Genomic DNA, 114,392 nt, shown 5'->3' with positions numbered 1-114,392 from the left:
CGGCCGTGCTCGGGGGTGCCGAGAAGCGCCGCGAAGCAGGCGCCCGAATCGAAGCGGGGCCAGCACAGCCAGTCGACGGAGCCGTCTTTTGCGATCAGCGCGGCAGTGTGGCCGTCGCCGACGAGGGCGTAGTCTTCGATCAGGGCAGGCATGGGCAGGCGATCCTTGGGTATTCGAGTTCACAATGCGGACGACGGCGGCCAAGGCTTCACGCGCTGGCACCGCGCCCCGTATACTCGGCCGGGCGGCGGAGCGCATGAACGGCCGGCGTTTCGTCCTATCTCAACACTTGAAGCGACTCGATGCAAGGAGGATTCAATGCCCAACCGTTTACGCGAGCGTGATGCACGCGCTTCGACACGAGGGTTCCCGCTTAGGCTCGCTCACTGGATGAAAGGTTTCGCGCTCGTGCTTTCCCTTTCCGCGACCCACGCATTTGCGCAGCAATCGCCCGCCCCGGCCGACGGCGTCTACAACCTGCTCGTCGGCACCTATACGGGCGGCGGCAGCGACGGCATCTATGTTTACCGCTTCGATACGAAAACCGGCAGTGTTGCGCCCGTGTCGTCGGCGAAGACCGTGAATCCGTCGTATCTGTTGCCGAGCCGCGACGGTCGCACCGTCTACGCGGTCAACGAACTGCCCGGCGACGACGGGCCGGCCACGACACGCGGCGGCGTCAGCGCGTTCCGCTTCGACGCGAAGACGGGCGCGTTGAGCTTCATCGACCGCGTGTCGTCGGAAGGGAACGATCCTTGCTATCTCGCGCTGTCGCCCGACGGCAAGTACCTCGTGACCGCCAACTACTCGGTCGCGAAGGATCCGGGCGGCAGCTTCGCGGTGTTTCCGCTGCGCGACGACGGCGCGGTCGGGCAGGCCGCGCTGACCGTGCACCATGAAGGCACGGGGCCCGTGAAGGGCCGCCAGGACGGCGCGCACGTGCATTCGACGGTGTTTTCACCGGACGGCCGTTACCTGTTCGTGCAGGATCTCGGCGCGGACAAGATCTACGGCTACCGCTATACGGTGGACGGCAGCCGCGGGCTGATCAGCCCGACGGACACGCGCTACACGCCGGTGAAGGCGGGCTCGGGCCCGCGTCATATGGTGTTCGGCGCCGACGGCCGGTATGCGTACGTGACGAGCGAGCTCAACGCGTCGGTCGAGGTGTTCGGCTACCACGACGGCAAGCTGACGCCGGTCGAGACCGTGTCGATGACCGCGCCGGGCTTCAAGGGCAAGGTCGGCGGCGGTGCGATCCACCTGTCGCCGGACGGCCGCTTCCTGTACGTGAGCAACCGCGGCGACGCGAACGACCTGGTGATCTACGCGGTGAACCAGGCCGACGGCCGGTTGAAGCAGGTCGGCCGCCAGTCGAGCCTCGGCAAGACGCCGCGCGAGTTCCTGATCGATCCGACCGGCAAGTGGCTGATCGTCGGCAACCAGGACAGCGATACGTTCTACGTGTTCAGCCGCAATGTCGAAACGGGGCAGCTCGGCCCGAATCCGCAGAAGGTGGCGGTCGGCAAGCCGGTCGACTTCAAGCTGGTGCCGGTCGCGCAATAAATCGCGGCCGATTCCCGGTCGATGCAAGAAGGGCGCTGCCGATGCAGCGCCCTTCGTTTTTCGGGGCAGCCGGTTTCCCGGCGTGCCCGTATCGGTTGACGGCGACCGCCCGGCTGCGGCGCTCAGTCGGCCGCGGCCGGCACGAGCACCTCGCGGCTGCCGTTGATGCCCATCGGCGACACGAGCCCGGCCGCCTCCATTTGCTCGACGAGGCGCGCGGCGCGGTTGTAGCCGATGCGCAACTGTCGCTGCACCGACGAGATCGACGCGCGCCGCGTACGGACGACGAACGCGACGGCCTCGTCGTACAGCGGATCGGCTTCCGCGTCCGGCGCATCGCCGAACAGGTCCTGCGTCGCGCCGTCGGCGGCCGGGCCGTCGAGGATCCCTTCCTCGTACTGCGGCTCGCCGAACTGCTTCAGGTACTCGACGACCCGGTGCACTTCTTCGTCCGCGACGAACGCGCCGTGCACGCGCTGCGGATAACCGGTGCCCGGCGGCAGGAACAGCATGTCGCCCATCCCGAGCAGCGATTCGGCGCCCATCTGGTCGAGAATCGTGCGCGAGTCGATCTTCGACGACACCTGGAACGCGACGCGCGTCGGGATGTTCGCCTTGATCAGCCCCGTGATCACGTCGACGGACGGACGCTGCGTCGCGAGGATCAGGTGGATGCCGGCCGCACGCGCCTTCTGCGCGAGGCGGGCGATCAGTTCCTCGATCTTCTTGCCGGCGACCATCATCAGGTCGGCCAGCTCGTCGATCACGACGACGATCAGCGGCAGCGTCGACAGCGGCTCCGGATCCTCGGGCGTCAGCGAGAACGGGTTGCCGATCTTCTTTTCCTTCGCCTCGGCATCGCGAATCTTCTGGTTGAAGCCCGCGAGGTTGCGCACGCCGACGGCCGACATCAGCCGGTAGCGCTTTTCCATCTCGCCGACGCACCAGTTCAGTGCGTTCGCCGCGAGCTTCATGTCGGTGACGACCGGCGCGAGCAGGTGCGGGATCCCTTCGTAGACCGACAGCTCCAGCATCTTCGGATCGATCATGATCAGGCGCACGTCCTCGGGCGTCGCCTTGTACAGCAGCGACAGGATCATCGCGTTGATCGCGACCGACTTGCCCGAGCCCGTCGTGCCCGCGACGAGCATGTGCGGCGCCTTCGCGAGATCGGTGACGACCGGGTGGCCGGTGATGTCCTTGCCCATCGCGATCGTCAGCTGCGACGCCGAGTGCTGGTACGGGCGCGACTCGAGAATTTCCGACAGGCGGATCATTTGGCGCTTCGCGTTCGGCAGCTCGAGGCCCATGCAGGTCTTGCCGGGAATCGTCTCGACGACGCGGATCGACGTGAGGCCGAGGCCGCGCGACAGGTCCTTCATCAGCCCGACGATCTGGCTGCCGCGCACGCCGAGCGCGGGTTCGATCTCGAAACGCGTGATCACGGGGCCGGCCGACGCGCCGACCACCGTCACCGGCACCTTGAATTCCTGCAGCCGCTGTTCGATCACCTGTGCGGTTTGCGCGAGGTGTTCGTCGGTGATCGTTTCGATGTCGCCGGACGCGGACGCGGGCTCGAGCAGGTCGAGCGTCGGCAGTTCGACGCTGAACGACGCGGGTGCGTGGAATTCGAAGGCGTTCGGGCGCGGCTGGCGCGCGGGGGTGTCGGGGGCGGGAGAGGCGGCTGCGGCAGGTGCGGCCGGTTCGGTTGCCGGGGTGGTTGCTTCGGCCGGCGGGGCAGTGAAGTTCGCCGATGCGGACAGGCTCGCGCCGGGGATCGTTGCTGCGGGTTGCGGCGGTGCCACGGGCGAGGTGGCTGACGGTGCTGCGGAGACATTCGACACGGACCAGCTTGCCGGCGACGAGGTCGCGGCGGCCGGGGGGGCGAACGTCGTGGCTTCGACGGCTGCAGGTGCGGAAGCGAGCGACGGAGCCAGCGCCGCAGTGGTTGCGCCGAAGGACGTCAGCGAGCCGGCCGGAGCGACGGGCGAATTGGCGATCGGTTGCGCGGGAGTCGCCGCGTCGGTGATGATCGGTGCGACCGCGCCGGAGGACGTTGCCGTCGTGGCGACAGGGGCCGGCGCCACGGGCAGGCCTGCGACCGGCTGCGATGCGATTGCGCCGGTGGGGGCGAATGTGCCGAATGTCGCACCGGTCGACGAGGTCGACGGGGTGGCCGGATGCGTCGGGGCAGGCGCGGCGGATGGAGCCGCGACCGAGCCGGACACGACATTCACGGGCGTCGAGGGAGCGGCCGCCGGCGCGCTCGAACCGGATGCCGAGGCTGTCGGGCTGGCCGTCGACGGCGTCACGGCGGGCGATGCGGATGTTGATGCGCGGGGGAACGAACCGTAAGTCGTGTCCGCAACCGTTGATGCCGACGCGGCTGGCTGCGAAAGCGAGGGCGACGCAGTGCTGGTTACGTTGATCGGAGATGCAGACGTGACGCGGGCTGTGTCCGATGCAGAAGCGGCCGGCTGCGAAAGCGAAGCCGACGCAGCGCCAGTCATGCTGATCGGGGATGTCGGCGCGACGGGTGCCGTGTTCGATGCCGAGGCGGCCGGTTTCGGAAGCGAGGCCGACGTGGCGCCGGTCACGCTGATCGGGGATGCCGGCGCGACGGATGCAGCATTCGAAGTCGAAGCGGCAGGCTGCGAAAGCGAGTTCGACGCAGCGCCGGTTACGCCGATCGCAGATGCCGACGGAACGGCTGTAACGGTCGACGCAGCCGGTTGAGCCGAACCGGATGCCGTGTTGATCACACCATCCGACAAAGCGGTAACGGCGACAGGCGCGATGCCCGAGGCGGATGCAGGCGCTTGCGCGGTCGAACCGTGCGCGGTGCCGACGAGCGGCGACGCAGTGCTTGCCGAAGCCGTTTGCGTCGCGGCAAACGGATGAGCGGCAACCGGCGACTTCGGCACTTCCTCGGTGACAGACGTATTCGTCGTGGCCGGTTGCGCCGTCGAAGGCGTCCACGTCCATGCTGTCGCCGGTGCGGTGCCTTGAGCGATTGCCGCCGGCGGCGCCGCAGGTTCCACCGTGTTCGACTTGGCAGCTTCCAGTGCGGCACTCGATGCGGCCGGTGCCGCCGCCGCAAACGGCCTGGTTTCGGAACTTGCGCGCGGCGTCGTTTCGGCGATCGGCGAAGAGGGGAGGGCCGCGAACGGCGCGATGTTCCCGGCGGGCTTCACGTCGGCGCGCGTATCAGCGATGCCCTGCGGCACGCTGGTCGATGCGGTGCGATCGATTGCAGGAGCGGATTGCGCGGTGGACTTGTCGTCGGTATCGAACGATGCCGGCGGGTTGCTCGTGGCGAGGACTTGGGCCGCCTCGGGCGTTGCTTGCGCGAAGGCGGCATGGGCCGGTTCCGATCCCGTCACATCGGTCGATGACTCGGCGACCGGGTTCCAGGCGGATGCGTCGAACGCGGAAACCGGTTGGCTGGCGAGGTCCTCCCACGGCGCGAGGTCGATGGGCGCGTCGAACGTCGGCGCGGGCGAGATTCCCGATGCCGGTGCGGCAGCGGCATCGTCGGCGTGCCGGATCTCGTCATTGGCGTGATGCGGGCGTGCGGCATCGTCGCTACCCGTATTCGACAACGCGTGCGGTGCGGCGGCGTCGAACGTCACGGCGCCTGCATCGGCGACTGGTGCACGGACAGCGGGGGCTGCCGGATTGAATGCGTCGAGCACGATCGGTGCGTTGTCGTCGTACGCCGGCGCTGGATCGTGGGCGAGCGGAGTACTGGCGTCACGGGCTGCGAGGCCGTGGGCCGCAGAGGCGATCCCACCCGGCACGGCCGCGGCTGCCGGCGCTGCCATGCCGGCAGCCGCCGCGGCCACACCGGCCACGGTTGCCGCGGCCGTCGCCGCGTGCCCGGCATCGTCCTGCGCACCGCCCAGCGTCGCCCACTGCGCGGTGCTGGCCTCGATCGAGCGCAGCGTGTCGTGCACGCTCGGCGCCGGCGTGATCGGCGCGGCGGGTTTTTCCGTCCAGGCATAGAGCGGTGCACGCGCCGGCGTGGGCTGCGCCGGGCGACGTCGTGCCGCATCCGGCGTCAGGCCGGCCGAACCGGCTCCCGCGGCGGGGCGTACCGGCGGGCGTTGCGGCTGCGCGATGGCCGGCCGCGGCGTGACCGTGGTACGCGGCGGGGTCGGCTTCAACGCGGCGGTGGCCGGCCGCGCGGCGGTCGGCCGCGGGCGGACCGGTTCGAATCCGGCAGGAAGCGGGGCTGGATCGGGACGCGGGACTTGCGCGTTCGCGGCTGCGCGCGCGAGGCTGGCGGTGCTGCCGGTCGTCGGCGGCGGCATCGCGCTGGCCGGCGTGATCGCCGCGGGCGGTGTCGGCATGCTGCGCTGGGGCGCCGCGGGCTTCAACCAGCCCGACGGCGCAACAGGTTCCACGTGCGGACGCGCAGGCGTGCTGCTGCGCGGCTTCGGCCGCGCCTGCGGGTCGGGTTTCCACAGCGTCGGGCGCGAATACCGGCCGTTCTGGCGGGGCGCCATCGAATTGACGGTATGCGCGGTGGTCGGCTGGACGATGTCGTCGTCGCGATGCAAGGCGCTGCGCGGCAGGTCGGCGATGCCGCGCGCTTCGTCGTCACCGCCGTCGCGCGCCAGCTTGACGCCGAACGACGTATCGACCCACGCGGCGAACTGCCGCCAGCCGATGCCGGTCAGCCAGGGCAGTCCGGCGAAGAACAGCACGACCATCGCGACCGGCGTGCCGATCGGGCCGAGCACGTGGGCGAAGCCTGCCGAGAACGCATGGCCGAGCGCGTTCGTGTCGGGGCCCGACAGCGGGCTCGTCAGCGTGCAGCTCGCCACGAACACCGCGACGAAGCCGAGCCACAGACGGATCGAGCCGCGGCCGGCAAGCCCGACACCGCCAGGCAGCATCGCCTGCACGAGACGCCAGAAGAGAAGGAGGAACCAGACGGCGGAGATGCCGAACCAGCCGAAGACAACCGTGTGCATGCTTTGAAACAGGAGTGGGGCGGGGCGCGCGGGGCGCGACCCGCCGAGTTTAACCGGCCGGCGAACAAGACTCTAACGCGGCGTGCATCCGATCCACGCCGCGCGACGCGTGTGCGCGGCACACGCGCGTGGCGCGCCACGCGAAGGCGGTCGGTCGGCCTTCGCGCGCGCCTTGCATCAGGGGCTCCGGTGCGTGAAGGTGAGCGTTGCGCCGGACGTGGTCACGAGCTGCAATTGCTGCGGCTCGCGCATCTGCACGCCGGTCTTGTCGACATGGGCGAGCGCGTCGAGGTACGCGGTTTCGAGCTGGCCGCCGAGCGTATTCGGGCAGGCCATCCGCGTGCCGGCGAGCGGCCCGAAGCTCAGCAGGCCGTTCTTGATCGCGTAGGTGCCCATGTAGCGGTTGCAGCCCGAGAACCCGCTGGCGCGCCGGATGCCCGAGTCGGTCGACAGCGCGAGCTTGATCGGCTCGCCGTTGTCGCCGTGCGGGATCGCGCGCTGCGTGCCGTCGGCATTCAGCCAGCTGGTGAGTTCCCAGCTCGTGTCGTCGAGCAGCTGGACGGCGGCCGGGTTGTACGGGTCGGGGGCGGGGGCGGCGGAATCGGGGTGGGTCGGCATCGCGCAGGCGGCGAGAAGCGTGGCAAGCGTCAACGCGCAGAGCGGCGCGCGCAGCGGGCGAAGCCGGCCGGTGCGTGCGCGTGCGGCGGCGGACAGGTGGGACATGAGCCTCGTTCCTCATCGGATTCTGATCAAGGCGTAAGAGTAACGCACCCGTGCCGCGGCAGGCGAGCCGACACTTCCCGCATGAAAACGTTCGCAGCCTGCTCGCGAGCGGCCCGCGGCCGGTTGCCGGCGCGGCGAAACGCGCAAAACCGGCGCCGTGGCGCGTGTTAACATCGGAGCCGTTTTCGTCCTCCACCAGAAGCGGGTAATCACATGCAGATCGGTCAGCGGCTCGGTACGCCGCTCTCACCCTCGGCCACGCGCGTCATGCTGCTCGGCGCCGGCGAGCTCGGCAAGGAAGTCATCATCGCGTTGCAGCGGCTCGGCGTCGAAGTCGTCGCGGTCGACCGCTATCCGGACGCACCGGGCCACCAGGTCGCGCATCGCGCGCACGTGATCGACATGACGGACGCCGCCGCGCTGCGCGCGCTCGTCGAAGCCGAACGCCCGCACCTGATCGTGCCGGAGATCGAGGCGATCGCGACCGACGCGCTCGCGGCGATCGAGGCGGCCGGCCTCGCCGAAGTGATCCCGACCGCGCGCGCGACGCAGCTCACGATGAATCGCGAAGGGATCCGCCGGCTCGCGGCCGAGGAGCTCGGCCTGCCGACCTCGCCGTATGCGTTCGCGGATTCGTTCGAGGCGTTCAGCGCGGCGGTCGCGAAGATCGGCATGCCGTGCGTCGTGAAGCCGGTGATGTCGTCGTCGGGCAAGGGGCAGTCGGTCGTGAAGACCGAGGCCGACGTGAAGCCGGCGTGGGACTACGCGATGGCGGGCGGGCGTGTGAACCACGGCCGTGTGATCGTCGAGGGCTTCGTCGATTTCGACTACGAGATCACGCAGCTCACCGTGCGCGCGATCGATCCGGCGACGAACGCCACGCGCACCTACTTCTGCGAGCCGGTCGGCCACGTGCAGGTCGCGGGCGACTACGTCGAATCGTGGCAGCCGCAGCCGATGAGCGCGGTGGCGCTCGAGAAGTCGCGCGAGATCGCACACAAGGTCACCGAGGCACTCGGCGGGCGCGGGATGTTCGGCGTCGAGCTGTTCGTGCGCGGCGACGACGTGTGGTTCTCCGAGGTGAGCCCGCGGCCGCACGATACGGGCCTCGTCACGCTCGCGTCGCAGCGCCAGTCGGAATTCGAGCTGCACGCGCGTGCGATTCTCGGGCTGCCGGTCGATCCGGCGCTCGGTACGCCGGCCGCGTCGGCCGTGATCTACGGCGGGCTCGACGAGCGCGGGATCGCGTTCGAAGGCGTGCGCGACGCGCTTGCCGTGCCGGGCGCCGACCTGCGCCTGTTCGGCAAGCCGGAAAGTTTCGCGAAGCGGCGCATGGGCGTCGCGCTGGCGACCGGCGCAACCGTCGACGAAGCCCGCGAACGCGCGAAGCGTGCCGCCGCGGCCGTGCGGCCGGTGTCGGCCCGCTGACGTAATCGGGAGAGGACGATGATGCCGACGTGGCTGCGTATCGGAAAGCTGGCCGTCGCGCTGGCGCTTGCAGTGAACCTCGCGGGTTGCGGGCTCGCGGCCGCACCGTGCCGGGTGGCCTCGGCCGGGCTCAAGATCGTGCCGCTCGTCGGCCATGTCGCGGCCGCACCGACTGACGCGTGTGCCGACGTCATCGATCCCTGATCCCGCTACCCGACCCGCTCGCCAACAATAATCACGCGCCCCGCGAGGGCGCATTTCCACCCGTCTCGTGAGAGGACCCGCATGATTCGCCAAACCCTCGCCGCGCTCGCGCTCGCCGGCACGGCCGTTTCCGTCGCGCATGCCGCGCAGCTGACCGTCGAAGAGATCGACGCCGATTCGCGCCAGTTCACCGTCTACCAGTGCGCGAACCAGAAGCAGCCGGTGCGCGTGTCGTACTGGCTCGCGGGCAACGGGCAGAGCTTCGCGCTCGTGCCGGTCAACGGGAAGCAGATGCTGTTCGTCGACACCGTGTCGGCGTCGGGCGCGCGCTACCAGGCCGGCCGCTATACGTGGTGGACGAAGGGCAAGGAAGCGACGCTGCGCGACGAGATCGCCGACCAGAGCGCGCCGCCGCTGCTGGGCGACTGCGTGCAGGTCGAGAAGAAAAAGAAGAAGGGCTGAACGCCGGGCGGGAACGTGGATCGTGCTGCCGGTGCCGGTCGACGGCCGGCTCCTGTGCCTGACGACCGGGCACGCGGGCTGGCCGCAGCGATTGGGCCAGGCGATCCACGATCAGACCCCTGAAATCATCCGCCGGCCCATCGGGCTAGCCCGATCGGGTCATCCGTCTACCGCGCGGGCCTGCCCTGGCCCGCCGCGCGAACCGCCATTGTGGCCGTTCGCCGCGTTGTCACGGACAGATGGCCGCGCAGTGCTACAATACGGCCCTTTCCGCCGGCATTCGCGCCGAACGGAGTCCGCACGGCCTGGCGTCCAGCGTTCACATTGAACCGGTCCCAAGCGCCAGAGCGGCGCCGCGCGGCGCGCCGCGGCTCCGTCTATTTCCGAATTGTGATGAGCGCAGGCCCGGCTGGCCTGACGCACGATGTCCCCGCCGCGCCTTTTGAGCGAAACGCCACCATGTCCGATTCTGTCGCCAAGCCCGTCGACGCAACCTTCGATCAATTCGGCCTTGCCGCCGATATCCTGAAAGCCATTGCGGAGCAGGGCTATACGACGCCGACGCCGATCCAGGCGCAGGCCATTCCGGTCGTGCTCGCCGGCCGCGACGTCATGGGCGCCGCGCAAACGGGCACCGGCAAGACCGCGAGTTTCTCGCTGCCGATCATCCAGCGCCTGCTGCCGCAGGCCAACACCAGCGCGTCTCCGGCGCGCCACCCGGTGCGTGCGCTGATCCTCACGCCGACCCGCGAACTCGCCGACCAGGTCGCCGCGAACGTGCACGCGTATGCGAAGCACACGCCGTTGCGCAGCGCGGTCGTGTTCGGTGGCGTCGACATGAACCCGCAGTCGGCAGAGTTGCGCCGCGGTGTCGAGATCCTGATCGCGACGCCGGGCCGCCTGCTCGACCACGTGCAGCAGAAGACGGCGAATCTCGGCCAGGTGCAGATCCTCGTGCTCGACGAAGCCGACCGGATGCTCGACATGGGCTTCCTGCCGGATCTGCAGCGCATCCTGAACCTGCTGCCGAAGGAGCGCCAGACGCTGCTGTTCTCGGCCACCTTCTCGGGCGAAATCAAGAAGCTCGCGTCGACCTACCTGCGCAACCCGCAGACGATCGAGGTCGCGCGCAGCAACTCGACGAACGCGAACGTCACGCAGATCGTCTACGACGTCGCCGAAGGCGACAAGCAGGCGGCCGTCGTGCAGTTGCTGCGCGATCGCGGCCTCAAGCAGGTGATCGTGTTCTGCAACAGCAAGATCGGCGCAAGCCGGCTTGCGCGCAATCTCGAGCGCGACGGCGTGGTCGCGTCGGCGATCCACGGCGACAAGACGCAGCTCGAGCGGATGCAGGCGCTCGACGCGTTCAAACGTGGCGAGATCGAGGCGCTGGTCGCGACCGACGTGGCCGCGCGCGGCCTCGACATCGCCGAGCTGCCGGCCGTGATCAACTTCGACCTGCCGTTCAGCGCGGAAGACTACGTGCACCGGATCGGCCGTACCGGCCGGGCGGGTGCGACGGGCGACGCGCTGTCGCTGTGCAGCCCGAACGAGCGCAAGCAGCTCGCCGATATCGAGAAGCTGATCAAGCGTCCGCTCGAAGTGCAGACGCTCGCGCTCGACAAGCCGGCGCGCCATCGTCACGACGAGCGCGGCAACGACCGCGGCGGCGATCGCAACAGCGAGCGCGGTGGCGAACGGGGCGGCGAACGAGGCGGCCGTCGCGATCGCGACGAGCATCGCGGTGCATCGGGGCGCCGTCCGGGCGGTTCCGAGCGTGGTCATCACCGTCGCCACGAGGCGCCGGTCGACGATTTCTTCCTGAAGCCGTACGAGCCGTCGGCGCCGGCGAAGCAGCAGGACGACGCGCAGCCGGCGCAGCAGCCCGAGAAGAAGGGGCCGAAGCGTCAGGTCGCCGCACTGCTCGGCGGGTTCGGGATGCCGCGCAAGCCGTCGGCGTAAGCCGGGCGGACGTGACGGCGCAGCGCGCGAGCGCTGCTGGAGAAGCGGGTGCATGCGATGAGCATGTGCCCGTTTTTCATTGGGGCTGCGGTTTGATGGGGGAAGCGGGCGCGCGGCGTGGGCGGGGGTGAGGCAGTCGGCATCCGGCTGAGGCCCGGTCGCCGCGAAACCGGTGCGCCGTGTGCGTCAGCCGGCCTGCGGCCCGAAGCGCCTCGCCCATGCGGCCGTGGCGGCGGCATAGAACGTATCGAGGGTCGTGCCTGCGAGCGTGCCGTCGGGCGCGAGGCCCAGGTGTGCGGCCGCGGCCTGCAGCGCCGGCAGCGGATCGTTGCGTTCGAGCGCGGTCGCGCCCGTCTGCTTGCTGAGCTTTTCGCCGTTCGCATCGACGACGACGGGCACATGCAGGTATTGCGGCGTCGGCATGCCGAGGCAGTGCTGCAGGTAAATCTGGCGTGCGGTCGAGTCGAGCAGGTCGGCGCCGCGCACGACGTGCGTGATGTGCGCGTCGGCATCGTCGACGACGACCGCGAGCTGGTAGGCCCATTGGCCGTCCGCGCGCTTCAGCACGAAATCGCCGACTTCGGTCGCGAGGTCCTGCGATTGCGTGTGCTGCCAGCGATCGTCGAACCTGACGAGCGCGTCGCCGCCGTCCGGCACGCGCAGCCGCCACGCGCGCGCGGGCTTGCCGTGCAGCCCGGTGCGGCAGGTGCCCGGGTAGGCGAGCGTCGTGTGGCGCTCGTGCGCGGCGCGCAGCGAATCGGCGATTTCCTTGCGCGTGCAACCGCACGGATACACGAGCCCGGCCGCGACGAGCCGTTCGAGCGCGGCCGTATACGCGGCATCGCGCGTGCTTTGCCAGACGGGCGGCTCGTCGGGCGTCATGCCGAAATGCGCGAGCGTCGCGAGGATGTCGTCGGCGGCACCGGGCACCGTGCGCGGGCCGTCGAGATCCTCGATGCGCACGAGCCATGCGCCGCCGTGCGCGCGCGCGTCGAGCCAGCTCGCGAGCGCGCCGACCAGCGAGCCGAAATGCAGCGGGCCGGTGGGCGACGGCGCGAAGCGGCCGCGATAGCCGGTCATCGGGGCGCGGGGCAGTGCGCGCTTACGCGGCGCTGGCCGCCGGTGCGCAGGCCGGGCACGACTTGCCGGGCACGTAGCTCGGCGACTGTTGCGCTTCCGGCGTGACGACCGCGCGGCACGCGAAGCACGTGACGTTCTCGGTGGGCTGGAGCTGCGGATTCAGCGCGGTGCGGTAGTCGAACACGAAGCAGTCGCCGTGATAGTGCGCGCCGCCGACTTCCTCGAAGTACTTCAGGATCCCGCCTTCGAGCTGGTACACGTTCTCGATGCCGATTTCCTTCATGTGGATCGCGGCTTTCTCGCAGCGGATGCCGCCCGTGCAGAACGACACGACCGTCTTGCCTTCGAGGTCGGCGCGGTTCTGGTCGATCACTTCGGGGAATTCGCTGAACTTGTCGATCCGGTAGTCGAGCGCATCGTCGAACGTGCCGACGTCGACTTCGAAGGCATTGCGCGTGTCGAGCATCACGACCGGGCGGCCCGTGTCGTCGTGGCCGCGATCGAGCCACGTCTTCAGCGTGCGCGCGTCGACGAACGGCGCGCGGCCGAGCTCCGGCTTGATCGCCGGCTTCTTCATCGTGATGATTTCGCGCTTCAGGCGCACGAGCATCCGGCGGAACGGCTGCGAGTCGGACAGGCTCTCCTTGAACTGCAGCGTCGCGAACTTGCCTTCGAACAGCGGATCGTGGCGGATGTACGCGATGAACGCGTCGGCGGCTTCGCGCGTGCCGGCGATGAACAGGTTGATGCCTTCCGGCGCGAGCAGGATCGTGCCGCGCAGGCCGAGTTCGTTGCAGCGGGCGGTGACGAGCGGGCGCCATTGCTCGTTCGCGTCGAGCGACACGAAGTGGTAGGCGGCGAGGTTGACGATGGTCATGATGGTCCGACGGGAAAACGGCCGCACGGCGGCCCGCAAAAAAGGGTGCGAAGCCGGGGCGTGGATTCGAAAAACCGTATTATCCCGCAAACCGCGTCCGTGCCGGCACCCTGCCGTTTGGCCAGCCATGCGACGGGCGGTCGCGCGCATCGGCCGAACGGCTAGCGCGGGGATTTTTTGGGCAGCCTGCGCGGCGGGGCGGCTACAATAGCGCCCATGTCAGATCCTCGCTTCGTCCATCTTCGCGTTCACTCCGAGTTCTCGATCGCCGACGGCATCGTGCGCATTGACGACATCGTCAAGGCGGCGGCCGCGGACGGTCAGGGCGCGCTCGCGCTCACCGATCTCGGCAACGCATTCGGTCTCGTCCGTTTCTACCAGGAAGCCCGCGGCAAGGGCATCAAGCCGATCGCCGGCTGCGACGTCTGGATTGCCAATCCGGACGACCGCGACAAGCCGTCACGGTTGCTGCTGCTCGTCAAGGACAAGGTCGGCTACCTGAATCTGTGCGAGCTGCTGTCGAAGGCGTGGCTCACGAACCAGTACCGCGGCCGTGCGGAACTCGACGCGAGCTGGCTCGACGGCGAGCGCTCGCAAGGGCTGCTCGCGCTGTCGGGCGCGCAACAGGGCGATATCGGGCTCGCGCTTGCCGCGGGCAACGAAGAAGCCGCGCGCCGGCACGCCGAGCGCTGGGCGAAAGTGTTCCCGGGCGGCTTCTACATCGAGCTGCAGCGTTACGGCCAGCCGGGCGCGGAGGCGTACATCCAGCAGGCCGCGACGCTCGCCGCGGCGCTGAAGCTGCCGGTCGTCGCGACGCACCCGACGCAGTTCATGACCGACGACGATTTCACCGCGCACGAGGCGCGCGTGTGTATCTCGGAAGGCGACATCCTCGCGAACCCGCGGCGCCAGAAGCGTTTCACGACCGACCAGTATTTCCGCACGCAGGACGACATGGTCGCGCTGTTCGCCGACCTGCCGTCGGCGATCGCGAACACGGTCGAAATCGCGAAGCGCTGCAACCTGAAGCTCGAGCTCGGCAAGCCGAAACTGCCGCTGTTCCCGACGCCGGACGGCATGTCGCTCGACGACTACCTGGTCCAGCTGTCGAAGGAAGGGCTCGAGACCCGTCTCGCGCAGCTGTATCCGGTCGAGGCCGAGCGTGACGCGCAGCGCGACACGTACTACAAGCGCCTCGAATTCGAGTGCGGGACCATCACGAAGATGGGCTTCCCGGGCTACTTCCTGATCGTCGCGGACTTCATCAACTGGGCGAAGAACAACGGCGTGCCGGTCGGTCCGGGCCGCGGCTCGGGTGCCGGTTCGCTGGTCGCGTACGCGCTCGGCATTACCGACCTCGACCCGCTGCGCTACAACCTGCTGTTCGAGCGCTTCCTGAACCCGGAACGCGTGTCGATGCCCGACTTCGACATCGACTTCTGCCAGCACGGCCGCGACCGCGTGATCCAGTACGTGAAGGAGAAGTACGGCGCGGACGCCGTGTCGCAGATCGCCACGTTCGGCACGATGGCCGCGAAGGCGGCCGTGCGCGACATCGGCCGCGTGCTCGACCTCGGCTACATGTTCACCGACGGCATTGCGAAGCTGATCCCGTTCAAGCCGGGCAAGCACGTGACGATCGCCGACGCGATGAAGGAAGAGCCGCAGCTGCAGGAGCGCTACGACCACGAGGACGAAGTGCACCAGCTGCTCGATCTCGCGCAGCGCGTCGAGGGCCTCACGCGTAACGTCGGGATGCACGCGGGCGGTGTGCTGATCGCGCCCGGCAAGCTGACCGATTTCTGCCCGCTGTACACGCAGGGCGACGACGGCGGCGTGGTCAGCCAGTACGACAAGGACGACGTCGAAGCCGTCGGCCTCGTGAAGTTCGACTTTCTGGGCCTCACGACGCTGACGATCCTCGACTGGGCCGAGCGCTACATCCGCCGCCTCGATCCGTCGAAGGCCGACTGGTCGCTCGCGCAGGTGCCGCTCGACGATCCCGCGTCGTTCCAGATCCTCAAGAAGGCCAACACGGTCGCGGTGTTCCAGCTGGAAAGCCGCGGGATGCAGGGCATGCTGAAGGATGCGCAGCCCGACCGCTTCGAGGACATCATCGCGCTCGTGTCGTTGTATCGTCCGGGCCCGATGGACCTGATCCCGAGCTTCTGCGCACGGAAGCACGGCCGCGAGAAGGTCGAGTATCCGGATCCGCGCGTCGAACCCGTCCTGAAAGAGACCTACGGCATCATGGTCTATCAGGAGCAGGTGATGCAGATGGCGCAGATCATCGGCGGCTACTCGCTCGGCGGCGCGGACTTGCTGCGTCGCGCGATGGGCAAGAAGAAGCCCGAGGAGATGGCCAAGCACCGCGAGATCTTCGCCGAGGGTGCGGCGAAGAACGGCCTCACGCGCGAGAAGTCCGACGAGATCTTCGACTTGATGGAGAAGTTCGCGGGCTACGGCTTCAACAAGTCGCACGCGGCCGCCTATGCGCTGCTCGCGTACTACACCGCGTGGCTGAAGGCGCACCATCCGGCCGAATTCATGGCGGCCAACATGACGCTCGCGATGGACGACACCGACAAGGTGAAGATCCTGTTCGACGATTGCGTCGTGAACAACCTCGTCGTGCTGCCGCCGGACATCAACGCTTCGCATTACCGCTTCGAGCCGGTCGCCGAAGCCGACGGCAAGCGCTCGCGCACGATCCGCTACGGCCTCGGCGCGGTGAAGGGCAGTGGTCAGAACGCGATCGAGGAAATCCTGCGCGCTCGCGAGGAAAAGGCGTTCACCGACCTGTTCGACTTCTGCGAGCGGATCGACCGGCGCATCGTCAACCGCCGCACGGTCGAGGCGCTGATCCGTGCCGGCGCGTTCGATTCGCTGAACACGAACCGTGCGCAGCTGATCGCGTCGGTGCCGCTGGCGATGGAAGCGGCCGACCAGGCCGAGGCGAACGCGATGCAGGCCGGCCTGTTCGACATGGGCGCCGAGTCGCCGCACGCGCATGCGCTCGTCGACGAGCCCGCGTGGGACGACAAGCGCCGCTTGCAGGAAGAAAAGGGCGCGCTCGGCTTCTACCTGTCCGGCCACCTGTTCGACGCGTATCGCGATGAAGTGCGCCGCTTCGTGCGGCAGAAGGTCGGCGACCTGAAGGAAGGGCGCGACAAGCTCGTGGCCGGCATCATCGCGTCGCTGCGCACGCAGATGACCCAGCGCGGCAAGATGCTGATCGCGCTGCTCGACGATGGCTCGGGCCAGTGCGAGATCACGATCTTCAACGAGCAGTTCGAGGCGAACAAGGCGCTGTTCAAGGAAGACGAGCTGCTGATCGTGCAGGGGCAGGCGCGCAACGATGCGTTCACGGGCGGCATCCGCTTCACGGCCGATACCGTGATGGATCTCGAGCGTGCGCGCAGCCGCTATGCGCAGGCCGTCCGGCTGACGATGAACGGCAACGCCGATGCGGCCGCATTGCGCCGCGTGCTCGAGCCGCACGTGTCGAAGGACGATCCGGCGGCGAACGTGGTCGAAGCACCGGCGCCGCGCGGCGGCGGGCGCGATGGCGGTCGTCGCCCGCAGGCGCCGCTGCCGAACGGGCTTGCGGTCCAGGTCCACTACAGCAACGCGCGGGCACAGGGTGAAATGCGCCTCGGCGACGCATGGCGCGTGAAGCCGAGCGACGTGCTGCTCGCGGAGCTGCGCGCGACGTTCGACGGCAGCGTCGTCGAAATCACGTACTGATCGCGCCTTCACCGAACGGCTGTCGCGCCATGCGGCCCGTCGCATCGCCATCGTGCGGTGCGGCGGGCCGTTTTTGCAGGTTCACGCAAGCGGGTCTTGGGCTGGCCATCCGGACGCTATACAATCCGGCGCTAGCCGCACGAACGCGGCGCTGACCGCCGCTTGTCCGGCGGATTGCGCCGGTATCGCGCACAAAAGCGGGGGCGGATCCGTGCGGCGAGCCGCGATAGGCGCCCAGGCCGTCCGGGAACCGGATGCCGTGAAACGGCTCGTCGCGACGACAAAAACTGACAGTCCCCACATGACCATGGCCAAGGTGAACCCGACGCAGCGGATCCTCGTGATCCGGATCGATTTTCTGGGCGACATGCTGTGCACAACGGCGTTTCTCCGCGCGCTGAAGGAGCGCTGGCCCGGCGCGGAACTCCATGTGGTCGCGAACCGCTACAACGCGGCCGCGCTGAACGGAAACCCGGACGTCGACGCGATCCACACCTACGTCTATAGCCGTCAATGCGAGCGCAACGACCGTCCGGGGCGGATGCGCGCGTTCTTCGACCGGCTGCGGCTGGTGCGTCGCCTGCGTCGCTTGCGGTTCGACCTCGTGGTCGTGCCGAACGGCGGCATGCATCGCAGCAGCATGCAGTTCGCGCGCCAGATCGGCGCGAAGGATTGTCGCTGGCACGATGCCGAGACGGAATTCGACGATCGCAAGCCCGAGCATGTCGCCGAGCGGCCGATGTGCCACGAGGCGTTGTCGGGTTTCCGGCTCGTACCCGAACTCGGCCGCGTCGACGTCGACCGCCTCGCGTTGTCGGTTCATCCCGACCGCGCGCTGCAGGACGCGTGGTACCGGCTGCTCGGCGCACGCACGAAGCCGCGCGTCGGGTTGTTCGTCACGAACAAGGCGGTCGAGCGCCGCTGGCCGGCCGATCGTTGGCGCGACCTCGCCGCGCGTCTTGCGCCGCATGCCGACGTGATCGTGTTCCGCGACCCGACCGTCGGCCATGCCCCCGAGGACGACTCGTGGCGCGACGTGTGCGCGCGCCACGTTGCGCCGTCGTCGGTCGCCGAGCTGGTGGCCGCGGCGAGCCTGCTCGATGTGATCGTCTCGGCCGACAGCGCCCCCGTGCATCTCGCGTCGGCGCTTGGCGTGCCCGTCGCCGCGCTGTTCGAGGACCGTCCCGAGAAATACCTGCGCTGGCATCCGCTCGGTGTGCCGCACGTGATCCTGCGCGCCGGCGCGACCGTCGACGCGATCGGCGTCGACGCGGTCGAGCGGGCGGTGAATCACCTGCTGCCGCAGGCCACCCATCGCGACGAACCGTTGGCAGACGCCGTACCCGCGCAGCCGGTGGCTGCCGCTGCGACGCCGGTGGTCATGACCGTCGCTTCGTAGCGCCACGGGTATCGCAGGCACCGCGTACGCCACCGGCCCGCGGTGCGCCCGCCGCGCCGCACCGCGTGAGCGGGGCCGCACCAGGCTGACCGGACGGCCGATTCGCCATGTCGCGCCGGCTGCTGCAAAATCCTGTACATTGCCAGCCTTGTTCAGCCAGCCAGACACACCCGCCGTGGCCCTGTTTTCTTCTGCCCGCCCGCCCAGAACCATTCTCGTTGCCGCGCCGCGCCGTATCGGCGATGTGCTGCTGACGACGCCGCTCGTCCGTTCGCTGAAGGCCCGCTGGCCTGAAGCGCAGATCGACATGCTGGTGTTTCGCGGCACCGAAGGCGTGCTCGAGCACAATCCGGACGTGCGGCGCGTGATCGTCGTCGCGCAGCGCGCGGGCTTCCGCGAGCGGCTGCGCGACGCGCTGTCGATGTGGCGCCGCTACGATCTCGCGTGCGCGGCGCTGAGCTCCGACCGGCCGCGCTTCTACAGCTGGTTCGCGGGCCGCAAGCGGGTGGGCCTCGTCGATCCGAACCGCGTGACGTGGCTCACGCGGATGATGCTGAACGGGATCGCGATCAATCACCACGAATCCGCGCATACGGTCGTCAGCACGCTGGCGCTCGCCCCCGTGATCGGCATCGAGCCGGTGTCCGAGGTCGTCGCGCCCGGCATCGGCGACGATCCGGCGCGGCGCGCGCGCTTCGACGCGTGGCTGGCCGAATCGCCGGCGATCCGCGCCGGCAAGCCGCTGGTCGTGCTGCATCCGTATCCGATGTTCCGTTACAAGCAATGGCGGCTCGACGGCTGGGTCGAGATGATCGGATGGCTGCGCGAGCAAGGCTTCGCGGTTGCGCTGTCGGGCGGCCCGGCCGACAGCGAACGCGAGTATGCGGCGCAGGTCGCGGCTGACGCGGGCGGCGACGTGCTGAACCTGGTCGGCCGCCTGACGTTCGGCGAAAGCGCCGAACTCGTGCGGCGCGCACGGCTCTTCATCGGGCCCGACACCGGCGCGACGCACGTCGCGGCTGCGACCGGCACCGACACGATCGCGCTGTTCGGCCCGTCCGACCCCGTGCGCTGGGGGCCGTGGCCGCAGCACTGGCCGGCGACCGAGAATCCGTGGCCGCTGCATGGCTCGGGGCGGCACGGGAACGTGTGGCTGCTGCAGGGGGAGGGTGATTGCGTGCCGTGCCGGCACGAAGGCTGCGAGCGCAAGGTCGACAGCCACAGCGACTGCCTCGTCAATCTCGGTGCGCAGCGCGTGAAAGCCGCGGCGGCCGAGATGCTCGGGCTGAATCCGCCGGGCCCGGCCGAAACGGTCGTCGATACGTCGCGACTGCGCCGCACCGGATCCGACTGACGCGCGGGCGACGCGCGTTGTCAGGCGGTTGTCCGGTTGCCGGCGGCTTGTTTGGCGACGTGCCAGCCGCCCGGCCCGTTTCCGTCGACGATCGATCGTGAAGAACGCTGCGGCGGCCGAAGCCGGCCGCCAGCGCAGCGCAGGCCGCTGCGCGTTACGCGCTGCGCCGGATCGCCGACGTTTCGCGCGGCAGCGCCTCGGCGCGCTCGCCGCAGCCGAGCAGGATGCCGGCCAGCAGCACGATCAGGTGCCCTTCGGCGAAATCGAGCAGCAGCGAATTCGCGAGACTGCCGATCGCGAAGATCGCGAGCCAGCCGAGCAGCAGGTGCCGCGAGCGCGGATCGAGCGTGCGGCTGCCGCGCGCGATCTGCACGATCAGGTTGACGAACAGCACCAGTCCGAGCGTGCCGAGCTGCACGGCCATCAGCAGGTATTCGTTGTGCGGGTTCGACGTGAGCTGGCCTTCGGCCGCCGTCTTGCCGGCCGTGAGTCGCTCGAATTCGGATTCGAGGCCGCCCGCGCCGTAGCCGATCACCGGGCGCTGGCGATACAGTTCGAGCCCCTTCTTGTACCACTCGAGGCGCAGCCCGGTCGACGTGGCCGCGTCGCTCTGCCGGTATTGCTGCACTTCCGTCACGACCTTCGTCAGCCGGCCGTTGTGAACCGTGCACGCGGCGATCACGAGCGCGATGCCGGCCAGCACGAACACGCCGGCGGCGAGCCCCGCGCGCAGCGCCGATTGCCGGCGCAGCAACAACACGAAACGCACGGCGACGACGAGGATCAGCAGCAGCGCGATGACCTGCCCGGTGCGACCCTGCAACATCACGAACACGTTGACGAGCGACCACGCGGCGACGCCCGCATACGCGGCGCGCGACAGCGCCGTGCGGGCTGCCAGCGCGAGATCGGCCGCCTGGTAGAACAGCAGCGCGCCGAACATGCCGGCGGCGATGTGATTCTTGAACACCCAGGCGCGTGACAGCGGCAGCTCGGTCGCGTGCGCGGGCCCGATCGCGGTCAGGCCGAGATAGTTGGTGGTCGACAGCAGCAGGACCACGCACAGCGTGCCGAACCAGCAGCGCCGCACGATCGGCGCCCAGTTCGAGTGGCGAAAGGCGAGCACGGCGAACGGCAGCAGCAGCAGCTTGTCGTACTTGGCGACCCAGTTCCACGCCTTGTTGTGCGGCGCGACCGTATAGGTGACGCTGGCGGCTAGCGCGGCCAGGATCAGCAGCGCGGCGAGCGAGGCCGGGTCGGTGACGAACGAGCGCAGGTCGCGCCAGAATTCGGGGGAAATCACGAGCGCGGCGGCGAACAGCCCGCAGAACACGTTGGTCAGCGCGGTCGAGATGGGCACCATGCAGAGCGCGGCGACGGCGAATGCGCGGGCGGCGGTCAGGCGCCGCGAGGCGGGAGCGGAAAACGAAAGCATCGGAACCTGTCGAATGGACGAATGCGGCTTGCGTACGTCGTGCTGCGCGCCGCGCGCCCCGGTGGGAGATCCGGGACGAACGGCGCAGAGTATACGCGAAGCAGCGCGCGTTTCCGTGTCGTTTTCGGGGCGCGATCAGCTGAACGCGCGCTTGATCCGCGAGCGCAGCAGCGCGCGCTTCAGACTGCCTTCCACGGCCGGCGTATCGAGCGCGACGCGCGTGCCGGCCGGCTCGCCGCGATGCAGGTAGTGGCGATCGAACGTCGCCTGGGTCATGCCCCATTTGTTCAGAAACTGGCGCCGACCATCGTTCTTGACGATCTTGCCCGTGCTCTTCTGCTGGAAGTGGTAGACGAGGCTGTCGCCGACCCCGATGAAGATCCGGCAGCCGGCATCCCAGAATTTCATCGAGAAGTCGTTGTCGCTGCTCATGCCGGGCGACAGCTCGCTGCTGTAGCCGCCGATCCGGTTCCACCAGTCGCGGTGCACGAGCGTCGGCGGCCAGGTCGAGCCCAGCCAGTCCGCGCGCACGAGCTTCGGCGCTGCCGCGATGAGGCCCGCCGCGTCGAAATGTTCGGCGTCGCGGCCGAAGTTGCTGACCACGACGCACGGGTTGCGCGTGTCGACCGGCTCGACCATCGTGCCCGACAGCATGAAGAGGTCAGTCGGCATCTGTTCGATGCGGCGCACGAGCGCCGTGTCCCAGCCGGGGCAGCAGAACATGTCGTCGTTCATGTAGACGACGTAGTCGCGCGTGGCGCGCGCGGCGGCCCAGTTCACCGCGTGGCAGATGCCGATGTTGGTCGGCGATGCGGTGTGCTCGATCCCTTCGCTGCGCACCCAGTCGAGCGTGCCGTCCGAGCCGTCGTTCACGTGCACGATGATCTGGTGGTCGTACGCCGAGTGGCGGCGCAGGCTGTCGACGACGAGCTTGAGGTACGGCAGGTTGTTCCAGGTCGGAATGATGATGGAGAACATGGCGGTCGGATTCGGTAGTCGTCGTGGCGGGCGGCGTGTGCGCCGGTCGGGCGGGCACGCGCGGCGCGGGCAGCCCGGCATTGTAACGCCGGGCCGGCTCCCTGCCGGGCGGGCGCTCAGCGGGCCCGTTCGTGGCCGAGCTTCAGGAAGCGGTAGTACACGGTTTCCGCGTTGAACACGGCGATCATGAAGCCGGCGCGGCCGTCGAGGAAGCCGCGGCGCAGCACGTAGGTGCGCACGAACGCCCAGGCGCCGCGCGCGAGCGCCTTGCCGAAGCCGCCGCGCTGGCCGGCCGCGCGGCGCTGGCGCGCGCCGGCCGTCGAATAGGCGTCGAGCTTGCGCACGACGGTTTCGAAATCCTCGTACGAGTAGTGCATCAGCTTGCCGGACAGCCGCAGCGCGGCGCCGTCGAACACGAGGCGCTCGTGCACGAGATCGTCCGAGAAGCGCGCGGCGCCGCGCCGGAACAGCCGCGGGATCCAGTCCGGATACCAGCCGCTGTGATGGATCCACTGGCCGCAGAAGCTCGACAGGCGGTCGACCGCATAGACCTGCGCGGCCGGCGCGCGGATCGTGTCGCGGATCGACTGCGCGAGTTCCGGCGTGACGACTTCATCGGTATCGAGGGACAGGATCCAGTCGGTGCCGAGCGCGTCGAGCGCGCGGTTCTTCTGCGGGCCGAAGCCGGGCCAGTCGCGCTCGACGATCACGCGCGCGCCGTGCGCCTGCGCGATCGCGACGGTATCGTCGGTGCTGCCGCCGTCGATGACGACGACGTCGTCGGCGAACGACAGCGCGGCCAGGCACTGCGCAAGCCGCGCGGACGCGTTGAGGGCGATGAGGGCGACGCCGAGGGAGGGTTCAGCCATGAAATCGTCGGAAAGGGCGGAGAAAACGGTGAGCGGCAGTATACCCGCGGCCCGGCCGCCGCCCGCAGCGGCCATGACCGTGCCGGCCGGGGCGGTGCGGCTATAATGTTGAGCCCTTTTCGGCACCCGCCCGACAGGGCGACATCCCGGGCGGCCACGTCCGGGCGCCGCATCGCGGCTCAAGAAGGATTGCCTTGGAAACCCAGAACACTCTTCGCAAACCGATGGACGGCACGGGCACCTCGCCCGTGACGGTCCTCAAGCGCCTGTGGCCGTACATCCGGCCGCTGATCGGCATCGTGGTGCTCGCCGTGATGACGATGGGCGTCGTCGCGGCCACCGAGGCCGGGATCCCGGCGCTGCTCAAGCCGCTGCTCGACCACGGCTTCGGCTCGCACGGCAGCGACCGCGCGAAATGGTACGTGCCGATGGCCGTGATCGGGCTCGCGCTCGTGCGCGGCGTGTCGCAGTACACGTCGAATTACCTGCTCAACTACGTATCGAACCGCATCCTGCTGCAACTGCGGCTCGAGATGTTCCAGCGGATGCTGCACACGGGCGCGTCGTTCTTCCAGCGCGAGACGGCGAGCACGGTGATCAACGCGATCGTGTTCGAGGTCAACCAGATCCTGTCGGTGCTGACCGGCGTGATGGTCACGCTCGTGCGCGATTCGCTGACGGTGATCTTCCTGCTCGGTTACCTGTTCTACCTGAACTGGCGGCTCACGCTGATCGTCGCGGTGATCCTGCCGGGCATCGGCTGGCTCGTCAGCAAGATCAACCGCCGCCTGCGCCGCCTGAACCGCGAGCACCAGACGCTGACCAACGAGCTGTCGTACATCGTCGAGGAGACGGTCGGCGGCTACAAGGTCGTCAAGGTGCACAACGGCGAAGCGTACGAGATGGACCGCTTCACGCAGATGAGCAAGCGCCTGCGCGGCTACGCGATGCGCATGACGATCTCCGGCGGCCTCGCGCAGCCGCTCACGCAGTTCCTCGCGTCGATCGCGCTCGCGGTCGTGATCACGATCGCGGTCGTGCAGTCGTCGAACGACCAGACGACGGTCGGCGGCTTCGTCGCGTTCGTCACGTCGATGCTGCTGGTGATCTCGCCGCTCAAGCACCTGATCGACGTCAACCAGCCGCTGCAGCGCGGGATGACGGCCGCCGAACTGATCTTCGGGCTGATCGACGAGCCGGCCGAGCCGCAGGGCGGCGGCCGGCCGCTCACCCACGCGCGCGGCGACATCGAGTTCCGCAACGTGACGTTCGACTACGGCGCGGCCGAGCGGCCGACGCTCGACCGCATCTCGTTCAAGGTCGCGCCCGGTGAAATGATCGCGCTCGCGGGCCCGTCGGGCAGCGGCAAGACGACGCTCGTGAACCTGCTGCCGCGCTTCTTCGATCCGACCGACGGGGCGATCCTGGTCGACGGCGTGCCGGTGGCCGACTACGACCTCCACGCGTTGCGCGGCCAGATGGCGATGGTCAGCCAGGACGTCGTGCTGTTCAACGACACGATCGCCGCGAACGTCGCGTACGGGCAGACGCCCGACCGCGCGCGCGTGCAGGCCGCGCTCGAGGCCGCGAACCTCGCCGATGCGGTCGCCGCGATGCCCGATGGGCTCGACACGCTCGTCGGCGGCAACGGGATGCGGCTGTCCGGCGGCCAGCGTCAGCGGCTCGCGATCGCGCGCGCGATCTACAAGGATGCGCCGATCCTGATCCTCGACGAAGCGACGTCGGCGCTCGACTCGGAATCGGAACGCCACGTGCAGGCCGCGCTCGAGCGGCTGATGGAAGGCCGCACGACGCTCGTGATCGCGCACCGGCTGTCGACGATCGAGCGGGCGGACCGCATCCTCGTGCTCGAGGCCGGCAAGATCGTCGAAGAGGGCAGCCACGACGAATTGCTGCGTCACGGCGGCCTCTACGCGCACCTGCACCGGATCCAGTACCAGCAGCAGGCGGCGTAACGCGCGGTCATATGCGCGGTCACGTGGCCCCGCGATACCGTGTGCTAGTCTTCATCGGGCAGTTCGAGTCGTTTCGTTCGACGTGACAACACGGAGGGAAGGCACGATGAAGAAGATGCACGGGATGATGCTGGCCGCGCTGATCGCGGCGGGTTTCGCCGCGCCGGCCGCGATGGCGCAGGACCACGACCACCACGACGACCAGGGCGGCCATGGCATGCAGCGCGGCCACGGCCCGAAACACATGCCGCCCGGCCAGATGCGCCATGAGGACGACGTGCCGCCGCGCTGGGCCGACCAGCCGCGCCGCGAATGGCGCAAGGGCGACCGGCTTCCGCCCGAGTTCCGCGATCGCCAGTACGTGATCGACGACTGGCGCGGCTATCATCTGAGCCCGCCGCCGCGCGGCTATCAATGGGTCGGCGTCGGCGGGGATCACCTGCTGGTGCAGATCGGGTCCGGCATCGTGCTGCGGATCGGCGACTGACCTGGCCGATCACCCGGCACGGATCGCGATGCCGCGATGCCGCGATACGCGCCGGGCAGCCGGATCAACGCGTCACTTAGCCGCCGCGTGGCGGAACCAGCGGCGCTCGATTTTCGACATCACCCAGCACACGCCCAGCGCACACACGGTGCCGAGCGTCACCTCGCCGAGCCGCATCAGCGGAATGTCCCACAGCGGGCCGTTGCCCGGAAACAGCAGCACGATCGTCGCGGTCACGCCGCCGAGCCGTGCGGCGCTGCCGACGTTCAGGCACCAGCAACAGACGATCACGACCGCGACGGTCATCGCGTACGCGACGAGGCGGTCGCCGCCGAGCGCCGCGCCGGCGAAGCCGAGCACGCCGCCGACCATCGCGCCGACGAACTGGTCGCGCGACAGCGACATCGTGTCCGAATAGTTGTGCTGCGTCACGGCGATCGCGGTGATCGCCGCCCACACGGCCTGCTCGGTGTGCAGCGCGCGGCCGATCACGTACGCGAGGCATGCGCCGCACACGGCCTGGAGCGCCATCAGCCCGCCTTGCGCGAGCCGCTCGGTGAATGACAGCCCCTTGAACAGATCGAAGATCGACTGCTGGATCTGCTGGCGGGCTTCGTTGAGTGTCCTGATCGTATCCATCATGCGTTGGCCAAGAAGCGGGTAACGGCGGCGCGCCGGTGTCAGCGCGCCTGTTCGGGCGAGGCGGCGGCCGGTTCGTCGGCGGCCGCGTCACCGTTCGCGACGCGCGTTTCGGGCATCACGAGCCAGACCAGCAGCACCGCGAGCGCACCGGCGCCCGCGAGCCCGAAGAAGCTCACGGCGTTGCCGAAGTGATCGGCGACGTAGCCGGCCGCGGCCGTGCTGAGCGTCGCGCCGATCCCGGCCGCGAGCCCGAAGAGCCCGATGCACAGGTTGTAGCGGCCCTTGCCGCCCGCGACGTCGGCGGCGATCAGCGGCAGCATCACACCGAATACGGCCGCGCTGATGCCGTCGAGCATCTGCACCGGCACCAGCAGGTACGGGCTGCTCACGCCGGCGAACAGCAGCGCGCGCACCGGCAGCGCCGAGAAGCCGAGCAGCAGGATCGGCCGGCGCCCCCAGCGTTGCGCGGAGCGGCCGACCCACGGCGACAGCATCGCGACGATCGCCTGCGGCACGATGATGCACGCGGCGATCACGAGCTGCACGTTCTCGCCCATCCCGGCCGTGACTTCGCCGGCCGCGAGGTTCAGCATCGCCGCGTTCGACAGGTGGAACAGCACGACGCACGCAGCGAAGATCAGCATCCGGCGGTCGCGCAGCAACTCGAGCAGCGTTTCGCGTTCGCCGGCTTCGTCGCGATCGTCGGGCTTCGACGACTGCGGGATCACCTGGTGCGTCGGCTGGATCATCGCGAGCGCGAACAGCGCGGGCAGCGCGAGCACGGCGGTCAGCCAGAACACCGCGCGGGCGGAGAAATATTCGCCGGTGAGCCCCATCAGGCCCGCCGCGACCGCGCTGCCGATCGACGCCCAGCGCGCGTTGCGGCCGAGCCGGTCGCCGAGGTCGGCGCGGCCGACGAGCGAGAACGAGATCGCGGCCATGGCCGGCACGAGCATGCAGCTCGCGAAGCCGTGGAACACCTCGGCGGCGATCACCGGCACGATCGTCGGGCTCGACGCGAGCAGCACCGCGGACAGGATGATGGCCGCGATCGCCCACGCGGCCGCGCCTTTCTTGTTCTTCAGCGCATCGACGGCCGCGCCGCCCGGCACCTGGCTGACCATCGCGCTGATCGTGCCGATCGACAGCACCATGCCGATCTCGCCCTGCGTCCACTTGTGCGACGCGAGGTAGGACGCGATGAACGGACCGAACCCTGTTTGAACGTTTGCAACGAAGAAGTTGAGCCAGTCGAGGGACCGGAGACTGCGTGCGCTGACGGAATGCTTGATCGTCATCGGGTCGCGCTCGCAGACGAAGCCGGTGCCGGGGCAACGGGCGGGAAAACCGCGACGATCGGCTTGTCGGCCGCGTAGGGCGGCGACGCCTTGATCTGTGCGTCGTTCAGGTCGAGCTGCGGGCGCAGCGCCTTGTCGCGCATGACGAAGCGCAGCGCGCCCCAGCTCGCGGCGATCGAACGGCGGTCGGTATTGACGAGGCCGCCGAGGTCGAGCACGACCGCCTGCGGCTGCGATGCGCGGTCGATCAGCACGTCGACGATCCGGCCGATCTTCGTGCCGTTCGGACGCTCGACGTCGCTGTCGAGCATCGGCAGCCGCGTCGCGGGCGAGGCGGCTGCCGAACCGGACAGCGGCACGGCCTTGGGCCGCGCGGCCGGCGGCAGGTCGCCCGACGGCACGTCGAGCACGATCGGCTCTTGCTTGCCGCCCGGCGTGAAGCGGAACACGTTCCACGGGAAGATGACCTTGCGGTCGCCCACGCCCATGAAGCCCTGCAGGTTCACGATCATCTCGCGCGGCTTGCCGCTCGCGTCGGTCACCATGTCGACCGCGCGGCCGATCACCTTGCCGTTGCGGCGCGCGACTTCGCTGTCGAGCAGCGCATGGATCTGGGTGCGGTCGAGCGGGCGCGTCGCGACGATCGGCGGCGGAGGCGGCGGGGGCGGTGTCGGCGATTCGGGGCGTTGCACGGGCTTCGGCCGCGTGACTTCGCGGTGCGGCTTCTTCGGCGCTTCCGGTTCCTCCGGGTGCGTCGGCGCGGGCACGGGCGGCATCGTCAGCGGTTCGCCGGCGGTTTCCTCGACGGGCTCGACGAGCGCCTCGCTGATCGGCGCGGGCGGATTCTGCACCGGCAGCAGCCCGCAGCCGGACAGCAGCGCGGCGGCGAGGATCAGGAAAACCGTCGAGGACGGCAACGACTTGCTGCGGGATGCGGGAAACGGAAGTCCGCCGCTCATTGACACTCACTCCATGGGTCGGGGGCGGCCCGGAGGCACGCGGCTGGCGATGGATGGCGGGTGCGGGCGGCGCACCACGCGAGGTGAGATTTTAACGTGTCTTGCTTCCAGGTCCGATTTCGATGGCTGGCTGGAGGCGGACTGTCGGGAAAAGGAAGGGATCGCGGGGTGGGGAAGGGGGGATGCCGCTTCGGCCAAGGCCAAGGCCAAGGCCAAGGCCAAGGCTAAGGCTAAGGCTAAGGCTAAGGCTAAGGCTAAGGCTAAGGCTAAGGCTAAGGCTAAGGCTAAGGCGCCCGATCGTCCGCGACGATGCGCGCGCCGTGCCGGCCTGCCGCTTACTTGACCAGCGCGCCGAGCGTCGTCGTCACGGGGGCGAGCACGCCGCCGCCCGTTTTCGAGAGCCCACCGGTGCCGCTGCCGCCCGTCAGACCCGCGACGGGCGAGCCGCCGGCTGCGCCCGACACCGCTCCCGTCACGGTGCCGACCGCCGACGTGAGCGCCCCTGCGGGGTTGCTGCCACCCGTCGCGCCGCCGAGGGCGCCGGTCGACAAGAGGCCCGTGACCGGCGCGAGCGGGCTCGTCGCGGCGCCGCCACCGCCCAGCAGCGTCGTGCCGGCGGTGGCCACCGTGTTGCCGGTCGCGGTCACGACGTTGCCGACGCCGGTCGTCACCGGATTCCCGCCGGTTTTCGCGATCGTGGTGCCGGCGTTCGCGATGCCGTTGCCGATCGTCGTCACGAGGTTCGTGAGCGGTGCGCCGAGCGGCGTGCTCGACGCGACGGTCTGCGTGACCGACCCGACCTGTGTCGTGATCGGCGTGATCGCCGAGCTGGCGGCGCCCGTGACCTGCGCGACGGGGCCGGTCGACAACTGCGTGCCGAGCGTCGCACCGCCGCCCGCGATCGTGTTGCCGAGCATCGTGACCGCGCCGCCGACCGGCGACGTGACGGGCGCGAGCGGCGCCAGCGCCGAACCGCTGGCACCGAGGCTCGACACGACGCCGCCGGTCGCGGCGACCGCGTCGCCGAGGTTCGTGACCACGCCGCCGGTGCTCGCGACCGTCGTGCCGACCGGGTTCGACGATGCGCCGAGCTGGCCGAGCCCCGAGCCGAGGCCGGTGCCGAGCGTCGTGACGGCCGCGCCGGCATCCTGCACGACCGTGCCGAGACCTTGCGTGGTCGACGCATTGGCGCCGGGCACCGACTGGCCCGCGATCGTCGTGCCGACGCTCGATACCGCTCCGCCCGCGGCCGTCACGATGTTGCTGGACGAGTCGATCGTCTGGCCGAGAGCATTGGCGGATGCGCCGCTGCCCGCCGAGCCGGTGCCCGAGCCGCTGCCCGTGCTGCCGACGGTCGAGCCGCTGCCGGAACCGCTGCCCGAGCCGTTGCTCGTGCCGCCGGTCGTGGCGGTCGTGTCGCCCGAACCCGATCCTGCGCCGCCGGTGCCCTGGCTCAGCGAGCCGGAGCCGCCGCACGCGGACAGCGACACCAGCGCTGCGACGCCCGCCGCGATCATGATCATTCGGAGTCCTGCCTGATAGGTGGTCGGCGTATCCATGTCGTCCTCGTATTCGTTGGAGAGTGGGGTCAGGCGGCCTTCGCGTGCGTCAATGTGTCGCTGCGATGGGGAAGCGGCGGGCGCATCGTTGGTTGTCTCCCTGATTGACCTGTCGCCGTGTCGCGTTTTCGCCCGTACCGGAATCCGGAGCATCTGTCGGGCGAGCGATTTGCATTCTTTCGTCTTGCTTGCCGATCGCACCGCAAAACATCGGATTCCTGGCGATCAGAGTAGGTCTGCCGGCGCGAGCCGTCCTTTAAGCAACGTTAAATTGAAGTAAGCGTCCGATTCACTGCCGAAATCGGGGTAATCACCGTCGACGCGGCGGAAATCGTGTGCGTCGGTGCCGGTGGCGCGGATGTCGCGCGCTGGCGGGAGAGGATGGGAGGCGAGGCGGAGGGAGCGGGGCGGCGCCGGCCTCACCCGCCGTGGCGGCGGGCAGGCGCGGGCGCTGCGCGAGGGGCGTGAAGCCGGAAACTCAGGCTTCCGGGTACCACGCGTCGCTGAATTCGCTGACCTTGACGTCGGTCAGTTCCGGCCGTGCGGCCAGCCAGCCGCGCACGAGCTCGCGGTCGGCGTCGGTCGTCGTGCCGCGCGGCGCGCCGGAAATCACGTAAGCGCCGATGCCTTCGTCCGCCGACGCGACGGTCAGCAGCCCGTTCGCTTCGACGAAGTCGATGAACGCATCGATCAGTTCGCCGCGCTCGAGGTCGGTCATTTCGTTGCGGTAATGCGCGGTGGCGTTGAACGCGAGTTCCTGGAATTCGCCGATGTGGAGTTTCTTGCGCTGGCGGCGGTTGTGGCCTTGGCTCATGGTGTGTGGTGAATGCGAAAAGGGTAGGGTGAAAGGGCGGCGGCGGGTGCCGGCGCGACATGCGCGGGCGGCCCGGGCGCCGCATCGAAGCGCCGCGCGGCGATGCCGGCGGCGGATGGACGGAACGTTACATCAGCACGATATCGTACTGCTCCTGGCTCAGGTTCGATTCGACCTGCAGCGACACCGGCTTGCCGATGAAGTCGATCAGCATCGCGAGATGCTGCGACTCCTCGTCGAGGAACAGGTCGATCACCTGCTGCGCGGCGATCACGCGGAATTCGCGCGGGTTGAACTGCCGCGACTCGCGCAGGATCTCGCGCAGGATGTCGTAGCACACGGTGCGCGACGTCTTCACCTGGCCCTTGCCCTGGCAGGTCGGGCACGGCTCGCACAGCACGTGCGCGAGCGATTCGCGCGTGCGCTTGCGCGTCATCTCGACGAGCCCGAGCTGCGAGAACCCGTTGACGGTCACGCGCGTGCGGTCGCGCGACAGCGCCTTCTTCAACTCGGACAGCACCGCGTCGCGATGCTCGGCGTTCTCCATGTCGATGAAGTCGATGATGATGATCCCGCCGAGGTTGCGCAGCCGCAGCTGCCGCGCGATCGTATGCGCGGCCTCGAGGTTGGTCTTGAAGATCGTGTCGTCGAAGTTGCGCGCGCCGACGTAGCCGCCCGTGTTCACGTCGATCGTCGTCATCGCCTCGGTCTGGTCGATCATCAGGTAACCGCCCGACTTCAGGTCGACGCGGCGCGACAGCGCGCGCTGGATCTCCGTCTCGATGTTGTACAGGTCGAACAGCGGACGCTCGCCGGTGTAGTGGTGCAGCTTCGGGCTCACGGCCGGCGTGAATTCGCCCGCGAATTCCGACAGGCGCTGGTACGTCTCGCGCGAATCGACCTGGATGCGCGTCGTGTCGTCGTTCGCGAAATCGCGCAGCACGCGCTGCGCGAGATCGAGATCCTGGTACAGCAGGCTCGTCGCCGGCAGCCGCTGCGCCTGGGCGACGATCGTCGCCCACGTCTTGCGCAGGTACGTGACGTCGCCGGCGAGCTCGTCGGAGGTGGCATCCTCGGCGATCGTGCGCACGATGTAGCCGCCTTTCTCGTCCGGCGGGATCACGGCCGTCAGGCGCGCGCGCACGGCCTCGCGTTCGGCCTCGCTCTCGATCTTCTGCGAGATGCCGATATGCGGCTCCTGCGGCAGGTAGACGAGCGTGCGGCCCGCGATGCTGACCTGCGTCGACAACCGCGCGCCCTTCGTGCCGATCGGATCCTTGATCACCTGGACCATCAGCGTCTGGCCTTCGAACACGATCTTCTCGATCGGCTGGTGCGGCGTGCCCGATTGCGGCTCGCCCGCGAGGCGCGGATGCCAGATGTCGGCGACGTGCAGGAACGCCGCGCGTTCGAGGCCGATGTCGATGAACGCCGACTGCATGCCGGGCAGCACGCGCACGACCTTGCCGAGATAGATGTTGCCGACCCGCCCGCGCGACAGCGTGCGCTCGACGTGAAGCTCCTGCACCGCGCCTTGCTGGACGAGTGCGACCCGCGTTTCCTGCGGCGTGAGGTTGATCAGGATTTCTTCGTTCATGGTGGGTTCAGAAGGCGACGCGCGCGGCGCGCAGCAGCGCGGCAGTCTCAAAAAGGGGCAGACCCATGATACCTGAATGGGAACCGTCGATTCGCTCGATGAACTCGGCGGCGCGCCCCTGGATCGCATACGCGCCGGCCTTGCCGAACGGCTCGCCCGATGCGACGTAGCGCGCGTACGCGTCGCGCGACGCGGCCGCGAATCGCACCGACGAGCGTGACAGCGCGGGCGGCAGCAGTTCGCCGTCGGCATCGATCACGGCAACGGCGGTCAGCACCGCATGTTCGCGGCCGGCGAGGCGCGTCAGCATCGCGAGCGCGTCGTCGGCGTCGGTCGGCTTGCCGAGGATCGCGCCGTCGATCGTGACGGTCGTATCGGCGACCAGCACCGGCGAGGCCGGCTTGCCGCTCGCGACGAGGCGCGCACGCGCAGCCTCCGCTTTGGCGATGGTCACGCGCCGCACGTACGCATCGGCGGCTTCGCCGGGCAGTTCGGCCTCGAGCGCCTCGGCGTCCTCGTCGGGGCGCGGCAGCAGCAGCTCGAAGCGTACGCCGATCTGTTGCAGGAGCTCCTGGCGGCGCGGGCTTTGCGAAGCGAGGTAAAGGGTCGGGAAAAGCGCGGGGGGCGTGCTGGACGGCATGGTGTCGTTATCTCGGTGTGCGCGCGTGGCGCGCGTCTCGAGGACGACACGTCATGCGCGGTGGTAGGGGTGATTCTGCGTGATGCTCCACGCCCGGTAAAGCTGTTCGGCGAGCAGCACGCGCACCATCCCGTGCGGCAGCGTCATGCTCGAGATACGCAGCAGCGTGTCGGCACGCGCTTTCAGTTCGGGATCGAGCCCGTCGGCGCCGCCGATCACGAACGCGACGTCGCGGCCGTCCTGCTGCCAGCCGGGCAGCGCCTGCGCGAGCTGCATCGTGGTCCAGTCGCGGCCGCGCTCGTCGAGCGCGACGAGGCGCGCACCCTTCGGCAGCGCGGCCTCGATCTTCTGCCGCTCGGCCGCCATCACGCTCTCGGCGCTGCGGCCGCCCGAACGCAGTTCAGGCTTGATCTCGCGCAACTCGATGCGCAGCTCGGGCGGCATCCGCTTCGTGTATTCGTCGAAGCCGGATGCGATCCAGCCCGGCATCTTGTGGCCGACCGCAAGGATGAAAAGCTTCATCGGAAGACGCTTGACGACTCGGGGCTCAACGGCGGCGGGCGGCCGTCTTGCGCGCCGGGCGGGCGGGCGCGGCTTCCTCTTCTTCTTCGTCGTCGCCTTCGCTGGCCTGGGCGAAGCCGTTGCCCTTGCCGCCGCCGAGCTTCATCCGCACGGGCTTGTCGCCCCAGATTTCCTCGAGGTTGTAGTACTGGCGCAGCGCCGGTTGCAGGATGTGCACGATTGCGTCGCCGCAGTCGACGAGCACCCATTCGCCGGTGTCTTCGCCTTCGGAGCTGACGATGTCGCCGCCGGCTTCCTTGACCTTGTCACGCACGCTCGACGCGAGCGCCTTGGTCTGGCGGTTGGAGGTGCCCGAAGCGACGACCACGCGGTCGAACAGTTCGGTCAGGTGGCTGGTGTTGAACACCTTGATGTCTTGCGCCTTGACGTCTTCGAGGGCGTCGACGATCACGCGCTGCAGTTTGCGAATATCCATGGATTCAGGAATGGTAGAGGCGATGTTGAAGAATATAGGCCCATACGGCGGCCGGCACATGCTCGGCCGATGCGTCGGGCATTTGCGCATGGCGCGCGATGCATTCGCGCAGGTGGGCGCGGATGTCGGTCGCGGCAATGTCGAACGAAAGGGTCGTATCGATCAGCAGGTGGCCTGCCGGCGTGGCCTTGAGCACGTCGGCGCCGGCCTGCCGCGCGGCGATTTCCTGCGCGACGTCCGGCGGCGCCGCGCCGAGGTCGAAACCCGGGCGCGTCGCCACGCAGATGTGCGCGTAGTCGAACAGCGTGCGCCAGTCGCGCCACGTGTCGAGGCGCACGAGCTGGTCGGCGCCGATCAGCAGCGACAGCGATGCGCCCGGGCCGATCCGCTCGCGCCAGCGCGCGAGCGTCTCGACCGTGTAGGTCGGGCCGGCGTGCTCGATCTCGTCGGTGGCGACGGTCACGGTCACGCCCGGCACGGACAGCGATCCGGCGGCCGCGCGCGTCATCGCGAGCCGATGCTCGGCGGCCGACACGTCGCGCTTCTGGTACGGCTGCCCGGCGGGCAGCAGCACGAGTTCGGTCAGGCCGAGCAGCTCGGCGAACCGGCGCGCGAGCGCGAGATGGCCGTCGTGGATCGGGTCGAAAGTGCCGCCCAGCAAGCCGATACGACGCGGCAGCGGGGCGGGGCGGGCAGTGGTGTCCAGAAACGCGTCCTTTGCTTGAAGCAGGGTCAGACCCAGTCGCGCGGCACGATGAAGTCGCTGTACAGGCGCGCTTCCGGCGAACCCGGCTCGGGCTGCCAGTTGTAGCGCCAGTTCGCGACCGGCGGCATCGACATCAGGATCGACTCGGTCCGGCCGCCGCTTTGCAGGCCGAACAGCGTGCCGCGATCGAACACGAGGTTGAATTCGACGTAGCGGCCGCGGCGGTACGCCTGGAAGTCGCGCTCGCGCTCGCCGTACGGCAGCTCGGCGCGCCGCTCGACGATCGGCAGGTAGGCCTGCAGGAACGCGTCGCCGACGCTTTGCATCATGTCAAACGAGCGTTCGAAACCGGGCTCGGAGAAATCGTCGAAGAAGATCCCGCCGATGCCGCGCATCTCGTTGCGGTGCTTCAGGAAGAAATACTCGTCGCACCATTTCTTGAAGCGCGGGTAGAGCTCGACGCCGAACGGGTCGAGCGCATCCTTGCAGGTCTGGTGGAAATGCCGGGCGTCGTCCTCGAAACCGTAAACCGGTGTCAGATCCATGCCGCCGCCGAACCAGAACACGGGCTCCTCGCCCGGTTTCGTCGCGATCAGCATCCGCACGTTCATGTGTACGGTCGGGCAGTACGGATTGCGCGGGTGCAGCACCAGCGACACGCCGAGCGCCTCGAAGCCGCGGCCCGCGAGCTGCGGGCGCGCCGCGCTCGCCGACGGCGGCAGCGCATCGCCCGCGACGTCGGAAAAGCCGATCCCCGCGCGTTCGAACACGCGGCCGCCTTCGAGAATCCGCGTGCAGCCGCCGCCGCGCAGGCGTTCGGCCGGCCCGCGTTGCCATGCGTCGGTCGCGAGCGGCGTACCGTCGAGCGCGCCGAGCGCGTCGGCGATGCGTGTCTGCAGGCCCTGGAGGTACGTGCGCACGCGCGCTACGTCGTAGGTCGAATCGGTCATGTCTGGACTGGGTGCCCTCGTTCGAAGCGGGGGCCGTAAAAAAGGCTTCTGCCGGGCATTCTAACGAACCCCGGCAGAGGGGCCGCCGCCGCGCGCGGGCGGGGCGGCAATTGCAACGTCACGCGCTCTTGCGGTTGAGTGCGCGGAAGCCGATGTCGCGGCGGTATTGCATGCCTTCGAAATTGATCTGGTTGATCGTCTCGTACGCATGCTGTTGCGCTTCGCGCACCGAATCGGCGAGGCCGACCACGCACAGCACGCGGCCGCCGGACGTCGTCAGCTTGTCGCCGTCGAGCGTCGTGCCTGCATGGAACGTGACGGCCTGTTCGGTCTCGGCCGGGATACCGTTGATGCGGTCGCCCTTGCGCGGCGCGTCCGGATAACCGTGTGCGGCCAGCACGACGCCCAGCGCGGTGCGGCGGTCCCAGTCGAGCTCGACCGTGTCGAGCGTGCCCGCGATCGCCTGCTCGACGACCTTCGAGAAATCGCTCTTCAGGCGCGCCATGATCGGCTGCGTTTCCGGGTCGCCCATCCGGCAGTTGAACTCGAGCGTGCGCGGATTGCCTTCCTTGTCGATCATCAGGCCCGCATACAGGAAGCCCGTGAAGCGGATGCCGTCCTTCTCCATCCCGCGCACGGTCGGCATGATGATCTCGCGCATCACGCGTGCGTGCATCTGCGGCGTGACGATCGGCGCGGGCGAATACGCGCCCATGCCGCCGGTGTTCGGGCCGCGGTCTTCATCCAGCAGGCGCTTGTGGTCCTGGCTGGACGCCAGCGCCAGCGCGTGCTTGCCGTCGACCATCACGATGAAGCTCGCTTCCTCGCCGTCGAGGAATTCCTCGATCACGACACGCGCGCCGGCGTCGCCGAGCTTGTTGCCCGACAGCATCATGTCGACCGCTTCGTGCGCCTCTTCCAGCGTCATCGCGACGACGACGCCCTTGCCGGCCGCGAGGCCGTCGGCCTTCACGACGATCGGCGCACCCTTCGCGTCGATGTACGCGTGCGCGGCGGCGACGTCGGAGAACGTTTCGTACTCGGCGGTCGGGATGCCGTGGCGCTTCATGAACGCCTTCGCGAAATCCTTCGAGCTCTCGAGCTGCGCGGCTTCGCGGGTCGGGCCGAAGACCTTCAGGCCGCGTGCGCGGAACAGGTTGACGATGCCGGCCGCGAGCGGCGCTTCCGGCCCGACGAGCGTGAACGCGACGCCTTCGCGTTCCGCGAAATCGGCGAGTTCGTCGAGCGCCGTGATGTCGACGTTCTTCAGGCGCTCGTCCTGCGCCGTGCCGCCATTGCCGGGCGCGACGTAGACCATCTGGACGCGCGGCGACTGCGCGAGTTTCCACGCCAGCGCATGTTCGCGGCCGCCGGAACCGACGACGAGTAGTTTCATGGGATTCCCCGCAGACTAGAAAACAGGGCGGCCGGCACGCTCAGGCGCGCCGGCCGCGGATTCGGTCGGGCCGCCGCCGCGACAGGAACACGGCGGCCGGCACCTCATTCCTCGACGATGACGGCGTTCGTATACACGTCCTGCACGTCGTCGAGGTTCTCGAGCGCGTCGAGGAGCTTCTGCATCTTCACCGCGTCGTCGCCGGTGAATTCGACTTCGTTCTGCGGCTTCATCGTCACTTCGGCGAGCTCGGCCTTGAAGCCGCCGGCTTCGAGCGCGTCCTTCACCGCCGAGAATGCCTGCCAGTCGCACAGCACTTCGATCGAACCGTCGTCGTTCGTGTTCACGTCGTTCGCGCCGGCTTCGAGCGCGGCTTCCATCAGCGCGTCTTCCGACGTGCCCGGTGCGAACAGGAACTGGCCGACGTGATCGAACATGAATGCGACCGAGCCGTCGGTGCCCATGTTGCCGCCGAACTTCGAGAATGCATGGCGGACTTCCGCGACCGTGCGGGTGCGGTTGTCGGTCAGCGTGTCGACGATGATCGCCGCGCCGCTGATGCCGTAGCCTTCGTAGCGGATTTCCTCGTAGTTCGCGCCATCCGCGCCGCCGACGCCGCGATCGATCGCGCGCTTGACGTTGTCCTTCGGCATGTTCGCGTCGGCCGCCTTGTCGACCGCCAGACGCAGGCGCGGGTTCGAGTTGACGTCACCGCCGCCGAGGCGCGCCGCGACCTGGATTTCCTTGATCAGGCGGGTCCAGATCTTGCCGCGCTTCGCGTCGGCCGCTGCCTTCTTATGCTTGATGTTGGCCCATTTCGAATGACCAGCCATACCTTTCTCCGTGCCCGGGCGCACAGCGCGGGCGATTGTTTCAGTGTGTCGTTGAATCGGCGGCCGTGTCGGCGGGCATGAAGCCGCGGGGCCGCGCGTGTCGAGTGGATCGAGATTTTATCACGCGGCGACCGCCGGATCGGGGCCGCCGCGCATGGCCGGACGGCCAGGCGGGCCGTCGCGAGCCGGGCCGCGCGCCGCGCGGCCGTACCGGGGCTCAGTTCTTGGTGCCGAACAGGCGGTCGCCCGCGTCGCCGAGGCCCGGCACGATGTACGCATGCTCGTTCAGGTGCGAATCGAGCGACGCGACGAACAGCTTCACGTCCGGGTGCGCGTCCTGGAACACCTGCACGCCTTCGGGCGCGGCGACCAGCGCGACGAACATGATGTTCGCGGCCGGCACGTTGCGGCGCTTCAGCACGTCGACCGCGTGCACGGCCGAGTAGCCGGTCGCGACCATCGGGTCGCACAGGATGAAGATGCGGTCTTCCAGATCCGGCAGGCGCACCAGGTATTCGACCGGGCGATGGTCGTCGGCGCGATACACGCCGATGTGGCCGACGCGGGCCGACGGAACCAGGTCGAGCAGGCCGTCCGACATCCCGATGCCCGCGCGCAGCACCGGCACGATCGCCAGCTTCTTGCCCGCGATCACCGGCGCGTCGACCTCGACGAGCGGGGTTTCGACCCGCTTGGTCGTGATCGGCAGGTTGCGGGTGATCTCATAGCCCATCAGCAGCGTGATTTCGCGCAGCAGCTCGCGGAACGTGCGCGTGGACGTGTCCTTGTCGCGCATGTGCGTGAGCTTGTGCTGGATCAGCGGGTGATCGGTGATGAAGAGATTCGGGAAACGGCTGTCCTGTTTCATGACGGGGGCGCCTTGGCGGCAAAAGAGGATCGGGGGCGGTGGCGGGCGCAAGCCGGCCGCGCGCTTATGCCCGCAATTTTACCAAGGCGCGCCGCATGATCCGGATAATATCGACGTCTCACGACAATCCGCGCGCCCGTGCCCGCCCGATTGCCCGCCTGACCCGTCCGGGGTCCGTGCGCCGGCGTGATCGGGCCGAGCCGGCGCGTGTCGCCACCAAGGAATCGACGATGGATCTCGGCATCGAAGGAAAGACCGCGCTGGTGTGCGCGGCAAGCAAGGGGCTCGGTCGCGGCTGCGCGGAAGCGCTGGCCGCCGAGGGCGTGAACCTCGTGATCGTCGCGCGCACGCGCGCCACGCTGGAGGAAACCGCGGAGGAGATCCGCGCCGGCGCGAACGTGTCGGTGACCGCGGTCGCCTGCGACATCACGACGCCGGACGGGCGCGCGGCCGCGCTCGCCGCGTGCCCGCAGCCGGACATTCTCGTGACGAATGCCGGCGGCCCGCCGCCCGGCGACTTCCGCGACTTCTCGCACGACGACTGGATCCGCGCGCTCGAAGCGAACATGCTGACGCCGATCGAGCTGATCCGCGCGACCGTCGACGGGATGATCGCGCGCGGCTTCGGCCGGATCGTCAACATCACCAGCTCGGCCGTGAAGGCGCCGATCGACGTGCTCGCGCTGTCGAACGGGGCTCGCTCGGGGCTGACCGGCTTCGTCGCGGGGCTGTCGCGCAAGGTCGCGGGGCAGGGCGTGACGATCAACAACCTGCTGCCGGGCCTGTTCGACACCGACCGGATCGCGACCACGCTCGCCGCGTCGGCGAAGGCGCAGGGTGTGAGCGTCGACGAGATGCGCGCGCGGCGCACGAAGGACATCCCGGCCGGCCGCCTCGGCACCCGTGCGGAATTTGGCGCGGCGTGCGCGTTCCTGTGCAGCGTGCACGCCGGCTACATCACCGGGCAGAACTGGCTGCTCGACGGCGGCTCGTATCCGGGCACGTTCTGACGCACGCGCCGCCTTTCACGACAACCACCTGACACGAAGGATCTGGAGATGAGCAAACCCCGCATCGCATTGATTGCGCACGACGCGAAGAAGGACGAGATCGTCGCGCTCGCGGGCGAATTCCGCACGACGCTCGCGCAATGCCGGCTGGTGGCGACCGGCACGACGGGCGGCCGCATCGCGGACGCGCACGGGCTCGAGGTCGAGCGCAAGCTGTCTGGGCCGCTCGGCGGCGACCTGCAGATCGGTGCGGAACTGGCCGACGGCCGCATCGACATCGTCGTGTTCCTGCGCGACCCGATGACCGCGCAGCCGCACGACCCCGACATCACCGCGCTCGTGCGTGCCTGCGACGTGCACGACGTACCGGTCGCGACCAACGTCGCCACCGCGCGGATGCTGCTCGACGATCTGGCGCGCAACATGCAGGACGTCTGCTGAGGGCGGCCCGCGCCCGATTGCCCCTGCTGGCGGCAGGGCCATGCACGGATGGCCGCGGCGCGCGAGAATCGTGCGTCGCGACGCGCGCCTGCCGCCCGGTACCCGCATGAGGCCGGGCTCCGCGGATCGGCGACCCGGATTTTTCCCTGACCGAATCAGACACGAGGAGCGAAACGATGCCGAAAGCAATCCGATACGACCAGCCGGGCGGCCCGGACGTGATGAAGTGGGTCGATGTCGAGGTCGGCGAACCGAAGGCAGGTGAAGTCCGCATCCGGCAGCACGCGGTCGGTCTCAACTACATCGACGTCTATTTCCGCACCGGTTTGTACCCGCAAGCGCTGCCCGGCGGTCTCGGGATGGAGGCGGCGGGCGAGGTGACGGCCGTCGGCGAAGGCGTGACCGCGTTCAAGGCGGGCGACCGCGTCGCGTACGTCGGGCAGCCGCCGGGCGCCTACGCGCAGGAGCGCGTGATGCCGGCCGAGCGGCTCGTGAAGCTGCCGGACGGCATCAGCTACGACGACGCGGCGTCGGTGATGCTGCAGGGCCTGACCGCGCACTACCTGCTGCGCCGCACGTATCCGGTGAAGGCCGGCGACACGATCCTGATCCACGCGGCGGCCGGCGGTGTCGGCCTCCTGGTGTGCCAGTGGGCGAAGGCGCTCGGCGCGACCGTGATCGGGACGGTCGGCTCCGACGAGAAGGCCGCACTCGCGAAGGCGCACGGCTGCGACCATCCGATCGTCTACACGCGCGAGAACTTCACGCAGCGCGTGAAGGAGATCACGAACGGCGCAGGCGTGCCGGTCGTCTACGACTCGATCGGCAAGGACACTTACATCGGCTCGCTCGATAGCCTTGCGCCGCTCGGCTATTTCGTCAGCTTCGGCAACGCGTCGGGCCCGCTGCCGCCGATCGACTCGAAGGAATTCTCGTCGCGCGGCTCGTTGTTCTTTACGCGCCCCACGCTGTTCTCGTACATCGCGAAGCGCGCCGATCTCGAAGCCGCGGCCGCCGAGCTGTTCGACGTGATCCTGTCGGGCAAGGTGAAGACGAGCATCAACCAGCGCTACCCGCTCGCGGAAGTCGGCCGCGCGCATGAGGATCTCGAAGCGCGCAAGACCACCGGCTCGACGATCCTCGTTCCCTGACTGGTCTCCCCGTGCCGGCGCCATGCCGGCACGCGCTTGTCCGGGCGGCGCCACGGCGCCGCCCGTCCCGCCTCCCGCCTCCCGCCATCCTCCACCCGAATTCCACGTTTACGCGTTTTTTATACGCGCCCCGATACCTTTGACCCGTCCTTTACGTGCGTTCCCATAAGGTTCTAGTCGTCTGATTTCGACGATGGAGAACAGAAAAATGGATGGGGTATTTATCGGCGCACTGGTGCTCTTCACCGCGCTGATCCTCGGTTTGATTGCCGGTTGCGACAAGCTCGTGCAATACGGTCGCGGGGGGCGAGCATGACCTGGATGCTTTGGCTGGCGGGCGCCTCGACGGCCCTGCTGTTCGCGTATCTCGTCTTTGCGCTGCTGCGCGCGGAGGACATCGAATGAACGCGAACAATCTCTTTCAGACGCTGCTCTTCATCGTCGTGCTGCTGGCGGCGGCCGTTCCGGTCGCGCGCTATCTGTCCGCGGTGATGGACGGCAGTTCGCGCGTCGTGCGCGTGTTCGGGCCGCTCGAGCGCGCGCTGTACCGCATCGCCGGCGTCGACGCCGGCAGCGAGATGAACTGGAAGCAGTACGCGGTCGCGACGATCGCGTTCAACGCGCTCGGCGCGCTGTTCCTCTACGGCCTGCTGCGCCTGCAGGGCTTCCTGCCCGGCAACCCGCAGCAGTTCGGTGCGATGACGGTCGACGGCGCGTTCAACACGGCCGTCAGCTTCGTCACCAACACGAACTGGCAGGACTACACGCCCGAGCAGACCGTCAGCTACCTGACGCAGATGCTCGGCCTGACGGTGCAGAACTTCCTGTCGGCGGCAACCGGCATCGTCGTCGTGATCGCGCTGATCCGCGGTTTCGCACGTCATACCGCGCAGACCATCGGCAACTTCTGGGTCGACCTCACGCGCGTGACGATGTACGTGCTCGTGCCGATGTCGATGATCCTCGCCGCGCTGCTGATGAGCCAGGGCGTGATCCAGAACATGAAGTCGTACCAGGACGTGCCGGTGCTGCAGGCGAGCACCTACGCCGCGCCGAAGCTCGACGCGCAGGGCAATCCGGTGAAGGACGACAAGGGCAACCCGGTGACGGTGCCGACCCCGCTCACGAAGCAGACGCTCGCGATGGGCCCGGTTGCGTCGCAGGAAGCGATCAAGATGCTCGGCACCAACGGTGGCGGCTTCTTCAACGCGAACTCCGCGCACCCGTACGAAAACCCGACGCCGTTCGCGAACTTCCTGCAGATCTTCGCGATCCTGATCATCCCGGCCGCACTGTGTCTCGTGTTCGGCCGCATGATCGGCGACCGCCGGCAGGGCATCGCCGTGCTCGCGGCGATGACGGTCGCGTTCGTGATCGCGATCGGCTTCGAGGTGAGCGCCGAGCAGGCCGGCAACCCGACGCTCGCCGCGCTGCACGTCGACCAGTCGACGAGCGCGCTGCAGCCGGGCGGCAACATGGAAGGCAAGGAAACGCGCTTCGGTATCGCGCAGACCGGCATCTTCACGGTCGCGACCACGGCCGCGTCGTGCGGCGCCGTCGACACGATGCACGATTCGCTGACGCCGCTCGGCGGCCTCGTGCCGATGCTGTTGATGCAGCTCGGTGAAGTGATCTACGGCGGGGTCGGCTCGGGTCTCTACGGGATGCTCGTGTTCGCGCTGCTCGCGGTGTTCGTCGCCGGCCTGATGATCGGCCGCACGCCGGAATACGTCGGCAAGAAGATCGAGTCGTACGAGATGAAGATGGTGTCGATCGTCGTGCTGCTCACGCCGCTGCTGGTGCTGGTCGGTACGTCGATCGCCGTGCTCGCCGACGCGGGCAAGGCCGGCATCGCGAATCCGGGGCCGCACGGCTTCTCGGAAATCCTGTACGCGTTCAGCTCGGCCGCCAACAACAACGGCAGCGCGTTCGCGGGCCTGACGGTCGGCACGCCGTTCTACAACTGGACGACCGCGATCGCGATGTGGTTCGGCCGCTTCGGCACGATCGTGCCGGTGCTGGCGATCGCCGGTTCGCTCGCCGCGAAGAAACGCATCGCGGCGACGAGCGGCACGCTGCCGACGCACGGTCCGCTGTTCGTCGTGCTGCTGCTCGGCACCGTGCTGCTGGTGGGCGCGCTGACCTACGTGCCGGCGCTCGCGCTCGGCCCGGGCGTCGAGCACCTGATGATGTGGCTGGGCGCGTGATGCGCGCCCTTATGGCGACACATTGAAAAGACTGAAGAGATTGAAGAGATCGCAATGACTCAACATTCCGCAACACGGTCCATGTTCGATCCGGCGCTGCTGCGCCCGGCGATCGTGGACTCGTTCAAGAAACTCACGCCGCGCACGCAGTTCCGCAACCCGGTGATGTTCTGCGTGTACGTCGGCAGCATCCTGACCACGATCCTGTGGATCGCGGCGCTCGCCGGCCAGGCCGAGGCGCCCGCGGGCTTCATCCTCGCGATCGCGCTGTGGCTGTGGTTCACCGTGCTGTTCGCGAACTTCGCCGAAGCGCTCGCCGAAGGGCGCTCGAAGGCGCAGGCCGCGTCGCTGCGCAGCGCGAAGAAAGACGTGATGGCGAAGAAGCTCAACGAGCCGCATCCGAAGTCGCCGATCCGCATCACGACCGCGACCGAGCTGCGCAAGGGCGACGTCGTGCTGGTCGAGGCCGGCGACGTGATCCCGGCCGACGGCGAGGTGGTCGACGGTGTCGCGTCGGTCGACGAATCGGCGATCACCGGCGAATCCGCACCGGTGATCCGCGAATCGGGCGGCGACTTCTCGTCGGTCACGGGCGGCACGCGCGTGCTGTCGGACTGGATCGTCGTCAGGGTCACCGCGAACCCGGGCGAGGCGTTCCTCGACCGGATGATCGCGATGGTCGAAGGGGCGAAGCGCAAGAAGACGCCGAACGAGATCGCGCTGACGATCCTGCTCGTCGCGCTGACGATCGTGATGCTGCTCGCCACCGCCACGCTGCTGCCGTTCTCGATGTTCTCGGTCGAAGCGATGAAGGCCGGCCACGTGGTGACGATCACCGCGCTCGTCGCGCTGCTCGTGTGCCTGATCCCGACGACGATCGGCGGCCTGTTGTCCGCGATCGGCGTGGCCGGGATGAGCCGGATGATGCAGGCCAACGTGATCGCGACGTCGGGCCGCGCGGTGGAAGCCGCCGGCGACGTGGACGTGCTGCTGCTCGACAAGACCGGCACGATCACGCTCGGCAACCGCCAGGCGTCGGCGTTCGTACCCGCGCCGTTCGTGACCGAGGAAGCGCTGGCCGATGCCGCGCAACTGTCGTCGCTCGCCGACGAAACGCCGGAAGGCCGCAGCATCGTCGTGCTCGCGAAGGAGCGCTTCAACATTCGCCAGCGCGACATGGGGCAACTGCACGCGACGTTCATTGGCTTCTCCGCGCAGACGCGGATGAGCGGCGTCGACCTGCCGGGCCGTGAAATCCGCAAGGGTGCGGCCGACGCGATCCGCAACTACGTCGAGACGCATGGCAGCCGCTTCCCGGAAGAAGTGCGCCGCGCGGTCGACGAAGTCGCGCGCCGCGGCAGCACGCCGCTCGTCGTGGCCGACCTGCACGAAGGGGCGGCCCGCGTGCTCGGCGTGATCGAGCTGAAGGACATCGTGAAGGGCGGCATCAAGGAGCGCTTCGCGGAGCTGCGCAAGATGGGCATCAAGACCGTGATGGTGACGGGCGACAACCGGCTGACGGCCGCGGCGATCGCGGCGGAAGCGGGCGTCGACGACTTCCTCGCGGAAGCGACGCCGGAAACCAAGCTCGCGACGATCCGCGAGCATCAGGCGGCGGGCCGTCTGGTTGCAATGACGGGCGACGGCACCAACGACGCGCCGGCGCTCGCGCAGGCCGACGTCGCCGTGGCGATGAACACCGGCACGCAGGCGGCGAAGGAAGCCGGCAACATGGTCGACCTCGACTCGAACCCGACGAAGCTGATCGAGATCGTCGAGATCGGCAAGCAGATGCTGATGACGCGCGGTTCGCTGACGACGTTCTCGATCGCGAACGACATCGCGAAGTACTTCGCGATCATCCCGGCCGCGTTCGTGACGACCTACCCGCAGCTGCGCGTGCTCGACATCATGCACCTGACGTCGCCGGCGTCGGCGATCCTGTCGGCGGTGATCTTCAACGCGCTGATCATCGTCGCGCTGATTCCGCTGGCGCTGAAGGGCGTCACGTACCGGCCGCTCGGCGCGGCGTCGCTCCTGCGCCGCAACCTGCTGGTGTACGGCCTCGGCGGCGTGCTGCTGCCGTTCCCGTTCATCAAGCTGATCGACATGACGCTCGCTGCACTCGGCTGGGCCTGAGCCGGCCGTATTTGAAGGAAACATCATGAAAACGTTGATTCGTCCGCTCGTCGTGCTCTTTGTCGTCCTGACTGCCGTGACGGGGCTCGCCTACCCGGCCGTGATGACCGTGTTCGGCCAGGCCGTGTTCCCGTCGCAGGCGAACGGCAGCCTGATCGAGAAGGACGGCAAGGCGGTCGGCTCCTCGCTGATCGGCCAGCCGTTCGATGCGCCGAAGTACTTCTGGGGCCGCCTGTCGGCCACGACGCCGATGCCGTACAACGCGACCGGCTCCGGCGGCTCGAACCTCGGCCCGCTGAACCCGTCGCTTGCCGACCAGGTGAAGGGGCGCATCGCCGCGCTGCGCGACGCGGGCACCGACATGTCGAAGCCCGTGCCGGTCGACCTCGTGACGGCGTCGGCTAGCGGCCTCGATCCGGAAATCACGCCGGCCGCCGCCGCGTACCAGGTCGAGCGCGTCGCGAAGGCACGCAACCTGGCGCCCGACGCGGTCGCGCAGCTCGTCGCCGCGAACACGAAGGGCCGCCAGTTTGGCGTGTTCGGCGAACCGCGCGTGAACGTGCTGCAGCTGAACCTCGCGCTCGACGCGGCGCAGGCTGCGCACTGACCGCGCGTCCGGGTTTCCGGCGGCAACCGGCGTCCGGCGCGGCCCGATCCGCGCCGGACGCGACTTTTCCCGACGGCGCATGCGCCGTCTTTGCCTTTTGCGGCGATTTGGAACAACAATGCTCGTACTCGCGCGCATCCGGGCGCTCCGCCTTTCTGACGCATGAATCGTCCCGATCCAGACCAACTCCTCGACAAGCTGCAGCGTGACGAAGAAAAACAGCGGCGCGGCCAGCTCAAGATCTTCTTCGGCGCATCGGCAGGTGTCGGCAAGACCTACGCGATGCTGCAGGCCGCGCGCCAGCGCCTGCAGGAAGGCGTCGACGTCGTCGTGGGCATCGTCGAGACCCACGGGCGCAGCGAAACCGCCGCGCTGCTCGACGGCCTCGACGTGCTGCCGCTCGCGCGCATCGAGTATCGCGGCCGCACGCTCGCCGAATTCGATCTCGACGGCGCGCTCGCGCGTGAGCCGCAACTGATCCTCGTCGACGAACTCGCGCATTCGAACGTGCAGGGCGCGCGGCACCTGAAGCGCTGGCAGGATGTGTACGAACTGCTCGACGCGGGCATCGACGTCTACACGACCGTCAACGTCCAGCACCTCGAAAGCCTGAACGACGTGGTCGGCGCGATCACCGGCATCCGCGTGTGGGAGACGGTGCCCGACCGCGTGTTCGATGCGGCCGACGAAGTCACGCTCGTCGACCTGCCGGCCGAGGAGCTGCTCGAGCGGATGCGCGACGGCAAGGTCTATCTCGCGCAGCAGGCCGAGCGTGCGGTGCGCAACTTCTTCCGCAAGGGCAACCTGATCGCGCTGCGCGAACTGGCGCTGCGGCGTACGGCCGATCGCGTCGACGCGCAGATGCGCGAATACCGCGCCGACCGCTCGATCCAGCGCATCTGGCAGGCCCGCGAGCGGCTGCTCGTGTGCGTCGGGCCGGGCCCCGAGGCGCCGACGCTCGTGCGGGCGGCCGCGCGGCTCGCCGCGAGCCTGAAGGCCGACTGGATCGCCGTCTATGTCGAGACGCCGCGCCTGCAGCGGCTGCCCGATGCGCGACGGCAGCGCACGCTCGATGCGCTGAAGCTCGCGGCCGAGCTCGGCGCGGAGACGGCCACGCTCGCCGGCGCCGACGCGGTTGCCGCGCTGATCGGCTATGCGAAGGTGCGCAACGTGTCGAAGATCGTCGCGGGCGGCTCGCCGAAGGTCGGGCTCGTGCGCCGCTTCGTGCGGCCGTTCGGTGAGAAGCTGGCCGAGCGCGCGGGCGACGTCGACCTGATGCTGATCCGGGCGTCCGCGAGCGACGAGGCGCGCGCGGCACCGCTGGACGCAGGTGCGCGCGACTGGCGTGACGCGTTCGCGCAGTTCGGCACGCACCGTTCGCCGCCGCGGCACTACGTGTATGCGGCCGCGATCTGCGCGGCGATCACGGTCGTCGCGAGCCTCGTGTCCGAGCGGCTCGACCTCACGAACCTCGTGATGCTGTACCTGCTCGGCGTCGTGTTTTCGGCCGTGCGGCTCGGGCGCGGCCCGGGCGTGCTGCAGTCGTTCCTGTCGGTGGCCGCGTTCGATTACTTCTTCGTGCCGCCGCGCATGTCGTTCTCGGTCAGCGACACGCAATACTTGCTGACCTTCTTCGGGATGCTGCTGACGTCGCTCGTGATCAGCCACCTGACGTCGACGCTGACGCGCCAGGCGAGCGTCGCGCAGCGCCGCGAGCGCCGCACCGGCGCGATCTACGCGATGGCGCGCGAGCTGGGCGCGGCGCTGACGACCGAGCAGATCGTCGAGATCGGCAGCCGTCACGTGGGCGAGGTGTTCCGCGCGCGCGTCGCGTTCCTGCTGCCCGACAGTGCGGACAAGGTGCGGCAGAAGATCGAGGAGCCCGATGCGGCCGTCACGCTGACGGGCGCCGACCTCGACAGCGACGTCGGCCAGTGGGTGTACGACCAGCAGAAGCCGGCCGGCCGCGGCACCGATACGTTGCCCGCGACGGCCGCGCTGTACCTGCCGCTGAAGGCGCCGATGCGTACGCGCGGCGTGCTCGCGGTCGCGTCGCGCGAGCCGCGCGAACTCGAGGTGCCGGAGCAGCAGCGGATGCTCGACGCGTTCGCCGCGCAGATCGCGCTCGCGCTCGAACGCGTGCACTACGTCGAGATCGCGCGCGACGCGCTCGTCAACATGGAATCGGAGCGGCTGCGCAACTCGCTGCTGTCGGCGATCTCGCACGACCTGCGCACGCCGCTCACGACGATCGTCGGCTTCTCGTCGATGCTCGCGAACGGGCGCGCGGCCGCGCAGGGCGGCGACGCCGCGGCGGCCGAACGCTTTGCGCAGCGCGAGGGCGAACTCGTCGACGCGATCCACGACGAGGCGCTGCGGATGACGGGCATCGTCACGAACCTGCTCGACATGGCGCGGCTGCAGGCCGGCAGCCTGCAGTTGAAGCGCCAGTGGTCGCTGCTCGAGGAAACCGTCGGCGCCGCGCTCGCCGCCTGCAAGCGCGTGCTTGCGCGCCATCCGGCGCGCGTCGTGCTGCCGGCCGACCTGCCGCTCCTGCAGATGGACGCGGTGCTGATGGAGCGACTGTTCACCAACCTGTTCGAGAACGCGGCGAAGTACACGCCGGCCGATACGCCGCTCGACATCGGCGCCGAGCGCGTGACCGACGACGGGCTGCCGTTCGTGCGCGTGCTCGTCGACGATTACGGTCCCGGCCTGCCGGCCGGGATGGAAACGCGGATTTTCGACAAGTTCACGCGCGGCGAGAAGGAATCGGCGACGCCGGGCATCGGCCTCGGCCTCGCGATCTGCCGCGCGATCGTCGAGGCGCACGGCGGTAAAATCGGCGCGTTCAACCGTACGGCACCCGACGGCCACGTGACGGGCGCGCGTTTCTGGTTCACGCTGCCGGTCGAGACACCGCCGGCCGCGCCTGCCGTACCCGACGACGAACCCGAAGTGCCGGGTGCGTCGTCCCCATCCGAATCATTGCCAGATCATGAGTGAACCCAGCCTGACCGTCGTCCTGATCGAGGACGAAAAGCAGATCCGCCGTTTCGTGCGCGCCGCGCTCGAGGAGGAGGACATCGCGGTGTTCGAGGCCGAGACGGGCAAGCAGGGGCTGATCGACGCGGCGACGCGCAAGCCCGATCTCGTGATCGTCGACCTCGGCCTGCCCGATACCGACGGCCTCGACGTGATCCGGGAATTGCGCGGCTGGTCCGAGGTGCCGGTGATCGTGCTGTCCGCGCGCACGCAGGAAGAAGAGAAGGTCGCGGCGCTCGATGCGGGCGCCGACGATTACCTGACCAAGCCGTTCGGCGTGTCCGAACTGCGCGCGCGGATCCGTGCGCAACTGCGCCGGCGCAACCAGGGCGGCGCGAACGAGTCGCCGAAGGTGACCTTCGGCACCGTGACCGTCGATCTCGCGCTGCGCCAGGTGTGGCGCGACAACGAGATCGTGCACCTGACGCCGCTCGAATACCGGCTGCTCGCGACGCTCGTGCGGCACGCGGGACGCGTGCTCACGCACCGCCAGCTGCTGCGCGACGTGTGGGGGCCGTCGCACGTCGAAAGCCACCACTATCTGCGCATCTACATGGCGCACCTGCGCCAGAAGCTCGAACGCGACCCGGCGCAGCCCGAGTACATCGTGACGGAGACGGGCGTCGGCTACCGGCTGGTCGGCGCCGCATGACGCACGGAGCCGCGGCGCAGCGGCGCCCGTGCGCGTGACGTCGCGTGCCGGCAGGGTTGCGCCGGCGCGACAGTCTCGCGGCCGGCGCGCGCGTTGCACACCCGGCGCTCATTCCCCGTTATCCTGACCGTTCCGCGAACGAAAACGAGGAGCGTGCAATGTCCGTCCGTCTGGTCGTCATCTGTGCGCTGGCGCTTGCCGCGTCTGGCGCGTTCGCCCAACCGCTGCCGCCCGGGCAGCAACCGTCTTCGCAGCAGCAGGCGATGGCCAATCCCGCGTCGGTCAATTGCGCCAAGCTCGGCGGCCGTCACACGACCCGCAACCTGTCGAGCGGGCAGGTCGGCATGTGCGTGTTCAAGGATGGCCGCGTGTGCGAGGAGTGGGCGCTGTACCGCGACGACCGCTGCGTCGCCGCCGTCACGCCGAAGCGCGTGTCGAACTGACCGGGCGCGGCGCGATCGCGCCCCTGATCGGCCGCGGCCACGCGCCGTGTCCGTAAGCATCTTGTTATACTCGGCGCCGCCCGGGGACGACCCCGGGTCATTCGTTTCAACGGGGACGGCCCCATCCGATACGGAGTACGTCGAGATGGCGTGGGTATTGTTGTTCATTGCCGGTTTGCTGGAAGTGGCCTGGGCGGCCGGCATGAAATCGTCGGACGGCTTCACGAAGCTCGGTCCGTCGGTGTTTACGATCGTGACGGCGCTGGCCAGCTTCGGGCTGCTCGCGGTCGCGATGCGCCAGTTGCCGCTCGGCACCGCGTACGCGGTGTGGACCGGCATCGGCGCGGTCGGTGCGTTCGTGTTCGGCATCGTGATGATGGGCGAGGCGTTGAGCGTCGCGCGCGTCGCGAGCGCCGTGCTGATCGTTGCGGGGCTGATCGGCCTGAAGCTGTCGTCGGCTGCATAACAATGGCACCCGGGCGCACACACCCGGTTGCCGCACCGCGGAATTGCGCCGGCCGTGCGCCTGGCCTGTCTATAATGGAACGCATTCGGGCCTGAATACCGTCGTGCTTCTCGCGGCACGCGGTGCCGGTCGCCACGCGCCGCGCGGCCGGTCTGTCCGACCCGATCCGATCAATCGGCAAAGCGCACGGAAAGTGCAAGGAGAGGGCCATGATCGAAGCCATTTCGCTCGGCGCGGGGCTCGCGTGGGCGAGCGGCCTGCGCCTGTACCTGACCGTGCTGATCGCCGGCGTGCTGGCGCGGTTCGGCTGGCTCCACCTGCCCGACACGCTGGCTGTCCTGATGTCGCCGTGGGTCATCGGCGCGGCGGCCGTGCTCACCGTCACCGAATTCCTTGCCGACAAGATCCCCGCGTTCGACTCGCTGTGGGATGCCGTGCACACCTTCATCCGCATTCCGGCCGGCGCCGTGCTCGCAGCCGGCGCGCTCGGCCATGCCGATCCGACCGTGCTCGCGGTCGCGGGGCTCGCCGGCGGATCGCTCGCCGGTGCCGCGCACGTGGCGAAGGCCGGCACGCGCGCGATGATCAACCTGTCGCCGGAACCGATTTCGAACTGGATCGCGTCGTCGACCGAGGACGGACTCGTGGTCGGCGGGCTCGCGCTCGCGTTCTTCGTTCCGCTCGCGTTCCTCGTGCTGCTTGCCGCCTTCATCGCGGCGTCCGCGTGGGCGCTCCCGCGCCTGTGGCGCGGTGTCTCGGGCGGCTTTCGCGGCATGGCGAACCACATGGTGTCGCGGCTCAACTCGATCGGGGGGAAGCGCGATTGAAGGGGCGGCAACACGCGGCGCAGCCGCCGGCCGGGCAACCCGGCCATGAGGTGAACGCGCATGCCGGCCGCTTCGGCCTGCGCGACCTGATCCACCAGGCCGCCCGCATGACCGCGCGCGACTGGCGCGCGGGCGAGTTGACGCTGCTCGTCCTGGCACTGGTGCTCGCGGTCGCGGCGCTGACGAGCGTCGGCTTCCTCGCCGACCGGCTGCGCCAGGGGCTCGAGCGCGACGCGCGCCAGATGCTCGGCGCCGATTTCGTCGTGCGGGCCGATCGTCCCGTCGATCGGTCGTTCGACCAGCAGGCCCGCGCGCTCGGCCTGGGTACCGCGACGACCGCCATCTTCCCGAGCATGATCGCGTCCGCCATGGGCGGGCAGGCGACCGACGCGGCGCCGTCGCGCCTCGCGGCCGTGAAGGCCGTGTCGCCCGGGTATCCGTTGCGCGGCGCGGTCGAGATCCTGCCGGCCGGCGCGGCCACCGCGCAGAAGGCGGCTGCGATTCCCGCGCCCGGCACCGTATGGGCCGATCCGGCGCTGCTCGATGCGCTGCACCTGAAGGCGGGCGATACGGTGCGCGTCGGGCTGCGTACGTTCAAGGTCGCCGCGTCGATCTCCCGCGAGCTGGATCGCGGGTTTTCCTTCGTCAATTTCTCGCCGCGGCTGATGATGCGCGCGGACGAACTGGCCGCGACGGGGCTCACCGGCTATGGCAGCCGTGTCACGTACCGGCTGCTGGTTGCCGGCGACCAGCAGGCCGTCGCGCGTTTCGAGGCGTATGCGCACGCACGTGTCGACGGCGGGAAGCTGCGCGGCGTCGGTCTCGAGTCGTTGCAGGAAGGCCAGCCGCAGGTGCGGCAGACGCTGGATCGCGCACGCCACTTCCTGACGCTCGTCGCGTTGCTCACCGCGCTGCTCGCGGCGGTCGCGATCGCGATGGCCGCGCAACGCTACATGCGGCGCCACCTCGACGGCTGCGCGACGATGCGCTGCCTCGGCGTGAGCCGCCGCACGCTCGGCGCGCTGTTCGCACTCGAATTCGTGGGCATCGGGATCGTGTCCGGCGCCGCAGGCGCGGTGCTCGGCTATGGAGGCCACTGGGCGTTGCTGGCCGCGCTCGGTGGCCTGATCGACGTGGTGCTGCCGCCCCCCACGCTGTGGCCGGCGCTGATCGGCATGGGCGCCGCGCTCGTGTTGCTGCTCGGTTTCGCGCTGCCGCCGCTCGTGCCGCTCACACGCGTGCCGCCGGTGCGCGTGCTGCGGCGCGAGTGGGGCGACGCGTCGCGCACGGCGTGGGCCGCATATGCGGTCGGCGTCGTGCTGTTCGCGGGGCTGCTGATCGTGGCCGCCGGCAACCTGAAACTCGGGCTGATCGTCGCGGGCGGTTTCGCCGGCGCGCTGGTCGGCTTCGCGCTGATCGCACGGCTCGTGCTGTTCGCCGCCGCGCGCGCGGTGCGCAACGCCCGCGTGGCCGCGGGCGTCGGCTGGCGTTACGCGCTCGCGTCGCTGCACCGGCGCGGCACGGCGAGCGCGCTGCAGATCACCGCGCTCGCGCTCGGCCTGATGTGCCTGCTGCTGATCGCGATCACGCGCAACGACCTCGTCGCGGGCTGGCAGCAGTCGACGCCACCCGATGCGCCGAACCAGTTCCTGATCGACATCCAGCCCGATCAGCGCGCCGACGTCGCGGCTTATCTGGCCGCGCACGGCGTGCGCGACGCGGTGCCCGAGCCGATGGTGCGCGGCCGCCTCGTCGCGATCAACGGCAAGCCGGTGAATCCGGACGCCTACCCGTCCGAGGAGGCGCGCCGGCTCGTCGACCGTGAGTTCAACTTGTCCTATACGACCCGGTTGCCGTCCGACAACCGGATCGTCGAAGGCGACTGGTTCGGCACCGCGGCGACGCCGCAGATCTCGATCGAGGCCGGCCTCGCGAAGACGCTGAACGTGAAGCCGGGCGACGTGCTGCGCTTCGACGTGACGGGGCTGACGGTCGATGCGCCGATCACGAGCGTGCGCAAGCTCGACTGGGGTTCGTTCCGCGTCAATTTCTTCGTGCTGATGCCGCCGCCGGTGTTGAAGGATTTCCCGGCCGTGTACCTGACGAGCTTCCATTTGCCGGCGTCGAATGCCGCGCTGCTCGATCCGCTGATCGCGCGCTATCCGAACCTGACCGCCATCGACGTCGCGCCGATTCTCGCGCAGTTGCAGCGGATGATGCTGCAGGTGGTCGGCGCGGTGCAGTTCCTGTTCATGTTCACGCTCGCGACCGGCGTGCTCGTGCTGTACACGGCGCTCGCCGGCACGCGCGACGAGCGGGTGCGCGAGGCGGCGCTGCTGCGCGCGCTCGGCGCGTCGCGCGCGCAGGTCAACGCGGTGCAGCGCGCGGAATTCGTCGTGGTCGGCGCACTGGCCGGTGCGCTGGCGTCGGCGGGCGCGATCGCGGTCGGCTGGGTGCTCGCGTCACGTGTGTTCGACTTCCAGCTCGCCGTCGATCCGTGGCTCGTGCCGGCCGGCATCGCGGCCGGCGTCGCGTGCGCCGGTGCGGCCGGCTGGCTGAGCCTGCATAATGTGCTGCGGCGCCCCGCGCTGCAGTCGCTGCGCGACGCATGAGCGTCGCCGGCGGCCCCGAAGATCCTGTTTTCCGACTATCCGTATGACCGATGTGAATGACGATACGCCGTCGCAGCCGACGGCGTTCGAGCTCGTGGGCGGTGAAGCCCGCGTGCGCGAAATGGTGGACCGCTTTTACGACCTGATGGATCTCGAGCCCGAGTTCGCGCAGATTCGCGCGCTGCACCCGGATTCGCTCGACGGTTCGCGCGACAAGTTTTTCTGGTTCCTGTGCGGGTGGCTCGGCGGCCCCGACCACTACATCAGCCGGTTCGGCCATCCGCGGCTGCGCGCGCGGCACCTGCCGTTCCCGATCGCGTCGGTCGAGCGCGACCAGTGGCTGCGTTGCATGGCGTGGGCGATGGAGGACATCGGGCTGCCCGAGCCGTTGCGCGAGCGGCTCATGCATTCGTTCTACGACACGGCCGACTGGATGCGCAACCGGCCCGGTTGATCGACCGGTACGCCGCCGCCCGCGCGCGGGGCGATCTGCGTCTGGGCGCGTGCGCCGCGTGGCGCGACACTGGCCGCTTCCCCCAATCGATACGAGGCTCGCCCGATGACGACACAAGCGCTGTTTCGCGAAGACGCGTACCTCACGCAATGCGACGCGGTCGTCCTGGCCATCGGCGACGACGGCATCCGGCTCGACCGCACCGTGTTCTATCCGCTCGGCGGCGGCCAGGCCGGCGACACCGGCACGCTGACGCTGCCCGACGGCAGCACGATCGCGATCGCCGATACGCGCAAGGCCCGGTTCGACGGCGCGACGCCCGACGACGCCGTGCATGTGCCCGCACCGGGGCAGGAGGCGAGCGTCGCGGCGCTCGAACCCGGTATGCGCGTGGTCGCGGAGATCGACTGGCTGCGCCGCTATCGCCACATGCGGCTGCATACCGCGGCGCACCTGATGTGCGCGGTGCTGCCGTACGCGGTCGACGGTTGCAGCGTGACGGCCGACTACGTGCGGCTGGATTTCGCGACGTCCGACGCGATCGACCGCGATGACGTCGAGCGGCGCCTCGCCGGCCTGGTGGGCGGCGCGCACCCGGTTACGACCGAATGGATCACCGACGACGAGATGGCCGCACGGCCGGACCTCGTGCGCACGATGAGCGTGAAGCCGCCGACGGGCCTCGGCCGCGTGAGGCTGCTGCGCATCGAGCAGGTCGACCTGCAGCCGTGCGGCGGCACGCACGTGCGCAATACGTCCGAAATCGGCGAGCTGCGGGTCGCGAAACTGGAAAAGAAGAGCGCGCGCACCCGGCGCCTCGTACTGGAGTTTGCATGACGATGGACACCCCCCACGCGGGCGCGGCGGCGCTCGATCGGCAAGCGCGGGAGATTCTCGATTTCTGGTTCGGCCAGCCGGGCTCGGCCGAATTCGGGCAGAACCGCAAGGTCTGGTTCAACGGCGGCGCGGCGTTCGACGACGTGCTGCGCACGCGCTACGGTGCGTTGCTCGACGCGGCTTGCGACGGCGCATGCGATCACTGGGCAAGCTCGCCGTCGGGGGCGCTGGCGTTGATCGTCGTGCTCGACCAGTTCTCCCGCAATATCCATCGCGGCACGCCACGCGCGTTTGCCGCCGATCCGAAGGCGCTCGCGCTCGCGCGCCGCGTCGTCGCGGCCGGCTGGGACGCCCAGTTGCCGAGCGGGCATCACCGCGCGTTTGCGTATCTGCCGTTCGAGCACGACGAGTCGGTCGAGAGCCAGCGTGAGGCCGTGCGCCTGTGCGCGGGCATTCGCGACGAAGCAGGGTGCGAGAGCTATCACCGCTTCGCGTTGCTGCACGCGGCCGTCGTCGAGCGCTTCGGCCGCTTTCCGCACCGGAACGCGATTCTCGGTCGGGTATCGAGCGATGAAGAGACGGCGTTTCTTCGCGAACCTGGTTCGTCGTTCTGACGATTCGGGCAGCGGCGTGACGCGGGAAGAGGGGAGGCCCGTGGAGTTACGCGGGCACGGTGGCGGCAGGGCACGCCGGTCGGCGGCGCGCATTTCCCGATGGCTGTTCGCTGCTCGGGCGGTGGCGCTCACCACGCCACGCCGGGTACGAGGGCAAGCATGGCGGCGCGACCGCCGTGCCGCCCCGCATTACTCAACGTGCTGTTCAGGCGTGCGCACGTACACGCGCAGCAGTTCCTCGTTGTCGCCCGGGCGGGCGCCCGTCCAGAACAGTTTCCATTCGTCGCCGGGCGCCGGATCGACGGCCCGCACGCCCTGCACGATCATCCAGGTGCAGCGCGTCGTCTTCGCGTCGGCGATCGGCGTGTGCTGGATGCCGGAGAAGTAGTACAGCATCGGCGCTTCCGATTCGCCGAGCCCGTGCAGGCTCGCCATGCAGTCGCCGTCGTTCCATTCGAGCGCGAGATGCGCGTTCAGGTCGTCGAACACCGAGCGGTAGCTCTTCGCGACGTCGAGCCACGGCAGCAGCAGCGTGTAGATGAGCCCCCATGCAACGAGTGCGCCGGCGCCCCACGACAGCGCGCCGCGCCAGACGCCCGTCGTACGCAGCTTCGGCAGCAGCGTCAGCCAGCCGACCGTCAGCGCGAGCGCACCGATCACGAGCGCGGGTTCGATCGGCATCGTCCAGTCGAGCGGCAGCCAGCGGCCGAGCAGCGTCAGATCCTTGCGCGACGCGGCCGGATCGGCCATCACCGCCCAGATGGCCCAGGCGAGCGCGGCGGCCGTGCCGAACAGGATGCGGCTCAGGTAGTCCCACGCGAGATGCAGCTGGCGCGGCAGGCGGTCGATCGCCTGTGCGGCGACCAGCGCGAGCGGCGCGAAGAACGGCAGGATGTAGAGCTGGCGCGACGTCGCGGACACTTGCAGCACGACGAGCCCGATGACCGTGAACATTACCGGCAGCGCGATGCGCGGCGTGCGCCAGTCGCGCCACGCACCCCGCGCGAGCGCGACGATCGCGAGCGGCGCGACCGGGAAGCCGACGAGCAGGAACGCACGCAGGATGAAGAACGGCTTGTCGTTTTCCGCGCCCAGTTCGGGGACGGAGAAACCGAAGAAGCGGCCGACGTTGTTATCCCAGAACCACGTCATGAACAGCGTCTCGGAGCGCAGGAACAGCGCGGTCGGCCAGACGAGCGCGAACGGCGCGAACACCAGTGCGGCGACGCCGAGCGAGCGGGCGAACGCGCGGGTGCGGCAGGCCGGATAGAGCACCATCGCGCCGACGAGCGTCGCGGCAAACACGAGCGGCACGAACAGCCCCTTCGTCATCAGCGCGATGCCGACGCCCGCGCCGAAGATCGGCGCGGCCCAGCGGCCCGACGGCCGGACCGGCAGCCCGTGCCGCATCTGCTGCGCGCGCGCGACGTGCTGCATCACGAGTTCGAGCAGCCCGCAGAACGCGATTGCCGTGCCGGCGAACAGCGCGACGTCGGTCATCATGTCGTGCACGTGCTTGATGACCACGAGTGTGCCGGCGCTCAGCACGACGGGACCGATCACGCGCAGGTCGAACCAGGAATCCGCGCGGCTGGCGACGCGCGCCGCGCGCGCGATGAAGCCGAATGCCAGTGCGGCGAACAGCGCGCTCGCGAGCCGGGCCGCGTCGTGCAGCGGCATCACGCGTTGCAGCAGCCAGGCGAGGCTGGTCGCGACCCACGCGTAGAGCGGTGGCTTTTCCATGAACGGCAGGCCGGCATTGGTCGGCACGACGAAGTCGCCGGTCTCGAGCATGTGCTGGATGATGCCGAACGTGTAGGTTTCGTCCTGCTTCCACGGATCGTGGCCGAGCACGCCCGGCAGCGTATATGCACAGATCAGCGCGGCGACGAACAGCCACGCGCGCCAGCCGAGCAGGCGCGAGCGTTCGCGCGTCGTGCTGGTGGCGGCGCTCGAGGCGACGACGGGCGTGCCGGCGGCGTCGAGCGTTGCGGTGAGATCGGCGTCGGCGGTCGAATGGGTGTACTGGGCCGGAGCGGGCACAGACGTGCGTCGCCGGCTGGGCGCTGCGGTTCCAGGCATGGAAGGAATCTCGGGTCGAGTCGAGCGGATCCGGCGACGTGGGCAGGACCGATTGGGGCCATATCAAAGGCCAACGGACGGGTGTTTATGACACCTGTCTGAATGTCCGCTAGTAGACCACGGAATTGTTACGGTGGATTACCGTTCGTGTCACGAAATTGTGGAGATTTGTGGTGTCGTGACGACGGTTGGCTTCGGACGGCGGTTTTTGCCGCATTGCAGTGCTGAATTACCGGCCGCCGCCGACGTCGAGCAGGGCGCCCGTCGTGTAGGACGCCGCGTCGCCCAGCAGCCAGACGATCGCTTCGGCGATCTCCCGCGCTTCGCCCGCGCGGCCGAGCGGCGTCGTGGCGCCGAGGCGGGCCGCACGGCCCGGCTGGCCGCCGCTCGCGTGAATGTCGGTCTCGATCAGGCCGGGACGGACCGCGTTGACGCGCACGCCGTACGGGCCGAGTTCCTTCGCGAGACCGATCGTCAGCGAGTCGATCGCGCCTTTCGACCCCGCATAGTCGACGTACTCGTTCGGCGAGCCGAGCCGGGAGGCGATCGACGAGACGTTGACGATTGCGCCACCGCGGCCGCCGCGATCGGTGGAGAGCCGGCGCGCGGCTTCGCGCGCACACAGATACGCGCCGAGCACGTTGGTGTCGAACATCCGCCGCAGCCGGTCGGCCGGCATGTCGGCAAGCGGCATCGACGGCGCGACGATGCCCGCGTTGTTGACGAGCGCGTCGAGGCGGCCGAATGCGGCCGTGACGGTGTCGAACATCGTGATGACGTCGGCTTCGTTCGCGATGTCGCCCGCGACGACGCACGCGCGGCCGCCCGCGTCGCGGACGGCTTGCGCGGTGAGTTCGGCCGCCGCCGCGTCGCGCGCGTAGTTGATGCCGACGTCCCAGCCGCGCTCGGCCGCGAGCACGGCGGTCGCGCGGCCGATGCCGCGGCTCGCGCCGGTGATGAGGACGGCCTTGCGATCGGACGATGCGGTCATCGCGTGCGGGTTCCGGTGACGGTTACTTGGCCGCGTCGGGTGCCCACTTGTCGCGGGCGGGCGGCTGGTAGCGGCGCAGTCGCTCGATCAGCGCGACGGGTTCCGACTCGACGCACAGTGCGTCGAAATAGGCCGGCCGCATGAAGCCCTCGTCGACCGTATGACGCAGCAGCGCGATCAGCGGATCGTAGAACGAATCGATGTTGTAGACCGCGACGGGCTTGCGGTGATAGCCGAGCTGCGCCCACGTGTAGACCTCGAAGAGCTCCTCGAGCGTGCCGGCGCCGCCGGGCATCGCGACGAACGCGTCGGAGAGATCGGCCATCATTTTCTTGCGGTGGTGCATGTCGGGCACGACGTGCAGTTCCGACAGCCCCGTATGGCCGACTTCCTTGTCGACGAGCAGTTCGGGGATCACGCCGACGGCACGGCCGCCGGCCGCCATTACTTCGTCGGCGATCACGCCCATCAGGCCGACCCGGCCGCCGCCGTAGACGAGCGTGAGGCCCGCATCGACGAGCGCGCGGCCGAATGCGCGCGCGGCGTCGGCATAGACGGGCCGCACGCCGGACGACGAGCCGCAGTAAACACAAACAGCCTTCATTGCTTGGAGTCCTTGGCGGGTGCCTGCCCGGTGACGACGGGGCTGTCGGCGGGCCGCGGCGAACCGTCGCGCGGCGGCAGGTAGTCGGTGAACTGGCGCTTCGGCAGCTTGCCGGAGACCAGGTCGTCGAACAGCTGGCGCGAACGGCCGCGCAGGTACGGTGCCATCACGGAGATCACGTGCATGCTGACCTGGTGCAGTTCCTCGCGGATCGCGTCCTGGTCGTTGTATTTGCGCGGATGCATCACGTACTGATACGACAGCCAGTACGTCGAAATGACGGCCATGTTGGTGGCGATGACTTCGATCTCGGCGGGCGTCGCGACCATCTCGGCGTCGGACACGAGCAGCTCGCACATGTCGCGCGCGAAGCGCACCTTGTGGCTGATGATCTGCTTGAAGTGCGTCTCGAGCGTGCGGTTGCGGGCGAGCAGGTCGTTGAGGTCGCGATACAGGAACCGGTAGGTCCACATGAAATCGGCCATGTACTGCAGGTACGACCAGGTTTCGTCGATCGTCGGACGATGATCTTCGGGAAAGCGCAGCCGCCGTTCGATCTGCTGCTCGAACTGCGCGAAGATGCTGTTGATGATGTCGTCCTTGTTGCGGAAATGGTAGTACAGGTTGCCTGGACTGATTTCCATTTCCTCGGCGATCGTCGTGGTCGTGACGTTCGGCTCGCCGATCTCGTTGAAGAGTTTCAACGACAACTCGAGAATCCGTTCGCGGGTGCGGCGGGGAGGTTTCGCTTCCATGTCGTCCGGCCCTGTGTGTGCCGGACTGGCGGGCGCTGCAATCGATGCTGCGTGATTCGTCCGGCGCGGGTTGCTGTTCTATGTCTAGCGGACGATTATAAACCGCGGTTTCGCCACATCGGGGCATTTCGTGATTGCCGCCCCGCGCGGCGCATGGTGCAGCGCCGCACGCGGGCGGTGCGCCAGGTACCCGCGGGGCAGCCGTCTAGAAGCCGAGCCAGCGTGCGACGACGGGGCCGAGCACGAAGCCCCACGTCGTCACGCACGCGAACAACGCGACGGTCACGGCTGCGCTGCCGAGATCCTTCGCGCGCTTCGAGAGTTCGTGACGCTCGAGCGAGATGCGGTCGATCGCGGCCTCGACGCTCGAGTTCAGCAGCTCGACGATCAGCACGAGCAGCACCGACGCGATCAGCAGCGCACGCGATGCCGCCGGCACCGGTGCGAACGCGCCGATCGGGAGCATCAGCGCAGCGAGCGTGAGCTCCTGGCGAAACGCGCTTTCCTCGCGGATCGCCACGCGAAAGCCGTTCAGCGAATGCTTGAGGGCGTACCAGGCGCGCGTGATGCCGCGATGGCGCTTGTACGGGTTCGGCGGCAGCGGCGCGAGCCGATCGTCGGGGCCGAGCGGCTCGTGCGCGTGCACGTCCGCGTCGGCATGCGGCTCTTCCTCGTCGAACGGGCGATGCCGTTGCGGCGTTGCGTCGGGGGGCGGGATTTTGTCGTTCAGGTCTCGTTTCAAACGGCGGCACCTTCTGCTGGCGAGTACGCGGTCTTCGGCAGCGGCTTCAGATGCGACGCGAACTGCTCGGATGCCGCGCGCCACGAGAAGCGTTCGGCCCACGCGCGCGCAGTGGTGCGTTCGATCTTCAGCGCCTCGAGGCAGGCTTCCTGCAGGTCTTCGTGCATCGCGCCGGCGTCGCCTTCGCCGAGCACGTCGATCGGGCCCGTCACGGGATACGCGGCTACCGGCGTGCCGCAGGCGAGCGCCTCGAGCAGCACGAGGCCGAACGTGTCGGTGCGACTCGGGAACACGAACACGTCGGCCGCAGCATACACCTTGGCGAGCTCGGCCTGTGACAGCACGCCGAGATAGTTGGCTTCCGGATAGCGCGACTTCAGCTCCGCGAGCGCGGGGCCTTCGCCCGCGACCCACTTCGAGCCGGGCAGATCGAGGCGCAGGAATGCCTCGACGTTCTTCTCGATCGCGACGCGGCCCACGTACAGGAAGATCGGCCGCGCGGTATTGAGCACCTTCGATTCCATCGGCCGGAACACGTCGAGATCGACGCCGCGCGTCCACAGCACGACGTTCGTGAAGCCGAATTTCTCGAGGTCCTGCTTGACGACCGGCGTCGGCGCCATCACCGCGAGCGACGGGCCGTGGAACCAGTGCAGGAAGCGGTAGGTCGCGGCGAGCGGGATGCCGAAGCGCGCCTGCACGTATTCCGGAAAGCGCGTGTGATACGCGGTCGTGTACGGCAGCTTGCGCGAACGCGCGTAGCGTCGCGCGGCGAGGCCGAGCGGGCCTTCGGTCGCGATGTGCAGCGCGTCGGGGGCGAACGCGTCGATTCGCGCGCGCAGCTTGCGGTACGGCAGGATCGACAGGCGGATCTCGGGGTAGGTCGGGCAGGGCACCGTACGGAATTCCAGTGGCGTCAGCAGTTCGACGCGGTGGCCGAGCGCGGTGAGTTCGCGCGACGTGCTCTTCAGCGTGCGCACGACGCCGTTGACCTGCGGTTCCCACGCGTCGGTGACGATCATGATCTTCATCGCGGCTTTGTCCTGTAAGTAGGGGTGTGTCAGGCAGTGGCCTTGGCCTTGCGCGACGTGGTCTCCGTCGGTGCGGTGCGCATCACCGTCCAGTAGACGATCTTCAGTTCGCCTTCCATCGTTTCGACGAGGGCGGACAGGCTTTCGACCCAGTCGCCGTCGTTGCAGTACAGCACGCCGTCGATGTCGCGGATCTCTGCCTTGTGGATGTGGCCGCACACGACGCCGTCGCAGCCGCGGCGGCGCGCCTCGTCGGTCATCACGGTCTCGAACTGGGAGATGAAGTTGACGGCGTTCTTGACCTGGTGCTTCAGGTACTGCGACAGCGACCAGTACTGGAAGCCGAGCCGGCTGCGGATCCGGTTGAACCAGCGGTTCAGCACGAGGATCAGCGTGTAGAGCGTGTCGCCGAGGTATGCGAGCCATTTCGCGTGCTGGATCACGCCGTCGAACAGGTCGCCGTGCACGATCCACAAACGTTTGCCCGCGAGCGTCGTGTGGAACGCCTCGCCGCGCACCTGGATGTCGCCGAACGCGAGATCGCAGAACTGCCGCGCGCCTTCGTCGTGGTTGCCGGGGATGTAGACGACCTGCGTCCCCTTGCGTGCCTTGCGCAGGATCTTCTGCACGACGTCGTTGTGCGCCTGCGGCCAGTACCAGCCCTTCTTCAGCTGCCAGCCGTCGATGATGTCGCCGACGAGGTACAGGTACTCCGAATCGTTGTGGCGCAGGAAGTCGAGCAGGTACGGCGCCTGGCACCCGCTCGAGCCGAGGTGGATGTCGGACAGCCAGATGGTGCGGTAGCGGTGGGCCGACGAGTCGGGGTCGTCATGCTGCGTGGCGTGCCCGGCAGGCGGGTCTTGCGACACCAGCCCGTCGGCTGCGGCAGAACCGGACAGGAAAGCTGTGGCGGCGCGGGCGCCGATGGGGTGACGGAACAGGGAGGTCGCGGACGATTTCTGGCCCATGCATGACTCGCGCCGGTTGACATTACCGGCATTCCGCCATGCGGGCGTGACTGTGCCATGACAGTCACGAGACGTTCTTATTACGCCCCCTGTAGGGTGTTTAGCAGTGAATGGCGGGGCGTTGCGTAATGTGCCGTACGGAACGGCTGGCCATTGTCGGGCAAGGCTGCCGGGCCGGGCGGAAGTTGCGTCGGGGAGGTGTTTTCGTCAGGCGAATGCGGTGCGTCAGCGTGGTAGCGCGACGACGCGCGTGCGGGCGATCCGGTCGTGCGGAAACTGGCGCCCGGCATGCAGCCGCGCGGCGCCGGCCCAGACGGCGATCCATGCGGCGGTGAGCGCGAGCGTGACGGGGACCGACAGGCCGAGGAGCGGATGCAGCGCGAGCGGCGGCAGGAACCACAGCCAGCCGAGTGCATAGCGGACGAGCGCGTGGCCCGCGCTCAGCGGCCGGCCGCTCGACGATTCGAGCCGCAGCCGCCAGGTCTTCATCGGCAGCGTCTGGCCGCCATGGGTCCAGAACCAGACGAAGTACGCGCCGACCACGAGCGCGATCCACGCGGCGAGCAGGTTGTGATGGACGAGGCCGTTGCGTTGCTGCGTTGCGAGGCTGAACGCGAGCCCGGCGAAGAACACCACGCCGAACAGCAGCACGCCTTCGTAGAGCAGTGCGGCGAGACGCCGCCGCACGGACGGCGCGGCGGCCGGGGTTTCAGGTGCGGGGGCGTTCGTCACGGGCGCTCAGGAGCCCTTGAACAGCGAGGGCGCGTCGGCGGGCGACACCGGCGCCACGGCGGCCGGCGCGGATGCGGTGCCGGCCGTCGACGATGCGGGTACCGGCGGCGCGACGGCGGCCGAGACGGGCGCCGGTGCGGTGGCCGGGCCGCTTGCCGGGTGTTCGTGCGAATTGACGAGACGGCGCACGTCCCGGTCGGCGACGGTCGGCGGCGCACTGACGACGCTCGGCCGGCGGCGGCGCTCGGCGGCCGCGAGACGTTCCTTCTGCTCTTCCGGGAGTTGCTGGTATGCCTTCCACGCCCGCTCGCGCGCCTGCGCGGAAAGCTCCTTCGCACTCTGGTAGTTCTCGCGCGCGACGCGGCGCTGCTCGGGCGTCATCTTGGCCCATTCGGTCATCCGGTCCTGCAGGCGCTTTTGGTCATCGGGCGTCAACTTCGCGAAACGCGATGCGATCTTCAGCCATTTGCGCTTGCGGGCATCGCTGAAACCGTCCCACTGGTCGGCGAACGGCGCGAGCGCCGCGTGCTGCGCCGGCGTGAGGCGCGCCCACGACAACGGGCCGGTAGCGGCCGGCAGCGGCAGGGGCAGGGGTAGCGGGGGGAGTTCGGTGCTCAGCCCGGTCGCGGCCGATGCAGGCGCGGCAGGGCTGCTGACCGCGGCGGCGGTCGTCGCGGGGGCCGGGTGGAATCGTGGGTAAGTGGCGACGTAGGAAACGGCGATCGCGATTACGCATCCGAAAAATACGGCCAGGCCGCGCTTCTGACTCACCCGTGCGATCCCCTCGTTATTGTCTGTTAGTGAGCGCGCGACAGATACGCGTTGAACCCGTGGTCGAGATACGCGTTGAGCGGCAGGTCGTCGCTGAGCATCGCCGCGTCGATGTCGGCGAGTTCGGCGGTGCGCTGCATGTCTTCCCAGTAGGCGATGCCGACGAGCCCGGCGAGCAGCAGGGCCAGCGGCCACGCGCGTAGCAGGCGGCGCGCGAACGACGCCTGCGGGCGGCTCGCGGGCGCCGTGCCGTACGCACCGGCCGCGCCGGCGAAGGCCGGCACGAACACCGGCACGGTCGCGGCTTCGGGCTTCTTGCGCGCGAGCGCAGCCCGGCGGGCGACGGCCAGACGGTCGGTGGTCGCGGCAGGCAGGTCGGCCGCGCACTCGTCCAGCGCGCGGCGCACCTTCAACGCGAATTCGTGTTCTCGATTTGCGGGAGCGGAGCTCATAGCGTGATTCCTTTGGCCTTGAGCGCGTGCGCCAGCGTGTGGGTGGCCCGTGAGCAGTGCGTCTTCACGCTGCCCTCGGAGCACCCCATTGCGGCGGCAGTCTCGGCGACATCCATATCTTCCCAATAACGCATCAGGAACGCTTCCCGTTGACGCGCCGGAAGCTTCTGGATTTCTTCGTCGATCAGGGCCAGAACCTGCTCTCGTTCGAGGCGGTGCTCGCTGCTTTCGACGCCCGCGTTGTCGTCCGCGGATTCGAGTGTTTCGAGCGGGTCGAAATCGTCGTCGTCGCTGCTGTTCAGCGACGAGAAGAGCGTGACCCACGTGTTGCGGACTTTCTGCCGGCGGAACCAGTCGTGGATCGCGTTCTGCAGGATCCGCTGAAAAAGTAGCGGCAACTCGGCCGCCGGCCGGTCGCCGTACTTCTCCGCAAGCTTGATCATCGCGTCCTGCACGATGTCGAGCGACGCATCGTCGTCACGCACGGCGTACGCAGCCTGCTTGAACGCGCGCCTTTCGACGCCCGCCAGAAAGTCGGCGAGTTCCTTGTCTGATGCCATTCCGTGAAGGTATGCGCTGCGGGCCGCTGCGTGGTGTAAAAGGGCGAAAAATTTCGTAAAACCCGCGGATGCTATCAAATTTTCGCGCCGCTTGGCACCGGGTTGGGCGCCGCACGTTGCGCGCGAGCCGCGCCGACGGGTGCCGGGCGGCGCCCATGATGCGCTGCGGGATATTTTGCTTGACGACCCCCTCGCGACCCGCTATCGTCAATGATTCGCAACATGAAGTGATGGTCTCATTTGAGGCTGGCCCAAGAAGCCTGCCCTTCAAACTGGACGCGCCGCTTGAACCCGAGCCACAAGCCCGGCAGAGAGCACCCGATCAATTTTTTGCCGAAAATTCGAAAGGTCAAAATGAACATGCCCAGCGCGGAATTCTCCACGTCGGAACCCCTTTCCCCTCCCGATAGCGACTCCATCGGCGGTACCGTGCTCATGAAGGCACTGGCCGATGAAAACGTCGAATTCATCTGGGGCTACCCCGGCGGCTCGGTACTCTACATCTACGACGAGCTTTACAAGCAGGACAAGATTCAGCACGTGCTGGTGCGCCACGAACAGGCGGCCGTGCACGCAGCCGATGCGTATGCGCGTTCCACCGGCAATGTCGGCGTCTGTCTCGTGACGTCGGGCCCCGGTGTCACCAACGCGGTGACCGGCATCGCCACGGCGTACATGGATTCGATCCCGATGGTCGTGATCAGCGGCCAGGTGCCCACGGCCGCGATCGGCCAGGATGCCTTCCAGGAGTGCGACACCGTCGGCATCACGCGTCCGTGCGTGAAGCACAACTTCCTCGTGAAGGACGTGCGCGACCTCGCGGAAACCGTCAAGAAGGCGTTCTATATCGCCCGCACCGGCCGTCCGGGCCCGGTGCTGATCGACATCCCGAAGGACATCTCGAAGACGCCGTGCGAATACGAGCCCGTCAAGAGCGTGTCGCTGCGTTCGTACAACCCGGTCACGAAGGGCCATTCGGGCCAGATCCGCAAGGCCGTGTCGCTGCTGCTGACGGCGAAGCGTCCGTACATCTACACGGGTGGCGGCATCATCCTCGCCGACGCGTCGCGCGAACTGAACCAGTTCGCGGACCTGCTCGGCTACCCGGTTACGAACACGCTGATGGGCCTGGGCGGCTATCGCGCGTCGGACAAGAAATTCCTCGGCATGCTCGGCATGCACGGCACCTACGAAGCGAACATGGCGATGCAGCACTGCGACGTGCTGATCGCGATCGGCGCCCGCTTCGACGACCGCGTGATCGGCGATCCGGCGCACTTCGCGTCGCGTCCGCGCAAGATCATCCACATCGACATCGACCCGTCGTCGATCTCGAAGCGTGTGAAGGTCGACATCCCGATCGTCGGCGACGTGAAGGAAGTGCTGAAGGAGCTGATCGAGCAGCTGCAGACGGCCGAGCATGGCCCCGACACCGAGGCGCTCGCGCAATGGTGGAAGGACATCGAGGGCTGGCGCTCGAAGGATTGCCTGAAGTACGACCGCGAAAGCGAGATCATCAAGCCGCAGTACGTGGTCGAGAAGGCGTGGGAGCTGACGGACGGCAATGCGTTCGTGTGCTCGGACGTCGGCCAGCACCAGATGTGGGCGGCGCAGTTCTACCGTTTCAACAAGCCGCGTCGCTGGATCAACTCCGGCGGCCTCGGCACGATGGGCTTCGGCCTGCCGGCAGCGATGGGCGTCAAGATGGCGCACCCGGACGACGACGTGCTGTGCATCACGGGCGAAGGCTCGATCCAGATGTGCATCCAGGAACTGTCGACCTGCCTGCAGTACGACACGCCCGTGAAGATCATTTCGCTGAACAACCGCTATCTCGGCATGGTTCGCCAGTGGCAGCAGATCGAATACAGCAAGCGCTATTCGCATTCGTACATGGATGCGCTGCCTGATTTCGTGAAGCTCGCCGAAGCGTACGGCCATGTCGGCATGCGGATCGAAAAGACCTCGGATGTGGAGCCGGCGCTGAAGGAAGCGTTGCGCCTGAAGGACCGCACCGTGTTTCTCGATTTCCAGACCGATCCGACCGAAAACGTCTGGCCGATGGTACAGGCCGGCAAGGGCATCACCGAGATGCTGCTCGGATCGGAAGATCTGTAACGGCGCGACGCGCGCCTGAGCCCGATGCGGCCGCCTTCACGAAGGGCAGCGCGCGGCGCGAGTGAATCGACACGGACACATTCTGGAAGAAGCGAACATGAGACACATCATTTCCGTCCTGCTGGAGAACGAACCGGGCGCGCTGTCGCGCGTGGTCGGTCTGTTTTCCGCACGCGGCTACAACATCGAAACCTTGACGGTGGCGCCGACCGAAGACCAATCGCTGTCGCGGCTCACCATCGTTTCCATTGGCTCCGACGACGTGATCGAACAGATCACGAAGCATCTGAACCGCCTGATCGAGGTGGTGAAAGTGGTGGACCTGACCGACGGTGCACACATCGAACGCGAGCTGATGCTGATCAAGGTACGTGCAGTGGGCAAGGAGCGCGAAGAAATGAAGCGGATGGCGGACATTTTCCGCGGCCGCATCATCGACGTGACCGAAAAGACCTACACGATCGAATTGACGGGCGCGAGCGACAAGCTCGACGCATTCATCCAGGGGCTGGACGCGGGCGCGATCCTAGAGACCGTGCGCACCGGCAGCTCCGGCATCGGACGCGGCGAGCGCATCCTGAAGGTGTGATGCCGGACAGGCACGCCGGGTGCGCCGTCATGTCCCGGCCCGCAGTACTCCATCCGAACGAATTGTTGAATTTTTGAATTAGCGAAGGAACCATCATGAACGTTTTCTACGACAAAGACGCTGACCTCTCCCTCATCAAGGGCAAGCAAGTCACGATCATCGGCTACGGCTCGCAAGGCCATGCACACGCGCTGAACCTGAAGGACAGCGGCGTGAACGTGACGGTCGGCCTGCGCAAGGGCGGCGCGTCGTGGAGCAAGGCCGAAAACGCAGGCCTGTCGGTCAAGGAAGTCGCGGAAGCGGTGAAGAGCGCCGACGTCGTGATGATGCTGCTGCCGGACGAGCAGATCGCCGACGTGTACGCGAAGGAAGTCCACGCGAACATCAAGCAGGGCGCGGCGCTGGCGTTCGCGCACGGCTTCAACGTCCACTACGGCGCGGTGATCCCGCGCGCCGACCTCGACGTGATCATGATCGCGCCGAAGGCACCGGGCCACACGGTTCGCGGCACGTACTCGCAAGGTGGCGGCGTGCCGCACCTGATCGCGGTTGCGCAGAACAAGTCGGGCGCGGCACGCGACATCGCGCTGTCGTACGCGGCAGCGAACGGCGGCGGCCGTGCGGGCATCATCGAAACCAACTTCCGTGAAGAAACCGAAACCGACCTGTTCGGCGAGCAGGCCGTGCTGTGCGGCGGTACCGTCGAGCTGATCAAGGCCGGCTTCGAGACGCTGGTCGAAGCAGGCTACGCGCCGGAAATGGCGTACTTCGAGTGCCTGCACGAACTGAAGCTGATCGTCGACCTGATCTACGAAGGCGGCATCGCGAACATGAACTACTCGATCTCGAACAACGCCGAGTACGGCGAGTACGTGACGGGCCCGCGCATCGTCACGGAAGAGACGAAGAAGGCGATGAAGCAGTGCCTGACCGACATCCAGACGGGCGAGTACGCGAAGAGCTTCATTCTCGAGAACAAGGCAGGCGCACCGACGCTGCAGTCGCGCCGCCGCCTGACGGCCGAGCACCAGATCGAGCAAGTCGGCTCGAAACTGCGCGCGATGATGCCGTGGATCGCGAAGAACAAGCTCGTCGACCAGTCGAAGAACTAAGCACCGCGTGCTGATCCGGCCCCTCGAATAGAGGGCCGGTACCAAAAAGCCGCCCGAAGGCAGCAGTGCCCCGGGCGGCTTTTGCTATCCTACGGGCTTTGCAATTCACCGAACACAGAACGAATCCATGAACTATCCTCATCCGATCATCGCGCGCGAAGGCTGGCCGTTCATCGCGATTGCAGCCGTCGTCGCGCTGTTGATCCATGCTGTCGGGGGCTTCGGCTTCGCGTGGCCGTTCTGGCTGCTGCTCGTCTTCGTCGTCCAGTTCTTCCGCGACCCGCAGCGCCCGATCCCGGCGCAGCCGAACGCGGTGCTGTGCCCGGCGGACGGCCGCATCGTCGCGGTCGAGACCACGCAGGATCCGTACGCGAACCGCGAAGCGCTGAAGATCAGCGTGTTCATGAATGTCTTCAACGTCCATTCGCAGCGTTCGCCGGTCGATGGTGCGATCTCCAAGGTCGAATACTTCCCGGGCGCGTTCCTGAACGCGGCGATCGACAAGGCGTCGACCGAGAACGAGCGTAATGCGGTCGTGATCCAGACGGCGAGCGGCAAGACCGTGACCGCCGTGCAGATCGCCGGCCTCGTCGCACGCCGGATCCTCTGCTACGTGCGCGCGGGCGAACCGCTGTCGCGCGGCCAGCGCTACGGTTTCATCCGCTTCGGTTCGCGCGTCGACGTGTACCTGCCGCTCGGCAGCCGCGCGAAGGTGTCGATCGGCGAGAAGGTCTACGCGTCGTCGACGATCCTCGCCGAACTCGAACAGTAAGCGGCGGGGCGCACCATGGCCGCATTCAAACCGCGTCGGCCGCGCAACGGCGCCGGCCAGACGCCACGTCCGTTCCGGCGCAACAAGGTGATGGCACAGGATCCGGTGCCCGTCGAGAGCCGCCGTGCCGCGCGCCAGCGGTTCCTGAAGACGCGCGGCATCTACCTGCTACCGAACGCATTCACGACCGCCGCGCTGTTCTGCGGCTTCTTCGCGGTCGTGCAGGCGATGAACGTGCGCTTCGAGATCGCCGCGATCGCGATTTTCGTCGCGATGGTGCTCGACGGGATGGACGGGCGCGTGGCACGCATGACGCATACGCAGAGCGCGTTCGGCGAGCAGTTCGACAGCCTGTCGGACATGGTGTCGTTCGGCGTCGCGCCCGCGCTCGTGATGTACGAGTGGGTGCTGAAGGATCTCGGCCGCTGGGGCTGGCTCGCCGCGTTCGTGTACTGCTCGGGCGCCGCGCTGCGCCTCGCGCGCTTCAATACGAACATCGGCGTCGTCGACAAGCGCTTCTTCCAGGGGCTGCCGAGCCCGGCCGCCGCCGCGCTGATCGCCGGCTTCGTGTGGCTCGCCACCGACAACCGCGTGCCGATGAAGCTCGGCTGGTTGCCGTGGGTCGCGTTCGTGCTGACGATCTACGCGGGCGTGACGATGGTGTCGAACGCGCCGTTCTACAGCGGCAAGGCGCTCGACGTGCGGCACCGCGTGCCGTTCGCGGCGATCCTGCTGGTCGTCGTCGCGTTCGTGCTCGTGTCGTCCGATCCGCCGCTGATGCTGTTCTGCCTGTTCGTGCTGTACGGGCTGTCCGGCTACGTGTTCTGGGGCTACATGGCCATCCGCGGGCGCGCGAATCCGGCGCGCTCGTCGCAGCGCGACCACTGACGCATGCGCATGCTTCGCCTGAAAACGGCGGCCTCAGGGTCGCCGTTTTCATGTGTCCCTGGTTCGGCCCGTGCGGCAGGAAACCCCGGGTGCCGTCCGATTGCGCACCTAACGGAATGCCGCTATAGTCTTTGGCATGACTGCATTTTCCCGCCTCTCCCTCCTTCTAGCCGGTGCGCCGCTACGCGCGCTAGCTTCGGCGCGCCTGCCGCGCTGACCGTTCTCGCCCCCCGTCAAGCTTCGTCTGTTGTCGAGCGTCGCCAGCGGTGGCGCGATCTCGTTACGTTTGACTTCCGTATAAAGAGCCCCTGGAGCCCCCCATGACAGACAAGCTGATCATTTTCGATACGACGTTGCGTGACGGCGAACAATCGCCCGGTGCGTCGATGACGAAGGAAGAGAAAATCCGCATTGCGAAGCACCTCGAGCGGATGAAGGTCGACGTGATCGAGGCCGGCTTCGCGGCCAGCTCGAACGGCGATTTCGACGCGATCCACACGATCGCCGGTCTCGTGAAGGACAGCACGATCTGCTCGCTGGCGCGCGCCAACGACAAGGACATCCAGCGCGCCGCTGATGCGCTGAAGCCGGCCAACAGCGCGCGGATCCACACGTTCATCGCGACGTCGCCGCTGCACATGGAGAAGAAGCTGCGGATGACGCCCGACCAGGTGTTCGAGCAGGCCCGCCTCGCGGTGCGCTTCGCGCGCAAGTTCACCGACAACGTCGAATTCTCGCCGGAAGACGGCAGCCGCTCGGATCTCGACTTCCTGTGCCGCGTGCTGGAAGCCGTGATCGCGGAAGGCGCGACGACGATCAACATCGCCGACACGGTCGGCTACGGCGTGCCGGAGCTGTACGGCAACCTCGTGAAGACGCTGCGGGAGCGCATTCCGAACTCGGACAAGGCGATCTTCTCGGTGCATTGCCACAACGACCTCGGGATGGCGGTGGCGAACTCGCTCGCCGGCGTGAAGATCGGCGGTGCGCGCCAGATCGAGTGCACGATCAACGGCCTCGGCGAGCGCGCGGGCAACACGTCGCTCGAAGAAATCGTGATGGCCGTGAAGACTCGCAAGGACTACTTCGGCCTCGACGTCGGCATCGACACGACGCAGATCGTACCGACGTCGAAGCTCGTGTCGCAGATCACCGGCTTCGTCGTGCAGCCGAACAAGGCGGTGGTCGGCGCGAACGCGTTCGCGCATGCGTCGGGCATCCACCAGGACGGCGTGCTGAAGGCGCGCGACACCTACGAGATCATGCGCGCGGAAGACGTGGGCTGGACCGCGAACAAGATCGTGCTCGGCAAGCTGTCGGGTCGTAACGCGTTCAAGCAGCGCCTGCAGGAGCTCGGCGTGGCGCTCGACAGCGAGAGCGAACTCAATGCCGCGTTCATGCGCTTCAAGGATCTGGCCGACCGCAAGGCCGAGATCTTCGACGAAGACATCATCGCGATCGTGTCCGAGGAATCGGCGCTCGCGCACGAGCAGGAGCACTTCAAGTTCGTGTCGCTGTCGCAGCGTTCGGAGACGGGCGAGCAACCGCAGGCGAAAATCGTGTTCGCGGTCGAAGGCAAGGAAGTGACCGGTGAAGCGCGCGGCAACGGCCCGGTCGATGCGACGTTCAATGCGATCGAGGGCGAAGTCGGCAGCGGTTCCGAGCTGCTGCTGTACTCGGTGAACGCGATCACGACCGGCACGCAGGCGCAGGGCGAAGTGACCGTCCGACTGTCGAAGAGCGGGCGGATCGTCAACGGCGTCGGCACCGATCCGGACATCGTCGCCGCATCCGCGAAGGCGTACATCTCCGCACTGAACAAGCTGCATTCGAAGGACGACAAGGTCAATCCGCAGCGCGCATAAGCGCAGCGCGCCTCGCGTCACCGACACGCCCCGTGCGGCCCTGTGCCGCCGGGGCGTTTTTCATTTACCCGCTCATCCACTGCTCATTCGGCAGCCGGCGCACGGAACAGCCAGCGGCGCGCGGCCGTACGCGGCGCCGGGCTGCGCCGCCGGAACTCGACCGCGATCCCGCGTCGCGGCGCATCGGCGACGAACGCATCGAGCAGTTCGAGCACGTCGTGATCGATATAGTCGGCGCGCGTCGCGTCGATGATCACCGCGGCCCGGTCGGGAATGTGCCGCAGGTGATGCTTGACCTGCACCTTGCCGAGAAACGACACGTCCTTGCGGAACGACAGCAGGAAGTGGTCGTCGTGCTGCGCGAGCGTGACGGGGCTCTTCAGGTTCGCGACGGCGACCGCCAGCACGCTGCACGCGAGGCCGAGCGCGATGCCGAACAGCAGGTCGACCGCGAGCACGCCGGCAATTGTCGCGGCGAACGGCACGAATGCGGCCGGACCCTGTTTCATCACCGAGCGGAACAGCGCCGGCTTCGCGAGCTTGAAGCCGGTGTGGATCAGGATCGCGGCCAGGCTCGCGAGCGGGATCAGGTTGATCAGGCCCGTGAGCGCGAACACGCTCGCGAGCAGCAGCACCCCGTGCACGATCGCCGACATCCGGCTTTGCGCGCCCGCATTGACGTTTACCGAGCTGCGTACGATCACCGATGTGATCGGCAGCCCGCCGACCGCGCCCGCGACGAGATTGCCGACGCCCTGGGCCTTGAGTTCACGGTCGGGTTGGGTCGGCCGGCGCTTCGGGTCGATCTGCTCGACGGCTTCGAGGCTCAGCAGCGTCTCGAGGCTCGCGACGACCGCGAGCGTGATCGCGACGCGCCACACGTCAGGATTGACGAGCTGCGCGAAGTTCGGGCCGAGATCCGCATGCTTGAGCGACGCCGCGAAGGCCGCGAACGATCCGAGTTCGGGCAGCGTCACGCGATGGGCGGCGCCCGGCGCCACTGACGGCGCGACGACGCTCAGCACGAGCGTGGCGCCGATACCCAGCACGACCACCGCGAGCGGGGCCGGCACCGAACGCACCAGCGCGAAGCGGCGCAGCGCGGGGGTATCCCACGCGACCAGCAGTGCGAGCGAGGCGAGTGCGACGGCGGTCGCGGCCCACGCGACCGGCAGGCCCGGCCAATTCGCAAACGATTGCGCGGCCGAGCCGCCGATGCCGAAGGCGAACGGAATCTGCTTCACGATCAGCAGCAGGCCGATCGCGGCGAGCATGCCCTTGATGACGGACGACGGCACGTAGGCGGCGAAGCGGCCGGCGCGCAGCATGCCGAACCCGAACTGCAGGACGCCGGACAGCAGCACCGCGAGCAGGAACGCGGAGAAGCTGCCGAGTTGCGCGATGCCTTCGACGACGATCACGACGAGGCCGGCGGCCGGCCCGCTGACGGACAGCGACGAGCCGCTCAGCAGCGCGACGACGATGCCGCCGACGATCCCGGACACGAGCCCGGCGAACGGTTCGACGCCGGATGCATTGGCGATGCCGAGACACAGCGGCAGCGCGACGAGGAAAACGACGACGCCGGCGACGATGTCGCGCGGCAGGGTGGACAGGCGCTCGTTCAGTTTCATGGTTGGGGCGATTTCATTGGCTTGGGGGCGGGGTAGGTCAGCCGAGCGCGCCGGCCGTCGCGGCCTGCACGGGTTCGACGTCGGCGGGCGACGTGGTGTAGCCGGAATCGAGTTCCTGCAGTCGGCCGTCGACGAGCGAAAAGATCCAGCCGTGCACGAGCGGTGGCCGCTCGCGGCCCTGCACGATCGGGGACGCGCGCAGCAGCCTCACCTGTTCGAGCACGTTGAGTTCGGCGAGGCGGTCGGCGGCGGCCGCGTCGTCCAGCCCGTCCAGTGTGTCGCGATGGCGCCGCGCGAGCGCGCAGAGTGGCGCGATGCGGCGCGCGACGTGCGGCAGGTCGGACGGCGGCGGCAGTAGCGACGCGCGTACGCCGCCGCATCCGTAGTGCCCGCACACGATGACGTGGTCGACCTGCAGCACGCGTACCGCGTACTCGAGGACGCTGGCGGAATTGTCGTCGTCGGGATGGAACAGGTTCGCGATGTTGCGATGGACGAACAGCTCGCCGGGCGCGCAGTGCGTGATGGTCTCGGCCGGCACGCGGCTGTCGGCGCAGCCGATCCACAGCACGCGCGGATTCTGGCCGCGCGCGAGCGCGTCGAAGAAGCCGGGCGTGTATTCACGCGTTTCGCGGGCCCAGGCGATGTTGGCAACCAGCATGCTCTTGGGGCGATTCATGAGGACTCCTTTCTGATAAAGGCAAACGAATATCGGCAAAAATGTCGCAATGGCATTCTTTCTAAATTGAAAGGTTGGTTTTCGACTGATATTAGGGGTATGCCCTAGCACTTCGGGGGTGTTGAAACAATTTGTTTCAAATTGAGTTGGCGTAGTGCATTGCGTGCACCAATTCGCCGCATGACCTGCGCTGCGTAAGCCCGCTTTCGCGCAGAGGCCCGCATGACGGGGATGTCAGCGAGGTGCCATCGAAATGTCATCGATCGGAAAAGATTTCCGTCGCATTTTCGAAATTAATCAGGAGGCGGAAAAAAGGAAATGGCCATTCACGCAATGATTCGTGAATGGCCACGCTGAAAATTGCGCGTAAATGCGTAATCGGTCAGAACAGGTTGCGGCGGTCGGGGTCGTGCAGCGGGTCGGGCGTTTTCTGCGTGATGCGCAGGATGCCCTGAGGATCGAAGTAGAAGCTGTACATCATGTACCAGACGTTGTCCTCGAGATACCGGTAAGTCCACACCTCGCGCTTCATCAGCGGGAAGTAGGACGTCTCGACGGGGCGTCCGAAGTTCACGAGGACGTCGGTCTTCGTCCACTTGCCGATCTCTGCGCGATAGAACTCGTTCGGCTGCAGGACCTGGCGCACGTTGACGATCTTGTGGGCCGCGTCGACGTCGGCCGCGATGGTGATTTCGCCCATCGGCTGGGTCGGCCACATCAGGCGCTTGCCGCCGTCGGGCAGGTCGTAGATCTCGCGCGGCGGGCCCATGCGCGCGACGATCGCCGACTCGTCCTGGCCGGCCTGGTATTGCTGCCACGGTTGCGCGCAACCGGCCAGCAGCGCGGCGGCACCGGCGACGAGCACCGGCAGGCGCGCGGAAATGCGAATGCGCATGGGGATTCTCCAGAACACGGAAACAAGTCCCGTTTTATCACGGACGGCGCGCGACCGCGCATCGTGCGGAAAAAATCGGTACGGATCGCCGCCGCGGTCACGCTTGCGGGCGGCGGGGGCGCCGGCCTATGATCCGCGCTTCTCGGGCAGATTGAAGGGCAGGTGGCCGATGCAGGGGTGGAAGCGGTGCGCGCTCGCGTTGAGCGCGGGGTGGATGCTGGTGTCGTCGGCGTTTGCCGGCGGCGAGCCGGTGCGGATCGCGCTGATCGAGGGGATGTCGGGCCCGTTCGCGAATGCGGGCGCGGCGGTCGAGCGCAACCTGCGCTTCGGCGTCGAGCAGGTCAACGCGGCGGGCGGCGTGAAGCTGCGCGACGGCGCGCATCCGCTCGAACTCGTCGTGCTCGACAGCAAGGGCAGCCCCGAGGAGGCGCTCGTGCAGTTGCGCGCGGCCGCGGACCGCCATATCGGGTTCGTCGCGCAGGGCAACAGTTCGGCCGTCGCCGCCGCGCTCGTCGCGGCGCTCGACAAGCTGAACGCGCGCGATCCGGACAGCCGGATGCTGTTCCTCAACTATTCGGCCGACGATCCGGCGCTGACCGGCGCGCGCTGCAGCTTCTGGCATTTCCGTTTCGATGCGCACGCGGGCATGCGGATGGCTGCGCTCGCGGACGTGATGGCGCGCGACCGCGCGCTCCACAAGGTCTACCTGCTCAACCAGGACTACAGCTTCGGCCGCGACGTCAGCACGCTCGCCCGGCAGGCGCTGGCCGCGCGGCGCCCGGACGTGACGATCGCCGGCGACGAATTCCACCCGATCGGCCGGATCAAGGATTTCTCGCCGTACATCGCGAAGATCCGTGCGAGCGGCGCCGACGCCGTCGTGACCGGCAACTGGGGCAACGACCTCACGCTGCTCGTGAAGGCGGCGCGCGAGCAGGGGCTGAATGCGAAGTTCTATACCTTCTACGGCAACAGCCTCGGCGCGCCGGCGGCGCTTGGCGATGCCGGTGTCGGGCGGGTCGTGGCCGTGGCGGACTGGCACCCGAACGCGGGCGGCGCGAAATCGGATGCGTTCTACCGCGCGTTCCGGAGCCGTTTTCCGGCCGCCCAGGACGACTATCCGGTGCGACGGATGAGCCTGATGATCGAGATGCTGGCCGCCGCGATGAACCGCGCGGGTTCCGCCGACCCCGTCGCGGTTGCGCGGGCGCTCGAGGGCCTGTCGTTCGACGACGGCTTCCACGCGTCGCGGATGCGCGCGCAGGATCACCAGCTGATCCAGCCCCTTTACGTGATGGAGATGGACAAGGTCGGCACGCCGGGCGTGCGCTTCGACAACGAGGGCTCGGGCTACGGTTTCCGGACGGTGCTCGCGGTGGCGGCGCCGCGCATGGAGATGCCGTCCGCCTGCTCGATGACGCGCCCGTGACAGGAGGCGGTAAGAACGGCGCGGAGTTGTGCTACAATGCGCGCCGGTTGTAAGTCACGGCACGGCCATTCTTCCGTGTCCGCCTGTTCAGTTAGAAAGGAAATCACATGTCTGTTGCAGATATCAAGAAGTCGGAAGTTGTTGCTCAGTTCGCCCGCGGTACCAACGACACGGGGAGCCCCGAAGTCCAGGTCGCACTGCTGACCGCACGTATCGTCGAACTGACGGGTCACTTCAAGACCCACGCGAAGGATCACCACAGCCGCCGCGGCCTGCTGCGCATGGTGAGCCGCCGCCGCAAGCTGCTCGACTACCTCAAGGGCAAGGATGCCGACCGTTACCGCGCACTGATCGAGAAGCTGGGTCTGCGTAAGTAATCGAGGCGATTGCCGCCAGCAAGATGCCTGTGTCAGTCCGCTGATACAGGCATTTTGTTTTTGCGCGGTGCGTAGCGTCACACGCACCGCAGGTCGTCCGGCACGGTTGTGCCGGGCTGCCGCAACGACTGATACCGGGGCAGGATTTGTGTCATTCCAGCGCGTCGCTGCATGAGCGCCGCGCTGGAATGGCATAAAAAACACACCTTGCTCCGGGTGATTCGGTCGGGACGCCGCCGCGCGGGATGGCCGGCGCGGCGAATGAAATGCATGAATTCAAAGGAGCAACCATGTCCATGTTCAACAAGGTCGTGAAGGAATTCCAGTGGGGCCAGCACAAGGTGCGCCTCGAAACCGGTGAAGTCGCTCGCCAGGCAAGCGGCGCCGTGATCGTCGACGTCGAAGACACCGTCGTGCTGGCAACCGTCGTCGGCGCGAAGTCGGCGAAGCCGGGTCAGGATTTCTTCCCGCTGACCGTCGACTACCTCGAAAAGACCTACTCGGCCGGCAAGATCCCGGGCGGCTTCTTCCGTCGCGAAGGCCGTCCGTCGGAGCACGAGACGCTGACGTCGCGCCTGATCGACCGTCCGCTGCGCCCGCTGTTCCCGGAAGGCTTCTACAACGAAGTCCAGGTCGTGATCCACGTGCTGTCCGTGAACCCGGAAATCCCGGCGGACATCCCCGCGCTGATCGGCGCATCGGCTGCGCTCGCCGTGTCGGGCCTGCCGTTCAACGGCCCGGTCGGTGCCGCACGCGTGGCCTACATCGACAACGCGTACGTGCTGAACCCGACGCGTGACCAGATCAAGGCGTCGAGCCTCGACCTCGTCGTCGCAGGTACGGAACGTGCCGTGCTGATGGTCGAATCGGAAGCCGACCAGCTGTCGGAAGAAGTGATGCTGGGCGCCGTGGTGTTCGGCCACGAGCAAATGCAGGTCGCGATCGACGCGATCCACGAACTGGTCCGCGAAGGCGGCAAGCCCGAGTGGGACTGGCAGCCGGCGCCGAAGAACGAAGCGCTGATCGCGCGCGTGACCGAGCTGGCACAGAACGACCTGCTCGCTGCTTACCAGCTCCGCGACAAGCAGGCGCGCTCGACCAAGCTGAAGGAAGTCTACGCGGCAACCTCGGCGAAGCTCGAGGAAGATGCGCAGGCAGCCGGTACGGTCGCAGCCGACAAGGCAACGGTCGGCAACGTGCTGTTCGACATCGAAGCGAAGATCGTCCGTTCGCAGATCCTGAACGGCGAGCCGCGCATCGACGGCCGCGACACGCGCACCGTGCGCCCGATCGAAATCCGCACCGGCGTGCTGCCGCGTACCCACGGCTCGGCGCTGTTCACGCGCGGCGAGACGCAGGCGCTGGTCGTCGCGACGCTCGGCACGAAGGGTGACGAGCAGATCATCGACGCGCTCGAAGGCGAGTACCGCGAGCGCTTCATGCTCCACTACAACATGCCCCCGTTCGCGACCGGCGAAACGGGCCGCGTCGGCTCGCCGAAGCGCCGCGAAATCGGCCACGGCCGCCTCGCGAAGCGTGCACTGGTCAAGTGCCTGCCGAGCGCCGACGAATTCGGCTACTCGATCCGCGTCGTGTCGGAAATCACCGAATCGAACGGTTCGTCGTCGATGGCATCGGTGTGCGGCGGCTGCCTCGCGCTGATGGACGCCGGCGTGCCGATGAAGGCGCACGTCGCGGGTATCGCGATGGGCCTGATCCTCGAAGGCAACAAGTTCGCGGTGCTGACCGACATCCTCGGCGACGAAGATCACCTCGGCGACATGGACTTCAAGGTGGCCGGCACGGAGCAAGGCGTGACGGCACTGCAGATGGACATCAAGATCCAGGGCATCACGAAGGAAATCATGCAGGTCGCGCTCGCGCAGGCGAAGGAAGGCCGCATGCACATCCTCGGCAAGATGACGTCGGCGGTTTCGGGTGCGAACACGCAACTGTCGGAATTCGCGCCGCGCATGATCACGATCAAGATCAACCCGGAAAAGATCCGCGACGTGATCGGCAAGGGCGGTTCGGTGATCCGCGCGCTGACGGAAGAAACCGGCACGACCATCGACATCTCCGACGACGGCGTCGTGACGATCGCGAGCACGAACAGCGACGGCATGGCCGAAGCGAAGAAGCGTATCGAGCAAATCACGGCCGAGATCGAAGTGGGCCAGGTGTACGAAGGCACGGTTCTGAAGCTGCTCGATTTCGGCGCGATCGTGAACCTGCTGCCGGGCAAGGATGGCCTGCTGCACATCTCGGAAATCGTCAACGAGCGTGTGAAGGACATCAACGACTACCTGAAGGAAGGCCAGCAAGTGAAGGTCAAGGTCATCCAGACGGACGAAAAGGGTCGTGTGCGTCTGTCGGCAAAGGCGCTGCTGAACGAAGCAGCGGCGGCGTCGCAATCGGACACGCCGCCGCAGCAGTAAGCGGATAGGCGGACCAACGGCCGGCAGTGCGAAAGCGTGCCGGCCGTTTTTTCTGTAGCATCGTTGTGCGGCGCAGCAGCGCCGGCAAGGCGCCCGTGCCGCGTGCGGGCGCACCATCCGATTCCGATCCTGATCCTGGAGCGACCCTCACCATGAAAGCCATCGAAATCACCGAGTTCGGCGCCCCCGACGTGCTGAAGCTTGCGGAGCGTCCGCGTCCCGAACCGAAGCGCGGCGAAGTGCTGATCAAGGTGGCGGCTTCCGGCGTGAACCGGCCCGACGTGTTCCAGCGCAAGGGCGCCTATGCGCCGCCGCCGGGTGCGTCGGATCTGCCGGGCCTCGAGGTCGCGGGCGAGATCGTCGGCGGCGACCTGTCCGACGCTGCTCAGAACCCGTTCGGCCTGAAGCTCGGCGATCGCGTGTGCGCGCTGCTCGCGGGCGGCGGCTATGCGGAATATGCGGTCGCGCCGCTGCCGCAATGCCTGCCGGTGCCCGGCGGGCTGACCGATATCGAGGCCGCGTCGCTGCCCGAGACGTTTTTCACGGTGTGGAGCAACGTGTTCGACCGTGCGCAGCTCGGCGCGGGCGAGGGCGGCGAGCACGAAACGCTGCTCGTGCAGGGCGGCTCGAGCGGCATCGGCGTGACGGCGATCCAGATCGCGCATGCGCTCGGCTTTCGCGTGTTCGCGACGGCCGGCACGGCCGACAAGTGCCGCGCGTGCGAGGCGCTCGGCGCGGAGCGTGCGATCAACTACAAGACGGAAGACTTCGTCGAGGTCGTGAAGTCGCTGACGCACGATCGCGGCGTCGACGTGATCCTCGACATGGTGGCGGGCTCGTACGTGCCGCGCGAACTGTCCGCGCTCGCGGATGGCGGCCGTCTGGTGCTGATCGCGCTGCTCGGCGGCGCGAAGGCCGACGTCAACCTGAGCGAGATCCTGCGTCGCCGGCTGACCATCACGGGTTCCACGCTGCGCCCGCGTCCGGTCGAATTCAAGGCGCAGATCGCCGCGCAGTTGAAGGCGCGCGTGTGGCCGCTGCTTGCCGACGGCCGCATCAAGCCGGTGATCTATCGCGTATTGCCGGCGGCGGACGCCGCGCAGGCGCATGCGCTGATGGAAAGCAGCGAGCACACCGGCAAGATCGTGCTCGATTGGGGTACGAACGCCTGACGGCCCACGTGGCCGGGCTTGACATGCGCGGTTTGACCGGTTCAAGGCGCGCGCAGTAAAATCGCCGGTTTGCTTCGCCAGATCAAACCTGACGGCCGGTTTCCGGCGCGTTAATGACCAAGCGGTGACGAGACAGACACGATGTCGAAACAAAGAACTAAGCGTGTGATCGGCAACTGGAAGATGCACGGCCGGCTGGCCGGCAACCAGGCGTTGCTGAACGAAGTGGTGCAGGGCGCGGGCGCGGTGGCGGCCGAAACGTCGGTCGGCGTGTGCGTGCCGTTCCCGTATCTCGCGCAGGTTCAGGCGCAGCTCGACGGCGGCCGTGTCGCCTGGGGTGCGCAGGACGTGTCGGCGCACGAGCAGGGCGCGTTCACCGGTGAAGTGGCGGCTGCGATGGTCGCGGAGTTCGGCGCACGCTATGCGATCGTCGGTCACTCGGAGCGCCGCGCGTATCACGGCGAACGCAACGAGACGGTCGCGGCGAAGACGCAGCGCGCGCTCGCGGCGGGGCTCACGCCTGTCGTGTGCGTCGGCGAGACGCTCGACGAGCGTGAGTCGGGTGCGACCGAGCAGGTGGTCGGTGCGCAGCTCGACGCAGTGCTGGCCGTGCTGACGGCCGACGAGGCCGCGCGCATCGTCGTCGCGTACGAGCCGGTCTGGGCGATCGGCACGGGCAAGAGCGCGACGTCGGCGCAGGCACAGGACGTGCACGCGTTCCTGCGTGCGCGTCTCGCGGCAAAGGGTGCGGCAGACGTGTCCGTGCTGTACGGCGGCAGCGTGAAGCCGGACAACGCGGAAGAGCTGTTTGCGCAGCCGGACATCGACGGTGGCCTGATCGGCGGCGCGTCGCTGAAGGCGGAAGATTTCCTGGCGATCTGCCGGGCCGCGCGCTGAGCGGTCCGAGATCGAATTGAACCATGACGGCGGCCGGTTGGTCCGGTCGCCCGATCCATTCGGGTGGGTGTGATGCTGTTATTCAAGACGCTGATTATTGTGGTGCAGGTGCTGTCTGCACTGGGTGTGATTGGTCTCGTGCTGTTGCAGCACGGCAAGGGTGCCGACATGGGCGCTGCGTTCGGCAGCGGCGCGTCGGGCAGCCTGTTTGGTGCAACGGGCTCGGCGAACTTCCTGTCGCGTACGACGGGCATTCTCGCGACGATCTTCTTCGTCGCGACGCTCGCGCTGACGTACCTCGGTTCGTACAAGTCGACGCCGTCGGCGGGCGTGCTGGGTGGGGTCGCGACCGCACCGGCCTCGGCGCCTGCAGCATCGGCGCCGGCCGTCGCGGCATCCGCTGCCGCAGGCTCGGCTGCAAGCGCGCCGGGCCAGGACGTCCCGAAATAAAAAGTTAAATTTTTTGCGGTTGTGCGTTGAACAAATCTCGAAGTCGGGTTAGAATTTAATTCTTGAAGCGATTCGCGGGAAACAAGTAGTTACAACCCCGGTTGCATGCAGTGCCGACGTGGTGAAATTGGTAGACACGCTATCTTGAGGGGGTAGTGGCGAAAGCTGTGCGAGTTCGAGTCTCGCCGTCGGCACCAAAGTTACTCAATGCCAGCCGCTTCTAGTGGCTGGCATTTTTCATTTCTGGGGTGTGCTTGCGGTTGTCTTGCGATCGCCTGCACTCCGAAATGATTCCTTCCGCCGGAAGTGGTATTCTCCGGACGCTCAGAACCAACCGATAGAGGATTGCCTTGAACCTCGCAGCCTATTACCCCGTCTTGTTGTTCCTCCTCGTGGGCACTGGTTTAGGTATAGCGCTGGTCAGCATCGGCAAGCTCCTTGGTCCCAACAAGCCGGACGTCGAGAAGAACGCACCGTACGAGTGCGGCTTCGAAGCCTTTGAAGACGCCCGGATGAAATTCGACGTCCGGTACTACCTCGTCGCCATCCTGTTCATCATCTTCGATCTCGAAACCGCATTCCTGTTTCCGTGGGGCGTCGCGCTCCGGGATATCGGCTGGCCGGGTTTCATCGCAATGATGATTTTTCTGCTCGAATTCCTGCTGGGCTTTGCCTATATCTGGAAGAAAGGCGGCCTCGACTGGGAGTGATGGGTTAATCGCCGGTTTGCATGGGCGGCCACGCTCGGTCGCTCGTCTGGAGTGGAAAGCAAATGAGTATCGAAGGGGTCTTGAAGGAAGGGTTTGTCACCACGACGGCTGACAAGCTGATCAACTGGACGCGTACCGGCTCGCTGTGGCCGATGACGTTCGGGCTCGCGTGTTGCGCCGTCGAAATGATGCATGCGGGCGCGGCCCGTTACGATCTGGACCGGTTCGGCGTCGTGTTTCGCCCGAGCCCGCGCCAGTCGGACGTGATGATCGTCGCCGGCACGCTCTGCAACAAGATGGCGCCCGCGCTGCGCCGCGTGTACGACCAGATGGCCGAGCCGCGCTGGGTGATCTCGATGGGATCGTGCGCGAACGGCGGTGGTTACTACCACTACTCGTACTCGGTGGTCCGCGGCTGCGACCGGATCGTGCCGGTCGACGTCTACGTGCCGGGCTGTCCGCCCACGGCCGAGGCGCTGGTCTACGGCGTGATCCAGTTGCAGGCGAAGATCCGCCGCACCAATACCATCGCCCGTCAATAAAGCCCCGAGCGTCCCCTCAATATGGCAAGCAAAATCGAGACCCTCAAGGCAAACCTCGAAGCCGCGCTCGGCGCGCGCGTGGTGAGCCTCACCGAAGCGATCGGTGAACTGACGCTCGTCGTGAAGGCGAGCGATTACCTCGAAGTCGCAAAGACGCTGCGCGACGATCCGAAGCTCCGTTTCGAGCAACTGATCGACCTGTGCGGCGTCGACTACCAGACCTTCGGCGACGGCGCCTACGACGGCCCGCGTTTCGCGGCCGTGTCGCACCTGCTGTCGGTCACGAACAACTGGCGCCTGCGCCTGCGTGCATTCGCACCGGATGACGACCTGCCGATCGTGGCATCGCTGGTCGACATCTGGACCTCCGCGAACTGGTACGAGCGCGAAGCGTTCGACCTGTACGGCATCGTGTTCGAAGGCCACCCCGACCTGCGCCGCATCCTCACCGACTACGGCTTCATCGGCCACCCGTTCCGCAAGGACTTCCCGGTGTCGGGCTATGTCGAAATGCGTTACGACCCGGAAGAGAAGCGGGTCGTGTACCAGCCGGTGACGATCGAGCCGCGCGAAATCACGCCGCGCGTGATCCGCGAGGATCGCTATGGCGGTCTGAAACATTAAGGGGGCGTCATGGCAGAAATCAAGAACTACACGCTCAACTTCGGCCCGCAGCACCCGGCAGCGCACGGCGTGCTGCGCCTCGTGCTCGAGCTCGACGGCGAAGTCATCCAGCGTGCCGATCCGCACATCGGCCTGCTGCACCGCGCGACGGAAAAGCTCGCGGAATCCAAGACGTTCATCCAGTCCGTGCCGTACATGGACCGTCTCGACTATGTGTCGATGATGGTCAACGAGCACGGCTACGTGCTCGCGATCGAAAAGCTGCTCGGCATCGACGTGCCGGAGCGCGCGCAGTACATCCGCGTGCTGTTCGACGAAATCACGCGTGTGCTCAACCACCTGATGTGGATCGGCGCGCATGCGCTCGACGTCGGCGCGATGGCCGTGTTCCTGTACGCATTCCGCGAACGCGAAGACCTGATGGACGTGTACGAAGCGGTGTCCGGAGCCCGGATGCACGCGGCGTACTACCGTCCGGGCGGCGTCTACCGCGACCTGCCTGACGCAATGCCGCAATACAAGGCGTCGAAGATTCGCAATGAGAAGGCGCTCGCGAAGATGAACGAAGCGCGCAGCGGCTCGGTGCTCGACTTCATCGACGACTTCTTCACGCGCTTCCCGAAGTGCGTCGACGAATACGAAACGCTGCTCACCGACAACCGGATCTGGAAACAGCGTCTGGTCGGGATCGGCGTGGTCAGCCCGGAACGTGCGCTGCAGATGGGCCTGACGGGCCCGATGCTGCGCGGCTCGGGCATCGCCTGGGATCTGCGCAAGAAGCAGCCGTACGAAGTGTACGATCGCCTCGATTTCGACGTGCCGGTCGGCGTGAACGGCGATTGCTACGACCGCTATCTGGTGCGTGTCGAGGAAATGCGCCAGTCGATTCGCATCGCGAAACAGTGTATTGAGTGGCTCCGCAAGAATCCGGGCCCGGTGATGACGGACAATCACAAGGTTGCACCGCCGTCGCGCGTCGGCATGAAGACCAACATGGAAGACTTGATTCACCACTTCAAGCTCTTCACCGAAGGTTTCCATGTTCCGGAAGGCGAAGCGTACGCGGCGGTCGAGCATCCGAAGGGTGAGTTCGGCATCTACCTCGTGTCGGATGGTGCGAACAAGCCGTATCGCCTCAAGATTCGTGCACCGGGTTTCGCGCACCTGGCGTCGCTCGACGAAATGGCGCGCGGTCACATGATCGCCGACGCCGTCACGATCATCGGTACGCAGGACATCGTGTTCGGCGAAATCGATCGCTAATGGTTAGCGCCGCCCGCGCGAGCGGGCGGCGAGCAGCAAGTCACACGCGATGCGCGCTGAACCGGCGCGGCTTCGCAAGCTGTCAACAGTGAGCGCCAGGTCTGCCGTCCATGCACCCCAGTGTGCGGCAGGTTGTTCGTTCGGTAGGAATTGAAAGAGTCGTGTCTGAAAATGATCTCAGCTGAAGGCCTGAAGGAAATCGATCGAGCGTTGACGAAGTATCCCGCCGATCAGAAACAGTCCGCCGTGATGTCGGCGTTGGCCGTTGCTCAGGAAGAGCACGGCTGGCTGTCGCCCGAACTGATGCAGTTCGTCGCGGACTATCTCGGCATGCCGGCCGTTGCCGTGCAGGAAGTCGCGACGTTCTACACGATGTACGAGCTCAACCCGGTCGGCAAGCACAAGATCACGCTCTGCACGAACCTGCCGTGCCAGCTCGGCCCGGACGGTGGCGCGGAAGCGACTGCCGACTACCTGAAACAGAAGCTGGGCATCGGCTTCGGCGAGACCACGCCTGACGGCAAGTTCACGCTGAAGGAAGGCGAATGCATGGGCTCGTGCGGCGATGCGCCGGTGCTGCTGGTGAACAATCACAGAATGTGCAGCTTCATGAGCCGCGAGAAGATCGACCAGCTGCTTGAGGAGCTCTCGAAATGACGTCCCTCCACGACCGTCACATCAAACCGCTGATCCTCGCTGGTCTGAACGGCGAGAACTGGCACCTCGAAGATTACGTTGCGCGCGGCGGCTACAAGCAGCTGCGCCGCATTCTCGAAGAAAAGATTCCGCCCGAGCAGGTGATCGCCGACGTCAAGGCGTCGGGCCTGCGTGGCCGTGGCGGTGCGGGCTTCCCGACCGGCCTGAAGTGGAGCTTCATGCCGCGCCAGTTTCCGGGGCAGAAGTACCTCGTCTGCAACTCGGACGAAGGCGAGCCGGGTACGTTCAAGGATCGCGACATCCTGCGCTGGAACCCGCACGCGCTGATCGAAGGCATGGCCATCGGCGCGTATGCGATGGGCATCACCGTCGGCTACAACTACATCCACGGCGAAATCTTCGAAGTGTATCGACGCTTCGAAGCCGCGCTCGATGAAGCGCGCGCTGCCGGGTTCCTCGGCGACAACATCATGGGCTCGGAATTCTCGTTCCAGCTGCACGCGCATCACGGTTACGGCGCGTACATCTGCGGCGAGGAAACGGCACTGCTCGAGTCGCTCGAAGGCAAGAAGGGCCAGCCGCGCTTCAAGCCGCCGTTCCCGGCGAGCTTCGGCGTGTACGGCAAGCCCACCACGATCAACAACACCGAGACGTTTGCCGCGGTGCCGTTCCTGCTGTCCATCGGGCCGCAGAATTACCTCGAGATCGGCAAGCCGAACAACGGCGGCACGAAGATTTTCTCGGTGTCGGGCGACGTCGAGCGTCCGGGCAACTACGAAGTGCCGCTCGGCACGCCGTTCGCGACGCTGATGGAACTCGCCGGCGGGATGCGCGGCGGCAAGAAGATCAAGGCCGTGATTCCGGGCGGTTCGTCGGCGCCGGTGATCCCGGGCGACATCATGATGCAGACGGATCTCGACTACGATTCGATCGCGAAGGCCGGCTCGATGCTCGGTTCCGGCGCGGTGATCGTGATGGACGAGACGCGCTGCATGGTGCGTTCGCTGCTGCGCCTGTCGTACTTCTACTACGAGGAATCGTGCGGCCAGTGCACGCCGTGCCGTGAAGGCACCGGCTGGCTGTATCGCGTCGTGAACCGTATCGAGCACGGCGAAGGCCGCCAGGAAGATCTGGACCTGCTGAACTCGGTTGCCGAGAACATCATGGGCCGCACGATCTGTGCACTCGGCGATGCGGCGGCGATGCCGGTACGCGGGATGCTCAAGCACTACTGGGACGAATTCGCGTACCACGTCGAGCACAAGCACTGCATGGTCGGCGGCCACGCGCACGCGGCGGCAGCCTGAAGCGAACCCGGTTGCGGAATTTGAGCGCACGGTCGGGCGAAGGCGCGAACGGGCGGAAATAGGTTAAGGACCATTCACCATCATGGTTGAACTTGAAATAGACGGCAAGAAGGTCGAGGTGCCCGAAGGCAGCATGGTGATCCAGGCTGCGCACAAGGCGGATACGTACATTCCTCACTTCTGCTATCACAAGAAACTGTCGGTTGCGGCCAACTGCCGGATGTGTCTCGTCGAAGTCGAGAAGATGCCGAAGGCCGTGCCTGCCTGCGCGACCCCCGTGTCGGCCGGCATGATCGTCCATACGCAATCCGACAAGGCCGTGAAGGCGCAGCAGTCGGTGATGGAATTCCTCCTCATCAACCACCCGCTCGACTGCCCGATCTGCGATCAGGGCGGCGAATGCCAGCTGCAGGATCTGGCGGTCGGTTACGGCAAGTCGTCGTCGCGTTACGCGGAAGAGAAGCGCGTGGTGTTCCACAAGAACGTGGGCCCGCTGATCTCGATGGAAGAGATGTCGCGCTGCATCCACTGCACGCGCTGCGTCCGCTTCGGCCAGGAAATCGCCGGCGTGATGGAGTTCGGCATGCTGGGCCGCGGCGAGCACTCGGAAATCACGACGTTCGTCGGCAAGACGGTCGATTCCGAAATGTCGGGCAACATGATCGACCTGTGCCCGGTCGGCGCGCTGACCAGCAAACCGTTCCGCTACAGCGCCCGTACGTGGGAGCTGTCGCGCCGCAAGTCGGTGAGCCCGCACGATTCCGTCGGCGCGAACCTCGTCGTGCAGGTGAAGAACAACCGCGTGATGCGCGTGCTGCCGTTCGAGAACGAAGCCATCAACGAATGCTGGATCTCGGACAAGGATCGCTTCTCGTATGAAGGCCTCAACAGCGAAGAGCGCCTGACGAAGCCGATGCTGAAGCAGGGCGGCCAGTGGATCGAGACCGACTGGCAGACCGCGCTCGAATACGTCGCCAAGGGCCTGAAGGGCATTGCCGCGGATCACGGCGCGAACGCGCTGGCGATGCTCGCGAGCGCGCACAGCACGGCCGAAGAGCTGTTCCTCGTGAAGCAGCTCGCCAACGAACTGAAGACGCCGAACGTCGACTTCCGTCTGCGTCAGCAGGATTTCTCAGCGCCGGTCCAGGGCGCACCGTGGCTCGGCATGCCGATCGCCGACCTGTCGAACGTGGACGCCGCGTTCGTCGTCGGTTCGTTCCTGCGCCGCGACCACCCGCTGTTCGCCGCCCGCCTGCGTCAGGCCGCGAAGAACGGCGCGAAGCTGCACTTCCTGCACGCGACCGGTGACGACGCACTGATCCCGACCGCGCAACGCATCGTTGCCGCACCATCGGCATGGCTCGACCAGCTGGCCGGCATCGCCGCGGCCGTCGCGCAACTGCGCGGCGTCGCACTGCCCGACACGCTCGCGGGCGTCACGGCATCGCCGGCCGCGCAGGCTGTTGCCCAGTCGCTCGCGAATGGCGAACGCCGCGCGGTGCTGCTCGGCAACGTCGCGGTCCGCCATCCGGAATTCGCGAAGTTGCACGCCGTTGCCAAGTGGATCGCCGACAACACCGGCGCCACGTTCGGCTTCCTGACGGAAGCAGCGAACACGGTCGGCGCGCACGTCGTCGGCGCACTGCCGGGCGAAGGCGGCCTGAACGCACGCGAAGCGTTCGCGCAGCCGCGCAAGGGCTACGTGCTGCTGAACGTCGAACCGGAATTCGACACCGCGGATCCGGCGCAGGCGCTGGCCGCACTGAATCAGGCGGAAATGGTCGTCGTGATGTCGCCCTTCAAGCATGGCCTCGACTACGCCGATGTGCTGCTGCCGGTTGCGCCGTTCACGGAAACGGCCGGTACGTACGTGAATGCCGAAGGCACCGTGCAGAGCTTCAACGGCGTCGTGCGCCCGCTCGGCGACACGCGCCCGGGCTGGAAGGTGCTGCGCGTGCTCGGCAGCCTGCTCGGCCTGCCGAACTTCGAATACGAGACCGCGGAAGAAGTGCGTCTCGCCGCGCTCGGCGACGCCGGCGTCGCGAGCCGCCTGTCGAACCAGACGTCGGTCGCGCCGGTGCGCGGCGCGGCGAATGCCGCGAACGGCGGTTTCGAGCGCCTGGCCGATGTGCCGATCTATCACGCCGACGCACTCGTGCGCCGCGCAGGTGCGCTGCACCTGACGGCCGCCGCGAAGGCGGCGAATGCCGCGGCGCTGCCGGCTGCGCTGTTCGACAAGCTGGGCTTGAAGGAAGGCGACGCGGTGCGCGTGCGCCAGGGCGAGCGTGCGGTGCAGTTGCCGGCCGTGCGCGACGCGAATCTTGCGGAGACCGTCGTTCGCGTGTCGGCGGCGACGCCTGCCGGCGCAGCGCTCGGCAGCCTGTCCGGTGAACTGGTGGTGGAGAAGGCGTAAATGAGCTTGTTCGATACGATCAACGCGGGCGGGTCCCAGCTTCTCGGCTTCGCATGGCCGACGGTGTGGGCAATCGTGCGCATCCTCGTCGTCTCCGTCGTCATCCTGCTGTGCGTCGCGTACCTGATTCTGTGGGAACGTAAGCTGATCGGCTGGATGCACGTGCGTCTCGGCCCGAACCGCGTCGGCCCCGGCGGCTTGCTGCAGCCGATCGCCGACGTGCTGAAGCTGCTGCTGAAGGAAGTCATTCAGCCGAGCGCCGCCAGCCGCTGGCTGTACCTGATCGCACCGGTGATGACCGTCGTGCCGGCGTTCGCCGTGTGGGCCGTGATCCCGTTCCAGGCCGAAGCGGTCCTCGCGAACGTGAACGCGGGCCTGCTGTACGCGATGGCGATCTCGTCGATCGGCGTGTACGCGGTGATTCTCGCGGGCTGGGCATCGAACTCGAAGTACGCGTTCCTCGGCGCGATGCGCGCTGCGGCACAGATGGTGTCGTACGAAATCTCGATGGGCTTCGCGCTGGTGCTGGTGCTGATGACGGCCGGCAGCCTGAACCTGTCGGAAATCGTCGGTTCGCAGCAGCACGGCTTCTTCGCGGGCCACGGCGTGAACTTCCTGTCGTGGAACTGGCTGCCGCTGCTGCCGGCGTTCGTCGTGTACTTCATCTCGGGCATCGCCGAAACGAACCGCCACCCGTTCGACGTGGTGGAAGGGGAGTCGGAAATCGTTGCCGGTCACATGATCGATTACTCGGGCATGGCGTTCGCGCTGTTCTTCCTCGCCGAGTACATCAACATGATCGTGATCTCGGCGCTGACCGCGACGCTGTTCCTCGGCGGCTGGGATGCACCGTTCGAATTCCTGTCGTTCATTCCGGGCATCTTCTGGCTGGTGCTGAAGATATTCGCGCTGCTGTCGGTGTTCATCTGGGTTCGCGCGACGTTCCCGCGTTTCCGTTACGACCAGATCATGCGCTTGGGCTGGAAGGTGTTCCTGCCCGTCACGGTGGTCTGGGTGGTCGTGGTCGGCTTCTGGATGATGTCGCCGCTCAACATCTGGGTGAAGTAAACGGACGAAATCATGAGCGCAATCCAACACTTCTTTAAGACCTTCTTCCTGACCGAGCTGCTGCAAGGGCTCGCGCTGACCGGCCGTTACACGTTCAAGCGCAAGGTCACCGTGCAGTTCCCGGAAGAAAAGACGCCGATTTCGCCGCGTTTCCGCGGGCTGCATGCGCTGCGCCGCTACGAAAACGGCGAAGAGCGCTGCATCGCGTGCAAGCTGTGCGAGGCCGTGTGCCCCGCGATGGCGATCACGATCGAATCGGAAACGCGCGCGGACAACACGCGCCGCACGACGCGCTACGACATCGACCTGACGAAGTGCATCTTCTGCGGTTTCTGCGAAGAGAGCTGCCCGGTCGATTCGATCGTCGAGACGCAGATTCTCGAGTACCACGGCGAAAAGCGCGGCGACCTGTATTTCACGAAGGAAATGCTGCTCGCGGTGGGCGATCGCTACGAGAAGGACATCGCCGCGGCGAAGGCTGCCGACGCGCCGTATCGTTGATTGTGTTTGCAGTGCCGGCCCGAAGCCAGGGCCGAGCCGCCGCGACGGGTGCGGCACGCGAGAGCGTCCCGCAAGCCGCGCCTGACTATGGCCTAACGATGAACCGGTAATCATGGAATTCACGACCGTACTGTTCTACATCTTCGCGCTGCTCCTGGTGGTATCAGGGCTGAAGGTGATCACTTCGCGCAACCCGGTGGCGTCTGCGCTTTTCCTTGTGCTGGCGTTCTTCAACGCCGCCGCGATCTGGATGCTGCTGGAAGCGGAGTTCCTCGCGATCCTGCTGGTGCTGGTCTACGTGGGCGCGGTGATGGTGCTGTTCCTGTTCGTCGTGATGATGCTGGACATCAACATCGACTACCTGCGCCGCGACTTCAAGCGCTTCGTCCCGATGGCGACCGTGGTCGGCGCGATCATCGTGATCGAAACCGCGCTGATCCTGTGGCGCGGCTACGGCGACACGCAGACGGTGCACGCGATGGCGACGGGCGAGATGGCCAACTGGTCGAACACGCGCCTGATCGGCAAGGTGATCTACACCGACTACATCTTCGCGTTTGAAATCGCCGGCCTCGTGCTGCTGGTCGCGATCATTGCCGCGATCGGGCTGACCGAGCGCAAGGGCAAGGACAGCAAGCGCCAGCGCGTGTCGGATCAGGTCAAGGTGCGCCGCAACGATCGCGTGCGCCTCGTGAAGATGGACGCGGAAAAGCCGCAGCCGGAAACGGCGCAGAGCGAAGCCGGTTCGGGCACCAACGGCTAAGCGGAGGAAAAGAAAACATGCTGACTCTTGCTCATTACCTCGTGCTCGGCGCGATCCTCTTTGCGATCGCGATCGTCGGGATCTTCCTGAACCGCCGCAACGTCATCATCATCCTGATGTCGATCGAACTGATGCTGCTGGCGGTGAACACCAACTTCGTCGCGTTTTCGCATTACCTCGGCGACGTGCACGGCCAGATCTTCGTGTTCTTCGTGCTGACCGTCGCCGCAGCGGAAGCCGCGATCGGTCTTGCGATTCTGGTGACCCTGTTCCGTAAGCTCGACACGATCAATGTCGAGGATCTCGATCAGCTCAAAGGTTAATTTCAGGCAACGCTGTTATGTCAACGACACTCAATGAAAACCTGCTGCTGGCGATTCCGCTCGCTCCGCTGGCCGGCTCGCTGATTGCGGGGCTGTTCGGGAACGCAGTCGGGCGCAAGGGCGCACACCGGATCACGATCCTCGGCGTAATGATCGCGTTCCTCCTGTCGGCGAAAGTCTTCTTCGACGTGATGGGCGGCGCAAGCTTCAACGCGACCGTCTACGAATGGATGAACGTCGGCTCGCTGAAGCTCGAAGTCGGCTTCCTCGTCGATTCGCTGACCGCGATGATGATGGTCGTCGTGACCTTCGTCTCGCTGATGGTGCACGTGTACACGATCGGCTACATGGCGGAAGAAGACGGCTACCAGCGCTTCTTCTCGTACATCTCGCTGTTCACGTTCTCGATGCTGATGCTCGTGATGAGCAACAACTTCCTGCAGCTGTTCTTCGGCTGGGAAGCGGTGGGTCTGGTGTCGTACCTGCTGATCGGCTTCTACTTCACGCGTGAGAGCGCGATCTACGCGAACATGAAGGCGTTCCTCGTGAACCGCGTGGGCGACTTCGGCTTCCTGCTCGGCATCGGCCTGCTGCTCGCATTCGCCGGCTCGATGAACTACGGCGAAGTGTTCGCGAAGCGCGCGGAACTCGCGAGCCTGCACTTCCCGGGCACCGACTGGGGCCTGCTGACCGTTGCCTGTATCTGCCTGTTCATCGGCGCGATGGGCAAGTCGGCACAGTTCCCGCTGCACGTGTGGCTGCCGGACTCGATGGAAGGCCCGACCCCGATCTCGGCGCTGATTCACGCGGCGACGATGGTGACCGCCGGCATCTTCATGGTGTCGCGCATGTCGCCGCTGTTCGAGCTGTCGGATACCGCGCTGTCGTTCATCACGGTGATCGGCGCGATCACGGCGCTCTTCATGGGCTTCCTCGGCATCGTCCAGAACGACATCAAGCGCGTGGTCGCGTACTCGACGCTGTCGCAGCTCGGCTACATGACCGTCGCGCTCGGCGTGTCCGCTTACCCGGTCGCCGTGTTCCACCTGATGACGCACGCGTTCTTCAAGGCGCTGCTGTTCCTCGGCGCAGGCTCGGTCATCATGGGCATGCACCACGACCAGGACATGCGCAACATGGGTGGCCTGCGCAAGTACATGCCGATCACGTGGATCACGTCGCTCGTCGGTTCGCTCGCGCTGATCGGCACGCCGTTCTTCTCGGGCTTCTACTCGAAGGACTCGATCATCGACGCGGTGAAGCTGTCGCACCTGCCGGGTTCGGGCTTCGCGTACTTCGCGGTTGTCGCGAGCGTGTTCGTCACGGCGCTGTACTCGTTCCGCATGTACTTCCTGGTATTCCACGGCGAAGAGCGCTTCCGCAAGCCGAAGCATCCGGAATCGCCGATGGGCATGGCGGCCGCACACGGCCACGACGACCACGGCCATGGCCACGGTCATGACGACCACGCGCACGAACCGCACGAGACCCCGTGGGTCGTGTGGGTGCCGCTGGTCCTGCTGGCGATCCCGTCGGTCATCATCGGTGCGATCGCGATCAGCCCGATGCTGTTCGGCGACTTCTTCCAGCACGGCGTCGCATTCGACAAGGTGATCTTCATCGGCGAAAACCATCCGGCCCTGGCCGAGATGGCCGAGGAGTTCCACGGCTGGGTGGGCATGGGCCTGCACTCGGTGTCGGGCTTGCCGGTCTGGCTCGCGCTCGCCGGTGTCGTTGTCGCGTGGTTCCTGTACCTGAAGCGTCCGGAACTGCCGGCGTCGATCCGCCGCGCGTTCGGCCCGATCTACACGCTGCTGGACAACAAGTACTACATGGACAAGATCAACGAAGTGGTGTTCGCCCGTGGTTCGGTGGCGATCGGCCGCGGCCTGTGGAAGGAAGGTGACGTCGTGGTGATCGACGGCCTCGTCAACGGCAGCGCCCGGTTCATCGGCTGGTTCGCCGGCGTGATCCGCTTCCTCCAATCCGGTTACATCTATCACTACGCGTTCGCCATGATCATCGGCATGCTGGGGCTCCTGACCCTGTTTGTAACGCTCGGCGGCAAATAAGGCGGGGGACAACTTAATGCACGCTTTTCCGATTCTCAGTACCGCGATCTGGCTGCCGATCGTTTTCGGCCTCCTCGTGCTTGCGGTGGGTAACGACAAAAATCCGGGGACGGCCCGCTGGATCGCGCTGATCGGTTCGCTGCTCGGCCTGGCGGTCACGATCCCGCTGATCACGGGCTTCGACTCGAGCACGGCTGCGCTGCAGTTCGTCGAGAAGTCGACCTGGATCGAACGCTTCGACATCGCGTATCACCTCGGCGTCGACGGCATCTCGATGTGGTTCGTCGTGCTGACCGCGCTGATCACGGTGATCGTCGTGATCGCCGCATGGGAAGTGATCACCGAGAACGTCGCGCAGTACCTCGCGGCGTTCCTGATCCTGTCCGGGATCATGATCGGCGTCTTCTCGGCGGCCGACGGCCTGCTGTTCTACGTGTTCTTCGAAGCGACCCTGATCCCGATGTACATCATCATCGGCGTGTGGGGTGGCCCGAACCGCGTGTATGCGGCATTCAAGTTCTTCCTGTACACGCTGGCCGGCTCGCTGCTGATGCTGGTCGCGCTGATCTACCTGTACACGGAAACGCATTCGTTCGACCTCGCGACGTGGCAGAACGCCAAGATCGCGATGACGCCGCAGATACTGTTGTTCATTGCGTTCTTCCTCGCGTTCGCGGTGAAGGTGCCGATGTGGCCGGTGCACACCTGGCTGCCGGATGCGCACGTGGAAGCGCCGACGGGCGGCTCGGTCGTGCTGGCTGCGATCATGCTGAAGCTCGGCGCATACGGTTTCCTGCGCTTCTCGCTGCCGATCACGCCTGACGCGAGCCACTTCCTGGCACCCGTCGTGATCACGCTGTCGTTGATCGCGGTGATCTACATCGGCCTCGTCGCGATGGTGCAGGCCGACATGAAGAAGCTGGTCGCGTATTCGTCGATCGCGCACATGGGCTTCGTCACGCTCGGCTTCTTCATCTTCAACCAGCTCGGCGTCGAAGGCGCGATCATCCAGATGATCTCGCACGGCTTCGTGTCGGGCGCGATGTTCCTCTGCATCGGCGTGCTGTACGACCGCGTGCACTCGCGCCAGATCGCCGATTACGGTGGCGTCGTCAACGTGATGCCGAAGTTCGCGGCCTTCGCGATGCTGTTCTCGATGGCCAACTGCGGCCTGCCGGGCACGTCGGGTTTCGTCGGCGAGTTCATGGTGATTCTCGCGGCCGTCCAGTACAACTTCTGGATCGCATTCGGCGCGGCATTCACGCTGATCCTCGGTGCTGCCTACACGCTGTGGATGTACAAGCGCGTGTACTTCGGCGCGGTCGCGAACGATCACGTTGCCAAGCTGAAGGACATCGGCCGTCGCGAATTCCTGATGCTGGCCGTGCTTGCCGCGTTCACGCTGCTGATGGGCCTGTATCCGAAGCCTTTCACCGACGTGATGCACGTTTCCGTGGAAAACCTCCTCTCCCACGTCGCGCAGTCGAAGCTGCCGCTGGCCCAGTAATCGCGAGCGGAGGAACTCAAGATCATGCAAAACGCCCCTATGAATGTTCTGTTGCCTGACGCGCTGGTGCTGGCCGCCATCGTCGTCGCATGGCTGAACGACACCTTTACCGGCGCCTCCGGCCGCCGCCTGACTTATCTGATCGCGGTCGTCTCGTCGGTCGTCGCCGGCGTGTGGTTCGCGGTGCAGGCACTCGACCCGCAGCAGTACTACTTCTTCTCGAAGATGGTCGTCGTCGACTCGTTCGCGAGCATGATGAAGGCTGTCGTGTCGTTCGGTTTCGCGGTCTCGCTCGTCTATTCGCGCAAGTACCTCGAAGACCGCGACATGTTCCGCGGCGACGTGTTCCTGCTCGGCATGTTCTCGCTGCTCGGTCAGCTGGTCATGGTGTCGGGCAACAACTTCCTGACGCTGTACCTCGGTCTCGAACTGATGTCGCTGTCGCTGTACGCCGTCATCGCGCTGCGCCGCGATGCCGCACAGTCGAGCGAAGCCGCGATGAAGTACTACGTGCTGGGCGCGCTCGCATCGGGCTTCGTGCTGTACGGCATCTCGATGCTGTACGGTGCGACCGGCTCGCTCGAGCTGGGCGAGGTGTACAAGGCGGTCGGCGGCAACACCGACGCAGCCGTGCTGATGTTCGGCGTGGTTTTCATCGTCGCCGGTATCGCGTTCAAGCTCGGCGCCGTGCCGTTCCACATGTGGGTGCCGGACGTCTACCAGGGCGCACCGACCGCGATGACGCTGTTCGTCGGCGGCGGCCCGAAGGTTGCCGCGTTCGCGTGGGGCCTGCGCTTCCTGGTGATGGGCCTGCTGCCGCTCGCACAGAACTGGCAGACCGCGCTCGTGATCCTGGCCGCACTGTCGCTGATCGTCGGCAACATCACGGGTATCGTCCAGCGCAACATCAAGCGGATGCTTGCGTACTCGGCGATCTCGAACATGGGCTTCGTGCTGCTCGGCCTGCTCGCGGGCATCGTGAAGGGCGACGCAACGGCACCGGCGAACGCATACAGCTCGGCGATGTTCTACGCGATCGTCTACCTGATCACGACGCTCGGCTCGTTCGGCGTGGTGATGCTGCTCGCACGCCGCGATTTCGAAGCCGAAACGATCGACGACTTCAAGGGCCTCAACAAGCGCAGCCCGGTGTTCGCGTTCGTGATGATGGTCATGATGTTCTCGCTGGCAGGCATTCCGCCGACCGTCGGCTTCTACGCGAAGCTCGCCGTGCTCGAGGCGACCGTCAACGCAGGCCTCACGTGGCTGGCCGTGCTGGCCGTGATCACGTCGCTGTTCGGCGCGTTCTACTACCTGCGCATCGTGAAGCTGATGTACTTCGATGCACCGCAGGATACGACGCCGATTTCGGGCGATTTCTGCAAGCGCACGATCCTGGTGCTGAACGGCCTCGCGGTCGTCGCGCTCGGCCTGATCCCGAGCCCGCTGCTGACGGCCTGCCTGCAGGCAATTCGTCACACGCTGCCGCTGTAATGTCGGCAGCCGGCTGGTTTATCGTGCTGTTGGCGCTCGTCTGCGCCAACCTGCCGTTCCTGAACCAACGCCTCTTCGCCGTCGTGCCGTTCGGCACGGCGAAGAAGAGCGGATGGGTGCGGATCGGCGAGCTGATCGTGCTGTACTTCATCGTTGGCGCGCTCGGCTTCTGGCTCGAGTCGCGCGCCGGCAACCGCTTCGAACAGGGCTGGCAGTTCTACGCGATCACGTTCAGTCTTTTCGTCGTGTTCGCGTTTCCCGGCTTCACGTTCCAGTATCTCGTCAAACGACGCTGACAAGGGCCTGTCCGCGCTAATAACAAGCTTGCGAACGCGCCTTACCGGCCGTAATGCAAGGAGTGAGGAGCGCCGTTTGGCCGCGCCAAACAAGCGACGATCGACGCCGCAGTACGGCCGGTAAGGCGCGTTCCCCTGATTGGAAAAATGCTGTATTGGGGCTGGCCGCCAGAAGGGCCGATCGCTGCGTCATGCTCCTCGCGAATACGTCGAGTATTCGCTTCGTCGCATTCCTTGCGCTCGGCCCTTCTGGCGGCCAGCGCAAGCTTGTTATTAGCGCGGACAGGCCCTTGGCCGTCGCGCTCAATTTTGGAGCCGCCGATGGCCGAACTACCCAATCACGACGCCGCACTGACCGAAACCTGCCTCGAAAGCGAGGCGATCTTCGACGGCGCGTTCCTCAAGCTCAAGCGCGATACCGTCCGTCTGCCGGATGGCAAGAAGGCCACGCGCGAATACGTCCAGCATCCGGGCGCGGTGATGGTGATCCCGCTGTTCGACGACGGCCGCGTGCTGATGGAAAGCCAGTATCGCTACCCGATCGGCAAGGTGATGGCCGAATTCCCGGCCGGCAAGCTCGATCCGAACGAAGGCGCGCTCGCATGCGCGGTGCGCGAACTGCGTGAAGAAACCGGCTACACGGCACGCGAGTACGTGTTCCTGGCCCGGATTCACCCGATCATTTCCTATTCGACCGAATTCATCGACCTGTACCTGGCGCGCGGGCTGACGGCCGGCGAGCGCAAGCTCGATGAAGGCGAATTCCTCGAGACCTTCACTGCGACGCAGGCCGACCTGCAGGAATGGGTGCGCACGGGCCAGATCTCCGACGTGAAGACGATCATCGGCACGATGTGGCTCGACAAGGTGCTGTCCGGCACGTGGCCGCTCGGGCCGGTCCTGACGCCCTGAGTGCGGCGTCAGCGGCGGGTGGGGCGCCGCGTTACAATCCGGTGACGCGGCGCCGCCGCGTCGCGCGACCGATATTTAGCACGACCGTTCACAAAACCGCTTTTTGCGCTACACTCGCCACACGCCCTGATTCAGCATGAAGGTCCTCGATTTACAGTGCCCGCACGGTCATCGGTTCGAAGGCTGGTTCGCTTCCGCCGATGAATTCGAAGCGCAGTTGTCCCGCAAGCTGGTTGAATGTCCGGTGTGCGGAACGACCGAGGTCAACCGTCTGCCGTCGGCGCCGCGCCTGAACCTGTCGGGCGCGACGCAGGCCCAGCCGGTCGATTCGCGTGCACTGCAGGCGCAGGTAATGCGTGCGCTGCGCGAGGTGCTGGAGAAAACCGAGAATGTGGGCGAGCGCTTCGCTGAGGAAGCGCGGCGCATCCATTACAACGAGGCGCCGGCACGCAGCATTCGTGGCGTCACGACGCCCGAAGATGCGCAATCCTTGGCCGAAGAAGGCATCGACGTGATGCCGCTGCCGATTCCTGCCGCGCTCAAAGAACCGCTGCAATGACATTGCAGTGAGTCCTTGCCGGGCCGGACGGCTGCGGACAGCCTTGCATGGGACCGGACTAACCGCTGAAGCGCTAACTCCGGTCGACAGGAGACACTGCGCATGGATCTGGATTACTCCCCCTCGGACGACGCGTTCCGCGTCGACGTCCGCGCCTGGCTCGAGGCCAACCTGCCTCACGCACTGCGCGTCAAAGTACTCGATCACAAACGACTCGATCGCGAGGATTTCGCGAGCTGGCACCGGATTCTCGGCCAGCGCGGCTGGTCTGCGCCCGCGTGGCCGGTCGAATATGGCGGCCCGGGCTGGAACGCGACGCAACGACACATCTGGGAAGAGGAGTGCGCGCGGATCGGTGCGCCGACCGTGCTGCCGTTCGGCGTATCGATGGTCGCGCCGGTGCTGATGAAATACGGCAGCGAAGCGCAGAAACGTCATTATCTGCCGCGCATTCTCGATGGCACCGACTGGTGGTGCCAGGGCTATTCGGAGCCGGGTTCGGGATCCGACCTCGCATCGTTGCGCACGCGCGCGGAGCGCCAGGGCGACCACTACGTCGTCAATGGCCAGAAGACCTGGACGACGCTCGGCCAGTACGCCGACATGATGTTCTGCCTCGTGCGCACCGATCCGGCCGCGAAGAAACAGGAGGGCATCTCGTTCCTGCTGATCGACATGAAGACGCCCGGCATCACGGTGCGCCCGATCGTCATGCTCGACGAGGACCACGAGGTCAACGAGGTGTTCTTCGAGGACGTGAAGGTGCCGGTCGAGAATCTCGTCGGCGACGAGAACCGCGGCTGGACCTACGCGAAATACCTGCTTGGCCATGAGCGCACCGGCATCGCGCGCGTCGGCGGGTCGAAGCGCGAGCTCGCGTTCCTGAAGCGTGTGGCGTCGAACCAGCGCAAGAACGGCAAGCCGTTGCTCGCCGATCCCGTGTTCGCCGCGAAGGTCGCGGCGCTCGAGGTCGAGCTGATGGCGCTGGAGGTGACGGTGCTGCGCGTCGTCAGCCGCGAGACGAGCGGCAAGGGGCCCGGCCCCGAGGCGTCGATGCTGAAGATCAAGGGCACGGAAGTGCAGCAGGCGCTCACCGAGCTGATGGTCGATGCGATCGGCCCGCTCGCCGCACCGTTCGACGTACCGTTCCTCGACGGCCAGCGCGAGCACAGCATCGCGGGCGACGACGATGCGGCACCCCTTGCCGCGTACTACTTCAATTACCGGAAGACGTCGATCTACGGCGGCTCGAACGAGATCCAGAAGAACATCATCGCGCAGATGATTCTGGGGCTGTGATCAGGGAACGGAGACAACCATGGATTTCAGCTTTACCGATGAGCAGCAGCAGTTTGCCGATGCGCTGCGCCGTTATCTCGGCGAGCAATACGGCTTCGAAGCACGTCAGGCAATCGTGCGCAGCGATGCTGGCGTGTCGGACACGCAATGGAGCGCGTTCGCCGAGCTGGGGTTGACCGCGCTGCCCGTGCCGGACGCGCAGGGTGGCTTCGGCGGCGGCCCGGTCGACATGCTGGTCGTGATGCAGGAACTCGGCCGTGCGCTCGTGATCGAGCCGTACTGGGCAACGGCGGTGGGCGTCGAGGCCTTGCGCATTGCCGGTTCCGGCGCGGGTGAGGATGCGGCGCTGCTGGAAGCCGTCGCGCAGGGGCAAAAGCGCGTGGCAGTCGCGTTCCACGAACCGCATGCGCGCTACGACCTGTTCGAACTCGACACGCATGCGCGCGAGCAGGGCGGCACGTACCGGCTGACCGGCACGAAGTCGGTCGTTCAGCATGGCGCACAGGCGGATGCGTGGATCGTGCCCGCACGCGTCGATGGTGGCGGCATCGGCCTCTTCGTCGTCGAACGGGATGCCGCGAACGCGAAGGTGGTCGACTACCGGACGATCGACGGCCAGCGTGCCGCGACGATCGGGTTCAATGAAACGCCGGCGCGATTGCTGACGGGTGGAGCGCGCGACGCTGCGGCCCTCGAGCAGGTTGCCGATTACGCGACGTTCCTGCTGTGCGCGGAAGCGGTCGGCGTGCTCGACGAACTGAATCGCGCGACGGTCGAATACACGAAGACGCGCGAACAGTTCGGCGTGCCGATCGCGCGCTTCCAGGCGCTGCAGCACCGGATGGTCGACATGCTGATCCATGCCGAACAGGCGCGTTCGCTGACCTACCTGGCAGCTGTACGCTACGCGAGCGGCGATGCCGATGCGCGGCGCAAGGCCGTGTCGGCCGCGAAAGCGCGTGTCGGCGCCGCCGCGCGCTTCGTCGGCCAGCAGGCCGTCCAGCTGCACGGCGGCATGGGCGTGACCAACGAGGTCGCCGCCGCGCACTTGTTCAAGCGGCTGACGATCATCGAGACGACGCTCGGCGACACCGATCATCATCTTGCCCGCATCGCGGCGCTGCCCGATTTCGCGCAGACCGACGCAGCATGACGGCGACGCGCGAGCGCACCAGACAAGGAGACACCGAGTGGGCATCAGTTATGAAGACCTGGTGGTCGGCAGTACCACCGAAGTGGGCCGTTACACGTTCGAAGCGGACGACATCAAGGCGTTCGCACAACGCTATGACCCGCAGCCGTTCCACCTCGACGAAGAAGCCGGAAAAGCATCGCATTTCGGCGGACTCGTCGCGAGCGGATGGCATACGTGTTCGGTGTTCATGAGCCTGCTCATCAAGAAGCTCGGGTCGGACTCGACGAGCATGGGCTCGCCGGGCATCGATTCGATCCGCTGGCTCAAGCCGGTGCGCGCCGGCGACACGATCACGATGTACCAGAAGGTTCATGACAAACGCGTATCGGAGAGCAAGCCCGATCGCGGCATCGTGTCGACGGAATGGGTCGGCGTGAACGGCGCCGGCGAGACGGTGATCACCGTGCATACCAAGGTGATCTTCGGGCTGCGCCATCCGGGAGGTACGCAGGCATGACCGACGTGACCTTGCCGCTGATCGCGTCGGCGCAGGCGCTGCAGGCGCGAGTCGGCGCGGAGCCGCTCGCGAGCGGCTGGATCGCGATCGACCAGCGTCGTGTCGATGGCTTTGCCGATGCGACCGGCGATCATCAATGGATTCACGTCGATCCCGAACGCGCGCGGCGCGAGTCGCCATTCGGCGGCCCGATCGCGCACGGGTTCCTGACGCTGTCGCTGATTCCGGCGTTGATGGCCGATGCGATGCGTTTCGAGCAGAAGATGGGGGTGAACTACGGGCTGAACCGCGTGCGGTTCCTGAAGCCGGTGCCGGTCGGTGCGCGTGTGCGTGCGCTGTTTGCGGTAAAGGAAACCGCCGAGGCCGCGCGGGACGGTGTGCAGGTGACGTGGTCGGTGACGATGCAGGTCGAGCGTCCCGATGTGCCGCTGCCCGTCTGCGCGGCGGAATTCATCACGCTGCATTACTTCTGAAGCGGGGAGCGGCATGCACGGATGCCGCTCCGCCCGTCACATGCGTGTCAGTGCTTCGCGTATTGCGTCGCACCGAACAGCACCTCGCGTGCCTTGTCGTCCTGCAGCGCCTTGCGCATCGACGCGAGCACTTCGACACCGCGTTGCACGGCCGGTCGCGCGGCGATCGCCTCGCGCCAGCGTTTCACGTTCGGCAATTCGTCGAGCACGATGCCCTGGTTCTGCCACGAGCGCGTCCACGGGAACGTCGCAATGTCCGCGATCGTGTACGCGTCGCCTGCGAGATATTCGGATTCGCCGAGGCGCTTGTCCATCACGTTGTACAGGCGTTTTGCCTCGTTCGTGTAGCGGTTGACCGCATACTCGATCTTCTCCGGCGCATACAGGCGGAAGTGGTGCGCCTGCCCGAGCATCGGGCCGACGCCGCCCATCTGGAACATCAGCCATTCGAGCGTCGCGTAGCGTGCGGCCGGATCGGTCGGCAGGAACTTGCCGGTCTTCTCCGCGAGGTAGACCAGGATCGCACCCGATTCGAACAGCGAGATCGGCTGGCCGCCGGGGCCGTCCGGATCGACGATCGCGGGGATCTTGTTGTTCGGGCTGATCTTCAGGAATGCCGGCTTGAACTGGTCGCCCGCACCGATATCGACCGGAAGGGCACGATAGGCGAGGCCCGTTTCCTCGAGCATGATGTGCACCTTGTGGCCGTTCGGGGTCGCCCAGCTATAGACGTCGATCATCGTGAACTCCTTTGTTGCATGCGGAAACGGCGCAGGCAGCGCCGCGACAGGCGGTCATTAGAGCATGGATCGATGCGGGCTGCTGGCGACGGGAACGTGCGTGCAGATGCGTGTGCTTGCATGTTGCGCTAAGTGGCGCCGGGGGCGATTGCGTGTCGTCCCGAGTCGTCGAGATGGCGGCGTCGCCGTGCCGCATCGGGTCGATGCGGTGGCAACAGGTCAATTCGAAAGCGCACGACCGCTCAGCGCTTGTAGCGGGGCGGGCGTTTCTCGAGAAATGCGGTGATGCCTTCGAGCCCGTCCGCATGATGCAGCGATGCGACGAAATGATCGCGCTCCGTGGCGAGATGCGCGTCGAGCGGTTGCGTCGTCGCGTCGTCGAGAAGCGACTTGATGCGCGTGAGTGCGTTCGGCGAGATGCCGGCGAGCGCGTCGGCCCATGCCAGGGCATCGGTCAGTGCCGCGCCGGGCACGGCGAGCCGGTTGACGACGCCGAGCGTGTGCAGACGTTCGGCTGCAACAGGCTTGCCTTCGAACAGGATCTCGGCCGCGATCGCACGCGGCAGCGCGCGGGCGATGAACCACGAACCGCCTCCATCGGGCGTCAGGCCGACACGCGCATACGACATCACGAACTTCGCATCGTGCGCGGCGACGATCAGGTCGCACGCGAGCGCGAGCGAGAAGCCCGCGCCGGCCGCGGCGCCTTCCACCGCTGCGATCACCGGCTTCGTCGAGGCGTGGATCGCCGTGACCCAGGCGGCGAGCTGATCGATGCTGTCGGCCTGGTAGGACGGATCCTTCGAGCGGTTGTCGAGCAGCCGGTTCAGATTGCCGCCCGCGCAGAAGAAGCGATCGGCGCCGGTGAGCACGACCGCGCGAATCCCGGGATCCCGTTCGGCTGTGGCAAGCGCTTCGATGCCGGCCGCGTACATGTCGGGATGCAGCGCATTGCGCGCGCCGGGGTTGGATAGCGTGAGGACGAGCGTCGATTCGCTCTCGGGCGGACGCGAGGCCAGCAGTTCAGCACTCATGCGAGCGTGTCTCCATCGGATGGCGGGGCTGCGGCAGCGGACACCCAGCGCGTGCTGATGCGGACGCTGTCGTAGCGGATGTATTGTTGTCGTGACGGACGCAAAACTTGCTTTAGACTAGCACGATCGTGCTTTTCAGCGCGATGAATCCCGATGCGGCCGATATCGATGCGGCCGCGCTTCAGCAAGGAAGGAGACCCCGATGCTACAGCTGTGCGGTATTCCGTTGTCCAACTATTACAACAAGGTGAAGTTCGTCTTGCTCGAGCACGACATTCCGTTCGAGGAGTCGGTATGCGGATTGCCGGTCAGCGATCCGGCACAGCTCGCCGATTCGCCGCTCGGCAAGATTCCCTTTCTGAAGACCGAAGAAGGCGCGCTGTTCGAGTCGCAAGTGATCATCGAGTACCTGGCGGCGCGCTATCCCGAAAAAGGCATTTTCCCGGCGAGCCCGTTCGCGGCCGCGAAGGTGCGCGAACTCATCGAGACGCTCGAACTGTATCTCGAGTGGATGGCGCGTGAGGTCTACACCGAAGCGTTTTTTGGCGGCAAGGTCAGCGACGGGATGAAGGCGCACGTCGAGAAGCGCCTGCCGCGCGCGATCGATGCATTCAAGCAGATGACGCGGTTTTCGCCGTATGTGCTCGGCGAGTCGTTCGGCCTCGCGGACATCGCCGCGTGGGTTCATCTGCCGGTCATCGGCATGGCGACGAAAGCCGTATTCGGGCGCGATTTCCTGCTCGATGCAGGCATCGACTGGAAGGCGCACGTGAAGAAGGTGGGCGAGCGCCCTGCCGCGCAGCGCGTGGCGGCCGAGCGCAAGGCGTATATCGACGCGACGAGCGTCGCGCGTTCGTAAACGCGGTTCCCGCAGGGCGGCGTGCGGCCGCCCGTGCGGGTCTTACAGGCGGGCGAGCCGTTCGAGCGCGGACGCGAGCGTGCTTTCCTGCTTCGCGAAGCAGAATCGGACGACGCCCGATTCGTGCGGCTCGTGATAGAACGCCGACACTGGAATGGCGGCCACGCCGATCTCCGACGTGAGCCACTTCGAGAATTCCGCTTCCGGCAGGTCGCTGATCGCCGAATAATCGACGCACTGGAAGTACGTGCCCGTGCAGGGCAGCAGCTTGAAGCGGGTGCGCTCGAGACCGGCCCGGAAGAAATCGCGCTTCTTCTGGTAGAAGTCGGCAAGCGTCAGGTACGGCGCCGGGTCGCGCAGGTAGTCGGCGAGCCCGATCTGCATCGGCGTGTTCACCGTGAACACGTTGAACTGGTGGACCTTGCGGAATTCCGCGGTCAGCGCGGCAGGCGCCGCGACATAGCCGACCTTCCAGCCCGTCACGTGATAGGTCTTGCCGAAGCTCGACACGATGAAACTGCGCGCGGCGAGTTCCGGATAGCGCGCGACGCTCTCGTGGCGCGCGCCGTCATAGACCATGTGCTCGTAGACCTCGTCGGACAGGATCAGCACGTTGGTGCCGCGCACGATCTCCTCGAGCTTGTGCATGTCCGACTCGCGCCACACGGTCCCCGTCGGGTTATGTGGCGTGTTGATCAGGATCATGCGCGTTTTCGGCGTGATCGCGGCCGCCAGACGGTCGAACGGGATCGCGTAGTCGGGCGCTTCCAGCGTGACGAACACGGGCTTGCCGCCCGCGAGTTCGATCGACGGCAGGTAGCTGTCGTAGGTCGGTTCGACGACGATCACTTCATCACCCGGATGCACCGTGCACATGATCGCGGTCAGCAACGCCTGCGTCGCGCCGGCCGTCACGGTGATTTCGGTCGCCGGATCGTAACGCCGGCCGTAGACCTGCGCGATCTTGTCCGCGATCGCGTCGCGCAGCGGCGCGACACCGGCCATCGGCGGATACTGGTTGTGCCCGTTGCGCATCGCGGCGGCCACCGCATCGATGATGCGCGGATCGCAGTCGAAATCCGGAAAGCCCTGGCCGAGGTTCACCGCGCCTTTTTCGGCGGCAAGCGCGCTCATGACCGTGAAGATCGTCGTGCCGACGTTCGGCAGGCGCGAGGGGAAAACGGGAGTCGTTGGCATGTCTGAAGGAGCGTTCATCGATACGGTCGAAATCGGGTGGTAAGGCGCGTAGGTCAGGCCGGCGTGGTCGTCGTGTCCGGCGCGGCGTCGAGCGAGCAGGCCTCGGTAAATGGCGCGGGCTGCGCGATCCGGAAGCCGAAGTCGCGTGCGGTGCGCTTCGCGAGCTTCAGCAGCGCGCGGTCTTTCGATACGAGCCACTCGGCCTGCGCGGCGCGGGCGAGTTCGAGAAACTTCTGGTCGTCGCGGTCCTTGCACTTCGGCAGCGGCGGCGCGTCGGCGTCGACGGGCGGCGGCTCGACGAGGCTCGCGAGCCGGGCGACGGTCGCGAGTGCGGCCGCCTTGTCGATGGCGCGCGACTGGAACTGCGGATAGTCGAGCACGTATTCGAGCTCGGTCAGGCAGCGGCCGTCGATCACGGCGGCCAGCGCGCCGCGTTCCAGCGCGGCCCGGATCGGGCGCGTAGCGGGGTCGTCGAATACGAGGATGTCGATCCAGACGTTCGAGTCGAGCACGACGCGGTGCGCGGCGTGCGGGGCGAGAGAGCGGGTCATTCGTTACAATCGGTGGTTTTCGTCTGACCGCAAGGCACGGCGTGCCAGCGAGCCTCTATGATAATCGTTCTCTCTCCAGCCAAATCCCTCGACTACGATACGCCCGCGCACGTCCAGTCTTACACGAAGCCTGCATTCGTCGACGACGCGTCCGAGCTGATCGACGGCCTGCGCAAGCTGTCGCCGCAGGATATCGCAACGCTGATGGATATTTCCGATCCGCTCGCGCGCCTGAATTTCCAGCGCTACGCGGATTGGTCGCGGACCTTTACGCCGGCCAACGCGAAGCAGGCCGTGCTCGCGTTCAACGGCGACGTCTATGAAGGTTTCGACGCGAAATCGCTGTCGTCCGCCGATCTCGACTATGCGCAGCAGCACGTGCGCGTGCTGTCGGGCCTGTACGGGCTGCTGCGTCCGCTCGACCTGCTGCAGCCGTACCGGCTCGAGATGGGCACGCGCTTCGCGAACGCGCGCGGCAAGGATCTGTACGCGTTCTGGGGTGACCGCATCACGCGGGCGCTGAACGAACAGCTCGAAACGCGTAGCGGCGCGGCGCGCGTGCTGGTCAACTGCGCGTCGACCGAATACTTCAAGTCGGTCAAGCCGAAACTGCTGGTCGCACCGGTCATCACGCCGGTGTTCGAGGACTGGAAGGGCGGCCGCTACAAGATCATCAGCTTCCATGCGAAGCGTGCGCGCGGCCTGATGGCGCGTTTTATCGTCGAGAACCGTATCACCGACCCGAAGGCGCTGAAGGATTTCGCGACGGAAGGCTATGCGTTCGATGCGGCCGCGTCGAACGATTCGACTTACGTATATCGCCGGCGAGTCGGCGAGTGACCCTGCCGGCCGTTCACGAGACGGCCGGCGCATGCATGAGGCCGGGCAAGCGCTACACCGCCTGTTCCGGTCGCCCCAGGAGAGACAGATGGCCCTTTCGATCACCAGCAATTTCGACGCAGGCGCAATCGACGTCGTGTCGTGCGACGGCCCCGATGCGATTAGGCTGCGTGTGCGCGGCGACACCCGCTCGGAATTCGCGCAATGGTTTTACTACCGCTTGACGGGCGCGCGCGGCGAGCGCTGCGTGATGACGTTCGAGAATGCTGCCGAATGCGCGTATCCGTCGGGCTGGCGCAATTACAGCGCGGTGGCGAGCTATGACCGGGTCGACTGGTTTCGCGTGCCGACGACGTTCGACGGCAAGACGATGACCATCGACCATACGCCGGAATTCGACAGCATCTACTACGCGTATTTCGAACCGTACTCGGAAGAGCGTCACGCCGCGTTTCTCGGTGCGGTCCAGCAACTGCCGCAGGCGAGCGTCGTCGAACTCGGCCGCACGGTTGAAGGTCGCCCGATGTCGCTGCTGACGCTCGGTACGCCGGAAACCGACGGCGCGCCGAAGAAGAAGGTGTGGATCATCGCGCGCCAGCATCCCGGCGAGTCGATGGCCGAATGGTTCGTCGAAGGCCTCGTCAAGCGGCTGGCCGGATGGGGCGACTGGGCAGGCGACCCGGTCGCGCGCAAGCTGTACGATCGTGCGACGTTCTATATCGTCCCGAACATGAACCCGGACGGGAGCGTGCACGGCAACCTGCGCACCAATGCCGCGGGCGCGAACCTGAACCGCGAGTGGATGGCGCCCGATGCCGAGCGCAGCCCGGAGGTGCTGGCCGTGCGCGATGCAATCCATGCGATCGGCTGCGACATGTTCTTCGACATCCACGGCGACGAGGATCTGCCGTATGTGTTCGTTGCCGGATCCGAGATGCTGCCGAGCTTTACCGAGCAGCAGGGCAAGGAGCAGACCGCGTTCATCGAAGCGTTCAAGGTCGCGAGCCCGGACTTCCAGACTGAGCACGGCTATGCCGCAAGCAAGTACAAGGAGGACGCGCTCAAGCTCGCGTCGAAGTACATCGGCCATCAGTTCGGCTGTCTGTCGCTGACGCTCGAGATGCCGTTCAAGGACAACGCGAACCTGCCCGACGAACGCGTCGGCTGGAACGGCGAGCGAAGCGCGGCGCTCGGCGCGGCGATGCTGGCGGCGATCCTGGTGCACGTCGACACGTTTGCGTAAGCGTAGCGTCGCCGTATGAAAAAGCCGGGGCATCTCAGGATGCCCCGGCTTTTTTACTTCTGTGGATGTCGCTTCGGCGGATCAGGACTTCTTCGCGGTCTTCTTCACGACTTTTTTCTGGCCGCTCGACTTTTTCGTGCCGACGGCCTTCTTGCTGCCGGTACGGCCCGATGCCTTTGCCTTGCCCTTGCCTCGGTGCGACTTGCCCTTGAATTTCTTCGTCGAGGACGAGGAACGCTCGACGCGCGGCTTAAGCGGCGGAACCGGGTCGTTCCAGCTGAACGCGAGCATCTGCTGACCGACATAGCCGCATCGGAATTTCAGCGGCGTCGGGTCGCTGCCGTCGCTATGGACGCCGAGGCCGTCGACCGTGACGATATTGTCGACCTTCACGCGCTGCTTGCCCTGGTCGAACGAGTCATTCCATGGCGTGATAGTCGCGTTGCCGCTGTCGAATGCGTTCGGCGCGAAGTCGACGCGGTCGAAGGCCGACGACGTGCTGGCGATGAAACTGCCGTGCGCTGCACAATCGGCGGCGAGCGGATCGGCATGCATTTCGTTGACGAATTTGTTGATCAGTTCGGAGCGCTGGTCGAGCAGATCGGCGAATGCCGGTGTCGGAAGCGCAAGCGACAGGCCCGCAATGCAGGCTGCCAGCTTGCCGAGCGCCCGGAAAATCCGGAGCGACGCAGGAGAGCTGTCCATCTGGTTATTGGTGAGGAGCGAATGAGACATCGGGCACGTATAGATGCCCGATGAAGAACCGGAGTTCAATCTTAGCGTAAAAAAGTTGTGCGGCAGTAGATGTCGCATTCTGCCGTACTGAGCGAGGAGGGGCGGCGCGTGATGACGGCGCCGTTGCCGGAGGGCAATTCAGGCGCGCGGGCCGCCGAGACGATAGCGCCGGACGTCGAAGGTCGTGACCCACGCGGGACGATAGACAGCGATGAGTGCGGTTGCCATGCCGGTGAACCATGCTTCGCCAAGCGCGAGAAGCGCGGTGTTCAGCAAATAGCCGGCCGGAATCACGACGGGAACGCCATCCGCGAGCGCGAGCTGGACCCCGGCAGCGGCAGCGGCGACCGCGATGATCGCGATGGCGGGCGACAGGAATCCCTGGCCGGTAATGAACGACGCGAGATTGTGCGGCAACCATGCGAGTGCGGCGCGCTGCAGCAATGCCGACACGGCGACCGGCAGCGCGCCGTAGATCAGATAGGTCAGGCCAATGCCCTGCCAGGGCGCATCGAAGATGATCGCGGCGACCGCCGTGACAGCGCCCATCGCGATCAGTGCGAGTGTCCAGTCGAATAGCGTGACGAGCAGCGTCGCGCCAAGCAGATGCATGACGATGCCATCGTCGAGCCACGCATTCGAGGCCCAGAGGACCGCAATGGCGGTGACGAGCGCGAGCCACACGTGCTGGAGCGTGGCGTCCTGCAGGCGCACGAAGGGACGATTCCAGATCGCGAGCGCGAGCAGAGCCACGGCGGCGATCCAGCCACCGATGCCAACCCAGAGCGGAAGCGGTGTGAAAAGAAAACCCATGCGTCCATATTACTCGTTGAGCATCAAAGGTGGGAATCCGCACACACCGACCGTCGCAATATCGAGACTGTTTGGCTAGCGTTCGCGCCGGAACCGCGCCGGCGGCTCGGCGGCGATCGGCAGGTCCTGCGCGCTATCGATCGAGGCCGGCAACGGGTACGGGCGGTTACTCCGTTGCGTACGCAGCGGAACCGGGCCCTGTTCGCCGATGGGCGGCTTGCGCGCACGACTGCGATTCGCCAACAGCACCTCGAGGTGGGGCGACAGCCAGCCGTTGTAGATGGCGACCGCGGCGGCCCGGTTGGCGGCACCAAGTTGCTGGAAGATGCTGGCGAGGTGGATCTTGACGGTGCCTTCGCTGATGCCGAGTGTGCGAGCGATCATCTTGTTGGTGCTGCCCATGTGGACGAAGCGCATGATCTGCGCTTGCCGCGGCGACAGGAGGCCGCTTGGCGGCCGCCGGGGAAGCGATCCGGCGAGCGTCTGGAAATGGGCATCGTAGCGCGCCGCAGCAGTGGAAGGCAGCAGGCGCAGGGCGATCGGCGGAATGTAGTGTCCGCCCAGCAGCACGATCTCGAGCGCACGCACGATCAGGTGTGGCCGCGTGGAATGCGGGATCACGCCGGCGACACCGTAGTTGAAGAAGCGCTGGATGGCCTCTGGCGATGTTTCGTCGACGAGCACGGCGACCGGTGTCGGCGAGCACGCGCTGCACAGCGCCTGAAGCTCGCTGAGCCGTCCGACGTCGAGCCAGTCGATCGCGACCAGGTCGAAACGCTGGTTGCGCAGTAGCCGGCGCGCCTGAAAACTGTCGGGCACATCGTTGATGCCGGCGTGACGGTCGATCTGTCGCAACAGGGCCTTCAGTCCGTCACGCCGCTCGGCGTCTGAATTGAGCATCAGGAACCGCATATTCAACCTCCGTAATGTGAGCCATTGATCTGCCGTCTGGCATGCCTTGGGTCTGATAATGACAAAGACCTTACACGATGTCTGCTTGGCTGAAAGGCTTAGGAAAAGTATGAAATTTCGGGCGGCGGGAGGACAGACAAGTAAAAAGCCGCTCCGGCGGGAACCGTGAGCGGCTTCAGGCGGGCAGGCCGTCGGGCCTGCTGTGCTGCGGATTAGTGGAAGTGAGGCTGGGCGGGGGACGCGTCTTCCGGCATTTCCGCGTGGACGATTTCACCGAGCGGATCTGCATAGAGCGGCACGCCGCAGTCATCGCAATATTCGGGTTCGAAGCGGCCCGCGTGCCGCCGGACGTCGGTTACGCCGCATTCCTTCAGCAGACTCACGATTTCCTCGACCGGTCCTTCGATCGGCGCTTCGCCTTCGAGCGTCGCACTGTCGATCGACAAGTCGCCGTTTTCGCGCCCGTAGAGCGGCCATACGACGCCGTAGATTACGTCGTTGCTGGCACGCCGCGTGAAGCCGACACGGTACTCGTCGATACGGCGCTCGCCGAAGCCGGCGACCACCGCGCGCAGCTCTTGCGGTGCCGCACCAAGTGTGTCGAATAGATAACGAATGGCCGTTCGGACCGTATGTGGACGGATACGTTCGTCCGCATCCCGGCAGGCCGAATAGTACGCGTCCGGAAGCAGGCATTCGAATTCGCAGCCGGGCAGCGCGATCGACAGGTTCGGGCCGCCTTGGGCCGTCCATTGCTCGAGGCACTGGCTGCGTTCGATCCGGCTGCCGTTTTCTTCTTCCTGCCAGCGGAACAGCGGAGCGCCGGCGGGGGCCGCAACGACGGCGAGCAGGAAGCGCGGGTCGGCGAGGATCGGCGAGGTTTCGGGCAGGTCGCCGAAGCTGAGCTTGGGCGTATGCTGGCTGATCGCCCCATGCGCGAGCTGCTGGGCGAGCCGGTAGGTCTCGACGTGGTGTCGCGGCAACTGGTCGATGCTATAGAGGAACGGGGCGAGCCCGACGAGGGTGCCGTTCGCAAGGACGTGCGCCTGCAGGTGCGTTCGAAGTGCGTCGGCAACGTCGCCCTTGAGCGGGCCCGACGGAATCATGTAGCGCGTCCATGCGAGCACCGGGACGGCGACCAGCAGCGCATCGAACGGTTGGCCGTCGTGCTCGATCACCATCGACTCACTGTGCGTCTCGGCCATGTCGGCGAGCGCGCCATAGGCGTCGGGATGATTTTGCTGCAGATGGTCGAGCGCTGCGTCGAGCGTGGTCTGGTTGCCGTTGCGGACAATCTTGGCGAGCAGCGCGTCGAGCTTCGCTTCCCAGAAGCGGTCCTCGATGCGGCTGCCCGAGGCGAAGAGCGCAAGCGACAGGCCGACCAGTTTGTCGGCATCGGGGGGGAGGCGTTTGGCGATTCGCTGGCGCATATTAAAGACGTATATAGAAAGAGGCGAAGAGCCTCACATTCTAGTCCGTTCTTTGCACCATAAGCGGTCTCGTGCCGACACATGGCCGGCTGGCCAAATTGCAGCTTTTGTAAAAAAGTTGCTTCAAACCCCTTGCGCGAATGTCGCGAGCTACCTACAATCACGCCTCTTTCGCGCTAACGGAAACGCGGCGCGGGAGAAGGGAAGCAGGGCGGGTGGTGTGCTGAAGTCTGGAGCGCGCCACTGGCCTGGAAGTTGAGCCCCGCAGTCGCAACGATGTAGTGTAAAAAGTTGTTGACGAATTGCGAAA

General features: G+C 67.0%; 107 protein-coding genes and 1 tRNA gene (1 of these 108 running past the window's edge). 64 read left to right on the top strand and 44 right to left on the bottom strand.

The features are described from left to right. Positions 1-152, bottom strand: partial view of a glycoside hydrolase family 15 protein gene (locus tag CFB41_RS12335; RefSeq protein WP_089440715.1) — the 5' end (the start) only. Its footprint begins 1,678 nt before the window's first position; 152 of the gene's 1,830 nt are visible here — the first part of the coding sequence; it begins with the start codon at positions 150-152; its stop codon lies off the left edge, out of view. Between the two features lie 166 nt (positions 153-318). On the opposite strand from CFB41_RS12335, the gene CFB41_RS12325 reads away from it, so the two are divergent. Beyond that, entirely contained in the window at positions 319-1,566 is a 1,248-nt protein-coding gene (locus CFB41_RS12325; protein ID WP_089456676.1) for a lactonase family protein, read from the top strand. 122 nt (positions 1,567-1,688) lie between these two features. Here the strand turns inward: CFB41_RS12325 and CFB41_RS38580 are convergent, their stop codons facing one another. Both CFB41_RS38580 and CFB41_RS12315 read right to left on the bottom strand, forming a co-directional pair. After that, positions 1,689-6,545 carry a DNA translocase FtsK gene (locus CFB41_RS38580; protein ID WP_089456675.1) on the bottom strand — a complete coding sequence of 1,619 codons (4,857 nt, stop codon included), beginning with the start codon at positions 6,543-6,545 and terminating at the stop codon, positions 1,689-1,691. A 177-nt stretch (positions 6,546-6,722) separates the two neighbouring features. Further along, on the bottom strand, positions 6,723-7,268 hold the full coding sequence (locus CFB41_RS12315) for an META domain-containing protein (RefSeq protein WP_089456674.1): 546 nt from the start codon (positions 7,266-7,268) through the stop codon (positions 6,723-6,725). A 213-nt stretch (positions 7,269-7,481) separates the two neighbouring features. Here CFB41_RS12315 and purT point away from each other — a divergent pair, with 213 nt between their 5' ends. From purT to CFB41_RS12290, 4 genes are all read left to right on the top strand, one after another. Continuing rightward, complete coding sequence (purT, locus tag CFB41_RS12310) at positions 7,482-8,696, top strand: formate-dependent phosphoribosylglycinamide formyltransferase (RefSeq protein WP_089456673.1); 1,215 nt, start codon at positions 7,482-7,484, stop codon at positions 8,694-8,696. 18 nt (positions 8,697-8,714) lie between these two features. Further along, positions 8,715-8,900 carry a DUF6726 family protein gene (locus CFB41_RS12305; RefSeq protein ID WP_089456672.1) on the top strand — a complete coding sequence of 62 codons (186 nt, stop codon included), beginning with the start codon at positions 8,715-8,717 and terminating at the stop codon, positions 8,898-8,900. 81 nt (positions 8,901-8,981) lie between these two features. Next, on the top strand, positions 8,982-9,362 hold the full coding sequence (locus CFB41_RS12300; RefSeq protein ID WP_089440710.1) for an MliC family protein: 381 nt from the start codon (positions 8,982-8,984) through the stop codon (positions 9,360-9,362). 393 nt (positions 9,363-9,755) lie between these two features. Further along, positions 9,756-11,324, top strand: a complete 1,569-nt coding sequence (locus CFB41_RS12290) for a DEAD/DEAH box helicase (RefSeq protein ID WP_089456671.1) — start codon at positions 9,756-9,758, stop codon at positions 11,322-11,324. A gap of 186 nt (positions 11,325-11,510) precedes the next feature. Here the strand turns inward: CFB41_RS12290 and gluQRS are convergent, their stop codons facing one another. Together gluQRS and CFB41_RS12280 are read right to left on the bottom strand one after the other, a co-directional pair. Further along, a complete protein-coding gene (gluQRS, locus tag CFB41_RS12285; protein ID WP_089456670.1) occupies positions 11,511-12,404 on the bottom strand; it encodes a tRNA glutamyl-Q(34) synthetase GluQRS in 894 nt (297 codons plus the stop codon). A gap of 22 nt (positions 12,405-12,426) precedes the next feature. Then, positions 12,427-13,281 (bottom strand): sulfurtransferase, encoded by an 855-nt coding sequence (locus tag CFB41_RS12280; protein WP_089456669.1) that lies wholly within the window; start codon positions 13,279-13,281, stop codon positions 12,427-12,429. Between the two features lie 216 nt (positions 13,282-13,497). On the opposite strand from CFB41_RS12280, the gene dnaE reads away from it, so the two are divergent. The 3 genes from dnaE (at position 13,498) to CFB41_RS12265 (ending at position 19,781) form a co-directional block, all read left to right on the top strand. After that, positions 13,498-17,028 carry a DNA polymerase III subunit alpha gene (dnaE, locus tag CFB41_RS12275; RefSeq protein WP_089456668.1) on the top strand — a complete coding sequence of 1,177 codons (3,531 nt, stop codon included), beginning with the start codon at positions 13,498-13,500 and terminating at the stop codon, positions 17,026-17,028. A 307-nt stretch (positions 17,029-17,335) separates the two neighbouring features. Next, positions 17,336-18,427, top strand: a complete 1,092-nt coding sequence (locus CFB41_RS12270) for a glycosyltransferase family 9 protein (RefSeq protein ID WP_089456667.1) — start codon at positions 17,336-17,338, stop codon at positions 18,425-18,427. Positions 18,428-18,602: 175 nt separating this feature from the next. After that, complete coding sequence (locus CFB41_RS12265; RefSeq protein ID WP_089456666.1) at positions 18,603-19,781, top strand: glycosyltransferase family 9 protein; 1,179 nt, start codon at positions 18,603-18,605, stop codon at positions 19,779-19,781. Between the two features lie 154 nt (positions 19,782-19,935). On the opposite strand, the gene CFB41_RS12260 is transcribed toward CFB41_RS12265, so the two are convergent. From CFB41_RS12260 to CFB41_RS12250, 3 genes are all read right to left on the bottom strand, one after another. Then, positions 19,936-21,216 (bottom strand): O-antigen ligase, encoded by a 1,281-nt coding sequence (locus CFB41_RS12260; RefSeq protein ID WP_089456665.1) that lies wholly within the window; start codon positions 21,214-21,216, stop codon positions 19,936-19,938. Positions 21,217-21,351: 135 nt separating this feature from the next. Next, positions 21,352-22,194 carry a glycosyltransferase family 2 protein gene (locus CFB41_RS12255; protein ID WP_089456664.1) on the bottom strand — a complete coding sequence of 281 codons (843 nt, stop codon included), beginning with the start codon at positions 22,192-22,194 and terminating at the stop codon, positions 21,352-21,354. Between the two features lie 116 nt (positions 22,195-22,310). Then, complete coding sequence (locus tag CFB41_RS12250) at positions 22,311-23,063, bottom strand: glycosyltransferase family 2 protein (protein WP_089456663.1); 753 nt, start codon at positions 23,061-23,063, stop codon at positions 22,311-22,313. 224 nt (positions 23,064-23,287) lie between these two features. Here CFB41_RS12250 and msbA point away from each other — a divergent pair, with 224 nt between their 5' ends. Together msbA and CFB41_RS12240 are read left to right on the top strand one after the other, a co-directional pair. Further along, the gene (msbA, locus tag CFB41_RS12245) at positions 23,288-25,039 is read left to right on the top strand and encodes a lipid A export permease/ATP-binding protein MsbA (protein ID WP_256941065.1); all 1,752 of its coding nucleotides are present in this window, start codon (positions 23,288-23,290) and stop codon (positions 25,037-25,039) included. A 106-nt stretch (positions 25,040-25,145) separates the two neighbouring features. Beyond that, entirely contained in the window at positions 25,146-25,526 is a 381-nt protein-coding gene (locus CFB41_RS12240) for an RcnB family protein (protein WP_089456661.1), read from the top strand. A 72-nt stretch (positions 25,527-25,598) separates the two neighbouring features. Here CFB41_RS12240 and CFB41_RS12235 read toward each other — a convergent pair whose 3' ends face one another. The 14 genes from CFB41_RS12235 to upp all read right to left on the bottom strand — a co-directional run bounded on the left by CFB41_RS12235 (position 25,599) and on the right by upp (position 38,785). Continuing rightward, positions 25,599-26,165, bottom strand: coding sequence for an aromatic acid exporter family protein (locus CFB41_RS12235; protein WP_089457177.1), 567 nt, complete (start codon positions 26,163-26,165; stop codon positions 25,599-25,601). 41 nt (positions 26,166-26,206) lie between these two features. After that, positions 26,207-27,466 (bottom strand): MFS transporter, encoded by a 1,260-nt coding sequence (locus CFB41_RS12230; RefSeq protein WP_089440698.1) that lies wholly within the window; start codon positions 27,464-27,466, stop codon positions 26,207-26,209. After that, a complete protein-coding gene (locus tag CFB41_RS12225; protein WP_089456660.1) occupies positions 27,463-28,425 on the bottom strand; it encodes a PRC-barrel domain-containing protein in 963 nt (320 codons plus the stop codon). Before CFB41_RS12225 ends, CFB41_RS12230 begins: the two co-directional genes overlap by 4 nt. A 335-nt stretch (positions 28,426-28,760) precedes the next feature. Continuing rightward, positions 28,761-29,984: a collagen-like triple helix repeat-containing protein gene (locus tag CFB41_RS12215; RefSeq protein WP_089456658.1), complete on the bottom strand. Its 1,224-nt coding sequence runs from the start codon at positions 29,982-29,984 to the stop codon at positions 28,761-28,763. 478 nt (positions 29,985-30,462) lie between these two features. Further along, positions 30,463-30,798 (bottom strand): YggL family protein, encoded by a 336-nt coding sequence (locus tag CFB41_RS12210; RefSeq protein WP_089440694.1) that lies wholly within the window; start codon positions 30,796-30,798, stop codon positions 30,463-30,465. 127 nt (positions 30,799-30,925) lie between these two features. After that, a complete protein-coding gene (gene rng / locus CFB41_RS12205) occupies positions 30,926-32,395 on the bottom strand; it encodes a ribonuclease G (protein WP_069248507.1) in 1,470 nt (489 codons plus the stop codon). 7 nt (positions 32,396-32,402) lie between these two features. After that, positions 32,403-33,035 carry a nucleoside triphosphate pyrophosphatase gene (locus CFB41_RS12200; protein WP_089456657.1) on the bottom strand — a complete coding sequence of 211 codons (633 nt, stop codon included), beginning with the start codon at positions 33,033-33,035 and terminating at the stop codon, positions 32,403-32,405. Between the two features lie 51 nt (positions 33,036-33,086). Beyond that, complete coding sequence (gene rlmH / locus CFB41_RS12195) at positions 33,087-33,557, bottom strand: 23S rRNA (pseudouridine(1915)-N(3))-methyltransferase RlmH (RefSeq protein ID WP_011352746.1); 471 nt, start codon at positions 33,555-33,557, stop codon at positions 33,087-33,089. Positions 33,558-33,582: 25 nt separating this feature from the next. Next, complete coding sequence (gene rsfS, locus CFB41_RS12190) at positions 33,583-34,032, bottom strand: ribosome silencing factor (protein ID WP_089440692.1); 450 nt, start codon at positions 34,030-34,032, stop codon at positions 33,583-33,585. A 4-nt stretch (positions 34,033-34,036) separates the two neighbouring features. Further along, entirely contained in the window at positions 34,037-34,768 is a 732-nt protein-coding gene (locus CFB41_RS12185; protein ID WP_089456656.1) for a nicotinate-nucleotide adenylyltransferase, read from the bottom strand. Beyond that, positions 34,765-35,688 (bottom strand): oxygen-dependent coproporphyrinogen oxidase, encoded by a 924-nt coding sequence (gene hemF, locus CFB41_RS12180; RefSeq protein WP_039370475.1) that lies wholly within the window; start codon positions 35,686-35,688, stop codon positions 34,765-34,767. The genes CFB41_RS12185 and hemF overlap by 4 nt, the downstream gene beginning before the upstream one ends. Positions 35,689-35,806: 118 nt before the next feature. Beyond that, positions 35,807-37,084, bottom strand: coding sequence for a phosphoribosylamine--glycine ligase (gene purD, locus CFB41_RS12175; RefSeq protein WP_039370477.1), 1,278 nt, complete (start codon positions 37,082-37,084; stop codon positions 35,807-35,809). Positions 37,085-37,188: 104 nt separating this feature from the next. Beyond that, positions 37,189-37,917: a YebC/PmpR family DNA-binding transcriptional regulator gene (locus CFB41_RS12170; RefSeq protein WP_089440690.1), complete on the bottom strand. Its 729-nt coding sequence runs from the start codon at positions 37,915-37,917 to the stop codon at positions 37,189-37,191. A 217-nt stretch (positions 37,918-38,134) separates the two neighbouring features. Continuing rightward, on the bottom strand, positions 38,135-38,785 hold the full coding sequence (gene upp, locus CFB41_RS12165; RefSeq protein WP_011352740.1) for a uracil phosphoribosyltransferase: 651 nt from the start codon (positions 38,783-38,785) through the stop codon (positions 38,135-38,137). Between the two features lie 230 nt (positions 38,786-39,015). On the opposite strand from upp, the gene CFB41_RS12160 reads away from it, so the two are divergent. From CFB41_RS12160 to CFB41_RS12085, 17 genes are all read left to right on the top strand, one after another. Then, complete coding sequence (locus tag CFB41_RS12160) at positions 39,016-39,795, top strand: SDR family oxidoreductase (RefSeq protein WP_089440689.1); 780 nt, start codon at positions 39,016-39,018, stop codon at positions 39,793-39,795. A 48-nt stretch (positions 39,796-39,843) separates the two neighbouring features. Further along, on the top strand, positions 39,844-40,236 hold the full coding sequence (locus tag CFB41_RS12155; protein ID WP_043188929.1) for a methylglyoxal synthase: 393 nt from the start codon (positions 39,844-39,846) through the stop codon (positions 40,234-40,236). Positions 40,237-40,412: 176 nt separating this feature from the next. Continuing rightward, on the top strand, positions 40,413-41,387 hold the full coding sequence (locus tag CFB41_RS12150) for a quinone oxidoreductase (protein WP_089456655.1): 975 nt from the start codon (positions 40,413-40,415) through the stop codon (positions 41,385-41,387). A 193-nt stretch (positions 41,388-41,580) separates the two neighbouring features. Next, positions 41,581-41,703 carry a hypothetical protein gene (locus tag CFB41_RS38575; protein WP_256093628.1) on the top strand — a complete coding sequence of 41 codons (123 nt, stop codon included), beginning with the start codon at positions 41,581-41,583 and terminating at the stop codon, positions 41,701-41,703. Continuing rightward, positions 41,700-41,792: a K(+)-transporting ATPase subunit F gene (gene kdpF / locus CFB41_RS12145; RefSeq protein WP_006752209.1), complete on the top strand. Its 93-nt coding sequence runs from the start codon at positions 41,700-41,702 to the stop codon at positions 41,790-41,792. Before CFB41_RS38575 ends, kdpF begins: the two co-directional genes overlap by 4 nt. Beyond that, positions 41,789-43,594 (top strand): potassium-transporting ATPase subunit KdpA, encoded by a 1,806-nt coding sequence (gene kdpA / locus CFB41_RS12140; protein WP_089440687.1) that lies wholly within the window; start codon positions 41,789-41,791, stop codon positions 43,592-43,594. The genes kdpF and kdpA overlap by 4 nt, the downstream gene beginning before the upstream one ends. Before the next feature lie 54 nt (positions 43,595-43,648). Further along, positions 43,649-45,733, top strand: coding sequence for a potassium-transporting ATPase subunit KdpB (gene kdpB, locus CFB41_RS12135; RefSeq protein WP_089456654.1), 2,085 nt, complete (start codon positions 43,649-43,651; stop codon positions 45,731-45,733). A gap of 25 nt (positions 45,734-45,758) precedes the next feature. Next, on the top strand, positions 45,759-46,340 hold the full coding sequence (kdpC, locus tag CFB41_RS12130; protein ID WP_089440685.1) for a potassium-transporting ATPase subunit KdpC: 582 nt from the start codon (positions 45,759-45,761) through the stop codon (positions 46,338-46,340). Between the two features lie 162 nt (positions 46,341-46,502). Beyond that, entirely contained in the window at positions 46,503-49,346 is a 2,844-nt protein-coding gene (locus CFB41_RS12125; RefSeq protein WP_089440684.1) for a DUF4118 domain-containing protein, read from the top strand. Beyond that, positions 49,339-50,037 carry a two-component system response regulator KdpE gene (gene kdpE / locus CFB41_RS12120; protein WP_039370506.1) on the top strand — a complete coding sequence of 233 codons (699 nt, stop codon included), beginning with the start codon at positions 49,339-49,341 and terminating at the stop codon, positions 50,035-50,037. Before CFB41_RS12125 ends, kdpE begins: the two co-directional genes overlap by 8 nt. A gap of 158 nt (positions 50,038-50,195) precedes the next feature. Then, positions 50,196-50,480, top strand: a complete 285-nt coding sequence (locus CFB41_RS12115) for a DUF333 domain-containing protein (protein WP_089440683.1) — start codon at positions 50,196-50,198, stop codon at positions 50,478-50,480. 145 nt (positions 50,481-50,625) lie between these two features. Continuing rightward, the gene (gene sugE / locus CFB41_RS12110) at positions 50,626-50,946 is read left to right on the top strand and encodes a quaternary ammonium compound efflux SMR transporter SugE (protein ID WP_071334771.1); all 321 of its coding nucleotides are present in this window, start codon (positions 50,626-50,628) and stop codon (positions 50,944-50,946) included. A 209-nt stretch (positions 50,947-51,155) separates the two neighbouring features. Next, complete coding sequence (locus CFB41_RS12105) at positions 51,156-51,773, top strand: DUF4126 domain-containing protein (protein ID WP_089440682.1); 618 nt, start codon at positions 51,156-51,158, stop codon at positions 51,771-51,773. Beyond that, on the top strand, positions 51,770-54,385 hold the full coding sequence (locus CFB41_RS12100; protein ID WP_179250025.1) for an ABC transporter permease: 2,616 nt from the start codon (positions 51,770-51,772) through the stop codon (positions 54,383-54,385). Before CFB41_RS12105 ends, CFB41_RS12100 begins: the two co-directional genes overlap by 4 nt. Positions 54,386-54,428: 43 nt before the next feature. Continuing rightward, complete coding sequence (locus tag CFB41_RS12095) at positions 54,429-54,839, top strand: group II truncated hemoglobin (RefSeq protein ID WP_089456653.1); 411 nt, start codon at positions 54,429-54,431, stop codon at positions 54,837-54,839. A gap of 105 nt (positions 54,840-54,944) precedes the next feature. Further along, entirely contained in the window at positions 54,945-55,676 is a 732-nt protein-coding gene (locus CFB41_RS12090; RefSeq protein ID WP_089456652.1) for an alanyl-tRNA editing protein, read from the top strand. Next, positions 55,673-56,290, top strand: a complete 618-nt coding sequence (locus CFB41_RS12085) for a DUF924 family protein (protein WP_089456651.1) — start codon at positions 55,673-55,675, stop codon at positions 56,288-56,290. The genes CFB41_RS12090 and CFB41_RS12085 overlap by 4 nt, the downstream gene beginning before the upstream one ends. A gap of 189 nt (positions 56,291-56,479) precedes the next feature. Here the strand turns inward: CFB41_RS12085 and CFB41_RS12080 are convergent, their stop codons facing one another. The 11 genes from CFB41_RS12080 to CFB41_RS12030 all read right to left on the bottom strand — a co-directional run bounded on the left by CFB41_RS12080 (position 56,480) and on the right by CFB41_RS12030 (position 65,978). Beyond that, on the bottom strand, positions 56,480-58,372 hold the full coding sequence (locus CFB41_RS12080) for a glycosyltransferase family 39 protein (protein WP_089456650.1): 1,893 nt from the start codon (positions 58,370-58,372) through the stop codon (positions 56,480-56,482). A gap of 229 nt (positions 58,373-58,601) precedes the next feature. Continuing rightward, positions 58,602-59,363, bottom strand: coding sequence for an SDR family oxidoreductase (locus tag CFB41_RS12075; RefSeq protein ID WP_089456649.1), 762 nt, complete (start codon positions 59,361-59,363; stop codon positions 58,602-58,604). 22 nt (positions 59,364-59,385) lie between these two features. Beyond that, positions 59,386-59,967, bottom strand: coding sequence for a TIGR00730 family Rossman fold protein (locus CFB41_RS12070; RefSeq protein WP_089440676.1), 582 nt, complete (start codon positions 59,965-59,967; stop codon positions 59,386-59,388). Beyond that, positions 59,964-60,722, bottom strand: a complete 759-nt coding sequence (locus CFB41_RS12065; RefSeq protein WP_021161119.1) for a TetR/AcrR family transcriptional regulator — start codon at positions 60,720-60,722, stop codon at positions 59,964-59,966. Before CFB41_RS12065 ends, CFB41_RS12070 begins: the two co-directional genes overlap by 4 nt. 205 nt (positions 60,723-60,927) lie before the next feature. After that, positions 60,928-61,464, bottom strand: a complete 537-nt coding sequence (locus CFB41_RS12060; protein WP_039370536.1) for a diacylglycerol kinase — start codon at positions 61,462-61,464, stop codon at positions 60,928-60,930. Continuing rightward, complete coding sequence (locus tag CFB41_RS12055; RefSeq protein ID WP_059531147.1) at positions 61,461-62,495, bottom strand: glycosyltransferase family 1 protein; 1,035 nt, start codon at positions 62,493-62,495, stop codon at positions 61,461-61,463. Before CFB41_RS12055 ends, CFB41_RS12060 begins: the two co-directional genes overlap by 4 nt. Positions 62,496-62,524: 29 nt before the next feature. After that, on the bottom strand, positions 62,525-63,463 hold the full coding sequence (locus CFB41_RS12050; protein ID WP_089456648.1) for a UDP-2,3-diacylglucosamine diphosphatase: 939 nt from the start codon (positions 63,461-63,463) through the stop codon (positions 62,525-62,527). A 225-nt stretch (positions 63,464-63,688) separates the two neighbouring features. Next, positions 63,689-64,195, bottom strand: coding sequence for an RDD family protein (locus tag CFB41_RS12045; protein WP_089440674.1), 507 nt, complete (start codon positions 64,193-64,195; stop codon positions 63,689-63,691). Between the two features lie 6 nt (positions 64,196-64,201). Further along, positions 64,202-64,966: a DUF3106 domain-containing protein gene (locus CFB41_RS12040; RefSeq protein ID WP_089456647.1), complete on the bottom strand. Its 765-nt coding sequence runs from the start codon at positions 64,964-64,966 to the stop codon at positions 64,202-64,204. 26 nt (positions 64,967-64,992) lie between these two features. Continuing rightward, positions 64,993-65,418: a DUF3619 family protein gene (locus CFB41_RS12035; protein WP_089456646.1), complete on the bottom strand. Its 426-nt coding sequence runs from the start codon at positions 65,416-65,418 to the stop codon at positions 64,993-64,995. After that, positions 65,415-65,978, bottom strand: coding sequence for an RNA polymerase sigma factor (locus CFB41_RS12030; RefSeq protein ID WP_089425985.1), 564 nt, complete (start codon positions 65,976-65,978; stop codon positions 65,415-65,417). Before CFB41_RS12030 ends, CFB41_RS12035 begins: the two co-directional genes overlap by 4 nt. Positions 65,979-66,332: 354 nt before the next feature. Here CFB41_RS12030 and CFB41_RS12025 point away from each other — a divergent pair, with 354 nt between their 5' ends. The 6 genes from CFB41_RS12025 (at position 66,333) to CFB41_RS11995 (ending at position 73,322) form a co-directional block, all read left to right on the top strand. Then, positions 66,333-68,096, top strand: coding sequence for an acetolactate synthase 3 catalytic subunit (locus CFB41_RS12025; RefSeq protein WP_046544741.1), 1,764 nt, complete (start codon positions 66,333-66,335; stop codon positions 68,094-68,096). Between the two features lie 97 nt (positions 68,097-68,193). After that, entirely contained in the window at positions 68,194-68,685 is a 492-nt protein-coding gene (gene ilvN / locus CFB41_RS12020) for an acetolactate synthase small subunit (RefSeq protein WP_011352712.1), read from the top strand. Between the two features lie 95 nt (positions 68,686-68,780). Further along, a complete protein-coding gene (gene ilvC, locus CFB41_RS12015) occupies positions 68,781-69,797 on the top strand; it encodes a ketol-acid reductoisomerase (RefSeq protein ID WP_039370562.1) in 1,017 nt (338 codons plus the stop codon). A 127-nt stretch (positions 69,798-69,924) separates the two neighbouring features. Next, positions 69,925-70,569 carry a phosphatidylserine decarboxylase gene (locus tag CFB41_RS12010; protein WP_089440671.1) on the top strand — a complete coding sequence of 215 codons (645 nt, stop codon included), beginning with the start codon at positions 69,925-69,927 and terminating at the stop codon, positions 70,567-70,569. 15 nt (positions 70,570-70,584) lie between these two features. Next, entirely contained in the window at positions 70,585-71,457 is an 873-nt protein-coding gene (pssA, locus tag CFB41_RS12005) for a CDP-diacylglycerol--serine O-phosphatidyltransferase (protein WP_089456645.1), read from the top strand. Between the two features lie 320 nt (positions 71,458-71,777). Next, positions 71,778-73,322: a 2-isopropylmalate synthase gene (locus tag CFB41_RS11995; RefSeq protein ID WP_039370571.1), complete on the top strand. Its 1,545-nt coding sequence runs from the start codon at positions 71,778-71,780 to the stop codon at positions 73,320-73,322. Between the two features lie 83 nt (positions 73,323-73,405). Here the strand turns inward: CFB41_RS11995 and CFB41_RS11990 are convergent, their stop codons facing one another. The 3 genes from CFB41_RS11990 to CFB41_RS11980 all read right to left on the bottom strand — a co-directional run bounded on the left by CFB41_RS11990 (position 73,406) and on the right by CFB41_RS11980 (position 76,530). Next, positions 73,406-74,956, bottom strand: coding sequence for a SulP family inorganic anion transporter (locus tag CFB41_RS11990; RefSeq protein WP_089456644.1), 1,551 nt, complete (start codon positions 74,954-74,956; stop codon positions 73,406-73,408). Between the two features lie 37 nt (positions 74,957-74,993). After that, positions 74,994-75,635: a carbonic anhydrase gene (locus tag CFB41_RS11985; protein ID WP_089456643.1), complete on the bottom strand. Its 642-nt coding sequence runs from the start codon at positions 75,633-75,635 to the stop codon at positions 74,994-74,996. 382 nt (positions 75,636-76,017) lie between these two features. Next, positions 76,018-76,530 (bottom strand): hypothetical protein, encoded by a 513-nt coding sequence (locus CFB41_RS11980; protein ID WP_089456642.1) that lies wholly within the window; start codon positions 76,528-76,530, stop codon positions 76,018-76,020. A gap of 169 nt (positions 76,531-76,699) precedes the next feature. On the opposite strand from CFB41_RS11980, the gene CFB41_RS11975 reads away from it, so the two are divergent. The 28 genes from CFB41_RS11975 to CFB41_RS11830 all read left to right on the top strand — a co-directional run bounded on the left by CFB41_RS11975 (position 76,700) and on the right by CFB41_RS11830 (position 103,728). Next, the gene (locus CFB41_RS11975) at positions 76,700-77,959 is read left to right on the top strand and encodes a branched-chain amino acid ABC transporter substrate-binding protein (protein ID WP_089456641.1); all 1,260 of its coding nucleotides are present in this window, start codon (positions 76,700-76,702) and stop codon (positions 77,957-77,959) included. 107 nt (positions 77,960-78,066) lie between these two features. Then, a complete protein-coding gene (gene rpsO / locus CFB41_RS11970; RefSeq protein WP_006398792.1) occupies positions 78,067-78,336 on the top strand; it encodes a 30S ribosomal protein S15 in 270 nt (89 codons plus the stop codon). Positions 78,337-78,626: 290 nt separating this feature from the next. Next, on the top strand, positions 78,627-80,774 hold the full coding sequence (gene pnp / locus CFB41_RS11960) for a polyribonucleotide nucleotidyltransferase (RefSeq protein ID WP_089440667.1): 2,148 nt from the start codon (positions 78,627-78,629) through the stop codon (positions 80,772-80,774). A 152-nt stretch (positions 80,775-80,926) separates the two neighbouring features. Then, on the top strand, positions 80,927-81,946 hold the full coding sequence (locus tag CFB41_RS11955) for an NAD(P)H-quinone oxidoreductase (RefSeq protein ID WP_089456640.1): 1,020 nt from the start codon (positions 80,927-80,929) through the stop codon (positions 81,944-81,946). A 141-nt stretch (positions 81,947-82,087) separates the two neighbouring features. Then, positions 82,088-82,843: a triose-phosphate isomerase gene (gene tpiA, locus CFB41_RS11950; protein ID WP_034184885.1), complete on the top strand. Its 756-nt coding sequence runs from the start codon at positions 82,088-82,090 to the stop codon at positions 82,841-82,843. Positions 82,844-82,915: 72 nt separating this feature from the next. Further along, positions 82,916-83,293, top strand: a complete 378-nt coding sequence (secG, locus tag CFB41_RS11945; protein ID WP_011352700.1) for a preprotein translocase subunit SecG — start codon at positions 82,916-82,918, stop codon at positions 83,291-83,293. 112 nt (positions 83,294-83,405) lie between these two features. Then, a tRNA-Leu gene (locus CFB41_RS11940) sits at positions 83,406-83,490 on the top strand. A 153-nt stretch (positions 83,491-83,643) separates the two neighbouring features. Continuing rightward, positions 83,644-84,003: an NADH-quinone oxidoreductase subunit A gene (locus CFB41_RS11935; RefSeq protein WP_006398798.1), complete on the top strand. Its 360-nt coding sequence runs from the start codon at positions 83,644-83,646 to the stop codon at positions 84,001-84,003. Between the two features lie 62 nt (positions 84,004-84,065). Further along, the gene (locus tag CFB41_RS11930) at positions 84,066-84,545 is read left to right on the top strand and encodes an NADH-quinone oxidoreductase subunit B family protein (RefSeq protein WP_006398799.1); all 480 of its coding nucleotides are present in this window, start codon (positions 84,066-84,068) and stop codon (positions 84,543-84,545) included. Positions 84,546-84,566: 21 nt separating this feature from the next. Further along, complete coding sequence (locus CFB41_RS11925; RefSeq protein ID WP_006478264.1) at positions 84,567-85,169, top strand: NADH-quinone oxidoreductase subunit C; 603 nt, start codon at positions 84,567-84,569, stop codon at positions 85,167-85,169. A 9-nt stretch (positions 85,170-85,178) separates the two neighbouring features. Further along, on the top strand, positions 85,179-86,432 hold the full coding sequence (locus tag CFB41_RS11920; protein WP_009694120.1) for an NADH-quinone oxidoreductase subunit D: 1,254 nt from the start codon (positions 85,179-85,181) through the stop codon (positions 86,430-86,432). Between the two features lie 171 nt (positions 86,433-86,603). Then, entirely contained in the window at positions 86,604-87,089 is a 486-nt protein-coding gene (gene nuoE, locus CFB41_RS11915) for an NADH-quinone oxidoreductase subunit NuoE (protein ID WP_006750460.1), read from the top strand. After that, positions 87,086-88,396 carry an NADH-quinone oxidoreductase subunit NuoF gene (nuoF, locus tag CFB41_RS11910; protein WP_006478267.1) on the top strand — a complete coding sequence of 437 codons (1,311 nt, stop codon included), beginning with the start codon at positions 87,086-87,088 and terminating at the stop codon, positions 88,394-88,396. The genes nuoE and nuoF overlap by 4 nt, the downstream gene beginning before the upstream one ends. An 82-nt stretch (positions 88,397-88,478) precedes the next feature. After that, positions 88,479-90,809, top strand: a complete 2,331-nt coding sequence (nuoG, locus tag CFB41_RS11905; RefSeq protein WP_089440664.1) for an NADH-quinone oxidoreductase subunit NuoG — start codon at positions 88,479-88,481, stop codon at positions 90,807-90,809. Continuing rightward, complete coding sequence (gene nuoH / locus CFB41_RS11900; RefSeq protein WP_011352696.1) at positions 90,810-91,877, top strand: NADH-quinone oxidoreductase subunit NuoH; 1,068 nt, start codon at positions 90,810-90,812, stop codon at positions 91,875-91,877. It begins immediately after the preceding gene. Between the two features lie 12 nt (positions 91,878-91,889). Then, positions 91,890-92,378 (top strand): NADH-quinone oxidoreductase subunit NuoI, encoded by a 489-nt coding sequence (gene nuoI / locus CFB41_RS11895; protein ID WP_011352695.1) that lies wholly within the window; start codon positions 91,890-91,892, stop codon positions 92,376-92,378. 112 nt (positions 92,379-92,490) lie between these two features. Next, on the top strand, positions 92,491-93,141 hold the full coding sequence (locus CFB41_RS11890) for an NADH-quinone oxidoreductase subunit J (RefSeq protein WP_089425978.1): 651 nt from the start codon (positions 92,491-92,493) through the stop codon (positions 93,139-93,141). 17 nt (positions 93,142-93,158) lie between these two features. Next, on the top strand, positions 93,159-93,464 hold the full coding sequence (gene nuoK, locus CFB41_RS11885) for an NADH-quinone oxidoreductase subunit NuoK (RefSeq protein WP_006478272.1): 306 nt from the start codon (positions 93,159-93,161) through the stop codon (positions 93,462-93,464). 17 nt (positions 93,465-93,481) lie between these two features. Then, the gene (nuoL, locus tag CFB41_RS11880; RefSeq protein WP_039370608.1) at positions 93,482-95,536 is read left to right on the top strand and encodes an NADH-quinone oxidoreductase subunit L; all 2,055 of its coding nucleotides are present in this window, start codon (positions 93,482-93,484) and stop codon (positions 95,534-95,536) included. A 16-nt stretch (positions 95,537-95,552) separates the two neighbouring features. Further along, positions 95,553-97,043: an NADH-quinone oxidoreductase subunit M gene (locus CFB41_RS11875; RefSeq protein ID WP_021162817.1), complete on the top strand. Its 1,491-nt coding sequence runs from the start codon at positions 95,553-95,555 to the stop codon at positions 97,041-97,043. 39 nt (positions 97,044-97,082) lie between these two features. Continuing rightward, positions 97,083-98,537: an NADH-quinone oxidoreductase subunit NuoN gene (gene nuoN, locus CFB41_RS11870; RefSeq protein ID WP_039370611.1), complete on the top strand. Its 1,455-nt coding sequence runs from the start codon at positions 97,083-97,085 to the stop codon at positions 98,535-98,537. Further along, positions 98,537-98,833, top strand: coding sequence for a DUF2818 family protein (locus CFB41_RS11865; RefSeq protein WP_046544751.1), 297 nt, complete (start codon positions 98,537-98,539; stop codon positions 98,831-98,833). The genes nuoN and CFB41_RS11865 overlap by 1 nt, the downstream gene beginning before the upstream one ends. A gap of 321 nt (positions 98,834-99,154) precedes the next feature. Then, positions 99,155-99,745, top strand: a complete 591-nt coding sequence (locus CFB41_RS11855) for an NUDIX domain-containing protein (RefSeq protein ID WP_069248464.1) — start codon at positions 99,155-99,157, stop codon at positions 99,743-99,745. Between the two features lie 136 nt (positions 99,746-99,881). Next, entirely contained in the window at positions 99,882-100,304 is a 423-nt protein-coding gene (locus tag CFB41_RS11850; protein ID WP_046544753.1) for a DUF1178 family protein, read from the top strand. Positions 100,305-100,406: 102 nt separating this feature from the next. Beyond that, positions 100,407-101,603: an acyl-CoA dehydrogenase family protein gene (locus CFB41_RS11845; RefSeq protein WP_089456639.1), complete on the top strand. Its 1,197-nt coding sequence runs from the start codon at positions 100,407-100,409 to the stop codon at positions 101,601-101,603. Between the two features lie 19 nt (positions 101,604-101,622). Then, positions 101,623-102,756 (top strand): acyl-CoA dehydrogenase family protein, encoded by a 1,134-nt coding sequence (locus tag CFB41_RS11840; protein ID WP_089456638.1) that lies wholly within the window; start codon positions 101,623-101,625, stop codon positions 102,754-102,756. Positions 102,757-102,793: 37 nt separating this feature from the next. Beyond that, positions 102,794-103,255 (top strand): MaoC family dehydratase, encoded by a 462-nt coding sequence (locus tag CFB41_RS11835; RefSeq protein WP_089440660.1) that lies wholly within the window; start codon positions 102,794-102,796, stop codon positions 103,253-103,255. Beyond that, positions 103,252-103,728 carry a MaoC family dehydratase gene (locus tag CFB41_RS11830; protein WP_039370625.1) on the top strand — a complete coding sequence of 159 codons (477 nt, stop codon included), beginning with the start codon at positions 103,252-103,254 and terminating at the stop codon, positions 103,726-103,728. The genes CFB41_RS11835 and CFB41_RS11830 overlap by 4 nt, the downstream gene beginning before the upstream one ends. Before the next feature lie 47 nt (positions 103,729-103,775). Here the strand turns inward: CFB41_RS11830 and CFB41_RS11825 are convergent, their stop codons facing one another. Continuing rightward, a complete protein-coding gene (locus CFB41_RS11825; protein ID WP_089456637.1) occupies positions 103,776-104,468 on the bottom strand; it encodes a glutathione binding-like protein in 693 nt (230 codons plus the stop codon). 242 nt (positions 104,469-104,710) lie between these two features. After that, positions 104,711-105,502, bottom strand: a complete 792-nt coding sequence (locus CFB41_RS11820) for an oxepin-CoA hydrolase, alternative type (RefSeq protein WP_069248459.1) — start codon at positions 105,500-105,502, stop codon at positions 104,711-104,713. Positions 105,503-105,704: 202 nt separating this feature from the next. Between CFB41_RS11820 and CFB41_RS11815 the strand changes: the two genes are divergently transcribed. Then, on the top strand, positions 105,705-106,361 hold the full coding sequence (locus CFB41_RS11815) for a glutathione S-transferase (protein WP_089456636.1): 657 nt from the start codon (positions 105,705-105,707) through the stop codon (positions 106,359-106,361). Positions 106,362-106,403: 42 nt separating this feature from the next. Here CFB41_RS11815 and CFB41_RS11810 read toward each other — a convergent pair whose 3' ends face one another. Continuing rightward, the gene (locus tag CFB41_RS11810; protein WP_089456635.1) at positions 106,404-107,576 is read right to left on the bottom strand and encodes a pyridoxal phosphate-dependent aminotransferase; all 1,173 of its coding nucleotides are present in this window, start codon (positions 107,574-107,576) and stop codon (positions 106,404-106,406) included. Between the two features lie 35 nt (positions 107,577-107,611). Further along, positions 107,612-108,109 carry a putative toxin-antitoxin system toxin component, PIN family gene (locus CFB41_RS11805; RefSeq protein ID WP_089440656.1) on the bottom strand — a complete coding sequence of 166 codons (498 nt, stop codon included), beginning with the start codon at positions 108,107-108,109 and terminating at the stop codon, positions 107,612-107,614. A 57-nt stretch (positions 108,110-108,166) separates the two neighbouring features. Here CFB41_RS11805 and yaaA point away from each other — a divergent pair, with 57 nt between their 5' ends. Together yaaA and CFB41_RS11795 are read left to right on the top strand one after the other, a co-directional pair. Further along, positions 108,167-108,949, top strand: coding sequence for a peroxide stress protein YaaA (gene yaaA, locus CFB41_RS11800; protein WP_089456634.1), 783 nt, complete (start codon positions 108,167-108,169; stop codon positions 108,947-108,949). 88 nt (positions 108,950-109,037) lie between these two features. After that, positions 109,038-110,192: a M14-type cytosolic carboxypeptidase gene (locus tag CFB41_RS11795; protein ID WP_089456633.1), complete on the top strand. Its 1,155-nt coding sequence runs from the start codon at positions 109,038-109,040 to the stop codon at positions 110,190-110,192. Positions 110,193-110,273: 81 nt separating this feature from the next. On the opposite strand, the gene CFB41_RS11790 is transcribed toward CFB41_RS11795, so the two are convergent. The 4 genes from CFB41_RS11790 to CFB41_RS11770 form a co-directional block, all read right to left on the bottom strand. Beyond that, positions 110,274-110,927: a BspC domain-containing protein gene (locus CFB41_RS11790; RefSeq protein ID WP_089440653.1), complete on the bottom strand. Its 654-nt coding sequence runs from the start codon at positions 110,925-110,927 to the stop codon at positions 110,274-110,276. Between the two features lie 138 nt (positions 110,928-111,065). Further along, complete coding sequence (locus tag CFB41_RS11780; RefSeq protein WP_072440675.1) at positions 111,066-111,740, bottom strand: energy-coupling factor ABC transporter permease; 675 nt, start codon at positions 111,738-111,740, stop codon at positions 111,066-111,068. Between the two features lie 75 nt (positions 111,741-111,815). Then, entirely contained in the window at positions 111,816-112,652 is an 837-nt protein-coding gene (locus tag CFB41_RS11775; RefSeq protein WP_089440651.1) for a response regulator transcription factor, read from the bottom strand. 212 nt (positions 112,653-112,864) lie between these two features. Next, entirely contained in the window at positions 112,865-114,082 is a 1,218-nt protein-coding gene (locus CFB41_RS11770; RefSeq protein ID WP_089456631.1) for a DUF2863 family protein, read from the bottom strand. Positions 114,083-114,392 lie beyond the last annotated feature (310 nt).

The sequence above is a fragment of the Burkholderia sp. AU33803 genome (assembly GCF_002223095.1).
In the GTDB taxonomy this organism is placed as follows: Bacteria; Pseudomonadota; Gammaproteobacteria; order Burkholderiales; family Burkholderiaceae; genus Burkholderia.
Note: the sequence above shows the minus strand (reverse complement) of the source record. Positions and strands in the feature narration are given on the sequence as shown.

Coding starts and splice junctions, on each gene's coding strand:
- CFB41_RS12325 (WP_089456676.1), top strand. CDS start 319: ATGCCCAACCGTTTACGCGAGCGTGATGCACGCGCTTCGACACGAGGG.
- CFB41_RS38580 (WP_089456675.1), bottom strand. CDS start 6,545: ATGCACACGGTTGTCTTCGGCTGGTTCGGCATCTCCGCCGTCTGGTTC.
- CFB41_RS12315 (WP_089456674.1), bottom strand. CDS start 7,268: ATGTCCCACCTGTCCGCCGCCGCACGCGCACGCACCGGCCGGCTTCGC.
- purT (WP_089456673.1), top strand. CDS start 7,482: ATGCAGATCGGTCAGCGGCTCGGTACGCCGCTCTCACCCTCGGCCACG.
- CFB41_RS12305 (WP_089456672.1), top strand. CDS start 8,715: ATGATGCCGACGTGGCTGCGTATCGGAAAGCTGGCCGTCGCGCTGGCG.
- CFB41_RS12300 (WP_089440710.1), top strand. CDS start 8,982: ATGATTCGCCAAACCCTCGCCGCGCTCGCGCTCGCCGGCACGGCCGTT.
- CFB41_RS12290 (WP_089456671.1), top strand. CDS start 9,756: ATGAGCGCAGGCCCGGCTGGCCTGACGCACGATGTCCCCGCCGCGCCT.
- gluQRS (WP_089456670.1), bottom strand. CDS start 12,404: ATGACCGGCTATCGCGGCCGCTTCGCGCCGTCGCCCACCGGCCCGCTG.
- CFB41_RS12280 (WP_089456669.1), bottom strand. CDS start 13,281: ATGACCATCGTCAACCTCGCCGCCTACCACTTCGTGTCGCTCGACGCG.
- dnaE (WP_089456668.1), top strand. CDS start 13,498: ATGTCAGATCCTCGCTTCGTCCATCTTCGCGTTCACTCCGAGTTCTCG.
- CFB41_RS12270 (WP_089456667.1), top strand. CDS start 17,336: ATGGCCAAGGTGAACCCGACGCAGCGGATCCTCGTGATCCGGATCGAT.
- CFB41_RS12260 (WP_089456665.1), bottom strand. CDS start 21,216: ATGCTTTCGTTTTCCGCTCCCGCCTCGCGGCGCCTGACCGCCGCCCGC.
- CFB41_RS12255 (WP_089456664.1), bottom strand. CDS start 22,194: ATGTTCTCCATCATCATTCCGACCTGGAACAACCTGCCGTACCTCAAG.
- CFB41_RS12250 (WP_089456663.1), bottom strand. CDS start 23,063: ATGGCTGAACCCTCCCTCGGCGTCGCCCTCATCGCCCTCAACGCGTCC.
- msbA (WP_256941065.1), top strand. CDS start 23,288: ATGGACGGCACGGGCACCTCGCCCGTGACGGTCCTCAAGCGCCTGTGG.
- CFB41_RS12240 (WP_089456661.1), top strand. CDS start 25,146: ATGAAGAAGATGCACGGGATGATGCTGGCCGCGCTGATCGCGGCGGGT.
- CFB41_RS12235 (WP_089457177.1), bottom strand. CDS start 26,165: ATGGATACGATCAGGACACTCAACGAAGCCCGCCAGCAGATCCAGCAG.
- CFB41_RS12230 (WP_089440698.1), bottom strand. CDS start 27,466: ATGACGATCAAGCATTCCGTCAGCGCACGCAGTCTCCGGTCCCTCGAC.
- CFB41_RS12225 (WP_089456660.1), bottom strand. CDS start 28,425: ATGAGCGGCGGACTTCCGTTTCCCGCATCCCGCAGCAAGTCGTTGCCG.
- CFB41_RS12215 (WP_089456658.1), bottom strand. CDS start 29,984: ATGGATACGCCGACCACCTATCAGGCAGGACTCCGAATGATCATGATC.
- CFB41_RS12210 (WP_089440694.1), bottom strand. CDS start 30,798: ATGAGCCAAGGCCACAACCGCCGCCAGCGCAAGAAACTCCACATCGGC.
- rng (WP_069248507.1), bottom strand. CDS start 32,395: ATGAACGAAGAAATCCTGATCAACCTCACGCCGCAGGAAACGCGGGTC.
- CFB41_RS12200 (WP_089456657.1), bottom strand. CDS start 33,035: ATGCCGTCCAGCACGCCCCCCGCGCTTTTCCCGACCCTTTACCTCGCT.
- rlmH (WP_011352746.1), bottom strand. CDS start 33,557: ATGAAGCTTTTCATCCTTGCGGTCGGCCACAAGATGCCGGGCTGGATC.
- rsfS (WP_089440692.1), bottom strand. CDS start 34,032: ATGGATATTCGCAAACTGCAGCGCGTGATCGTCGACGCCCTCGAAGAC.
- hemF (WP_039370475.1), bottom strand. CDS start 35,688: ATGACCGATTCGACCTACGACGTAGCGCGCGTGCGCACGTACCTCCAG.
- purD (WP_039370477.1), bottom strand. CDS start 37,084: ATGAAACTACTCGTCGTCGGTTCCGGCGGCCGCGAACATGCGCTGGCG.
- CFB41_RS12170 (WP_089440690.1), bottom strand. CDS start 37,917: ATGGCTGGTCATTCGAAATGGGCCAACATCAAGCATAAGAAGGCAGCG.
- upp (WP_011352740.1), bottom strand. CDS start 38,785: ATGAAACAGGACAGCCGTTTCCCGAATCTCTTCATCACCGATCACCCG.
- CFB41_RS12160 (WP_089440689.1), top strand. CDS start 39,016: ATGGATCTCGGCATCGAAGGAAAGACCGCGCTGGTGTGCGCGGCAAGC.
- CFB41_RS12155 (WP_043188929.1), top strand. CDS start 39,844: ATGAGCAAACCCCGCATCGCATTGATTGCGCACGACGCGAAGAAGGAC.
- CFB41_RS12150 (WP_089456655.1), top strand. CDS start 40,413: ATGCCGAAAGCAATCCGATACGACCAGCCGGGCGGCCCGGACGTGATG.
- CFB41_RS38575 (WP_256093628.1), top strand. CDS start 41,581: ATGGAGAACAGAAAAATGGATGGGGTATTTATCGGCGCACTGGTGCTC.
- kdpF (WP_006752209.1), top strand. CDS start 41,700: ATGACCTGGATGCTTTGGCTGGCGGGCGCCTCGACGGCCCTGCTGTTC.
- kdpA (WP_089440687.1), top strand. CDS start 41,789: ATGAACGCGAACAATCTCTTTCAGACGCTGCTCTTCATCGTCGTGCTG.
- kdpB (WP_089456654.1), top strand. CDS start 43,649: ATGACTCAACATTCCGCAACACGGTCCATGTTCGATCCGGCGCTGCTG.
- kdpC (WP_089440685.1), top strand. CDS start 45,759: ATGAAAACGTTGATTCGTCCGCTCGTCGTGCTCTTTGTCGTCCTGACT.
- CFB41_RS12125 (WP_089440684.1), top strand. CDS start 46,503: ATGAATCGTCCCGATCCAGACCAACTCCTCGACAAGCTGCAGCGTGAC.
- kdpE (WP_039370506.1), top strand. CDS start 49,339: ATGAGTGAACCCAGCCTGACCGTCGTCCTGATCGAGGACGAAAAGCAG.
- CFB41_RS12115 (WP_089440683.1), top strand. CDS start 50,196: ATGTCCGTCCGTCTGGTCGTCATCTGTGCGCTGGCGCTTGCCGCGTCT.
- sugE (WP_071334771.1), top strand. CDS start 50,626: ATGGCGTGGGTATTGTTGTTCATTGCCGGTTTGCTGGAAGTGGCCTGG.
- CFB41_RS12105 (WP_089440682.1), top strand. CDS start 51,156: ATGATCGAAGCCATTTCGCTCGGCGCGGGGCTCGCGTGGGCGAGCGGC.
- CFB41_RS12095 (WP_089456653.1), top strand. CDS start 54,429: ATGACCGATGTGAATGACGATACGCCGTCGCAGCCGACGGCGTTCGAG.
- CFB41_RS12090 (WP_089456652.1), top strand. CDS start 54,945: ATGACGACACAAGCGCTGTTTCGCGAAGACGCGTACCTCACGCAATGC.
- CFB41_RS12085 (WP_089456651.1), top strand. CDS start 55,673: ATGACGATGGACACCCCCCACGCGGGCGCGGCGGCGCTCGATCGGCAA.
- CFB41_RS12080 (WP_089456650.1), bottom strand. CDS start 58,372: ATGCCTGGAACCGCAGCGCCCAGCCGGCGACGCACGTCTGTGCCCGCT.
- CFB41_RS12075 (WP_089456649.1), bottom strand. CDS start 59,363: ATGACCGCATCGTCCGATCGCAAGGCCGTCCTCATCACCGGCGCGAGC.
- CFB41_RS12070 (WP_089440676.1), bottom strand. CDS start 59,967: ATGAAGGCTGTTTGTGTTTACTGCGGCTCGTCGTCCGGCGTGCGGCCC.
- CFB41_RS12065 (WP_021161119.1), bottom strand. CDS start 60,722: ATGGAAGCGAAACCTCCCCGCCGCACCCGCGAACGGATTCTCGAGTTG.
- CFB41_RS12055 (WP_059531147.1), bottom strand. CDS start 62,495: ATGAAGATCATGATCGTCACCGACGCGTGGGAACCGCAGGTCAACGGC.
- CFB41_RS12050 (WP_089456648.1), bottom strand. CDS start 63,463: ATGGGCCAGAAATCGTCCGCGACCTCCCTGTTCCGTCACCCCATCGGC.
- CFB41_RS12035 (WP_089456646.1), bottom strand. CDS start 65,418: ATGAGCTCCGCTCCCGCAAATCGAGAACACGAATTCGCGTTGAAGGTG.
- CFB41_RS12030 (WP_089425985.1), bottom strand. CDS start 65,978: ATGGCATCAGACAAGGAACTCGCCGACTTTCTGGCGGGCGTCGAAAGG.
- CFB41_RS12025 (WP_046544741.1), top strand. CDS start 66,333: ATGAACATGCCCAGCGCGGAATTCTCCACGTCGGAACCCCTTTCCCCT.
- ilvN (WP_011352712.1), top strand. CDS start 68,194: ATGAGACACATCATTTCCGTCCTGCTGGAGAACGAACCGGGCGCGCTG.
- ilvC (WP_039370562.1), top strand. CDS start 68,781: ATGAACGTTTTCTACGACAAAGACGCTGACCTCTCCCTCATCAAGGGC.
- CFB41_RS12010 (WP_089440671.1), top strand. CDS start 69,925: ATGAACTATCCTCATCCGATCATCGCGCGCGAAGGCTGGCCGTTCATC.
- pssA (WP_089456645.1), top strand. CDS start 70,585: ATGGCCGCATTCAAACCGCGTCGGCCGCGCAACGGCGCCGGCCAGACG.
- CFB41_RS11995 (WP_039370571.1), top strand. CDS start 71,778: ATGACAGACAAGCTGATCATTTTCGATACGACGTTGCGTGACGGCGAA.
- CFB41_RS11990 (WP_089456644.1), bottom strand. CDS start 74,956: ATGAAACTGAACGAGCGCCTGTCCACCCTGCCGCGCGACATCGTCGCC.
- CFB41_RS11985 (WP_089456643.1), bottom strand. CDS start 75,635: ATGAATCGCCCCAAGAGCATGCTGGTTGCCAACATCGCCTGGGCCCGC.
- CFB41_RS11980 (WP_089456642.1), bottom strand. CDS start 76,530: ATGCGCATTCGCATTTCCGCGCGCCTGCCGGTGCTCGTCGCCGGTGCC.
- CFB41_RS11975 (WP_089456641.1), top strand. CDS start 76,700: ATGCAGGGGTGGAAGCGGTGCGCGCTCGCGTTGAGCGCGGGGTGGATG.
- rpsO (WP_006398792.1), top strand. CDS start 78,067: ATGTCTGTTGCAGATATCAAGAAGTCGGAAGTTGTTGCTCAGTTCGCC.
- pnp (WP_089440667.1), top strand. CDS start 78,627: ATGTCCATGTTCAACAAGGTCGTGAAGGAATTCCAGTGGGGCCAGCAC.
- CFB41_RS11955 (WP_089456640.1), top strand. CDS start 80,927: ATGAAAGCCATCGAAATCACCGAGTTCGGCGCCCCCGACGTGCTGAAG.
- tpiA (WP_034184885.1), top strand. CDS start 82,088: ATGTCGAAACAAAGAACTAAGCGTGTGATCGGCAACTGGAAGATGCAC.
- secG (WP_011352700.1), top strand. CDS start 82,916: ATGCTGTTATTCAAGACGCTGATTATTGTGGTGCAGGTGCTGTCTGCA.
- CFB41_RS11930 (WP_006398799.1), top strand. CDS start 84,066: ATGAGTATCGAAGGGGTCTTGAAGGAAGGGTTTGTCACCACGACGGCT.
- CFB41_RS11925 (WP_006478264.1), top strand. CDS start 84,567: ATGGCAAGCAAAATCGAGACCCTCAAGGCAAACCTCGAAGCCGCGCTC.
- CFB41_RS11920 (WP_009694120.1), top strand. CDS start 85,179: ATGGCAGAAATCAAGAACTACACGCTCAACTTCGGCCCGCAGCACCCG.
- nuoE (WP_006750460.1), top strand. CDS start 86,604: ATGATCTCAGCTGAAGGCCTGAAGGAAATCGATCGAGCGTTGACGAAG.
- nuoF (WP_006478267.1), top strand. CDS start 87,086: ATGACGTCCCTCCACGACCGTCACATCAAACCGCTGATCCTCGCTGGT.
- nuoG (WP_089440664.1), top strand. CDS start 88,479: ATGGTTGAACTTGAAATAGACGGCAAGAAGGTCGAGGTGCCCGAAGGC.
- nuoH (WP_011352696.1), top strand. CDS start 90,810: ATGAGCTTGTTCGATACGATCAACGCGGGCGGGTCCCAGCTTCTCGGC.
- nuoI (WP_011352695.1), top strand. CDS start 91,890: ATGAGCGCAATCCAACACTTCTTTAAGACCTTCTTCCTGACCGAGCTG.
- CFB41_RS11890 (WP_089425978.1), top strand. CDS start 92,491: ATGGAATTCACGACCGTACTGTTCTACATCTTCGCGCTGCTCCTGGTG.
- nuoK (WP_006478272.1), top strand. CDS start 93,159: ATGCTGACTCTTGCTCATTACCTCGTGCTCGGCGCGATCCTCTTTGCG.
- nuoL (WP_039370608.1), top strand. CDS start 93,482: ATGTCAACGACACTCAATGAAAACCTGCTGCTGGCGATTCCGCTCGCT.
- CFB41_RS11875 (WP_021162817.1), top strand. CDS start 95,553: ATGCACGCTTTTCCGATTCTCAGTACCGCGATCTGGCTGCCGATCGTT.
- nuoN (WP_039370611.1), top strand. CDS start 97,083: ATGAATGTTCTGTTGCCTGACGCGCTGGTGCTGGCCGCCATCGTCGTC.
- CFB41_RS11865 (WP_046544751.1), top strand. CDS start 98,537: ATGTCGGCAGCCGGCTGGTTTATCGTGCTGTTGGCGCTCGTCTGCGCC.
- CFB41_RS11855 (WP_069248464.1), top strand. CDS start 99,155: ATGGCCGAACTACCCAATCACGACGCCGCACTGACCGAAACCTGCCTC.
- CFB41_RS11850 (WP_046544753.1), top strand. CDS start 99,882: ATGAAGGTCCTCGATTTACAGTGCCCGCACGGTCATCGGTTCGAAGGC.
- CFB41_RS11845 (WP_089456639.1), top strand. CDS start 100,407: ATGGATCTGGATTACTCCCCCTCGGACGACGCGTTCCGCGTCGACGTC.
- CFB41_RS11840 (WP_089456638.1), top strand. CDS start 101,623: ATGGATTTCAGCTTTACCGATGAGCAGCAGCAGTTTGCCGATGCGCTG.
- CFB41_RS11830 (WP_039370625.1), top strand. CDS start 103,252: ATGACCGACGTGACCTTGCCGCTGATCGCGTCGGCGCAGGCGCTGCAG.
- CFB41_RS11825 (WP_089456637.1), bottom strand. CDS start 104,468: ATGATCGACGTCTATAGCTGGGCGACCCCGAACGGCCACAAGGTGCAC.
- CFB41_RS11820 (WP_069248459.1), bottom strand. CDS start 105,502: ATGAGTGCTGAACTGCTGGCCTCGCGTCCGCCCGAGAGCGAATCGACG.
- CFB41_RS11815 (WP_089456636.1), top strand. CDS start 105,705: ATGCTACAGCTGTGCGGTATTCCGTTGTCCAACTATTACAACAAGGTG.
- CFB41_RS11810 (WP_089456635.1), bottom strand. CDS start 107,576: ATGAACGCTCCTTCAGACATGCCAACGACTCCCGTTTTCCCCTCGCGC.
- CFB41_RS11805 (WP_089440656.1), bottom strand. CDS start 108,109: ATGACCCGCTCTCTCGCCCCGCACGCCGCGCACCGCGTCGTGCTCGAC.
- yaaA (WP_089456634.1), top strand. CDS start 108,167: ATGATAATCGTTCTCTCTCCAGCCAAATCCCTCGACTACGATACGCCC.
- CFB41_RS11795 (WP_089456633.1), top strand. CDS start 109,038: ATGGCCCTTTCGATCACCAGCAATTTCGACGCAGGCGCAATCGACGTC.
- CFB41_RS11790 (WP_089440653.1), bottom strand. CDS start 110,927: ATGTCTCATTCGCTCCTCACCAATAACCAGATGGACAGCTCTCCTGCG.
- CFB41_RS11780 (WP_072440675.1), bottom strand. CDS start 111,740: ATGGGTTTTCTTTTCACACCGCTTCCGCTCTGGGTTGGCATCGGTGGC.
- CFB41_RS11775 (WP_089440651.1), bottom strand. CDS start 112,652: ATGCGGTTCCTGATGCTCAATTCAGACGCCGAGCGGCGTGACGGACTG.
- CFB41_RS11770 (WP_089456631.1), bottom strand. CDS start 114,082: ATGCGCCAGCGAATCGCCAAACGCCTCCCCCCCGATGCCGACAAACTG.